The sequence below is a fragment of the Bradyrhizobium sp. HKCCYLRH3061 genome (assembly GCF_051168015.1).
Classification (GTDB): domain Bacteria; phylum Pseudomonadota; class Alphaproteobacteria; order Rhizobiales; family Xanthobacteraceae; genus Bradyrhizobium.
This window is the reverse complement of sequence record NZ_JBNPUE010000011.1, coordinates 167,879-250,915: the sequence shown is the minus strand read 5'-3', so window position 1 is coordinate 250,915 and position 83,037 is coordinate 167,879. Positions and strand designations below refer to the sequence as shown.

75 protein-coding genes are annotated in these 83,037 nt (G+C 65.7%); 38 read left to right on the top strand and 37 right to left on the bottom strand.

Features of this window, described 5'->3' with window-relative positions; all coding sequences use genetic code 11:
- Positions 1-188: 188 nt before the first annotated feature.
- The 3 genes from ACQR2C_RS19655 to mbfA all read right to left on the bottom strand — a co-directional run bounded on the left by ACQR2C_RS19655 (position 189) and on the right by mbfA (position 3,313).
- Complete coding sequence (locus ACQR2C_RS19655; protein WP_434881885.1) at positions 189-1,658, bottom strand: amidase; 1,470 nt, start codon at positions 1,656-1,658, stop codon at positions 189-191.
- Positions 1,659-1,740: 82 nt separating this feature from the next.
- Complete coding sequence (locus tag ACQR2C_RS19650; RefSeq protein ID WP_434881884.1) at positions 1,741-2,271, bottom strand: cytochrome b; 531 nt, start codon at positions 2,269-2,271, stop codon at positions 1,741-1,743.
- 70 nt (positions 2,272-2,341) lie between these two features.
- Positions 2,342-3,313 (bottom strand): iron exporter MbfA, encoded by a 972-nt coding sequence (mbfA, locus tag ACQR2C_RS19645; protein WP_315805200.1) that lies wholly within the window; start codon positions 3,311-3,313, stop codon positions 2,342-2,344.
- A 201-nt stretch (positions 3,314-3,514) separates the two neighbouring features.
- Here mbfA and ACQR2C_RS19640 point away from each other — a divergent pair, with 201 nt between their 5' ends.
- On the top strand, positions 3,515-4,237 hold the full coding sequence (locus tag ACQR2C_RS19640; protein WP_434873394.1) for a hypothetical protein: 723 nt from the start codon (positions 3,515-3,517) through the stop codon (positions 4,235-4,237).
- A gap of 73 nt (positions 4,238-4,310) precedes the next feature.
- Here ACQR2C_RS19640 and ACQR2C_RS19635 read toward each other — a convergent pair whose 3' ends face one another.
- From ACQR2C_RS19635 to ACQR2C_RS19620, 4 genes are all read right to left on the bottom strand, one after another.
- On the bottom strand, positions 4,311-4,697 hold the full coding sequence (locus tag ACQR2C_RS19635) for a hypothetical protein (protein ID WP_316216414.1): 387 nt from the start codon (positions 4,695-4,697) through the stop codon (positions 4,311-4,313).
- 95 nt (positions 4,698-4,792) lie between these two features.
- Positions 4,793-5,863 (bottom strand): alpha/beta fold hydrolase, encoded by a 1,071-nt coding sequence (locus ACQR2C_RS19630; RefSeq protein ID WP_315805270.1) that lies wholly within the window; start codon positions 5,861-5,863, stop codon positions 4,793-4,795.
- Positions 5,864-6,108: 245 nt separating this feature from the next.
- Positions 6,109-7,647 (bottom strand): acyl-CoA synthetase, encoded by a 1,539-nt coding sequence (locus ACQR2C_RS19625; RefSeq protein ID WP_434881883.1) that lies wholly within the window; start codon positions 7,645-7,647, stop codon positions 6,109-6,111.
- Between the two features lie 170 nt (positions 7,648-7,817).
- The gene (locus tag ACQR2C_RS19620; protein WP_315805196.1) at positions 7,818-8,990 is read right to left on the bottom strand and encodes an acetyl-CoA C-acetyltransferase; all 1,173 of its coding nucleotides are present in this window, start codon (positions 8,988-8,990) and stop codon (positions 7,818-7,820) included.
- Between the two features lie 138 nt (positions 8,991-9,128).
- Here ACQR2C_RS19620 and ACQR2C_RS19615 point away from each other — a divergent pair, with 138 nt between their 5' ends.
- From ACQR2C_RS19615 to ACQR2C_RS19580, 8 genes are all read left to right on the top strand, one after another.
- Positions 9,129-9,788 (top strand): TetR family transcriptional regulator, encoded by a 660-nt coding sequence (locus ACQR2C_RS19615; RefSeq protein WP_315805195.1) that lies wholly within the window; start codon positions 9,129-9,131, stop codon positions 9,786-9,788.
- A 90-nt stretch (positions 9,789-9,878) separates the two neighbouring features.
- A complete protein-coding gene (locus tag ACQR2C_RS19610) occupies positions 9,879-10,637 on the top strand; it encodes an SDR family NAD(P)-dependent oxidoreductase (RefSeq protein ID WP_434838543.1) in 759 nt (252 codons plus the stop codon).
- A gap of 156 nt (positions 10,638-10,793) precedes the next feature.
- On the top strand, positions 10,794-11,600 hold the full coding sequence (locus tag ACQR2C_RS19605; RefSeq protein ID WP_434881882.1) for an enoyl-CoA hydratase/isomerase family protein: 807 nt from the start codon (positions 10,794-10,796) through the stop codon (positions 11,598-11,600).
- A gap of 41 nt (positions 11,601-11,641) precedes the next feature.
- On the top strand, positions 11,642-13,510 hold the full coding sequence (locus ACQR2C_RS19600; RefSeq protein WP_434881881.1) for an AMP-binding protein: 1,869 nt from the start codon (positions 11,642-11,644) through the stop codon (positions 13,508-13,510).
- Positions 13,511-13,645: 135 nt separating this feature from the next.
- Entirely contained in the window at positions 13,646-14,773 is a 1,128-nt protein-coding gene (locus ACQR2C_RS19595; protein WP_434863933.1) for an acyl-CoA dehydrogenase family protein, read from the top strand.
- Between the two features lie 155 nt (positions 14,774-14,928).
- Positions 14,929-16,173 carry an acyl-CoA dehydrogenase gene (locus ACQR2C_RS19590; RefSeq protein WP_434881880.1) on the top strand — a complete coding sequence of 415 codons (1,245 nt, stop codon included), beginning with the start codon at positions 14,929-14,931 and terminating at the stop codon, positions 16,171-16,173.
- Between the two features lie 122 nt (positions 16,174-16,295).
- Positions 16,296-17,543: an acyl-CoA dehydrogenase gene (locus ACQR2C_RS19585; RefSeq protein WP_434881879.1), complete on the top strand. Its 1,248-nt coding sequence runs from the start codon at positions 16,296-16,298 to the stop codon at positions 17,541-17,543.
- 184 nt (positions 17,544-17,727) lie between these two features.
- Positions 17,728-18,375: a nitroreductase gene (locus ACQR2C_RS19580; RefSeq protein ID WP_434881890.1), complete on the top strand. Its 648-nt coding sequence runs from the start codon at positions 17,728-17,730 to the stop codon at positions 18,373-18,375.
- A gap of 634 nt (positions 18,376-19,009) precedes the next feature.
- On the opposite strand, the gene ACQR2C_RS19575 is transcribed toward ACQR2C_RS19580, so the two are convergent.
- The 4 genes from ACQR2C_RS19575 to ACQR2C_RS19560 all read right to left on the bottom strand — a co-directional run bounded on the left by ACQR2C_RS19575 (position 19,010) and on the right by ACQR2C_RS19560 (position 22,572).
- Positions 19,010-19,693, bottom strand: coding sequence for an acyl-homoserine-lactone synthase (locus ACQR2C_RS19575; protein ID WP_316216422.1), 684 nt, complete (start codon positions 19,691-19,693; stop codon positions 19,010-19,012).
- Positions 19,694-19,775: 82 nt separating this feature from the next.
- Positions 19,776-20,510, bottom strand: coding sequence for a helix-turn-helix transcriptional regulator (locus ACQR2C_RS19570; RefSeq protein WP_316182866.1), 735 nt, complete (start codon positions 20,508-20,510; stop codon positions 19,776-19,778).
- A gap of 158 nt (positions 20,511-20,668) precedes the next feature.
- On the bottom strand, positions 20,669-21,463 hold the full coding sequence (locus ACQR2C_RS19565) for an enoyl-CoA hydratase/isomerase family protein (protein WP_434881878.1): 795 nt from the start codon (positions 21,461-21,463) through the stop codon (positions 20,669-20,671).
- A complete protein-coding gene (locus tag ACQR2C_RS19560; protein ID WP_434881877.1) occupies positions 21,460-22,572 on the bottom strand; it encodes an ion transporter in 1,113 nt (370 codons plus the stop codon). Before ACQR2C_RS19560 ends, ACQR2C_RS19565 begins: the two co-directional genes overlap by 4 nt.
- Before the next feature lie 293 nt (positions 22,573-22,865).
- Here ACQR2C_RS19560 and ACQR2C_RS19555 point away from each other — a divergent pair, with 293 nt between their 5' ends.
- From ACQR2C_RS19555 to ACQR2C_RS19540, 4 genes are all read left to right on the top strand, one after another.
- Positions 22,866-23,534 carry a Crp/Fnr family transcriptional regulator gene (locus ACQR2C_RS19555; protein WP_315713745.1) on the top strand — a complete coding sequence of 223 codons (669 nt, stop codon included), beginning with the start codon at positions 22,866-22,868 and terminating at the stop codon, positions 23,532-23,534.
- A gap of 20 nt (positions 23,535-23,554) precedes the next feature.
- Positions 23,555-24,436 (top strand): DUF6537 domain-containing protein, encoded by an 882-nt coding sequence (locus tag ACQR2C_RS19550; protein ID WP_315805184.1) that lies wholly within the window; start codon positions 23,555-23,557, stop codon positions 24,434-24,436.
- Between the two features lie 317 nt (positions 24,437-24,753).
- The gene (locus ACQR2C_RS19545) at positions 24,754-25,104 is read left to right on the top strand and encodes a DUF3307 domain-containing protein (RefSeq protein ID WP_315805268.1); all 351 of its coding nucleotides are present in this window, start codon (positions 24,754-24,756) and stop codon (positions 25,102-25,104) included.
- 139 nt (positions 25,105-25,243) lie between these two features.
- On the top strand, positions 25,244-25,636 hold the full coding sequence (locus tag ACQR2C_RS19540; protein WP_315805267.1) for a hypothetical protein: 393 nt from the start codon (positions 25,244-25,246) through the stop codon (positions 25,634-25,636).
- 24 nt (positions 25,637-25,660) lie between these two features.
- On the opposite strand, the gene ACQR2C_RS19535 is transcribed toward ACQR2C_RS19540, so the two are convergent.
- Together ACQR2C_RS19535 and ACQR2C_RS19530 are read right to left on the bottom strand one after the other, a co-directional pair.
- Positions 25,661-25,981: a YkgJ family cysteine cluster protein gene (locus ACQR2C_RS19535; RefSeq protein ID WP_434848588.1), complete on the bottom strand. Its 321-nt coding sequence runs from the start codon at positions 25,979-25,981 to the stop codon at positions 25,661-25,663.
- Entirely contained in the window at positions 25,974-26,672 is a 699-nt protein-coding gene (locus tag ACQR2C_RS19530; RefSeq protein WP_315713748.1) for a helix-turn-helix transcriptional regulator, read from the bottom strand. Before ACQR2C_RS19530 ends, ACQR2C_RS19535 begins: the two co-directional genes overlap by 8 nt.
- A 219-nt stretch (positions 26,673-26,891) precedes the next feature.
- Here ACQR2C_RS19530 and ACQR2C_RS19525 point away from each other — a divergent pair, with 219 nt between their 5' ends.
- Positions 26,892-27,620 (top strand): glutathione S-transferase family protein, encoded by a 729-nt coding sequence (locus ACQR2C_RS19525; RefSeq protein ID WP_434881876.1) that lies wholly within the window; start codon positions 26,892-26,894, stop codon positions 27,618-27,620.
- A gap of 189 nt (positions 27,621-27,809) precedes the next feature.
- Here ACQR2C_RS19525 and ACQR2C_RS19520 read toward each other — a convergent pair whose 3' ends face one another.
- The gene (locus tag ACQR2C_RS19520) at positions 27,810-28,433 is read right to left on the bottom strand and encodes a pyridoxamine 5'-phosphate oxidase family protein (RefSeq protein WP_434881875.1); all 624 of its coding nucleotides are present in this window, start codon (positions 28,431-28,433) and stop codon (positions 27,810-27,812) included.
- Between the two features lie 120 nt (positions 28,434-28,553).
- Between ACQR2C_RS19520 and ACQR2C_RS19515 the strand changes: the two genes are divergently transcribed.
- Complete coding sequence (locus ACQR2C_RS19515; protein WP_316238204.1) at positions 28,554-29,438, top strand: LysR family transcriptional regulator; 885 nt, start codon at positions 28,554-28,556, stop codon at positions 29,436-29,438.
- 5 nt (positions 29,439-29,443) lie between these two features.
- Here the strand turns inward: ACQR2C_RS19515 and ACQR2C_RS19510 are convergent, their stop codons facing one another.
- Entirely contained in the window at positions 29,444-29,857 is a 414-nt protein-coding gene (locus tag ACQR2C_RS19510) for a PaaI family thioesterase (RefSeq protein WP_315805179.1), read from the bottom strand.
- A gap of 407 nt (positions 29,858-30,264) precedes the next feature.
- Between ACQR2C_RS19510 and ACQR2C_RS19505 the strand changes: the two genes are divergently transcribed.
- The 4 genes from ACQR2C_RS19505 to ACQR2C_RS19490 all read left to right on the top strand — a co-directional run bounded on the left by ACQR2C_RS19505 (position 30,265) and on the right by ACQR2C_RS19490 (position 33,851).
- Complete coding sequence (locus ACQR2C_RS19505; protein WP_316216430.1) at positions 30,265-31,284, top strand: TRAP transporter substrate-binding protein; 1,020 nt, start codon at positions 30,265-30,267, stop codon at positions 31,282-31,284.
- A gap of 252 nt (positions 31,285-31,536) precedes the next feature.
- The gene (locus ACQR2C_RS19500; RefSeq protein WP_315805177.1) at positions 31,537-32,046 is read left to right on the top strand and encodes a TRAP transporter small permease; all 510 of its coding nucleotides are present in this window, start codon (positions 31,537-31,539) and stop codon (positions 32,044-32,046) included.
- A 6-nt stretch (positions 32,047-32,052) separates the two neighbouring features.
- The gene (locus tag ACQR2C_RS19495) at positions 32,053-33,372 is read left to right on the top strand and encodes a TRAP transporter large permease (protein ID WP_315805176.1); all 1,320 of its coding nucleotides are present in this window, start codon (positions 32,053-32,055) and stop codon (positions 33,370-33,372) included.
- Positions 33,372-33,851 carry a DUF3237 domain-containing protein gene (locus tag ACQR2C_RS19490; RefSeq protein ID WP_434881874.1) on the top strand — a complete coding sequence of 160 codons (480 nt, stop codon included), beginning with the start codon at positions 33,372-33,374 and terminating at the stop codon, positions 33,849-33,851. The genes ACQR2C_RS19495 and ACQR2C_RS19490 overlap by 1 nt, the downstream gene beginning before the upstream one ends.
- Before the next feature lie 210 nt (positions 33,852-34,061).
- Here ACQR2C_RS19490 and ACQR2C_RS19485 read toward each other — a convergent pair whose 3' ends face one another.
- Positions 34,062-34,391: a hypothetical protein gene (locus ACQR2C_RS19485; RefSeq protein WP_316216432.1), complete on the bottom strand. Its 330-nt coding sequence runs from the start codon at positions 34,389-34,391 to the stop codon at positions 34,062-34,064.
- Positions 34,392-35,176: 785 nt separating this feature from the next.
- Here ACQR2C_RS19485 and ACQR2C_RS19480 point away from each other — a divergent pair.
- From ACQR2C_RS19480 to ACQR2C_RS19455, 6 genes are all read left to right on the top strand, one after another.
- Positions 35,177-35,980: a crotonase/enoyl-CoA hydratase family protein gene (locus tag ACQR2C_RS19480; RefSeq protein ID WP_315805726.1), complete on the top strand. Its 804-nt coding sequence runs from the start codon at positions 35,177-35,179 to the stop codon at positions 35,978-35,980.
- A gap of 1 nt (position 35,981) precedes the next feature.
- Positions 35,982-37,883, top strand: coding sequence for a feruloyl-CoA synthase (locus ACQR2C_RS19475; protein ID WP_434881873.1), 1,902 nt, complete (start codon positions 35,982-35,984; stop codon positions 37,881-37,883).
- Between the two features lie 26 nt (positions 37,884-37,909).
- Complete coding sequence (locus tag ACQR2C_RS19470; RefSeq protein WP_315825944.1) at positions 37,910-38,674, top strand: SDR family NAD(P)-dependent oxidoreductase; 765 nt, start codon at positions 37,910-37,912, stop codon at positions 38,672-38,674.
- A 209-nt stretch (positions 38,675-38,883) separates the two neighbouring features.
- Entirely contained in the window at positions 38,884-39,303 is a 420-nt protein-coding gene (locus ACQR2C_RS19465) for an acyl-CoA thioesterase (protein ID WP_434881872.1), read from the top strand.
- Between the two features lie 213 nt (positions 39,304-39,516).
- Entirely contained in the window at positions 39,517-40,662 is a 1,146-nt protein-coding gene (locus ACQR2C_RS19460) for an ABC transporter substrate-binding protein (protein ID WP_434881871.1), read from the top strand.
- A gap of 99 nt (positions 40,663-40,761) precedes the next feature.
- Positions 40,762-41,568, top strand: coding sequence for a shikimate dehydrogenase family protein (locus tag ACQR2C_RS19455; protein ID WP_434881870.1), 807 nt, complete (start codon positions 40,762-40,764; stop codon positions 41,566-41,568).
- Between the two features lie 29 nt (positions 41,569-41,597).
- Here the strand turns inward: ACQR2C_RS19455 and ACQR2C_RS19450 are convergent, their stop codons facing one another.
- The 3 genes from ACQR2C_RS19450 to ACQR2C_RS19440 are packed head-to-tail and all read right to left on the bottom strand — an operon-like array spanning position 41,598 to position 45,133.
- Positions 41,598-42,323: an ABC transporter ATP-binding protein gene (locus tag ACQR2C_RS19450; RefSeq protein ID WP_434881869.1), complete on the bottom strand. Its 726-nt coding sequence runs from the start codon at positions 42,321-42,323 to the stop codon at positions 41,598-41,600.
- The gene (locus ACQR2C_RS19445) at positions 42,320-44,089 is read right to left on the bottom strand and encodes a branched-chain amino acid ABC transporter ATP-binding protein/permease (RefSeq protein ID WP_315805733.1); all 1,770 of its coding nucleotides are present in this window, start codon (positions 44,087-44,089) and stop codon (positions 42,320-42,322) included. The genes ACQR2C_RS19450 and ACQR2C_RS19445 overlap by 4 nt, the downstream gene beginning before the upstream one ends.
- A gap of 3 nt (positions 44,090-44,092) precedes the next feature.
- On the bottom strand, positions 44,093-45,133 hold the full coding sequence (locus tag ACQR2C_RS19440) for a branched-chain amino acid ABC transporter permease (RefSeq protein WP_315805734.1): 1,041 nt from the start codon (positions 45,131-45,133) through the stop codon (positions 44,093-44,095).
- A 196-nt stretch (positions 45,134-45,329) separates the two neighbouring features.
- On the opposite strand from ACQR2C_RS19440, the gene ACQR2C_RS19435 reads away from it, so the two are divergent.
- On the top strand, positions 45,330-45,836 hold the full coding sequence (locus ACQR2C_RS19435) for a MarR family winged helix-turn-helix transcriptional regulator (RefSeq protein WP_315713766.1): 507 nt from the start codon (positions 45,330-45,332) through the stop codon (positions 45,834-45,836).
- Positions 45,837-45,854: 18 nt separating this feature from the next.
- Here ACQR2C_RS19435 and ACQR2C_RS19430 read toward each other — a convergent pair whose 3' ends face one another.
- The 9 genes from ACQR2C_RS19430 to ACQR2C_RS19390 all read right to left on the bottom strand — a co-directional run bounded on the left by ACQR2C_RS19430 (position 45,855) and on the right by ACQR2C_RS19390 (position 55,789).
- Complete coding sequence (locus tag ACQR2C_RS19430) at positions 45,855-47,135, bottom strand: glycerate kinase type-2 family protein (protein ID WP_434881868.1); 1,281 nt, start codon at positions 47,133-47,135, stop codon at positions 45,855-45,857.
- Between the two features lie 28 nt (positions 47,136-47,163).
- Complete coding sequence (locus tag ACQR2C_RS19425; RefSeq protein WP_315805736.1) at positions 47,164-48,387, bottom strand: ABC transporter substrate-binding protein; 1,224 nt, start codon at positions 48,385-48,387, stop codon at positions 47,164-47,166.
- 249 nt (positions 48,388-48,636) lie between these two features.
- Complete coding sequence (locus tag ACQR2C_RS19420) at positions 48,637-49,860, bottom strand: ABC transporter substrate-binding protein (protein WP_315805737.1); 1,224 nt, start codon at positions 49,858-49,860, stop codon at positions 48,637-48,639.
- 313 nt (positions 49,861-50,173) lie between these two features.
- Entirely contained in the window at positions 50,174-51,397 is a 1,224-nt protein-coding gene (locus ACQR2C_RS19415) for an ABC transporter substrate-binding protein (protein ID WP_315805738.1), read from the bottom strand.
- Between the two features lie 10 nt (positions 51,398-51,407).
- Positions 51,408-52,424, bottom strand: a complete 1,017-nt coding sequence (locus ACQR2C_RS19410) for a branched-chain amino acid ABC transporter permease (RefSeq protein ID WP_316238196.1) — start codon at positions 52,422-52,424, stop codon at positions 51,408-51,410.
- Between the two features lie 2 nt (positions 52,425-52,426).
- Positions 52,427-53,305, bottom strand: coding sequence for a branched-chain amino acid ABC transporter permease (locus ACQR2C_RS19405; RefSeq protein ID WP_315805740.1), 879 nt, complete (start codon positions 53,303-53,305; stop codon positions 52,427-52,429).
- A 13-nt stretch (positions 53,306-53,318) separates the two neighbouring features.
- Positions 53,319-54,032: an ABC transporter ATP-binding protein gene (locus ACQR2C_RS19400; protein WP_315805741.1), complete on the bottom strand. Its 714-nt coding sequence runs from the start codon at positions 54,030-54,032 to the stop codon at positions 53,319-53,321.
- On the bottom strand, positions 54,029-54,826 hold the full coding sequence (locus ACQR2C_RS19395) for an ABC transporter ATP-binding protein (protein ID WP_434881867.1): 798 nt from the start codon (positions 54,824-54,826) through the stop codon (positions 54,029-54,031). The genes ACQR2C_RS19400 and ACQR2C_RS19395 overlap by 4 nt, the downstream gene beginning before the upstream one ends.
- Before the next feature lie 66 nt (positions 54,827-54,892).
- Positions 54,893-55,789: an IclR family transcriptional regulator gene (locus tag ACQR2C_RS19390; protein WP_315805743.1), complete on the bottom strand. Its 897-nt coding sequence runs from the start codon at positions 55,787-55,789 to the stop codon at positions 54,893-54,895.
- A 213-nt stretch (positions 55,790-56,002) separates the two neighbouring features.
- Here ACQR2C_RS19390 and ACQR2C_RS19385 point away from each other — a divergent pair, with 213 nt between their 5' ends.
- The 9 genes from ACQR2C_RS19385 to ACQR2C_RS19345 all read left to right on the top strand — a co-directional run bounded on the left by ACQR2C_RS19385 (position 56,003) and on the right by ACQR2C_RS19345 (position 68,026).
- Positions 56,003-58,096, top strand: coding sequence for a 3-hydroxyacyl-CoA dehydrogenase NAD-binding domain-containing protein (locus ACQR2C_RS19385; protein ID WP_315805744.1), 2,094 nt, complete (start codon positions 56,003-56,005; stop codon positions 58,094-58,096).
- Positions 58,097-58,271: 175 nt separating this feature from the next.
- Positions 58,272-59,936: a dicarboxylate--CoA ligase PimA gene (gene pimA / locus ACQR2C_RS19380; protein ID WP_434881866.1), complete on the top strand. Its 1,665-nt coding sequence runs from the start codon at positions 58,272-58,274 to the stop codon at positions 59,934-59,936.
- A 19-nt stretch (positions 59,937-59,955) separates the two neighbouring features.
- Entirely contained in the window at positions 59,956-61,143 is a 1,188-nt protein-coding gene (locus ACQR2C_RS19375; RefSeq protein WP_434881865.1) for an acetyl-CoA C-acyltransferase, read from the top strand.
- Between the two features lie 240 nt (positions 61,144-61,383).
- Positions 61,384-62,574, top strand: a complete 1,191-nt coding sequence (gene pimC, locus ACQR2C_RS19370; protein WP_434881864.1) for a pimeloyl-CoA dehydrogenase large subunit — start codon at positions 61,384-61,386, stop codon at positions 62,572-62,574.
- A gap of 144 nt (positions 62,575-62,718) precedes the next feature.
- Entirely contained in the window at positions 62,719-63,861 is a 1,143-nt protein-coding gene (pimD, locus tag ACQR2C_RS19365) for a pimeloyl-CoA dehydrogenase small subunit (RefSeq protein WP_434881863.1), read from the top strand.
- 236 nt (positions 63,862-64,097) lie between these two features.
- Entirely contained in the window at positions 64,098-64,871 is a 774-nt protein-coding gene (locus ACQR2C_RS19360; protein WP_315805749.1) for an SDR family NAD(P)-dependent oxidoreductase, read from the top strand.
- Positions 64,872-65,227: 356 nt separating this feature from the next.
- Positions 65,228-66,730 carry a glycerol kinase GlpK gene (gene glpK / locus ACQR2C_RS19355; RefSeq protein ID WP_434881862.1) on the top strand — a complete coding sequence of 501 codons (1,503 nt, stop codon included), beginning with the start codon at positions 65,228-65,230 and terminating at the stop codon, positions 66,728-66,730.
- A 9-nt stretch (positions 66,731-66,739) separates the two neighbouring features.
- Positions 66,740-67,333, top strand: a complete 594-nt coding sequence (locus ACQR2C_RS19350) for a GNAT family N-acetyltransferase (RefSeq protein WP_315805751.1) — start codon at positions 66,740-66,742, stop codon at positions 67,331-67,333.
- 60 nt (positions 67,334-67,393) lie between these two features.
- Positions 67,394-68,026: a glutathione S-transferase family protein gene (locus tag ACQR2C_RS19345; RefSeq protein ID WP_434881861.1), complete on the top strand. Its 633-nt coding sequence runs from the start codon at positions 67,394-67,396 to the stop codon at positions 68,024-68,026.
- A 255-nt stretch (positions 68,027-68,281) separates the two neighbouring features.
- On the opposite strand, the gene ACQR2C_RS19340 is transcribed toward ACQR2C_RS19345, so the two are convergent.
- The 5 genes from ACQR2C_RS19340 to metF form a co-directional block, all read right to left on the bottom strand.
- Positions 68,282-69,304, bottom strand: a complete 1,023-nt coding sequence (locus ACQR2C_RS19340) for an HlyD family secretion protein (RefSeq protein WP_316216449.1) — start codon at positions 69,302-69,304, stop codon at positions 68,282-68,284.
- The gene (locus ACQR2C_RS19335) at positions 69,301-70,020 is read right to left on the bottom strand and encodes an ABC transporter ATP-binding protein (protein WP_315805754.1); all 720 of its coding nucleotides are present in this window, start codon (positions 70,018-70,020) and stop codon (positions 69,301-69,303) included. The genes ACQR2C_RS19340 and ACQR2C_RS19335 overlap by 4 nt, the downstream gene beginning before the upstream one ends.
- Positions 70,017-71,150 (bottom strand): ABC transporter permease, encoded by a 1,134-nt coding sequence (locus ACQR2C_RS19330; RefSeq protein ID WP_315805755.1) that lies wholly within the window; start codon positions 71,148-71,150, stop codon positions 70,017-70,019. The genes ACQR2C_RS19335 and ACQR2C_RS19330 overlap by 4 nt, the downstream gene beginning before the upstream one ends.
- Positions 71,151-71,487: 337 nt before the next feature.
- The gene (gene metH / locus ACQR2C_RS19325; RefSeq protein ID WP_434881860.1) at positions 71,488-75,357 is read right to left on the bottom strand and encodes a methionine synthase; all 3,870 of its coding nucleotides are present in this window, start codon (positions 75,355-75,357) and stop codon (positions 71,488-71,490) included.
- Positions 75,357-76,274: a methylenetetrahydrofolate reductase [NAD(P)H] gene (metF, locus tag ACQR2C_RS19320; protein ID WP_434881859.1), complete on the bottom strand. Its 918-nt coding sequence runs from the start codon at positions 76,272-76,274 to the stop codon at positions 75,357-75,359. Before metF ends, metH begins: the two co-directional genes overlap by 1 nt.
- Before the next feature lie 371 nt (positions 76,275-76,645).
- Between metF and ACQR2C_RS19315 the strand changes: the two genes are divergently transcribed.
- A complete protein-coding gene (locus ACQR2C_RS19315) occupies positions 76,646-77,665 on the top strand; it encodes an LLM class flavin-dependent oxidoreductase (RefSeq protein WP_315805758.1) in 1,020 nt (339 codons plus the stop codon).
- 17 nt (positions 77,666-77,682) lie between these two features.
- On the opposite strand, the gene ACQR2C_RS19310 is transcribed toward ACQR2C_RS19315, so the two are convergent.
- Together ACQR2C_RS19310 and ACQR2C_RS19305 are read right to left on the bottom strand one after the other, a co-directional pair.
- Positions 77,683-78,348 carry an NAD(P)-dependent oxidoreductase gene (locus ACQR2C_RS19310; protein ID WP_434881858.1) on the bottom strand — a complete coding sequence of 222 codons (666 nt, stop codon included), beginning with the start codon at positions 78,346-78,348 and terminating at the stop codon, positions 77,683-77,685.
- A gap of 68 nt (positions 78,349-78,416) precedes the next feature.
- Positions 78,417-79,286 carry an SDR family oxidoreductase gene (locus ACQR2C_RS19305; protein WP_434881857.1) on the bottom strand — a complete coding sequence of 290 codons (870 nt, stop codon included), beginning with the start codon at positions 79,284-79,286 and terminating at the stop codon, positions 78,417-78,419.
- 102 nt (positions 79,287-79,388) lie between these two features.
- Here ACQR2C_RS19305 and ACQR2C_RS19300 point away from each other — a divergent pair, with 102 nt between their 5' ends.
- Positions 79,389-80,279 carry a LysR family transcriptional regulator gene (locus ACQR2C_RS19300; RefSeq protein WP_434881856.1) on the top strand — a complete coding sequence of 297 codons (891 nt, stop codon included), beginning with the start codon at positions 79,389-79,391 and terminating at the stop codon, positions 80,277-80,279.
- A 7-nt stretch (positions 80,280-80,286) separates the two neighbouring features.
- On the opposite strand, the gene ACQR2C_RS19295 is transcribed toward ACQR2C_RS19300, so the two are convergent.
- Together ACQR2C_RS19295 and ACQR2C_RS19290 are read right to left on the bottom strand one after the other, a co-directional pair.
- Positions 80,287-81,147 carry a prephenate dehydratase gene (locus ACQR2C_RS19295; protein WP_315805762.1) on the bottom strand — a complete coding sequence of 287 codons (861 nt, stop codon included), beginning with the start codon at positions 81,145-81,147 and terminating at the stop codon, positions 80,287-80,289.
- 33 nt (positions 81,148-81,180) lie between these two features.
- Positions 81,181-81,921 (bottom strand): 3-deoxy-manno-octulosonate cytidylyltransferase, encoded by a 741-nt coding sequence (locus tag ACQR2C_RS19290; protein WP_315805763.1) that lies wholly within the window; start codon positions 81,919-81,921, stop codon positions 81,181-81,183.
- Between the two features lie 251 nt (positions 81,922-82,172).
- On the opposite strand from ACQR2C_RS19290, the gene ACQR2C_RS19285 reads away from it, so the two are divergent.
- Positions 82,173-82,721, top strand: a complete 549-nt coding sequence (locus ACQR2C_RS19285; RefSeq protein ID WP_434881855.1) for a c-type cytochrome — start codon at positions 82,173-82,175, stop codon at positions 82,719-82,721.
- Positions 82,722-83,037 lie beyond the last annotated feature (316 nt).

Sequence of the window (83,037 nt, the reverse complement as noted above, 5' to 3'; positions counted from 1 at the left end):
CCACCCCAACTTGCCAAAAACCCACAACAGTTGAGCCTCGCAATATGCGGAAGCTGAACCGGACAGCCGTGGGCTTGACCCGGGCATCCAGCCTCTCTGGGAGATGGATGGCCGGGTCAAGCCCGGCCATGACGATGGAGGCCGATGGCGGCATTTGGTGAGGTGTCGTTGAAGAAGTCGACCCCCAACTAACTCGCGAACCGCGGCGGCGGCACGAAGCCGCCGAACTCGCGCTCGATCAGGTCGGCGAGCTTGAGCGGCGTGCGGTCTTCGAGAAACGGGCCGACGATCTGCACTCCGACCGGAAGGCCGTCGGCAAGTCCAAGCGGGATCGCGGTGGCCGGCAGCCCGGGCAAGGTGGCGATGCCCGGCCAGGCGAGCTGATCGGTGTAGCAATGCTCGACGCCGTCGATGCTGATGCGGCGCTGCTCCTGGTCGGGCGAATGATCGTGCGGATAGGCCGGAGTCGGCATGATCGGGCAGATCACGGCGTCGAACTGCTCGAACAGCGTTCGCCATTGCGCGCGCAGCCGCGCCCGCGCCCCGCCGGCCTGAACCCAGTCGCGATGGCTGAGCGCGATGCCGCGCAGTCGCTCGGCCGCGAGGCTCGCCGCCTCCTTCGGCAATTGCGCGGCCGCCTGGCTGGCGCCGGCGTGGACCTCCGCCGGCATGGTGGCGCCGATGAAGCCGAGCAGCAGGCGCATGTAGAGCCGGCTCGATGCGGCGAAGTCCGGCAGCAGCGGGCTCTCTGTCGCGACGTTGACGCCGGCCCGTGCCAGGTCGGCCGTCAGCCGCTCGATCGCGCCGCGCACGGCGCTGTCGGTCGGCAGCAGCGGATCGCTCGCGACCACCAGCACGCGGAAATCCTGCAGGCGACCGTGACGCGCCGGCGGCAGGTCGAGGCGATACGCCTTGCCGGCCTCGAGCGGGTCGGGGCCTGCGATCACATCGAGCAGCAGCGACAGATCGGCGGCCGAGCGGGCCATCGGGCCGACGACGGCGAGGTCGGCCTCGCCGGGCAGCGGCTGAAATGGCGGCGGCGTGTGGCCGCGCGAGGCCACCAGGCCGTAGCTCGGCTTGTGCGCGGTGACGCCGCAGTGAAACGCGGGGACCCGCAGCGAGCCGCCGATATCGGACCCGAGCGACAGCGAGCCGTAGCCGGCGGCCAGGGCCGCGGCCGATCCGCCTGACGAACCGCCTGGCGTGCGGCCGAGATCGTAGGGATTGTTGGTGATGCCGTAGATGTCGTTGTAGCTCTGCCAGTCGCCGAGCCCGAGCGGCACGTTGGTCTTGCCGAGCACGATGCCGCCGGCATCCTTCACGCGCGTCACCGTCAGCGCATCCTCGGCCGCGATGAAATCCCTGTGCTGCGGAAAACCCCAGGTCGTCGGCAGGCCGGCGACGTTGTAGGATTCCTTCACCGTGAGCGGAAGGCCGAGCAAAGGCCGCCGTTCGCCGCGCGCCAGCGCCGCGTCGGCGACGTCAGCGGCAGCGAGCGCGCGCTCGAAATCGCGCACGCAGACGGCGTTGATCTCGGAGTCACGACGTTCGATGCGATCGATGGCGAGCTTGGTCAGCTCCACCGACGAGATCTGACGGTCTGCCAATGCCTTCGCCGTGTCGACGGCGGTTGCGAACGTCCATTGCGGTGCGGCCAATGTCGATCCTCCCGGTGCGATGTTTGCCGGGAGTCTAACCGATGCGGATGGCGATCACTTGACCAAAATTGCGGACTATCCTCTAGCCCGGCAGCATCCGCTGCATGACGCGGTCGCGATAGATGAAGACGTGCGCGATTGCGGCGGCGACGTGAGCGACGATCAGGATCAGCAGTAGCCATTCGGATGCCTGGTGCAGCCCGTCGATGGCGCGGTTACCGGCCGGGTTGCGCGCCGCCAGCATCGGCACCGGAAACAGGTAGAAGAACGACACGCTCCAGCCGCGGAACGAGGCGAACAGCCAGCCGGTGACGGTGCTCGCCAGCACCATCACATAGAGCATCCAGTGCACGACCTCCGAGCTCAGCCGCTGCCAGGGCGGCAGCGAGCTCTCCGGCGCGACTGGATGGGTGAGCCGCCAGACGAAGCGCAGGGCGATCAGCCCCAGGATGGTGAGGCCGAACGAAATGTGCAGGGTCATCGGCGCGCCGGGGGGCGTGTTGGCGTGCAGGTCCGGCATCAACCAGCCGATCGGATACTGGATGGCGAGCAGCGCCACCACCAGCCAATGCAGGATTTTCGCAGGGGTGCCGTAGTGCAGGCGTGGTGTCATGACGAGTCTTCCATTCTGATCGGCCGGGGCAACCAGCTTGTCGTGCGACGTTGCACAATGCGGACGCTGGCTAGGCCGCTCCTATCAATATTCCGACGCCGAGCACGATGATGCCGCCGAGCACGATCTGGAACACCGCCTGCAGGAACGGCGTGTCCATGTAGCGCGCGCGGATATAGGCGATCGCCCACAGCTCGAAGAACACCACGAGGCTCGCGATCGCGGTCGCGATCCAGAACGCGTTGGTCCAGGAGTCCGGGACGAGATAGGGCATCGTGTGCCCCAGTCCGCCGAGCGTCGTCATCGCGCCGCACACGGCGCCGCGCAGCCACGGCGAGCCGCGGCCGGTCAGCGAGCCGTCGTCGGACAGCGCCTCGGCAAAGCCCATGCTGATGCCGGCGCCGATCGAGGCGGCAAGGCCGACCAGGAAGGTCTGGAAGTTCTGATGCGTGGCGAAGGCGGCGGCGAACAGCGGCGCCAGGGTCGACACCGAGCCGTCCATCAGGCCGGCGAGACCGGGCTGGACATATTGCAGCACGAACACGCGCCGCCGCGTCTCATCCTCCTTGTGCCGGACGTCCGGACTGAGAATCTTGTCGGTCAGTTTCGCCGCGACCTTCTCGTGACCCTTCTCGGCCTCGGCGAGATCGCCGAGCAGCCGGCGCACGCCGACATCCTTGGCCTGCTCGGCGGCCTTGGCGTAGAAGCGCTCGGCCTCGAACTCCATCGTGCCGACCTCGCGGCGGATGGCGTCGAGCGACAGGTTCTTGGTCAGCCAGATCGGCCGGCGCTGCAGGAAGCCCTTGACGTTCTCGCGCCGGATCGGCGGCAGGTTCTTGCCGAAGCGCTCCTCATAGAGCTCGAGCAGCATGTGGCGGTGGCCCTTCTCCTCCTCGGCCATCTGCTCGAACAGCTTGGCCGAATCCGGATAACGTTCCGCCAGATCCTCCGCGAAGCTCATATAGATGCGGCCGTCTTCCTCTTCGGCCGAGATCGCGATTGCCAGGATCTCGCGCTCGGTGAGGTCGGCGAAGTTCTTCATTCCAAGGTCCCCGGATCTCTCGCTCTCAACATTCGGCTGTTTAGAACGTTTCTAAAGTCTATATGGATTTGCCGCACCGCGGTCAAACTCCGGCCGCCGGTTGGTCGCGAACGCTTTCGTGACCCCGCATTCAAGCTCCAGTCATGGAACTGCGAGGATAGTCCGTCGTTCGCGTTCCGCTCAGCCACCTAAGGAGTTCCAATGGACAGCGTCAAATACCGGCTCAACGATCCAGGGTTGGCGCCGCGCCGCACCCGGATGGATATCCCCGGCTGGGCAGGCGAACGCCAGCCGCGCGCGAATGGCTCGCATGAGCAGGTCTGGCATTGCGTACCATTCTCGGAAGGTGCGCAATATGGCATCGAGCTATTTTATCCCTACGACTTCGAGCTGCAGGTCACCACGCGCGACGGCAAGCTGGAGCTGTCCGGCGACTGGGGCGAGCCGCCGAGCCCGAGCCTGCAATGGCCGCCATTCCGCAATTTCGGCGATACCTTCTACACCTACCAGATCCTGCTCGATCTCAAGGTGCCCAAGGGCTTTGCGATCCGGACCGAGCCGCATCCGCGCTTCTACACCGATCGCACCGATACCTGCCCGATCGCGGTGCCGGCATTGGTGCGCAATTTCTGGCCGATGCTGTTCTTCTGCGTCTTCAAGGCGCCCGCGGAAGGGCGGACGCATATCTTCCGTCCGGGCGAGCCCTTCGCGCAGGTGATCGTGATTCCGGAGGAGGCGAACTTCACGGTGGAGCCGATGAGCCCGGACGAGGCAGCCGAGCGCGAGCTGCAGTCACGCCGCATCCACGCCAGCCGGCCCGTGCTCGCCAAGGAGACCGAATGGGTGTCCAGCACCGATACCGTGTTCGACGGCACCTATCGCCATCTGCATCGCGCGGCAAAGGACAAGGCGCGCAAGGCCTGACCCTTCCGTCTTCCTCAAACGAAAGAGCGCCGACCTCACGGTCGGCGCCCCCCGAGCTGTCACCTCTCAACGATCAATAGCGATCGTAATACCAGTGGTGATGGTGATGATGGTGGTGGTGATGGTAGTACCGGCGCGGCACCACATAGACCCGGGGGCCGTAGCCGTACCCATAGCCGGGGCCGTAGCCATAGCCGCGCCAGTAGCCATGGTGGTGATGGTGATGATGATGGTGGTGATGGTACCACTGCGCGAGCTGCACCTTCGGCTCGGCCGCCGGCGGTCCCTGCTCGTCGAGCGCCTGCAGCACCCTGGCGGCATCGGGGATCGGCTCGAGCAGGTCGGCGTAGGAATTGGCCTTCAGGACATCGGTCGGGGCCGGAGCCGCCGACGCCTGCACCGTGCCGAGCGCGCCGACAGCGGCGACGGCGCCCAACAAGCCTGCGATCTTCTTATCCATAAATCATCTCCTGATGCGCATTGCCCGGATGCGGAAACGTCAACCCCGAATGTTCGTTCCTCGATTCGCCTAATACGTCGGAACGGCGTCCGAAATCAGGCTGTCGATCTGTTCAGGAACGTTAACAGGAGCTCATGGACTCGTTCATGTTGCTCCTGCTGCACCCAATGACCGGCGCGATCGATCAGCTCGCACAGCATCATGTTGGTGCACACTCGGGATTGCATCGATTCGAACACGCCGGGCCGTTGGTAGATGCCCCAGTCTTGCAGGCCGGAGATGAATGCAGACGGAACGTCGATGGTGCGATCCGACCACGTCTGCAATTCCGCTTCGAACAGGCCTGACGTGCCGCAGCGATACCATTGCAGCGCGCCCTGGAAGCCGGTCCGTTCATATTCGGCGGTATAGACCGCGAGCTCGCTGTCAGGCAGCCAGCGATTGGCCGCGATCGCCGCCGCGTCAGGCATCTCCTCGGCGGCGGTCTCGGCCATCGTCTTGCCGAGGTCCATTACGTAGTAGGTCGGCAGCTTGGCGAGCTCGGTCGCGTCCCAGGCCTGCAGGGGGTAAGGGACGTTGCCTGCCCAGTCCGCACTCTTGTGATGATAATAGGCGCGCAGGAAATCATGTAGCCCCTGCGGCGCGCGATGCATGTCCGTACTGGCCTGCCGCGTCGCGTAGTACCATTGATAGTGCTTGCGCGGCCGCGGCAGCGCCGCCAGTTCGCGATGCACCGGATCCGATTGCGGCGCGAGGGGCTGGCTGGCGATGTCGAACGGCGCTGCGGGTGGCCCGGGAAACGGTGCGCTCATCATCACGACCGACCGGAAGACATCGGGGCGGATCACAGCGCACCACGCCGCGACGGGGCTGCCGAAGTCGTGGCCGATGACGGAAGCGACATGGCGATGGCCGAAGGCATAGACCACGCCGAGCGCATCACGGACCAGATTGGTGAATCGAAACGGCGCGAGATCACCGTCATAGTCGGCGCTCCACCCGGTGGTGCGGCCATAGCCGCGCTGGTCCGGCGCCAGCACGTGATAGCCGGCCGCCGCCAGCGCCGGCATCACCTTGCGCCAGCTATAGGCGAGCTCGGGAAAGCCGTGCAGCAGCAGCACGCAGGGACGGCCGGGCGTCTCGAACCCGGCTTCCAGCACATGCATGCGCAGGCCGTTGATGCCGTCGACGAAGCGCGAGCGGATGGTGGGCGGAAGGGGGAGCGGGGGAAGAGGGAGCGGGGGAAGAGACTGAGACACGGCGTGTACTCTCCTCACGTCGTCCCGGCGAACGCCGGGATCCATAACCACAGGACAATGTGGTGAGGCTGACTGGCGGCTCCAGCCTTCGCAAAACTCAAGACGGTGACTTTGGGTCCCGGCTCAAGGCCGGGACGACACCGTTGGTGGGGCTAAGCCGCGCCCTTCTTCGGCCAATAGCGCTCGCGCAGGTGCCGCTTGACCAGCTTGCCGGTCGGTGTGCGCGGCAGCTCCGGCTCGAAGTCGATCGAGCGCGGGCATTTGATCGGTGACAGATGCTGGCGGCAGAACAGCATCAATTGCTGCTCGAGCTCCTTGCCGGCGCGCGCCATGTCGTGTGGCTGCACCACCGCCTTGACCTCCTCGCCCATCTCCTCGTTCGGCACGCCGAACACGGCGACATCGGCGACGTCGGGATGCGTGATGAGGACGTCCTCGGTCTCCTGCGGGTAGATGTTCACGCCGCCGGAGATGATCATGTAGGACTTGCGGTCGGTCAGATAGAGAAATCCGTCGGCATCGAGATAGCCGACGTCGCCGAGCGTCGACCAGCCCTTGTCGTTGTAGGCGCGCTTCGTCTTCTCCGGATCGTTGTGATAGGAGAACACCGGCGCGTCGGCGAAATACACCGTGCCGATCTCGCCGGTCGGCATCTCCTGATCATCTTCGCCGAGGATCTTGATCTTGCCGACCACGGCACGCCCGACGCTGCCGCGATGCTCCAGCCACTGCTTCGAGGTGCAGACGGTGACGCCGTTGCCTTCCGAACCGGCGTAGTACTCGATGAGGATCGGGCCCCACCACTCGATCATCCTGGCCTTGACGTCGACCGGGCAGGGCGCGGCGGCATGGATGGCGCCCTTGAGCGTGGAGACGTCATAACTCTTGCGGACGTCCTCCGGCAGCTTCAGCATGCGCACGAACATGGTCGGCACCAGCTGGGACTGCGTGACCTTGTACTTCTCGACGAGCCTCAGGAACTCCTCGGCGTCGAAATGCTCCATGATGATGGAGGTGCCGCCGAGCACCGAGACCATCATGTTGAAGCGCAGGGGAGCTGCATGATAGAGCGGCGCCGGCGACAGGTAGATGCTCTCGGCATTCATGCCGCACATGTCGGCGCAGAGCACGCGCAGGAACTGGTTGGGCTGATCGATCGGATTGCCTTCGAAATCCTTCTTGATGCCCTTGGGACGCCCGGTCGTGCCCGACGAATACAGCATGTCGTAACCGGCGACCTGGTCGGGGATCGGCGTCTTGGGCTGGGCGCCGGCTTCCTTGTCCCAGGAGCGGAAGTCCGGCTCGGGCTCGTCGACCATGAAGAACAGCGGACCGTCCTTGGCCGTCGCAAGATCGCGCACCTGCTCGGCGCATTTCGGCGAGGTGATGAAGACCTTGGCGCCGCAATCCCTGATGATGTAGGCGATCTCGTCCTTGGTGAGATAGCGGCTGATCGCGGTGTAGTAGAGGCCGGAGCGTTGCGCGGCCCAGGCGATCTCCATGAAGGCGAGCCGGTTCTCCATCAGGAAGGCGACGTGATCGCCGGCCTTCAGGCCGAGCGCGCGGAACAACTGCGCGCCCTGGTTCGAGAGCTCGTCGAGCTCGCGATAGGTGATGGTCTTGCCGGTGCCGGCCATCTGATAGGCGATCTTGTCCGGATGGTTCTTGGCGTGAATGGAGGGGTGGGTCATGAGGGCTCACCGCTAAATTAGGAAAATGGTGTCGTCCCGGCCTTGAGCCGGGACCCATAACCACAGGGGCCTGTGGTGAGAGCGAGCTGTGGCTCCAGCTCGCCCGAAATTCAATTCGGTGGCTATGGGTCCCGGCGTTCGCCGGGACGACACCGTTATTGGGGCGCGACTTACAGCCGCTCGACGATCGTCACATTCGCCATGCCGCCGCCTTCGCACATGGTCTGCAGGCCGTAGCGCTTGTTGCGCTGCTTCAGCGCATGCAGCAGCGTGGTCATCAGCTTGGTGCCGGAGCCGCCGAGCGGATGGCCGAGCGCGATCGCGCCGCCATTGACGTTGAGCCGGCTGGGATCGGCGCCAGTGGTCTTCAGCCACGCGGTCGGCACGGAAGCGAATGCCTCGTTGACCTCGTAGAGGTCGATGTCGTCGATCGACATGCCGGCCTTCTGCAGCGCGCGCTGCGTGGCCGGCAGCGGCGCCTCCAGCATGATCACGGGATCGCCGCCCATCATCGTCATGTGGTGGACACGGGCGATTGGCTTGACGCCGAGCGACTTCAGGCCGCGCTCGTTGACGACCATCACGCCCGAGGCGCCGTCGCAGATCTGGCTCGCGGTCGCCGCGCTGAGCTTGCCGTTCTCGGCGATCAGCTTGACGCCCTTGATGCCGTCGAGGGTGACATCGAAGCGGATGCCTTCGTCGATGTGATGGGTGTCGGTCGAGCCGTCGGCCCTGACGATCTCGAGCGGGATGATCTCGTCCTTGAAGTGGCCTGCCTGCGTGGCGGCAATCGCGCGCTGATGGCTGTTATAGGCGTATTCGTCGAGCTCATCCTTGGAGAGACCGTACTTCTCCGCCATCATTTCCGCGCCGGTGAACTGGCTGAACTGGATGTTCGGATAGCGGCTCTCGATGCCAGGGCTCTTGTAGTGTCCGAAGCCGTTCTTCGCCGGAAGCGTGGAGGAGAGACCCATCGGCACCCGGGTCATCGACTCCACGCCGGCGGCGATCACGACATCCATCGCGCCCGACATCACTGCCTGCGCGGCGAAATGCAGCGCCTGCTGCGACGAGCCGCACTGCCGGTCGATCGAAGTGCCAGGCACGCTCTCCGGCAGCTTCGAGGCCATCACCGCATTGCGCGCGATGTTGTTCGACTGCTCGCCGGTCTGCATCACGCAGCCCATGATCACGTCCTCGACCTGGTCCGGCGCGGCGCCGGAGCGCTCGACCAGCGCGTCCAGCACCTTCGCAGCGAGGTCGGCCGGATGCCAGCCGGCCAGGCGGCCTCCCTTGCGGCCGCCGGCCGTGCGTGCAGCCGCGACGATGTAGGCTTCCGCCATGACGTGTCCTCCCTAGACTTGGTGTTCGTGATTGGCTGCGATTTAAATGCGCGATTGAGCCTTAGTCAATCGATCAATTAACTCTTGAGATCAACTCCGGCTTCGGCTTATCTGCCTCGATCAAGCGCGAGACATGTCTTGGGACCCCAGCTTCAGAACAGTGTGCCGGAGAAACTTCCCGCGGGGCGGAATGCGACAGCAGAGAAGCTGCTGGACGCCGCCAGCGAGCTGATGATCGCGAGGTCCTCGATCGAGATCTCGCTGAGCGACATCGCGCAGAAGTCCGGGGCAAACGCTGCGCTGGTCAAATACCATTTCGGCAACAAGGACGGCCTGCTGCTGGCGCTGCTCGCGCGCGACGCCGCGACCGAGGTCGCCAATCTCGAATATCTGCTGGCGCAGCCGCTGCCGCCGACGGCCAAGCTGAAGCTGCACATCAGCGGCATCATCCGCGCCTATCACCGGTTTCCCTACATGAACCGGCTGATCCATTATCTGCTGCACGAGAGCAGCGCCGAAGCGGCCGACGAGGTGTCGAAGTTCTTCGTGGCCCCGCTGCTCGATTTCCATCACAGGCTGATCGAGCAGGGCGTCGCCGAGGGCGACTTCCGCGCCGTCGACCCGGTGCTGTTCTACACCAGCCTGATCGGCGCCTGCGATCATTTGTTCTTCGGCCGCCACGCCATGTCGCGCGCGATCGGCGTCGGCCCCGTCACCGATGACGTCTGCCGCCAGTACATCGCCCATATGGAGGCGCTGATCTGCGGCGGCATATTGAAACGCGCGAATGGCGAGTAGGGAGTAGCGAATAGGGGGATGCCCTACCTTCCCTGTTCGCTACTCCCTACTCGCCATTCGCCAACAACAAACAAACGGAGGAAACGCACCATGCAACTCAACAACGTTGCCGTTCTGATCACCGGCGGTGGCTCGGGCCTCGGCGCCGCCACGGCGCGCGCCATGGCCGCCAAGGGCGCGAAGATCGCCGTGCTCGACCAGAGCAAGGAGAACGCGGAGAAGGTGGCGGCCGAGCTCAACGGCGTCGCCATTCATGCCGACGTCACCGACGAGGAGCAGGTCAAGGCCGGCATCGCCAAGGCCGAAGCCGCCCACGGCATCGCGCGCGTGCTGGTCAACTGCGCCGGCATCGGCGGCTCGCAGCGCATCGTTGGCAAGGACGGCGTCTATCCGCTCGCCAAGTTCGCGCGCATCATCAGCGTCAACCTGATCGGCACCTTCAACGTGCTGCGCTTGTTCGCCGAGCGCCTCGTCACCGCCGAGCCGATCGGCGAGGAGCGCGGCGTCGCCATCAACACTGCGAGCGTCGCGGCCTATGAAGGCCAGATCGGCCAGATCGCCTATTCGGCGTCGAAGGGTGGTGTCGTCGGCCTGACCCTGCCTGCCGCGCGCGATCTCGCCAGCCAGAAGATCCGCGTCAACACCATCGCGCCCGGCCTGTTCCTGACACCGCTGCTGATGGGCCTGAACGAAGAAGCGCGCAAGAGCCTGGGCGCCCAGGTGCCGCATCCGGCCCGGCTCGGCGACGCCTCCGAGTACGGCAACCTCGCCGTCCACATCGTCGAGAACCCGATGCTGAACGGCGAGACCATCCGCCTCGACGGCGCCATCCGCATGGCCCCGCGCTAGGCGGCATTCTCCGCTGTCGTCCCGGCCTTGAGCCGGGACCCATACTCCGCGGCGTCTGTGAGAGGCACTCTGGCAGACGCCGCGCTCTAACCAATCAGGCCGGTGGCTATGGATCCCGGCGTTCGCCGGGATGACACTGAGGCAGGAGCGCGCGCCATGTCCCAACCGCTGCTGATCGAACACGACAATGGTGTTGACCGGGTGACGCTCAATCGTCCGGAGAGCCTGAACGCGCTCGATCCCGCGTTGATCGATGCGCTCAATACCTACTTTGAAAGCCTGCAGCGCAATCGCACCACGCGCGTCGTCGTGCTCAAGGGGGCGGGCAAGAATTTTTGCGCAGGGCTCGATCTCAAGGCTGCGATGCAGCGGCGCGGCGGCGTCAACGAGCCGCCGAACGTGACCGAATCCCTGGACTCGCAGCGGCGCATCGCCGACATCGTGATGCTGATGCGGCGCTGCCCGCAGCCGATCATCGCGCTGGTACAGGGCGCGGCCGCCGGCGGCGGCTTCGCGCTGGCGCTCGCCGCCGATATCCGCATCGCCAGCCGCTCGGCGCGGATGAACTGTGCCTTCATCAAGCTCGGCCTGGGGGGCTGCGACATCGGCACCAGCTACTTCCTGCCGCGCCTCGTCGGCGTCTCCGTCGCATCGGAGCTGATTCTCACCGGCCGCTTCATCGGCGCCGAGCGCGCGCTGATGGTGGGGCTGGTGTCGGAGATCGTCGAGGACGATATGCTCGAGAACGCGGCCGCGCCGTTCGTCGACGCGATGATGACGGCCTCGCCGGTCGGACTTCGACTGTCGAAGGAATGCCTCAACATGAGCGTCGATGCGTCGTCGATCGAAGCCGTCATCGCGATGGAAGATCGCAACCAGGTGCTGTGCAGCCGCTCGGAGGATTTCAAGGAAGGCATTACAGCCTTCCTCGAGAAGCGAAAGCCGGTCTATACCAACCGCTAGATATCAAGATCCGCAAAGGACGATATTTCGGGAGACGCAAAATGGACGGGACGGCAGCGAAGGTGTTGGAGAAGCCGGCATTCCGCGAGGTCAACTGGCTGGCGCGCGACATCGACGTCGAGCGCCGCACTGACGGCACGATCATCATCAAGTCGCGCATTCCGCTGCAGGCCTATGAGCCGCATCTGGCGGCGCCGCTCGCCCGCTGGGCCAAGGAGGCGCCGACGCGGACCTGGCTCGCGCAACGCAGCGGGGCCGAGCGGCAATGGCGCAAGCTGTCCTATGCCGAGGCCAAACGCACGGTCGATGGGCTGACGCAGGGCCTGCTCAATTTGAGGCTGGACGGCCGTCCCGTCGCGATCCTCTCCGGCAATTCGATCGAGCATGCGCTGATGACGTTCGCGGCCATGCAGGCACGGTCGCCGGCGGCGCCAGTGTCTCCGGCCTACTCGTTGATGAGTCACGATCATCTCAAGCTGAAATACCTGTTCGGGCTGGTGAAGCCGGGCGTGGTCATGGTGCAGGACGGCCCGACCTTCGAGAAGGCGCTGAAGGCGCTCGATCTCGACGGCGTCACCGTCGTTCATGTCGCGCGTCCGTGCGAGGGCGTTGCGAGCATCAGCTTCGCTGATCTCGCCGCGACGCCGGTCACCGTCGCGGTCGACGCGTCGATTGCGCAGATCACGCCGGACACGGTCGGCAAGCTGCTGTTTACCTCCGGCTCGACCGGCATGCCCAAGGCGGTCATCAACACCCAGCGCATGATGTGCGCCAATGCGGCGATGATGATGCAGACACGGCCGCGTGGACCGGAGGCGCCGATCTCCACGGTGCTCGACTGGATGCCGTGGAATCACACCATGGGCGGCAACGCGCTGTTCAATCCGCTCCTGATCGAAGGCGGTACGCTGTACATCGACGACGGCCGGCCGATGCCCGGCATGTTCGAGGAGACGATCAAGAATCTGCGCGAGGTGTCGCCGACCTATTACGCCAATGTGCCCGCCGGCTACGCGGCGCTCGCCGCGGCGATGGAAAAGGACGACGCGCTGTGCCGCTCGTTCTTCAAGGATCTGGGCATCATGGCCTATGGCGGCGCGCGGCTGCCGGACGATCTCTACGAGCGCATGCAGGCGCTGGCGGTCAAGACCACCGGCGAGCGCATCGTGTTCTACACCGGCTGGGGCTCGACCGAGACCGCGCCGACCTCGACGGGCACCTATTGGAACACCGAGCGCGTCGGCCTGATCGGCCTGCCGTTCCCCGGCGTCGAGCTGAAGATGGTCCCTGTCGGCGACAAATACGAGCTGCGGCTGCGCGGGCTCAATGTGATGCCCGGCTATTTCGGCCAGCCCGAGCTGACGAAGAAGGCGTTCGACGAGGAAGGGTTCTACTGCATCGGCGACGCCGGCGTGTTCGTCGACCCGAACGACCCCGTGCAGGGCGTCATCTTCGCCGGCCGCGTCGTCGAGGACTTCAAGCTGACCACCGGCACCTTCGTGCATGTCGGCTCGCTCCGCACCGATGCGATCGCAGCCGCGACGCCGGCGATCCACGATGCGCTGGTGACCGGGCAGGACCGCGAATATGTTGGTCTGCTGGCGTGGCCGAACCTGCACGCCTGCCGCCAGTTGGTCGGCGATCCCAATGCGACGTTCGAGGATGTGGTGAAGCATCCCGGGGTCATCGACTGCGTCCGCCGCGGCCTTCAGGCGCACAACAAGGACTGCGAAGGCGCGAGCAGCCGGCGAATCGGTCGCGCGATGCTGATGGTCGAGCCGCCGTCGATCGACGGGCACGAGCTGACCGACAAAGGCTACATCAACCAGCGCGCCGGCCTCGAGCGCCGCGCCGCGCTGGTCGAGCGGCTTTATGCGGCTACGCCCGACAGCGACGTGATCGTGCTGTGATACGGAATTTTAGAACCGTCATTCCGGGGCACTCGCGAAGCGAGTGAGCCCGGAATCCAGAGATGAATCAGATCGAGATTCCGGGTTCGATGCTGCGCATCGCCCCGGAATGACGATCAGGAAGCAGGTGAGGCCATGAACTTCGATTTCTCCGACGACCAGAAGCAGTTGCGGGACCAGGCGCGGAAATTCCTCGCCGAGAAGTGCCCGCCCAAGGCGGTGCGCGTGGTGCTCGACGGCAAGGAGCCGTATGACCGCGCGTTGTGGAAAGGCTTTGCCGAGATGGGCTTCCTCGGCGTCGCCATTCCGGAGGAGTATGGCGGTGCGGGCGCCGGCCATCTCGAGCTGTGCGTGATCGCCGAGGAGGTCGGCCGCGCGCTGGCGCCGGTGCCGTTCTCATCGACCGTGTATCTTGCCGCGGAGGCGCTGATGCTGGCCGGCAGCGATGCGCAGAAGCAGGCCTGGCTGCCGAAGATCGCGAACGGCGAGACGATCGGCACCTTGGCGCTGTTCGAGGGCACCGGCAATCCGTCGCCGAAGGCGATCAAGCTCGAGGCTGCCAATGGCGTGCTCAACGGCACCAAGAAGCCCGTCGCCGACGGCGCCATCGCCGATCTCGTCATCGTTGCCGCGCGTACCGGCTCGACCGGCCGCGACAGCGACATCTCGCTGTTCCTGGTCGACACCAAGGCGGGCGGCGTCGAAGCCAAGGCGCTGACCAATCTCGATCCGACGCGCGGCCAGGCCGAGCTCACCTTCAAGAACTGCAAGGCGGAGCCGCTTGGCGCCGCCGGCGAGGGCTGGAGCATCATCACCCAGGTGCTCGATCGCGCCGCGGTGTTGACGGCGTTCGAGCAGGTCGGCGGCTCCGACCGCGCGCTGGAGATGGGCCGCGACTACGCGCTCGATCGCATCGCCTTCGGCCGTCCGATCGGTTCGTTCCAGGCGGTCAAGCATATGCTGGCCGACATGTATGTGTCTGCGACCCTGGCGCGCTCGAACTCGTACTACGGCGCCTGGGCGCTCTCGACCAACGCCCCGGAGCTGCCTGAAGCCGCGGCCTCGGCGCGCATCAGTGCGACGCAGGCGTTCCAGCACTGCGCCAAGAACAACATCCAGGTGCACGGTGGCATGGGCTTCACCTGGGAGTTCGACTGCCACATGTACTACCGCCGCGCCAACGCGCTCGCGCTCGGCCTCGGCAGCCTGTCCTATTGGGAGGACCAGTTGATCGACCGCATGCGCAAGCGCAATGCGGCTTGAGGAACGAAGGGAATCCGTAGGGTGGGCAAAGCGACTTGTCCGACGAAGCCCAAAGGGCGAAGGCGGAAGCGTGCCCACCGTCGGTGGCGCGGGTTTGAATCGGTGGGCACGGCGCGTTGCGCCTTTGCCCACCCTACGAGATGAGAGGCTTGCCGATGAACTTCGATGACACTCCGCAGGAGGCGGCGTTTCGCAGCCAGGCGCGGGCCTGGATCGCCGCCAATGCGCCGAAGCAGTATGAAGACGAACTGCGCGCGACCTCGCTCGGCCGCGTCGCGCTGAAGGACGCCAACATCCTCGACGTCGCCAAGGCGTGGCAGAAGAAGAAGGCTGATGCCGGCTGGGCGTGTCTGCACTGGCCGAAGGAGTATGGCGGCCGCGGCGCCTCGCCGATCGAGCGCGTGATCTGGCAGCAGGAGGAGGGGCCTTACGGCAAGCTCTCCGGCCTGTTCATCATCGGCCACGGCATGTGCGGGCCGACCATGATGGCCTACGCCTCGGAAGATCATAAACGGCAGTATCTGCCGCCGCTCGCCTCCGGCGAAAAGGTCTGGTGCCAGCTGTTCTCCGAGCCGGCCGGCGGCTCCGACGTCGCCGGCCTGCGTACCCGCGCCGAAAAGCGCGGCGACGATTGGGTGATCAACGGCCAGAAGATCTGGACCTCAGGCGCGCATTATTCCGACTACGGCATTCTGCTGACGCGCACCGATCCGACCGTGCCGAAGCACAAGGGCCTGACGATGTTCTTCCTGGACATGAAGAGCCCTGGTGTCGAGGTCCGGCCGATCAAGCAGGCGAGCGGGCACTCGGATTTCAACGAGGTCTATTTCACCGACGTCGTGATTCCGGACTCGCAGCGCCTCGGCGCGGTCAATGACGGCTGGAACGTCGCGCTCACCACCTTGATGAACGAGCGCATGTCGATCGGCGCCGGCGTCGCCACCGGCTTCCCGGAGCTGTTCGACTTCTGCTCCAGCCTGATGCTGGACGATCGTCCCGCGATCGAGGACCGCAATGTGCGCTCGAAGCTCGCGAGCTGGGCGGTGAAGGCGAGCGGCCTGAAATACACCAGCATGCGTACCATCTCGGCGCTGTCGAAGGGCGAGCGGCCGGGTCCTGAGAACTCGATCGGCAAGCTCGTGGCGGGGCCGATGATCCAGGACGTCGCGGCCTACGCGCTCGATCTGCAGGGGGCGGCCGGCGTGCTCAGCGGTCCCGAGGCGGAGCTTGCCGGCAAATTCCAGGCGATGCTGCTGCGCGCGCCCGGCACCCGTGTCGAAGGCGGAACCGACGAGATCATGCGCAACATCATCGCCGAGCGCGTGCTCGGCCTGCCCGGTGACATCCGGGTCGACAAGGACGTGCCGTTCAACAAGGTGCCGACCAAGGGACGTGCCTAGCAAGCGGAGTCGTAGGGCGGGTTAGCGCAGCGTAACCCGCCCTTGGCTCGTGCAATGCTGATCAAAGCGGCGGGTTACGCCTTCGGCTAACCCGCCCTACGCATACGAAGCGAGGTTAGATCATGAACTTCGACGATACCCCTGAAGAAGCCGCCTTTCGCGACACCGCGCGCGCCTGGATCGCGGCCAACGCGCCGAAGGAGCTGGAGGGCGAACTCGCGAGTTCCTCGCTCGGGCGCATCAGGCTCAAGCACGCCGATATCGTCGAGGTCGGCAAGGCCTGGCAGAAGAAGAAGTCCGATGCCGGCTGGGCCTGCCTGCACTGGCCGAAAGCGTATGGCGGCCGCGGTGCGACGCCGATCGAGCGCGTGATCTGGCAGCAGGAGGAGGGCGTCTATGGCAAGCTGACGCAGCCGTTCCAGATCGGCGAGGGCATGTGCGGCCCGACCGTGATGGCCTATGGCAGCGAGGAGCATAAGCGGCGCTATCTGCCCAAGCTCGCCTCGGGCGAGGAGATCTGGTGCCAGCTGTTCTCCGAGCCCGCCGGCGGCTCGGATGTCGCGGGCCTGCGCACCCGCGCCGAGAAGCGCGGCGACGACTGGATCATCAACGGCCAGAAGATCTGGACATCGGGTGCGCATTACTCGGACTACGGCCTGCTGATCACGCGCACTGATCCCACCGTGCCGAAGCACAAGGGTCTCACCATGTTCTTCCTGGACATGAAGAGCCCGGGCGTCGAGGTCCGTCCGATCAAGCAGGCCAACGGAATGCAGGAGTTCAACGAGGTCTATTTCACCGACGTGGTGATCCCCGACAGCCAGCGGCTCGGCGCGGTCGGCGACGGCTGGAACGTGTCGCTCACGACCTTGATGAACGAGCGCATGTCGATCGGCGCGCGGCTGGCGACCGGCTTCCCCGAAATGTTCGAGTTCTGCGCGAACCTGATGACCGACAACGGGCTCGCCATCGACGATCGCGCCACGCGCTCGAAACTGGCGTCGTGGGCGGTCAAGGCGAGCGGGCTGAAATACACGAGCTATCGCGCCATCTCGGCGCTGTCCAAGGGCGAGCGGCCGGGACCTGAGAATTCCATCGGCAAGCTGGTCGCCGGCGTCATGCTGCAGGATATCGCGACCTACGCGATGGATCTCGAAGGCGGCGCCGGCGTGCTGACCGGCGCGGACGAGGCGGTGACGCAGGGCCAGTTTCAGCAGATGCTGCTGACCTCGCCCTCGATGCGCATCGCCGGCGGCACCGACGAGATCCTGCGCAACATCATCGCCGAGCGCGTGCTCGGCCTGCCCGGTGACATCCGGGTCGACAAGGACGTGCCGTTCAACAAGGTGCCGACCAAGGGACGTAGCTAACCCTCATGCTGAGGAGCTGCGCAGCAGCGTCTTGAAGGATGAGGCCGATATCCGGGCCTCATGGTTCGAGACGGCGCTGCGCGCCTCATCATGAAGGGACGTTTCTCCGTTGTAGTGAGAACCATAAATGAAAGCTGACGCCGCAGCCGCACAGGCCACTCCCATCACCGTTCTCGAAGAGCTGATGGCCGCGCGCTTCTCCTGTCGCAGGTTCCTGCCCGAGCCCGTGCCGCGCGCCACCATCGAGCGCATCCTGGAGGCGGCGCAGAAAACCGCGTCGTGGTGCAACAGCCAGCCGTGGCGTGTCGAGATCACCTCCGGTGTGGCGACCGAGGCGTTCCGGAAGGTGATGTATGCGGCGGCCTCCAGCGGCAAGGCGGCGTCAGGCGACTTTCCTTTCCCGCGCGAATACACCGGTGTCTATCTCGAACGGCGGCGCGAGAGCGGTTTCCAGCTCTACAACGCGCTCGACATCCCGCGCGGCGACAAGGCGGGCTATGCCCGGCAGGCGCTGGAGAACTACAATTTCTTCGGCGCGCCGCATGTGGCGATCATCCACAGCGACGAGGCGCTCGGCACCTATGGCGCGATCGATTGCGGCGGCTACGTCACGAGCTTCATGCTGGCGGCGCAGGCGCTCGGCATCGCCACCGTGCCGCAGGCGGCGCTCGCGTTTCATTCCGACGTGGTGCGGCAGCACTTCGGGCTCGGCGGCGACCGCAAGGTGGTCTGCGGCATCTCGTTCGGGCATCCCGATCTCGGTGACAAGGCCAACTCCTACCGCACCCGCCGCGCCACGGTCGCGGAGACCGTCCGCTTTCACGACAAATAACTTCCCGTCCGTGGGTCGCGCGCGCGTATTGTTTGCCGGTGGAGTTCCGTTATCCGGGACTCCGGAGGGGGCGAGACGACCCGCGAGTCCATTTTTGTAAACCGAGTTTGCTGAACAAGGAGCAGCTCGGGCGGCGGCGCCATGATTTTGCCGAGGTGTCGTCCGAGTTCGGCAAGCGCGTTTCGGCAACGATGCGCGCGCTCTCCTGTCCGACCTTCACATCGAAAGCCGCCCTGAAATCAACAGTTTGTGTCTGTGATGCGCCAACCGAGACGCGTTGCTACGGGGACCAGACGTGTTGCGAGAGTCGGTGCAGGAGCGCTAATGGCTGCTGTTTGTCGAATTGGGCGCGCACTTTTCCTTCAGCTCGTGGGCTTCAAGCAATGATATTGACAAAATTCTCTCTAACATTTTGAGTTGCATCGCCCGAGCGTCAACGATGCAAAATTGCAGACGCTCGATGATCTTCTCGATTGAAGGTTCAGTCACGGCTCGAAACCTGAAGTGTCAGCGATGGATTCCATGAACACGCCGTCCAACCTTTATGCCCTCGAGGTGGATGAGGCGACGCTCCTTGGTCACCGCCTCTTGAAGGCTTTCCATAAGCTCAGGCTGAAGCGGCACCGGGAACAGCTCATTGCGCTGGCTGAGCGGCTGGTGGAAGATGAAGAAAGATATCCGGCAGGGCCTGGCGGCTGACGTCTTCGAGCCCCCGCCACGTGAGGGTTGGCCGCGTCAGGCCGATCTGCTTGCAGAGTGACTTCCAAGTCGTTTCATCGCAGTCGACGAGTACGGCCATCACCGACATCCCGTCCATCATGTGAGGTACGCCGAGCGGCCGCGCTTTCCAGCCGCACTTCTCGAACCGCGGCAGCCACCAGGTTTCGAGCACGATCGAAAAGCCGGTCAGCCCGATCGAGATGCCGTATTCCATGATTGCAGTGAGCAGCAGCATGTCGACCCGCGGGCCGGCGTGCTCGCCGCGGCGCTCCGGGATCACGAAGATGCGCGACAGCTCGTAGACGTCGGGGCGCTGGATCGGGCCGCGCAGATTCAGATACGGGAAGATGTCGCTCATCAGCGTCGGCAGCAGCGTCGGCACCGCGCGCATCGAGCCGATCAACTGGCCCTTGTCGATGCAGAACAGATAGACCGAATCCTCGGTGTCGAACTGATCGATCTCGCGCCCGTCCGGACGATCGAGCGCCATCCACTTGCGCTGCTTGACGTAGATCTCGTGGCGCAGACGGTAATATGAATCGAAATATTTCTCGTACAGAGCGCGATTATCTTTTCGAACGACATGAATCTCAGGCATCGAAACCCCCGGTCGTCTGAATCAAATTGGGGTTTGCAGATTGCCGATGCGCTCGAATTGATCCAGTGGGAGAAACGACAGATCAGATCGAGATCTCGCCGTTGACAAGAGCGGTCGCAACCGTCGCCGTCTTGTTCTTGGTTGCTAGCTTGCGCTGCGCTTCTTCCAGATGCCACCGGACGTTGCGTTCGGAGACGCCGAGGATGCGCGCCGTCTCCCACGCGGTCTTGCCGCGCGCCGCCCAGCCCAGCACCTCGGCCTCGATCCGCGACAGGCGTCGGCCCTGGTTGCTCGCGGCCGAGCGCGCCAGCGCGCGCAGCCGGCTGTGGGTGAAGATGCTGATCAGGTGCAGCGCGCCCCGCGCGTCCGGAGCGAGATTCGGATTTTCGCCTGCAAGGCTGACGGCGCCCACGGCATCGTCGTAGTGGATGGGGACGCAGAAGCCTTCGTTCAATCGGAAGTCCTTCGCGCGCATCATCACCTCATGCGCGCCGGGCTCGTCCTCGCGGTCGTAGGGAGCCTCCGACCACGCGAATGGATTCAATGTCGAGATGCAGTGCCGCGGAATAGGATCGCAGCGGTGAAACTGCTCGCGCGCATACATGTCGAACCATTCCCGCGGCCAGCCGTTGGCGAGAATGGTTTGCTGCAGCGATTGGCCCGAGGTCGGCACGCCGGCCATGATGTAGGCGTGAAAGCCCAGGTCGCTGATCATCTTCTCGAACTGGGAGAGCACGCTCGCGCTGGTCTTCGACGCTTCGATCGCATCGACGTACTCCAGAGCTCGTCGTCCCCAATACGCGTCCATCACTTGCATGTGAAAGTCTCCGCCCGTGGTTCAAGCTAGCCACGGACAAAAAGCTGTCAACCGCAAATTGGGGCTTTACGTCGATAGTTCGTTGAGCGTGTGTCAGAACACCGGCTGGATACAGCAATTTGCATGCAAAATTTTATCAGTTCGGAGCATGGCTGCGCTCAGAATTTCGGTGTTTTCTTCTCTGCAAACGATTTCATACCTTCGCGGATCTCGGCTCCGCTCATGCTGTCCCGATGCCTGCGGCGAGCCGCCGCATCGTCGAGGGCTCCGCGTGCAAACTCGTTGATGGCGCGCTTCATGCCGCGCATGGCCTGCGGGGCGTTGCCGGTCAGAATGGCCGCCAGCCGGTCGACCTCCGCGTCGAGCGCATCGGCCGTCGCCACGCCGGTGAGATAGCCGATGCGCAGCATCTCGGCCGCGTCGATCTTCTCCGCCGTCAGGAACAGACGCTTGGCATTGTCGATACCAAGGCGGGACACGTAGCGCTTGATGCCATTCGGGTAGTAGTGCAGCCCGAGCCGCGCCGCCGGCATGAACATCTCGCTGGTATCGACTCCGATTCGGAAATCGCAGGCCAGCGCCAGATCGGTCGAGCCGCCATAGACCCCGCCGTTGAGCCGGCAGATCGTCGGCAGGGCGAGGTCCTCCAGCCGGTCGACGACCTCCTCGAATGCCGGGCTGGAAGCCTCGGCCTCATCCGCCGGCGTTGCGCCGATGGCGCCAAGGTCGAAGCCGGCGCTGAACGCCCGCCCGGTGCCGGTCAAGACCAGCACGCGCAAGGCGGCGTTGGCCTCGACCCGGTCGAACAGCGCCAGCAGCTCGGCGAGGTCCTCCGGCTGGAGCCGGTTGAGATGGCGCGGACGATTGAGCCGAATGGTGGCGCGGGCGCCGTCGATGGTGAGGAGCGGCATGCTCGGCGCGTCATCGGCCTGGGTGGTCCGTCCGGTCGTCATGTCCTGTTCTCCATGGTTCGGCGCCTCGCCTCGGCAGCGATGCTCTGCGCCAGATCGGGGTGGCGTGCCATCAGCACGCGGAAATCGACGAGGTCGAGCACCAGCAGCTTCGACAGCCCTGTCGTGCTGATGTCGGCCGAGCGCAGGTTGTTCCCGAGCAAGGCCATCTCGCCGAAGAACGCGCCCTCGCCGAGCCGGACCTTCTTGCCGGGAAGGTCGACCTCGACCTCGCCGGAGGCGATGAAATACATGCAGTCGCCCGGCTCGCCCTTGCGGATCACGGCGGCGCGCGGCGGCAGGTCGATGGTGCGCAGCATCTGCGTGACGTCGGCAATGGTGGAGGGCCCGAGGCTGGCGAAGAACGGTACCTTGCTGACTGATTCCCAGGTCTTGAGAAAGTTGTCGCGCCGGGTTTCCGCGGCGAAGCCGGTCGCCAGGATGCCGGTCCATAGGCCGAACACGCCGAGGCCGGAGATCATCACCGTGGCGGCGACCACCCGCCCGAGCGGCGTGACCGGCACCACGTCGCCATAGCCCGTGGTGGTGAGGGTCACGACCGCCCACCACAGCGCGGACGGGATGCTGCCGAAGGTGGCCGGCTGCTCGTCATGTTCGAGCGCGTATTCGGCGACCGATCCGACAAACAGCACCACCAGGAACAGCACCAGCACCGACAGCAGCGGACGCGCTTCCAACACCAGCACCCGGCGGAGCCGGCGCAGGCCAGGCACGCCGGGGATCACCTTGAGCACCCAGATGACCGCCAGCAGCCACGCCGTGCGTGCCTCCATGCCCGAGACCAGCGCGGTCGGCACGGCGAGAGCGGAGATCGTGTCCAGCAGTCCCCGGCCCGACATGAGGTAGGCGGCGACGCGATGCGCCCGGGCCGCCTGCTGAACCCGAACCGCCCATTCGACGACGAAAAAGACAAGGCATCCGCACAGCAGGGCGATGATCCAGCGCCGTCCGGCCTCGTAGGCCGGGTCCATCGTCAACAGCACCATGGCGCTCATGCCGAGCGCCACGGCCGCAAAGGCCGCTTTGGTCATGTTGCGTCCGGCCAGCGCGGTGACGAATGCCGCCAGGGCAGGGTGCTGCGGTTTGGTCATTGCTGGCGGGCGTCGGTCGCTGATCTCAGAGCCGCAGGAGATCGCGGCGGCGGCAAGGTGCCCCGATCGGGGGAATCCCGTCAACGATGCGGGCCGGTCGGTTGCGCGGGTGCCTCCGGCAGGTCCAAGCCGTCCTACTTCGAGCGGGAATTTTTGAGTGTCGGCTCAAATACCGGTTCAAACGTCGTCTGTTCGCCGTATATCAGAGGTCGGCATGGACACGCTAAATTAGGCAAAAGGAGGCCGGAACCGAGCGTCCGCCCTCCTGCGTCCCAAGAGTCTGGTTGATCCCAATGGATACCTCACACCTGGTCGAACATGCGGGCGCCGCCGGCAGCCTCTTCGCCTCGATCTTCGTGGTCGCCACGCTGTCGATGCGGACCATGATTCCGCTGCGGGTTTTCGCCATCCTCACCAACATCGTCCTGATCGCGACCGCGGTGCCGATGCACAACTATCCGGTCCTGATCCTGCACGGGGTGCTGCTGCCGCTCAACAGCTATCGGCTCCACCAGATGCTGCAACTGGTCCGCGACGTGAAGCAGTCGGTCAACAGCGACCTCTCCATGGAATGGCTGAAGCCGTTCATGACCGAGCGCAAATGCGGTCCCGGCGAGGTGCTGTTCTACAAGGACGAGAAGGCCGACAGCATGTACTACATCGTCAGCGGCCGCTTCCGCCTGGTCGAATCCGGCATCGAGCTGCCGGTGGGCGCGATCGTCGGCGAGTTCGGCATGATCTCCCCGTCCAATACGCGCACGCAGACGCTGGAATGCGTCGAGGGCGGGCTGATCCTGTCGGTGTCCTACGACCAGGTCGAGCAGCTCTACGTCCAGAACCCCGCCTTCGCCTTCTACTTCCTGCGCCTCGCCAGCGCCCGGCTGTTCCAGAACATCGAAACGCTCGAGCGGCGGCTGGCGCAACAGACCACCGCGCCGGCGCCCGTCGCCAAGCCGGCGTGATCCGGGGAGCCTGAAGCCCAGTGGAAAGCGTCCGGTCCTCGCTGCGATATCTGTTCGCCGACGTCATCGGCGACGACGATGGCGAGCCGCCTTTTCTGCCTCAGGGCCTGCCTGACGCCGCCGTGCCGACGGTGAGCGATGGCATCCATCTGCTGATGGAGTATCAGGGCGCGAGCTATGCGCAGCTCTACGTCGATCGCATCAAGCGATTCGTGCGCAGATCGAACGTCGATGCCGGCATGCTGTCTCAGATCGCGCAGCTGCTGGCCGCCCGCATGGCCTACGAGGATCCGATCCGGATCGCCCAGCTCAGATTGATCAGCCTCGACATGGGGCAGCGCCCGGGGGGACGCGAGAGCGATGACGTGCGGCGGTTTCGCCTCGACGAACTGATCGGTGCGCTGCCGCAGGCCGTGGCGGAATCGTTGCTGGCAGCCTTCGAGCAGGTCGGCTGGCTGGGCCGGCGCCGGGTCAAGGTCCGCTTCTCGGTTCGATCGCCGCTCGCCATTCGCCGTCTCAAGCTGATGGCCGGCCTGCGGCGCTGGCGGCTGCAGTCGGTGCGCTATGGCGAGGAGCGCGCCTGGGCCGAACGGTGGCTGCACATGATCGCGCGCGCGCTGGACAAGCAGCCTGCGGCGGCGTCCGCCGTGATCGGCACGGCGACCATGATCCAGGGGCAGGGCGACGGCTACCGGCAGGGTCTCGCCGATTGGCATGCCATCATCGATGGCCTGGCCAAGCCCACCTTCGATGGCGTGCTGCCGATCTCGGATCTCGCCTCCGCCATCGCCGAGGCGCGCGCCGTTGCGCTGGCAGAGCCGGGACAGGGCGCGCTGAAGCGGGCCATCGCGCAGATCCGGGCGAGGGCGCTGTCAGCACCGAAGACCGACGCCGCTGAATGAAACGCCGCGACTGCGGCCGGTTCGCAGATGCACGGTGGCGGGTAACCTTACCCCCCGCGGAATTGCCGGGAAGGGCGGCAGGGCGCGATTTGAGGTTCCCTTTCGCGTGCAATTCGCTACCGGAGATGTCATAAGCGTCGCATACGCGTCGAATTGGCCGGGTATTCTCATCAGATTGCGCTGAACGCCTCCAGTTCCCCGTGCGTCCAAGGGTTGGTTCCCAGGGTTGGTTCCAAGGGTTAGTCGTAGCGAGAGCGTCAGCTTTGTCTTTTCCTTCTTTGTCGTCGCAGGTTCCGGTTGGTGCGCTGGTCGGCTGGATGCTGCTGCTGACCTTCAAGCACATCATTGGCGACTTCGTTCTGCAGAACGCCTGGATGGCCTATGGCAAGGACCAACGGAAGGGCTGGGCGCTGCCGCTGTTGGTGCACTGCCTGATCCATCTCGCCGTCGCCATGGTTCTGATCCTGATCGTCGCGCCGAGATTCTGGTTCGTCGCCGTGATCGACTTCGCCATTCACATCACCATCGATCGCATCAAGGGCATCTGCTCGTCGCGGTTCGGCATGAACACCGAGCACCGATGGTTCTGGACCCTGATCGGCGTCGACCAGGCGCTGCATCACCTCACCGGATTCGGGCTCTCGATCTTCATGGCCGCGAACGGCTGAGTCCGGTCGCGGTGCGTCGCGGCGAAGCTGCGCCGACGGCGGCAGCCCCGTGTCAAGCCGGGGGTGGGACGACCGTTCGGTTTGGTTAACCGGACGTTAGCGATTCGCGCCGCATCGTCGCGCCATGGCAATCAAACAGATGCTTCAAAGTCGCGATGCGTTCGACAGCGATTCGTGCCCGGTCGGCGACGAGCTTCTCGGCGAGCTCTACCGTGCCGACGCCAACGGGCTGCCCGCGCTGGTCGAGAGCGTCTCCGCCGATGTGAGGGCCATGCTGGCGCTGTTCTGTTACAGGCGCACGCATCTTCACCCGCTGGCGCTTGCGATTGCATCCACCTGCAGCGAGCAGGACCTGTCGCAGTTCGGCGGCCGGGTCGGATCGGCGCTGTATGCGCAGTCCCGCGGCGGTCGGGCGGGTCCGGCCAGCGCGACCTCGAGCCGCAAGCCGATCTCGCTGTCGACCAAGCCGCTCTCGGTGATGAAGCCGTTCGAGGACGATCTCGACGACAGCCCCGAGCCGGTCACGGCCTGACTCCCCGTCTTCCTGGCCTTTGGCTCAGGCGAGCACGGGCAGCCCGAACTTGCGCCGGGCCATCGCGCATTCGGCGTCACCCGGCATGCAGATGCGGCACACCTCAGGGCGGATCGCGTAGATCCGGCACGAGACCGCGCGCGCGATCTCGCCATCGAGCCCGCAGCAGCGGTCGCCGTCGCAGCGCATGCCCGACAGCCGCTCGTTGACCAGCTCGGCCGGGATCAGGTCGAGGGCTTCATCCTCCTCGATCGTGAAGCGCGGCCAGTTCGACGAATAGGCGCAGCACGCGCCGCAGCTCTGACAGGGGCTGCTGTCAGTCTCGCCAGACACCGGTTCAGACATCCTTGGGAACCTCCCACACCAGGCTGCGCCGCCATTTGGCGCGCAGCGCCTCGCGCCTTTCAGGATATTTGTCGTCGAGATAATCCGCCTCGACGACACGGTCGGTCCTGAAGCTGCGGAAGTCGCGACGCAGCTCGCACCAGGCGGCGAGGATGCGCACCGCGTCATGATAGCCGATCGCGATCGGCCAGATCACGCGCTCGCTGTCGCGGCCCTGCTCGTCGCGATAGCGTAAGCGGATCTTGCGTCCCTCGTGGATCTGCGAGCGCGTGCGTGACATGTCGATGCGGTCCGGCTCGCGCATCCACGGCCGCGGCGCGCGGCTCGCCGGCTCCAGCACGAATGGCCTTAAGCGCTCCGGCACGGTGTCGGCGATCTTGGCCATCAGGTCTTCCGCCGCGCGCGCCAGCACCGGGTCGGCGTTGACCGCGACCCATTGCGCGCCAAGCACCGCCGCCTCGATCTCGTCCGGCGTCAGCATCAAGGGCGGCAGATCGAAACCCTTCTCCAGGATGTAGCCCATGCCGGCCTCGCCGCGGATCGGCACGCGCTGCCCGATCAGGGTGGCGATGTCGCGATAGATCGTGCGCTTCGAGGTCTCGAGCTCGGCCGCGATCGCATCCGCCGTCAATGGGCGGCGCGTGCGTCTCAGCACCTGGATGATCTGGAACAGCCGGTCGGCGCGTCTCATGGTGTGTCCTGCGAGCGGCGAGCACCCCCGCCGATGCTGACAGGATGCTGGCAGCAGCCTGTCCTTATACCGGGCCAACAACGAGATTGAAGGGGTGATGTCGATGATGATGTTTTATGGCCTTGGCCTGGCCACCACGCTACTGCCGCTGCTGACACCATGGTGGCAGCAGCACGTTCGTAGCGTCCGGCGTCTGCTCAGGAAGTCGGGAGTGCTGTCATGATCACATTGTTCGGTTTGGGCGCGGGCTTCGGCCTGCCGGAGATCAGCCCCTTCGTCACCAAGACGGAGGTGCAATTGAAGATGGCGGGCCTCGACTATCGGAAGCAGCGGGCGATGCCGCCGGCGTCGCCGAAGGGGCAACTGCCCTTCATCGACGATGGCGGCGAGCTGATTGCCGATTCGACCTTCATCCGTGCCCACATCGAGCGCAAATACGGCTTCGACTTCGATTCCGGACTCGACGTGCGCGCGCGGGCGCAGGCCTGGGGGTTCGAGCGCATGATCGAGCATCATCTGTATTTCGCGCTGGTCGGGGCGCGCTGGGTCGATCCGGTCAACTTCGCCAAGGGGCCGGCGCATTTCTTCGACGGCGTGCCGGCCGACAAGCGCGAGAAGCTGCGCGAGGACGCGCAGTTTCGTGTCGCCGAGAACTATCTGATCTCCGGGCTCGGCCGGCACGCGCCGGACGAGGACGTCGATCTCGCCGCGCGCTCGCTGCGCGCGCTGTCGGTGCAGCTCGGAGACCGGCCTTATCTGATGGGTGATCGTCCATGCGGCACCGACGCGACCGCGTTCGCCGTCATCGCCGGCATTCTCACGCCGTTCTTCGAATCCGAGCTCCGCCGCAGGACCGAAAGCTTCGGCAATCTCGTCGCCTATGCCGAGCGCATGATGGCGCAGTACTATCCCGAGTTCGATTGGGGCAGGGCGGCCGAGGCCGCCTGAGTTCTTAAGCCCCACCCACGTCATTCCGGGGGCAAGGCCGCAGGCCTTGAACCCGGAATCTCGAGATTGTTTTGCGCTCTACTCATGTCGAGATTCCGGGTTCAATCGCCCGTGCACTACCGCGCACGAACGATTGCCCCGGAATGACGACCAAGCACAGGTCCACAGTGCTGAAGGCAGAGGACTTCGTCAGAGGGCCTCGCCCTTCAACCGCGCCACCTCCGCCTCCAGCTCCGCGATGCGCGCATCGCGCACGGCCAGCGCTTCGGCGACGTCGGCCGCGTCGAACTTCTGCGGGATGTGCTGCGGGCAGTTGGTGTCCCAGGCGCTGATCGTGAACAGGATGACCTGCTCGGGCCGAGCCCTGTAGCCTCTCGGCATCAGCGAGGCCGTCAGCGCGGCATCATCCTCGACCACCCGCGCCGTCCCCCAGATCTTCACCCGGCGGCGATGCGCGTAGTCCATGACGAAGATGTAGGCGTGCGGGTTCTCCGACAGATTGCCCTGGGTGATGTACTGCCGGTTGCCGCTGAAGTCGGCGAACGCCAGCGTGTGGCTGTCGAGCACCTTGAGAAAGCCCTTCGGTCCGCCGCGATGCTGGATATAGGGCTGGCCGTCGGCCGAGGCGGTCGCGAGATAGAAGCTCGTGGCCTCGGCGAGGCGGCCGGCGAGATCGGCGTCGACCTCGTGGCGAAAGCCGCGGCTCTGCTCCACATGCGCGTAGCTCTCGCGCGACCCCTTGCGGGCCTGGATCGCCTTGACGGCGGGTGAGAACATGACGTCGCCGGGTGCCTGGATGGTTGGCTGGGTCATCGCAATGACTCCTTGTCGCTGCGGCCGTGACTGCCGCCGTGAAGGGAATATGGTCCCAATTCCCCGGGGAAATAATCTGGCCAGTTGACATTGGATCGTTGCAGATGTTGCAATAATCCCATGGACCGCATCGATGCCATGCAGGCGTTCGTCACCGTCGCCGAGCTGAACGGCTTCGCACCGGCGGCGCGCCGGCTCAAGCTGTCACCATCGGCGGTCACCCGTTTGGTCGCCGCGCTCGAAGCGCATCTTGGCGTCCGCCTGCTGCAGCGGACGACGCGCTCGGTGACGCTGACCGATTCCGGACGACGCTATCTGGAACGCGCTGGCCGCATCCTGGCCGATCTGGCGGAGGCGGAGCGCGCCGCGGAGAGCGAGCGCCTGCAGCCGGTGGGGCGGCTGGTGGTCTCGGCGCCGGTCGGCTTCGGCCGGCTCCATGTCGGTCCGGTCATGGCCGCGTATCTGAGCCGCTATGCCGAGGTCGCGGCCGAGCTGCGCCTCGAGGACCGCCAGATCAATCTGGTGGAGGACGGCGTCGACTGTGCCGTTCGGATCGGCCATCTCGGCGATTCGTCGCTCGTGGCCCGCCAGGTCGGCAGCATGCGCCGGATCGTGGTCGGGGCTCCCGCCTACTTCAAAGGCCAAGGCGAGCCGCGGACACCCGATGCGCTGGCGAAGCACCAGACCATCCAGTTCGGCCCGGCCGACGAATGGCGCTTCGTCAAGGAGGGCAGGGAACTGCGGATTGCGGTCAGCCCGCGGCTCGTTACCAACAATGCCGACGCCGCGATCCAATATGCCGAGGCGGGCGGCGGCGTGACACGGGTGATGGCCTATCAGGCCGCCGACGCGCTGCGTGGCGGCCGCCTCAAGCGGGTGCTGGCGAAATACGAGCCGCCGCCACTTCCCATCCACATCGTGTTCCCGAGCTCCCGGCTCCTATCAGCCAAGGTCCGCGCCTTCATCGACCTGATCGCCACGACCTGCGACTGGCGCTTCGGCTGACGACGTCACTCCTTCTTCGGCACCACGCGAAACGTCGCGTTCGCCCGCGCGATCACGGCGTCGTCGGCCAGCACCAGGCTCTGTACGAAGCAGACGGTGCGTCCGCTCTTGATGACGTCGCTCTCGACGCTGAGCCACTGCCCGATCCCGGCGCTGCCGATGTAGTCGACTGCGAGGTTGATCGTCACCAACGACGCCTCCCAGCCCAGCGTCTGGGCGCAGCTATAGCCCATCGCATTGTCGGCCAGCGATGCGATCAGGCCGCCATGGATCAGCCCGCGCGAATTGGTGTGCGGCACGGCGAGCCGCAGACCGAGGATGACGGCCTTGTCGGTTCTCCTGGCGTAGAGCGGCTCCCAGGGATCGGTGAACGGGCTCTTGCGGAAATGCGGCTCGAAGCCGGCGGGAATGCTGCTCACGCGTGTCTCGATCGTTGCTGGCGATGTCCGCAGTCAACGACGTCTCCGCGCGTTTTGCACCGCCTACAAAGTTTCAAACGTGTTTTGCGCGGATGTTTGAAACAGTGCGCGCCGACGCCGGAGGAGATGGCGCACGATGTCGCAGGGCCGCTCGACGCCTCGTGGCAATTTCGCGGTGTGCCGATGCAGTCGTGCAATTTCGGGTGCACTCAAGATGCTTAACGTGTTAATGAATTGGTCGCGCGGGTGCAACTTTCGTCTGCCAGACTTGCGCTGGCTGGCGCGATAGGGGCAGGCTCGCGCGTGCAGCGACGGCAGGTCTGCCGTCACGCTTGCAATGATGGTTATATGCTATAACAATGAAGCAAAGGGCCCTCGAAGGCCCATGATGGAAGGAGAGGATCCCGATGAGGAAGACGCTTCTGGCGTTGGCGCTGGCTGCCGGTGTGACCACCCCCGTGCTCGCGCAGGACAAGACGTTCGAGCTGAAGATTTCGCACTGGGTGCCCGCCAGCCATCCGCTGCAGAAGGCGCTGGAGGATTGGGCCGCATCGGTCGAAAAGGCCTCGGGCGGCACCATCAAGGGCAAGGTGTTCCCGGCGCAGCAGCTCGGCAAGGCCTTCGACCATTACGACATGGCGCGCGACGGCATCGCCGATGTCACCTATGTGAATCCCGGCTATCAGCCCGGCCGTTTCCCGATCATCGGCGCCGGCGAGCTGCCGTTCCTGGTCTCCGACGCCAAGGGCGGCTCGGAAGGTCTGGACGCGTGGTACCGCAAATATGCCGAGAAGGAGATGAAGGACGTCAAGTATTGCCTCGCCTTCGTCCACACGCCCTCGGCTTTCCACACCCGCACCAAGAAGGTCGTCGTGCCCGAGGACGTCAAGGGCATGAAGATCCGCCCGGCGGATGCGACGATCGCCAATTTCGTCACCCTGCTCGGCGGCACCAATGTGCAGTCGTCGGCGCCGGAAGTGCGCGACATCATCGAGCGCGGCGTCGCTGACGGCGTCACCTTTCCGGCGGGCTCGCTGGTGCTGTTCGGAGTCGACAAGGTCACGAAGTACCACATGGACGCGCCGTTCTACGTGACGACCTTCGTGTTCGTCATGAACAAGGACAAGTACAACCAGATGTCGGCGATGCAGAAGAAGGCGATCGACGACAATTGCAACACGGAGACCGCCGGCAAGGTCGGCGAGCCCTGGGGCAAGTTCGAGGACGCCGGCGTCGACAAGATCAAGGCCGAGTCCGGCCAGGAGGTCTACAAGCTGACGCCGGAGCAGACCGCTTTGTGGAAGAAGGCCTCCGAGCCGCTGTTCAAGACCTGGGCCGACGGCGTCAAGAAGACCGGCGTCGACGCCGAGGCCGCCATGACCGAGCTGAAGGCCTCGCTCGCCAAGTACAACGCGCTGGCGCAGTAGCGCTCTTTACATCGCGCTGTTGCGCAGCAGACGGTGCGCTCCCTCTCCCCGTTCTGACGGAGAGAGGGTCGGGGTGAGGGGCAGCCGCACGGGTGGTGCGAGCCGTTAGACCTGTACCCCCTCACCCCAACCCTCTCCCCGCCTTAGCGAAGCTTCGCTTCGCCCTGGCGGGGCGAGGGGGCCCACCGCCTGCTGCGCGGCAGCGCGCGCTCCAATCTACAAGCCTACGACCAGATTTCAAACGGGGACGCCATGCAGCGCGCCTACATGGACCGGATCATCGATGCGATCGAATGGATCGCGGCGTTCTTCGTCGGCATCGTCGCGCTCGACATCTTCCTGTCGGTGCTGCTCCGCAACACGCTGAACTATTCGATCCCCGATTCCTTCGACATCGGGCGCATGCTGCTCGGCATCCTGATCTTCTGGGGCATCGCTGCGACATCCTATCGCGGCACACACATCACCGTGGATCTGATCTGGGGCAATGTCGGCCCGCGCTATCAGCGCTGGATCGACATCTTCGCAACGCTGGTGCTGCTGTTCGTCGTCACGGTGCAGACCTGGACCCTGTTCGACAAGGTGCGCGGCACCTATGAGGACAACGTCCTCACCTTCGATCTGCACATGCCGACCTGGCCGTTCTTCGCAATCGCCTGGATCGGCGACGTTTCGGCGGTGCTCCTGATCGCCATCCGGACCTATCGCCTGATCTTCCACCCCGAGGAGATTCATGACCCTCACGTCAAGCCCACGGAGTAGTGCCGCATGAGCACGGATGCGGTTGCCGTCATCGGCTTCGTTGCGCTGTTTGCGCTGATGCTGCTGCGCGTGCCCGTCGGCATGGCGATGGGACTCGTCGGCGTGTCCGGCTTCGCCTATCTCGTCAACGGCACGGCGGCGCTGAAGCTGGTCGGCCAGACCTCGATGCGCACGGTCACGGACTACACGTTCGGCGTGATCCCGATGTTCCTGCTGATGGGAACGTTCGTGTCCAACTCCGGCATGAGCCGCGAGCTGTTCCGTGCCGCCAACGGCTTCGTCGGCCATCTGCGTGGCGGGCTCGGCATCGCCACCGTCGCCGCCTGCGGCGGCTTCGCTGCGATCTGCGGTTCGTCGGTGGCGACCGCCGCGACGTTCTCGGCGGTGGCCTATCCCGAGATGCGCCGCTTCGGCTATCCGCAGTCCTTCGCCACCGGCGTCATCGCCGCCGGCGGCACCTTGGGCGCGATGCTGCCGCCGTCGACCGTGCTCGCCGTCTACGGCATCATCACCGAGCAGGACATCGGCAAGCTGTTCATCGCCGGCATCATCCCCGGCCTGTTGGCGATGACCATGTACATGATCACCATCACGGTGATCGGCCGTGTCAGGCCGGATTTTCTCCCGAAGGGCGAGGCGCCGCCGTGGCGCGAGCGCATCGCGGGCCTGAAAGGCATCTGGGCGCCGGTGCTGCTGTTCCTGTTCGTGATCGGCGGTCTCTATGGTCTGCCGTTCCTGCCGCGCTTCACGCCGACGGAAGCCGGCGGCGTCGGCGCCACCGGCGCATTCCTGATCGGCGTGTTCACCGGCCGGCTCGACAAGGACAAGATCCTGGCTTCGCTGCTGCAGGCCACGCGCACCGCGGCCGCGGTGTTCACCGTGCTGATCGGCGCGCTGATCTTCGGCTACTTCCTGACGGTGACGCAGACGCCGCAGAAGGTGACGGAGTTCCTCACCGGCCTCGGCCTCGGCCCCTACGGGGTGCTGGCGCTGATCATGGTGATGTATCTCGTGCTCGGCTGCCTGATGGATGCGATGGCGATGATCATCCTGACCGTGCCGATCATCTTCCCGGTCATCTCCCATCTCGGCTTCGATCCGATCTGGTTCGGCGTCATCATCGTGATGACCGTCGAGCTCGGCCTGATCCATCCGCCGGTCGGCATGAACGTCTTCGTCATCAAGAGCGTGGTGAAGGACGTGTCGTTCTCGACGATCTTCAAGGGCGTGCTGCCCTTCGTCGTCACCGACCTGATCCGCCTGGTGATCCTGATCGCCTTCCCGCTGCTGGCCACCTGGCTGCCGCAACAGATGATGGCCCGCTGATGACGACCCCGATCCTCGAGACCCGCTACGTCTTCACCCTCACCGTGATGATCGGCGACGTCACCAGTGCCGGCGAGACCGGCATCGGCGTGCGCCGGATCATCCCGATCCATGGCGGCGAGGTGAAGGGCCCCGGCCGCGCCGGTGAGGGCATCAGGGGCAGGATCTGCAATTTCGGCGCCGACTTCCAGATCATCCGTCCGAACGAGCTGATCGACCTCGAAGCCAAATATGGCTTCGAGACCGACGACGGCGCGACGATCTACGTCGAGAACCGCGGCATCCGCTTCGGACCGGTCGACCTGTTGCAGAAGCTCAAGCGCGGCGAGCCGGTGGACCCCAAGCTGATCTACTTCCGCACCCATCCGCGCTTCGAGACCGGCCACGAGAAATATCGCTGGCTGATGGAGCACGTCTTCGTCGGCTCGGCGGCCCGGCACGCCGACCGCGTCATCATCGACGTCCACGTGGTGTTGTAGGCCCATCGGCCTGCGTAGTGCGATCGCATCAGGCGGCCTGAGTTTGACGGTAGCCTGTCGCCACGTCGTCATGGCCGGGCTTGTCCCGGCCATCCACGTCCTCCGGCTGCGGAGAACGACGTGGATGCCCGGGACAAGCCCGGGCATGACGGAGTTATTGGCTGACCGGGTCGTTCGTCGCGACAGCTTCGTATTCGGGAAGGCCAGCGACTAGTCCTCGTCGTCCCAATCCGCCGCCCGGCCATAGCCGTGGTCGCAATTGCGGTCGCGGTAGGCCGGAACGTAGCGCTGGCGCTCGTAGCCGTAGCCGTCATACGCCGCGTCGCGGTAATGCGAACGATAGACCGGGGCAGGCTCATACGCCTGCGCTTCCGAAGCCGACGCCAGCGCGCCGCCGATGAGAGCCCCGGCCACCAGGCCGCCGATCAGCGCCGCGTTGCGGCCGTCATGCGCCTGGGCGGGCGCGGCGCCGGCGAGCAGGGTGGCGGTCATGGCAAGCGCGGCAACGCCGCCAGCGAGAGATGTCTTCAGCGAAACCATGGTCCCCTCCATTGGGAAGTGTGGTGACGGTAGACGTTCTACAGCGCGTGCTTTGAAGTCGTGCTGAACGCGATGTTGTCGGCCGTTCATTTCGGACGACGCCCCCGAAGTTGCGGCCTGAGGTCATTCATTGCTGGAGACCGAAAAAAAAGAAATGACTTGCGTATTATCGGAAATTATGGTTCTCTCCCGCCATCCCGTCCCATCGCAGAGGGGCGTAGCGCGCGATCGTCACGACACGCGGGGCGGGGAGCGATGGCCGCGAGACTTCGCAGCAGGCTCGACCGGGCCTGCGGACGAACGAACGTCTCGCGGACGTGAAATCGCAGCGTCCTGATACCCCGACGCTGGTATCAAGCCGTGATGGCGCCGCAGGCGCTGCGCGGTGATGGTGGCCAAAAAGCCCGGCGCACCAGGGAGACTGCGTATAAGCGTGAAGACCATCGCGCAGGGAAGGCCGGGCGTTCTCGGCTGCACCTGTGGTACCTGCCGCCTGCATTCTTTTCGCAGGCGGGCCGCAGGCGTCAGCCGACGCCTGGCCTTCCCTGCGCCCTCCGCACCGGAGGGTGAACACGATCAGCAAAGCCCCGGGCGTGATTTCGCCGCGGGAATGCCGGATCATGTCATTTGCCTTTGCGCGCAGGCGGGCCTTACCATGCTGCGTCCGGCCGCGCCCCCCGCGGCTTGTTGTTTTGCATCGCACAACATGATGTCGGGCGCCGCTTATTGACTCCCGCGAAGATCGTTATAAAACATAACTATTCTGAACAGGACACAATCAAGCGATGGGAAACGCCGACACCGCCACGCCAGCGGGCGATCCGTCTCTGCTGCAGATCGAACAGCAGGGCGCCGTCCTGACGATCGGGCTCAACCGCCCGGCCAAGCGCAACGCGCTGAATGACGGCATCATCCTCGCCATCGGCGAGCGCTTCACCAGCCTGCCCGACGACGTCCGCTGCGTCGTGATCCACGGCCTCGGCGACAATTTCTCCTCCGGCCTCGATCTCTCCGAATTGCGCGAGCGCGACGCGACCGAGGGCCTGGTGCACTCGCAGATGTGGCATCGCGTGTTCGACCGCATCCAGTATTGCCGCGTGCCGGTGATCGCCGCACTGAAGGGGGCCGTCATCGGTGGCGGTCTCGAGCTCGCCTGCGCCGCGCATATCCGTGTCGCCGAGCCGTCGGCCTACTTCGCGCTGCCCGAGGGCCAGCGCGGCATCTTCGTCGGAGGCGGCGGCTCGGTGCGGCTGCCGCGCCTGATCGGCGTCGCCCGCATGATGGACATGATGCTGACCGGGCGCGTCTATTCCGCGACCGAAGGCTCGTCCTACGGCTTCGCGCAATATCTCGTCGAGGCCGGTGCCTCGATGACCAAGGCCATGGAGTTGGCCGCCAAGATCGCGGGTAACGCGCCGCTGACGAATTTCGCGGTGCTGCAGGCGCTGCCGATGATCGCGGAGGCCAATCCGCAGACCGGCCTGCTGATGGAATCGCTGATGGCCACCGTCGCGCAGAGCGACAAGGAGGCCAAGAGTCGCATCCGCGCCTTCCTCGATCACAAGACCGCCAAAGTGAAGCCGACGTGACATGACCACACAAACAATAAGAAGCACACAGGGAGGAACGGACGACACGGCGCGCACCGCCAGTGTTCATCCGTTGCGCGCGATCTCGTTCAACGATCCCGCGGTCACCGTCGATCGCCGCGACGACGGCACCATCTATCTCCGTCCGAAGCAGCCGCTCGGCGACTATCCGCAGCGGATCACGGATCGGCTGCATCACTTCGCCAAAGCCACACCAGAGCGCGTGTTCATGGCCGAGCGCGTCGGGCCCGAGGGCTGGCGCGAGCTGACCTATGCCACGCTGCTGGCGGCGAGCCGGCACATCGCGTCGGGGCTGCTCGCGCGCGGGCTGTCGCCGGACCGACCGGTCATGATCCTGTCGGGCAATTCGATCGATCATGCCCTGGTCGCGTTCGGCTCGCTCTATGCCGGCGTGCCGTTCTGCCCGGTGTCGCCGGCCTATTCGCTGGTGTCGCGCGACTACGGCAAGCTCGCTTATCTGATGAAGCTGCTGACGCCGGGCCTCGTCTTCGTCGACGACGCCGACAAGTTCGCCGACGCGCTGGCCGCGAACGTGCCCGACGGCACCGAGATCGTGGCGTCGTTCGGCTCGGTGCCGGGCCGCAAGATCACGATGCTCGCCGATCTGATCGCATCGCCGCTGTTTCCTGGCCTCGACGCCGCCCATGACAAGATCGGCCCCGACACGATCGCGAAATTCCTGCTGACCTCGGGCTCGACCGGCAATCCGAAGGCCGTGATCAATACCCAGCGCATGATCTGCGCCAACCAGGTGATGATCCGCGAGACACTCGCCTTCCTGAAGGACGAGCCGCCCGTGATCATCGACTGGCTGCCATGGAATCACACATTCGGCGGCAACCACAATATCGGCCTGACCCTGTTCAACGGCGGCTCGATGTATCTCGACCAGGGCAAGCCGGTGCCCGGCGGCATCGAGGAAACCGTGCGAAACCTGCGCGAGATCTCGCCGACGGTCTATTTCAACGTCCCCAAGGGCTACGAGTCGCTGCTGCCCTATTTCCGCGAGGACCCGGCGCTGCGGAAGTCCTTCTTCCAGCGGCTGCACGCGATGTTCTTCTCCGGCGCCGCACTCGCGCCACATGTCTGGAACGAGCTCGACGAGCTCTCAGTGGCCGAGACGGGCACTCGCGTGCCGATGCTGACGGGCCTCGGCTCCACCGAGACCGCACCGTTCTTCATGTCGGTCAATCCACGCACCAGCCGCTCCGGCCATGTCGGCCTGCCGGTCTCCGGCAACGAGGCCAAGCTCGTTCCCAACAACGGCAAGATGGAAGTGCGCGCCAAGGGGCCGAACGTGACGCCGGGCTATTGGCGCCTGCCGGAGGTCTCGGCCGCGGCCTTTGACGACGAAGGCTACTACAAGATGGGCGACGCGCTGAAGCCCGTCGATCCCGACGACTTCAATGCCGGCTTCGATTTTGACGGTCGTGTTGCCGAGGACTTCAAGCTGGCGTCGGGCACCTGGGTTTCCGTCGGCCCGTTGCGGGCCCGCTTCGTGGCTGCGTGCGCGCCGCTGGCGCGCGACGTGATCATCGCCGGCATCAACCGCGACGAGATCGCGGCCATCGTCGTGCTCGATCTCGATGGTTGCCGCCTGATCAACGCGACCTTGCCGTTCGACGACCTCGCCGCCACGGCGGCCGATCCGCTGATCATCGAGGCCTTCCGTCAGCGCTTCGCAAAATTCCTGCAGACCGCGACCGGCTCGTCGACGCGCATCACGCGCGCCGTCCTGCTCGGCGTGCCGCTGTCGATCGACAAGGGCGAGGTCACCGACAAGGGATCGATCAACCAGCGCGCCGTGCTGGAGAACCGCAAGGACCTGATCGAACGCATCTACGCCGCGACGCCGGACGACGACATCATCATCGCCGGCTGATCGACGCATCCAAGGGAGAAACGACAATGTTGTTGAAGGACCAGGCCGCCATCGTCACTGGCGGCGCTTCCGGCCTCGGGGCCGCCACCGCCCGCAAGCTCGCTGCGCAGGGCGCCAAGGTCGCGGTGTTCGATCTCAACGCCAAGCTGGCGGAGGAGGTCGCGGCCGAGATCAAGGGCGTGCCGGTGGTCTGCGACGTCTCGGACGCCGCCGGCGCGGAAGCGGCCGTTGCCAAGGCCGTCGAGGCGCTCGGCCAGCAGCCGCGCGTGCTGGTGAACTGCGCCGGCATCGGCGTCGCCAAGCGCGTCGTCGGACGTGACGGCCCGATGCCGCTGGCCGATTTCGAGAAGGTCATCAAGGTCAACCTGATCGGCTCGTTCAACATGCTGCGTCTGGTCACCAACGGCATGACCAAGCTGGAGCCGCAGGCGACCGGCGAGCGCGGCGTCGTCATCAACACCGCGTCGGTCGCCGCCTATGACGGCCAGATCGGACAGTCGGCCTATTCGGCTTCCAAGGGCGGCATCGTCGGCATGACCCTGCCGATCGCGCGCGAGCTCGCGCAGTTCGGCATCCGCGTGCTGACCATTGCGCCCGGCCTGTTCCTGACGCCGCTGCTCGCCAACCTGCCGCAGGAGGCCCAGGACTCGCTCGCCGCCGCGATCCCGTTCCCCCGCCGTCTGGGTCATGCCGACGAGTTCGCCGCGCTGGCGCTGCACATGGTCGAGAACGCCTATCTCAACGGCGAAGTCGTCCGCCTCGACGGCTCGCTGCGCATGGCGCCGAAGTAGGATTGATGCGCCGAGCTACTCGCCAGAGGCTCGCTGCCAGCCTCTCCCCGCGCGCGGGGAGAGGCCGGATTGCATCGCCAGATGCAATCCGGGTGAGGGGGCTCTCCGCGAGTCTGGTGCGCGTGGCTGCCCCTCACCCCAGCCCTCTCCCCGTAAAGAACGGGGAGAGGGAGCGCACCGTCTACACGGCTGATAGCGAGGCCAAACCAATGTTCATCCACCGCCGCGACGTGCAGATCCAGTGGGGCGACTGCGATCCCGCCAATATCGTCTACTACCCGCGCTATTTCGCGATGTTCGACGATGCAACCTCTGTCATGTTCGAGGCGGCCGGGTTCTCCAAGCAGGACATCGTCCGTCGCTACGGTCTGGTCGGCATCCCCATGGTCGACACCCGCGCCAAGTTCTACATCCCCTCGACCTATGGCGACTGGATCACGATCGAGAGCCGGATCGAGAGCATCAAGCGCTCGTCCTTCGACGTTACCCATAAGGTGTTCAAGGGCGAGGCGCTGGCGATCGAGGGATTCGAGACGCGGGTGCTGGTCGGGCGCGATCTGGCCGACCCGGACAAGCTGAAGTCGGCGCCGTTTCCCGAGGAGATGCGCGCCAAGTTTCTCGGTGGATGAGGCTGGAATGGGTGCGACATGCGACCGTCTTAAGGATGTTCAGCTGTCATGCTTTGGTCGACTGGTGAGGCGTGATCTTCTCGTGTTCAATGCTATGATCACGTTTGGACACATATCGGCCGGCCATGTTGGAAGGCGCCCCGGACAAGGGGTGGGACTGCAAACAGGATCGGCGGATCACGAGCTGAACCGAAAAGATCAAGGGAGGATTTTATGAGGAAGGCCTATCTGGCGGCGGCTGGCGTCATCGCGATGCTCGCAGCTGCTCCTGCGCTGGCGCAGACCAGCGAGATCACCATCGGCATCACCACGACCACGACGGGGCCGGGCGCGGCGCTCGGCATCCCCGAGCGCAATGCGCTCGAGTTCGTGCCGAAGGAGATCGGCGGCGTGCCGCTCAAGGTGATCGTGCTCGACGATGGCGGCGATCCGACCACGGCGACGACGAATGCGCGCCGCTTCGTGACGGAGTCGAAAGCCGACATCATCATGGGCTCGGCGCTGACGCCGCCGACCATCGCGGTGTCCAACGTCGCCAACGAGGCCGGCATTCCGCATTTCGGCTTGGCGCCGTTCCCGGTCACGCCTGAGCGGATGAAATGGTCGGTGGTGATGCCGCAGCCGGTGCCGATCATGGGCAAGGTGCTGTACGAGCACATGAAGGCGCACAACATCAAGACCGTCGGCTACATCGGCTACTCCGACTCCTACGGCGATCTCTGGTTCAACGATCTGAAGAACCAGGCGGTGCCGATGGGCATCACGATTGCCGACGAGGAGCGGTTCGCGCGCCCCGATACGTCGGTCACCGGCCAGGTGCTGAAGCTGGTCGCCGCCAATCCGGACGCGATCCTGGTCGGCGCCTCCGGCACCGCGGCGGCGCTGCCGCAGACCGAGCTGCGCGAGCGCGGCTACACCGGCCTGATCTATCAGACCCACGGCGCCGCGAGCATGGACTTCGTCCGCATCGCCGGCAAGGCGGCGGAGGGCGTGATCATGGCCTCCGGCCCGGTGATGTCGCCGGAGACGCAGGACGACAGCGCGCTGACCAAGAAGCCCGGCCTCGAGCTGAACAAGGCCTATGAAGCCAAGTATGGCCCGAACAGCCGCAGCCAGTTCGCCGGTCACTCCTTCGATGCGTTCGAGATCCTCAAGCGCGTCATCCCGGTGGCGCTGAAGACCGCCAAGCCCGGCACGCCGGAGTTCCGCGAAGCCATCCGCCAGGCGCTGATGACCGAGAAGGACATGGCGGCCTCGCAGGGCGTCTACAACTTCACCGAAAAGGATCGCTCGGGCCTCGACGACCGCTCCCGCATCATCCTGACCGTGAAGGACGGGAAGTACGTCCCGGCGAAGTGAGCCGCGAGACCATAGCTTCTGATTGAGAAAGGCCGGCTCCGTGAGCCGGCCTTTCGGCCATTTGGACGAGGATCTTTGTAGTTTTCCGAGAGGCCCGCCATGATCCCAGCCCCCACCGGCGCCACAAGGCTCCACATCATCATCGGCGATCCGATCGCACAGGTGCGTGCGCCGGCCGGCGTGAGCCAGGCGTTTGCCGAGCAGGGCAGCGATGCGATCCTCGTCCCGGTCCAGGTCGCGCCGGGCGATCTCGCGGACTTCCTGGCGGCAATGACTCGGGTCAGGAATCTCGACGGCATCGTCGCGACGATCCCGCACAAGTTCGCCTGCTACCGCGCCTGCGCGACCGCCACCGAGCGTGCGCAGTTCATCGGCGCCGTCAACTTGATGCGGCGTGGTGAAAGCGGCGGGTGGCACGGTGACATGGTCGATGGCCTCGGCTTCGTCGGCGCGGCGAAAGCCAAGGACTTCGATCCCGCAGGCTGCCGGGCGTTGCAGATCGGCGCGGGCGGAGCGGGTTCGGCGATTGCGCTGGCGCTGATCGATGCCGGCGTGCGCGAGCTTGCCATTCACGACAGCGATCCCGGACGCCGCGATGTGCTGATCGCGCGCCTCAACGAGCGGGGCAACGGCCGCGCCGTTGTCGGCGGCACCGATGCCAGCGGCTTCGACCTGGTCGCGAATGCGACGCCGGCGGGCATGCAGCCCGGCGATCCCTTGCCGGTCGACATGGCGACCGTCAGCCCGTCGGCCTATTGCGGCTGCGTGATCACCCGGCCGGAGGTGTCGCCGTTCATCGCCGCTGCGCGCCAGCGCGGCTGCCTGACGGCGACCGGCACCGACATGTACCGGGCGCTGGAGCGCGTGATGGTCGATTTCCTGCTGTCGAAGGAGGCGCCCTCCTGAAGCAGCGCCTCACCCCATCGACATCAGGCTCAGCTCGCAGCCGCCTCGGCGAAGCCGAGATAGCTCGCCGCCACGCGCTCGTCGGTGGCGATCTCGCTGGCCTTGCCGTTGAGCGCGAACTCGCCGAGCTCCATGACATAGGCGCGGTCGGCGACCTTGAGCGCGGCCTTGGCGTTCTGCTCGACCAGCAGCACCGAGACGCCTTCCTGGCGCAGCCTGGCGACGATCTCGAAGATGCCGGCGACGATGATCGGCGCCAGACCGAGGCTGGGCTCGTCCAGCATCAGCATCTTCGGCGCGCCCATCAGCGCCCGGCCCATCGCCAGCATCTGCTGCTCGCCGCCGGAGAGCGTGCCGGCAAGCTGCTTGCGCCGCTCCTTGAGCTTCGGAAACAGCGTGTAGACGTGCTCGAAGCCGCGCGCGGCGTGCGCCTTGCTCATGCGGAACGCGCCGAGCTGCAGATTGTCCTCGACGTTCATGGTGGCGAACAGCTCGCGATGCTCCGGCACCAGGCACAGTCCACGCGCGACGCGGTCCTCGATCTCATAGCGTGCCAGGTCCTCGCCCAGGAAGGAGACGCGGCCCTTCAGCGGAAACACGCCCATGATGGCGCTGAGCAGCGTAGTCTTGCCGGCGCCGTTGGCGCCGATGATGGTGACGATCTCGTTCTCGGCGACGGTCAGCGAGACCGATCTGACAGCCTCGACCTTGCCGTAGGAGACGTGGACGTCGGCGACTTCCAGCAAGGTGCTCATGCAGCGGCTCCGAGATATGCCTTGATCACCTCGGGATTGGTCTTGATCGCGGCTGGTGTGCCCTCGGCGATCTTGGTGCCGAAATCGAGCACCACGATGCGGTCGGCGAGATCCATGACAAATCCCATGTCGTGTTCGACCAGCAGCACCGACATGCCGCCGGCGCGGAGGTCGCGCAGCAGCGCGCCGAGGCGCTGCTTCTCCATGTGGCGCAATCCCGCGGCCGGCTCGTCGAGCAAGAGCAGCATCGGATCGACGCACAGCGCGCGGGCGATCTCGACGATGCGCTGCTGGCCGAGAGACAACGAGCCAGCAAGCTGGTGCATCTGGTCGCCGAGCCCGACGCGATCGATCTGGCGCGCGGCTTCCGCGAGCAGCTTGGCCTCGTCGGCGCGGTCGAGCCGGAACATGCTGGTGAGCGCATTGGAATGGCCGCGCAGATGGGCGCCGATCGCGACGTTCTCCAGCACCGTCATGTCCGGCACCAGCTTGACGTGCTGGAAGGTGCGGGAAATGCCGAGCTTGACGACGTCCTGCGGCGGGGCGTTGCCGACGGCCTTGCCGAGCACCGAGATGTTGCCGGAGGTCGGCGGCAGCACGCCGGTGATCAAGTTGAAGGTCGTGCTCTTGCCGGCGCCGTTCGGGCCGATCAGCGCGACGATCTCGCGGGCCTGTACGTCGAAGGAAACGTTGTTGACCGCGACCACGCCGCCGAACTGCTTTCGCGCGTTGTCGACTTGCAGCAGGACGTTGGGCGTCGTCGCGGACCGCTCGCGGGCCGGCAGCTTGATTGTGGTGTCCGGCTTCTTCGCGAGCGGCTTGAACGGCAGGCGCGCCGTCAGCCACGGCCACAGGCCGGTCGGCGCAAGCTGGAGAAGCGTGACGAGGAGGATGCCGAACACGATGGTTTCGAGCTGGCCCTCGCCATGCAGCAGTAGCGGGAGGTAGCTTTGCAGGACCTCCTTCAGCACAACGACGATCGCAGCACCCAGCACGCCGCCCCAGACATAGCCGGCGCCGCCGACGACGGCGACGAACAGATATTCGATGCCGGCCTGGGCGCCGAACGGCGTCGGGTTCACGGCGCGGGTGAAGTGCGCATAGAGCCAGCCCGAGAGGCCGGCGAGCACGGCGGCATAGATGAACACCAGCAGCTTGGCGCGGGGTGCGTAGACGCCGAACGCTTCCGCCGCGATGTGGCCGCGGCGCAGGGCGCGAATGGCGCGGCCGGTGCGGGAGTCCAGCAGGTTCATCGTCAGCAGCGCAGAGATCAGAACGGCGGCCCAGATCGCGAAATAGATCGTGCCGGGATCGAGCATCTTGAGGCTGCCGATCGACAGCGGCGGGATGCCGGAGATGCCGTCATTGCGGCCGAGGAAGGCAAGCTTGCTGAAGAGATAATAGAGGCCGAGACCCCAGGCCAGCGTGCCGAGCGGCAGATAGTGGCCGGACAGCCTGACCGTGACGAGGCCGAGCAGCACCGCGGCGAGGCCGGAGACCAGCAGCGACAGTGGCAAGGTCAGCCAGGGCGAGATGCCATACTGCGCCGAGAGCACCGCGGTCGTGTAGGCGCCGAAGCCGACGAAGGCGGCCTGGCCGAACGAGGTGAGGCCGCCGACGCCGGTCAACAGCACCAGGCCCATCGCGACCAGCGCGGACAGGCCGATATTGTCGAGCAGCACGATCCAGAACGGCGGCATGCCCGGAATGAACGGGATCGCCGCAACGATGACGGCAAAGACGATGAGAGGCCAACGCTCGCGCACGGCTCAATCCTTCTCTTCTTCGACCGCGGGCGCGGCGAGCGAACGCAGCAGCAGGACCGGGATCAGCAGCGTGAAGACGATCACTTCCTTGAAGTTCGAGGCGTAGAACGAGGAGAACGCCTCGACGATGCCGACGACGAGCGCGGCGACGGCGGTCAGGGGATAGCTGATCAGGCCGCCGATGATCGCGGCGATGAAGCCTTTGAGGCCGATCAGGAAGCCGGTGTCGTAATAGAGCGTCGTGATCGGGACGATCAGGATGCCCGAGAGCGCGCCGATGCTGGAGGCCAGCAGGAAGGCGATCTGGCCGGACAGCGTGGTGCGGATGCCCACGAGGCGGGCGCCGAGCCGGTTGACGGCGGTGGCGCGCAGCGCCTTGCCGTAGAGGGTCAGGCCGAAGAACAGCCAGAGGCCGACGATGAAGGCGATGGTGATGCCGTAGACCGCCATGCCCTGTCCGGTAAAGCGCAGCGAGCCGAGCGTCGCGCTGGCATTCAGCAGCGTCGGGCCACGCTGGCCTTCGGCGCCGAAGAACAGCAGGCCGAGGCCCTGCAGCGCCAGGTGAACGCCGACCGAGGCGATCAGCAGCACCAGCACCGAGGTGTGCGCGAGCGGCTGGAACACGATGCGGTAGAGCGACAGGCCGATGCTGGCCACGATCAGCAGCGACAGCACCAGGCTGACGCCGGCGGGCATGCGCTGGTTCGCCGCCCACATGCTGGCGAGCAGAATGGCCACCGGGAGGACCACGTTGAGGCCGAAGGTGCGCGCGATCTTCGGCGCGTGCAGCGTCTTGCGCATGGCGTAAAGGTCGAAGGCGAAGGCCGCGAGCCCGATCACGACGGCGAGCTTCGCCGTGCCCGGCATTTGGCCGGCAGCGAGCGAGGCATAGGTGAGGGCGCCGTAGGTGACGAATTCGCCCTGCGGGATCAGGATCACCCGGGTGACGGCAAACACCAGCACGAGCGCCAGCCCGAGCAGCGCGTAGATCGCGCCATTGGTAATGCCGTCCTGCAACAGGAACAGCAGGATCGTTGTGTTCAAGACCGGACGCTCCCCCTCTGTGGTGACCGGATGCGGGCGACGCCATGCGCCGTCCGCAGGTCGGGGCAGTTGAATTGGGCTGCCCGTGTTTGATATAGTGGATAACAATTATCGATTATAATCTCAAGGCCGCTGTTCCGGCTGCGGCGTTCGAGACCAGGGATGGAAGCAAATGCGATGATTTTGGCGGACCGTGATGGCCGATAGCGCCAAGCCCGTCAGCAAGAGGGAAAGCCGCAAGGAAGCTGCCGTAGCGGCCGATGAGACGCAAGCGGTCCAGCTCGGCGAGCTGTCGGATCTGCTTGGCTATGTGCTGAAACGGGCGCAGTTGAAGGTGTTCGAGGACTTCCTGCGCTGCGTCGCGCCGCTGCAACTGACGCCGGCCCAGTTCTCGGTGCTGCTGCTGCTCGACGCCAATCCGGGCCGGAACCAGACCGAGATCGCCAACACCCTGGGCATCCTGCGGCCGAACTTCGTGTCCCTGCTGGACAGCCTCGAGAGCCGCGACCTGTGTGCGCGAGTGCGTTCGGCCAACGACCGGCGCTCGCACATCCTGATGCTGACCGAGAAGGGCCGCGCCGTGCTGGCCCGCGCCAAGAAGCTGGTGGTGTCGAAGCACGAGGCGCGGCTCAACGAGCTGCTGGGCCCGGATGGGCGCGACGCGCTACTGGCGATGCTCACCAAGATCGCGGAGGAGTTCTGAAGGACGCAGGCGCGCCCCTCAATCGACCAGGATGACCCTGACGTCGTTCACGTTGGTGAGCGTCGGTCCGGTCTGCAGCAGGCCGCCGGTCGCGGCGAAAAATGCGGTGGCGTCGTTGTTGGCGAGATAGGCCTGCGGATCCAGCCCCTGCGCCCGCATCGCGGCGATGACCTCGGCATCGACAAGCGCACCGGCCGGATCGGAGGCGCTGCCGCCGCCGCCATCGGCGCCGTCGGTGTCGCCGGCGAGCGCCGCTATGCCCTCCATGTCCTTGAGGAGGTCGGCGAGCGCCAAGGCATATTCCTGGTTCGGGCCGCCGCGGCCCTGGCCGCGCACCGTCACGGTGAGCTCGCCGCCGGAGATGATCGCCATGCGGCGGCCGAGCGCGCGGGCCTCGCGCGCCAGCTTGGCGTGATCGGCTGCGACATCGCGGGCCTCACCCTCGAGATCGGCGCCGAGATCGAGCACGTCGTAGCCCGCCGCCTTGACGCTGGCCACGGCGGCCTCGAGCGAGCTGGCGGGGCGCGCGATCAGCTCGAACGAGGCGCGGGCGAAGGCGGCATCGCCGGGCTTGCAGCTCTCATTGGCGGCATCATCGAGCGCCCGGCTGATCGCGGGGTCGACCTCGAGCTTGTATTTGGCGACGATGCCGCGGGCATCGGCCAGCGTGGTCGGATCGGGCACCGTCGGACCCGATGCGATCGCCGAGGGATCGTCATGCGGCACGTCGGAGATCGCCAGGGTCACGATCTCGGCCTTCTGCCCGGCCCGCGCCAGCCGGCCGCCCTTGATCCGCGACAGATGCTTGCGGACCGTATTCATTTCGCCGATCGGTGCGCCCGAGCGGAGCAGCGCGCGGGTCAGTTGCTGCTTCTGCGCGAAGCTGACGCCGGTCACCGGCGCGACCCAATTGGCGGACCCACCACCGGAGAGCAGCACCAGCATCAGGTCGCCGGGCTCGGCGGTTGCCGCCAGTTGCAGCGTCTCGTCGGCGGCCTTCAGCCCGGCCTCGTCTGGCATCGGATGTCCGGCCTCGATGACCTTCACCCGCCGGGTCGGCACGCCATGGCCATGGCGGGTGGTTGCGATGCCGGTCAGCTTCGCGGGATCGAATCCCAGCGTGTCCAGGTAGTGGCGCTCGGCCGCGACCGCCATCGCGGCCGCGCCCTTGCCGGCGGCGAGACAGATGATTCGTCCTTTGGGAGCCGCCGGCAGGAATGCCGGCAGCACCATGTCAGGATGCGCCGCGGCGACCGCGGCATCGAAGATCGCGCGCAACAACGGACGGCGGCTGGTCATGCGGCGCCGCCCGCGTGCCGTGCGCAGCCTATTTCAGTTCGCCGCTCATGACCTCGCCGAACAACTGCCAGCGCTCGCCCTTGAACTGCATCAGCTGCAGCTGCTCGATCGGCTGGAAGTCGTCCGGACCGGTGGTCAGCGTGATGCCGGGCAACAGCCCGCCCTGCGCAAACTGCTTCAGGCTTGCCGCCTGCTTCATGACATTGGCGCGGGTCAGTTCGTCGCCGCATCGCTTCAGCACCTCGACCATCGTGGTGGCGATGTTGTAACCGGTCAGCGCCGACGAATCCACGGGGTTGATCTCCGGCAGATATTTGGCGAGCAGTTCCCTGAACGCGCCGAGACCGGGGTCGTTGGCCCATTGCGGATCGGAGGCATCCTTGGCATAGGCGGCCGAGATCACCCCTTGCGAGTTCTCGACGCCGGCCGGCCGCATCACGGCCGCGGTCGAGGCGCTGACGTTCGAGATGATGGTCAGCGGCTTCCAGTTCATCTCGCCGAGCTTCTTGATCGCCTGGGCGCCGGACTTCGGTGTGGTGAACAGCACGACGATGTCGGGATTGGCCGACTTCATCTTGACGATGTGCGACTCCACCGTGGGTTCGGCGATCTCATAGCTCTCCTCCAGCACGACGCGGGAGGTGTCGCCAAGGCCGTCCTTGAGACCCTTCAAATAGTCCTTGCCCATGTCGTCGTTCTGGTAGAGCACCGCGATCTTGCCGGTCGGCTGCTGCGCGGTGAGGTATTTGGCGTAGATGCGGGCTTCCGACTGATAGCTCGGCAGCCAGCCCATGGTCCACGGATTGGTCTTGGGCTCGTTCCACTTGGTGGCGCCGGTCGCGACGAACAGCTGCGGCACCTTCTTGGCGTTCATGTATTTCTGGATCGCCGTGTTGGGCGCAGTGCCGAGCACGCCGAACAGGAACAGCACCTCGTCGCTCTCCACCAGCTTGCGTGCCTGCTCCACCGTCTTCGGCGGCGAATAGGCGTCGTCGTACGAGATGAAATTGATCCTGCGGCCGTTGATGCCGCCCTCATCATTGACCTTCTTGAACACAGCCGACATCGCCTTGCCGACCGAGCCGTAGGCCGAGGCCGGGCCGCTATAGGGCACGATGTTGCCGATCTTGATCTCGGTGTCGCTGGCGCCGGTGTCGTATTTCTTGTCGGCATAGGCGCTGCCGGCAGCGGCGCCAACCAAGGCGAGGCCGAGCAGGCTGGAGAGCGTGCGGCGGGTGAGGGCAGTGGTCACGTGGGGACTCCTTCTCGGCCTTGGAGCTTGGCCTTGTTGTTGGATTCGCCCGCAGCACGGGCGACTCGTTTCACTCCGGACGAGTCCCCATAGCGCAGCCGCGCGCTCGGCGTAACCGCCGCCGCTGCATGACCGCCTCTCTTTCAACTCCTAGCTTAAGAAATTCTTGGCAAAGACAGCAAAGATGCCTGGAGAGATCGCCTCCTGCGGCGCGAAGCCGCAGGAGGCGGTTTCAACTGCGTTCCGTCGTTAGCCGCCGACGTCGGCGGAAATCACGTCGCCGAACAGCTCCCACTTCTCGCCCTTGAAGCGCATCAGCTGCAACTGGCTGACGGGCGCGAAGTCGGTCGCCGAGGTGTTGATCGTGATGCCAGGCAGCAGCATCTCGGTGCGGAAGTTGCGCAGGGATGCGGCCTGCTTCATGACGTTCTCGCGGGTGAGGTTGTCGCCGCACTGCTTCAGCACCTGCACAAGCGTCTGGGCCACGCTGTAGCCGACGACGGTGCCGCCATCGAGCTTGTCGCCATCCGGGAAATCCTTCGCCATGAAGTCGAGGAACTGTTTCATCCCGGCATCATCCTTCCATTGCGGATCGGAGACGTCCTTGAGATAGGCCGCCGAGAGGATGTCCTGTGAATTCTCATAGCCGGCAGGTTTCAGCACGCTGCCGACGGAGGCGGAGACGTTGTTGAGGATATGCAGCGTCTTCCACTCGATCTCCTTGACCTTCTTAATTGCCTGCGCCGCAAATTTCGGCGTGGTGATGTTCACGAATACGTCGGCGCCGGTGGACTTGAGCTTGACGATGTGATTGTCGATCGAGGGTTCGGCCGTCTCGTAGCTCTCCTCCATGACGATCATTGAGGCGGCCTTGGCTCCAAGCCCATCCTTCAGCCCTTTCAGATAGTCCTTGCCGTAATCATCGTTCTGATACAGCACCGCGATCTTCGCGTCCGGCTTTTCCTTCAGCAGATATTTTGCGTAGATTCTGGATTCGCTCTGGTAGTTGGGCTGCCAGCCCATGGTCCAGGGGAAGTCCTTCGGATCGTTCCATTTGGTGGCGCCGGTGGCGACGAACAGCTGCGGGACCTTCTTCGAGTTCATGTATTTGTGGATCGCCGAGTTCGGCGGCGTGCCGAGCGAATTGAAGATGAACAGCACTTCATCGCTCTCGACCAGCTTGCGTGCCTGTTCGACCGTCTTCGGCGGCGAATAGGCGTCGTCATAGGAGATGAAGTTGATCTTGCGACCGTTGATGCCTCCCTCGGCGTTGATCTTCTTGAAGTAGGCCGCTTCCGTCTTGCCGATGATGCCGTAGGCCGAGGCCGGCCCGCTATAGGGCATGATGTTGCCGATCTTGATCTCGGTGTCGGAGGCGCCGGTATCGTATTTCTTGTCGGCGGCGATTGCGGAGCTCGAGGCGAGAACGATGGCGGCAGCCGAGGCGAGGGCGGCCCTTCGCGTGATCATCATGGTGCGTTTCTCCCGTGTTGGTTTGGTTGACGTGTCTCGGCCGCCTTGATGGCGGCTCTTGTTCTGGCTGGAACTATAGCAGAGCTGCACCGGGGTGGTTGCGACATCACGGCACGGTCCGTGTTTTCGCGGTGCCTTGGCGGTCCATATCATGTGCAACTGCGAGAGGTCTCCGCAATCTCGGCGGGTGAGTGCTCTGCAAGAACGGCCTGAGATGAATAGTTCGACGCCGATCCAGATATGAAAAAGCCCTCCGCGCCGATGGCGCGGAGGGCCAGTGGAGATCGGCACCGCTTTCTGCGGCGATGCGCGATTACTCGATGGCGCCGCTGATCGCCTCGCCGAACAGCTCCCACTTCTCGCCCTTGAACCGCATCATCTGCAATTGCTCGATGGGCGCGAAGTCGGTAGCCGAGGTGTTGATCTTGACGCCCGGCAGCAGCGTGTCGGGCGCGAAGTCCTTCAGGCTCGCGGCCTGCTTCATCACGTTGGCGCGGGTCAGGTCGTCACCGCACATCTGCAGCACCTTCACCAGCGTCTGCGCGGCGCCGTAGCCGTAGACGGTCGAGCTGTCGAGCTTGTTGGCGTCGGGATAGTACTGCGCGAGGAAGTCGAAGAACTTCTTCATGCCGGGATCATCGTTCCACTGCGGATCCGCAGCATCCTTGGCGTAGGCGGCCGAAAGAATCCCTTGCGAGTTCTCGAAGCCGGCCGGCTTGATCACGCTGCCGACCGAGGCCGACACGTTGACGACCAGATGCGTCGGATGCCAGTCGATCTCGGCAAGCTTCTTGATCGCCTGCGCCGCGAACTTGGGCGTGGTGACGCTGAAGAAGACGTCGGCGCCGGAGGCCTTCAGCTTGACGATGTGGCCGTCGATCGAGGGTTCGGACGTCTCGTAGCTCTCCTCCATGACGATCATGGACGCGGCCTTGTCGCCGAGGCCGTCCTTGAGGCCCTTCAGATAGTCCTTGCCGAAATCGTCGTTCTGGAACAGCACGCCGACCTTGGCGCCGGGCTTGTCCTTGAGCAGGTACTTCGCGTAGATGCGGCCCTCGCTCTGGTAGCTCGGCTGCCAGCCCATGGTCCAGGGGAAGTTCTTCGGGTCGTTCCACTTGGTGGCGCCGGTGGCGACGAACAGTTGCGGGATCTTCTTGCCGTTGAGATATTTCTGGATCGCCGAGTTCGAGGGCGTGCCGAGCGGGTTGAAGACGAACAGGACCTCGTCGCTTTCGACCAGCTTGCGCACCTGCTCGACCGCCTTGGGCGGCGAATAGGCGTCGTCATAGCTGACGAAGTTGATCTTGCGGCCGTTGATGCCGCCCTCGGCGTTGATCTTCTTGAAATACGCCTCCTCGGTCTTGCCGATCACGCCGTAGGCGGACGCCGGTCCGCTGTAGGGCATGATGTTGCCGATCTTGATCTCGGTATCCGACGCGCCGGTATCGTATTTCTTCTGGGCGAGTGCTGCGCCCGAGGTGAGGGCGATGACCGCCGTCGCGATCGCGGCGATTCGTAGTTGTTGAACGACCTGCAAGAGTTCCTCCTTAGTTCTTTCTGAGTTTGCCGAGCAGCTGCTGCGCCACCATCGCCACCTGCCGCGAGCCGTGCGGCACGAGGAAGATGACGAGGAACAGCAGCACGCCGAACACCGCGCCGGACAGGCCCTTCGAAATGCCTTCGGCGATGTTGGGAACGAAGATGATGAAGGCCGCGCCGACGAACGATCCGGGCAGCCAGCCGACGCCGCCGACGACCATGCCGAGGAACAGCGAGATCGCGAGCACGATCGTGTAGCTGTCGGGTGCCACGAACTGCACGGCGATGGCGCCGAGGCCGCCGGCGACGCCGGTGATGCCGGCGCTGACGCCGAACGCCAGCGTCTTGTAGGTCGCGACGTCGATGCCCATGGCGGATGCCGCGATCTCGTTGTCGCGGATCGCCATGAAAGCCCGCCCCGACCGCGAGCGCAGGAGGTTCACCGAGAACACGTAGATCGCGATCGTGATCGCCAGCGTGAAGTAGTACAGCCACATGTCCTGCGACATCGGCAGGCCGAACGGCGCGTCCGGCTTGGTGACGACGAGGCCCTGCACGCCGCCGGTCCATTCCTCGAAGAAGCCGAGCTTGAGGATCTGCGGCATCGCGGTGGCGAGCGCGAAGGTGGCGAGCGCGAGATACACGCCCGAGAGCCGCAGCGCCGGCTGGCCGAACAGGAAGCCGGCGCCGAAGCAGATCACGCCGGCGACCGGCAGGGTCAGCGCGTAGTTGACATTGTACTGCTCCATCAGGATCGCCGACGTATAGGCTCCGATGGCGTAGAAGGCGCTGTTGCCGAGCGAGAACTGGCCGGATCCGCCGGTCAGGATGTTCAGCGCCAGCACGGCCAGCCCGTAGATCAGCAGCATCGTCATCTGGAAGATGATGAAGTTCTTGACGAACAGTGGCACCACCAGGAGCAGCAGCACGACCACGAATGTGGTGCCGGAGCTCAGGGTCATGGCCCGCTTCGGAACGGCCTCGACCGCGGGCGCCTGGGATGTGATGTCCTCGATTGCGCTCATGATCAGACTCGCTTCACGATGTTGCGGCCGAACAGGCCGGCGGGCTTGATGACCAGGACGGAGATGATGAGGGCCAGAGCGATCGGCAGCTTCATCTCGTTGCCGACATGCGGGATGTAGGTTCCGGCGAGATTTTCGAAGATGCCGACCAGGAAGCCGCCGAGCACCGCGCCGAACGGGCTGGTCAGGCCGCCGAGCACGGCGGCGGCGAACCCGTAGATCAGCACGCCGCCCATCATGTTCGGCTCGAGGAAGACCACCGGCGCGATCAGCATGCCGGCGATCGAGCCGATCGCTGCCGCCATGCCCCAGCCGAGCGCGATCATCCACGACGTGTTGATGCCGACCAGCCGCGCCGACTCGGGCACCGCCGCCGCCGCACGCATCGCAAGCCCGACCCTGGTGTACTGGAAGAAGAAGTACAGGCCGATCAGCAGCAGCAAGGTGATGCCGATCATGCCGGCCTGGTGCGTCGAGATCAGCTGGCTGCCCAGGAACGGCGACGATCCGAACGGCGTCGGATACTGCTTGATGGTGAAGTCCCAGGTCAGTCCGGCAAAGGAGTTGATGATCGAGTACAGCGCGATGAAGCCGGCGACCTGAGTCAGGATCGGCGCCTTGGTGAGCGGCTTGAACAGCACGCGCTCGATCGCGATGCCGCCGGCAAAGGAGAGGGCCAGCGTCGCCACGAAGGCGACCCAGTAGGGCAGGCCCCATTGCATCAGCTGCCAGGAGATGAATGTCGAGAACATCGCCATCTCGCCTTGCGCGAAGTTGAGATGGTCGATCGCCTGGTAGATCATCACGACCGCGAGCGCCATGCAGGCGTAGATCGCGCCAGTCGCAATGCCGGCCAGGACCTGGTTGGTGAACAGCTCCATTGTCCCGCCTCCGTTAGTAGCCCAGATAGGATTTGCGAACGTTCTCGTCGTTCGCGATGTCCGAGGCCGCGCCGGACATGACGATGCGGCCGGTCTCGATCACATAGGCCTGATCGGCGAGCTCCAGCGCGAGCTGCGCGTTCTGCTCGACGACGAGGATCGATACCTTTTCCTCGCGGTTGATCTTGCCGAGGATGCCGAAGAGGTCGCGGACCACCAGCGGTGCGAGGCCGAACGACGGCTCGTCGAGCAGCATCAACCTGGGACGCAGCATCAGCGCCCGCGCCACGGCCAGCATCTGCTGCTCGCCGCCGGACAGGGTGCCGGCCTGCTGCGTATGACGCTCCTTCAGCTTGGGGAAGTAGGAATACATCCGCTCGATGTCGGCGACGATGCCCGCCTTGTCGGAGCGGGTGATGGCGCCGAGCTGCAGGTTTTCCTCCACCGTCATGTTGGTGAAGGTGCCGCGACCCTGCGGGACATGGGCGATGCCGAAGCGCACGATGCTCTCGGTCGATTTGTTGTTGAGCGGCTTGCCCTCGAACTCGATCGCACCGGTCGAGCGCACCATGTTGCAGATCGCGCGCAGGGTGGTGGTCTTGCCGGCGCCATTGGCGCCGAGCAGGGTTGTCAGCGAGCCTTCGTTGAGAGAGAAGGAGAGGCCGTGCAGGGCCTGGACCTGGCCGTAATAGGCGCGCAGGTCCTTGACGTTGAGCAGCGCCGTCATTGATCCTTGCTCCCGAGATAGGCCTTGATGACGTCGGGATTGCCCTGCACCTGCGCGGGCGTGCCCTCGGCGAGCTTGCGGCCGAAATTCAGCGCCACGACGTGGTCGGCGATCGACATGACCAGGCCCATGTGATGCTCGACCAGCAGCACGGTGATGTGGCGGTCGTCGCGGATACGGCGGATCAGGTCGCCGAGCACATAGACTTCCTCGTGATTGAGGCCGCCGGCGGGCTCGTCAAGCAGCAGGATCTTCGGGTCAGCGGCGAGCGCGCGCGCCAGCTCGACGCGCTTCTGGGTGCCGAACGGCAGCCCGGACACGGTCTTGTGCGCGACCTCCTCGAGGTTGAGATAGGCGAGAATCTCGTGAACCTTGGTATTCACCGAAGTCTCGCTGCGGCGGATCCAGGCGAGACGAAGCGAATCGGAGATGATGTCGCTCGAGGTCCGCGCATGCGTGCCGACGCGGACGTTGTCGAGCACCGACAGGTTCGGGAACAGCGCCACGTTCTGGAAGGTGCGGCCGATGCCGATCTCGGCGATGCGGTGTGGCGGCCGCTTCAGGATGCTGTGGCCTTCCATCAGGATGTCGCCGGAGCTCGGCTGGTAGAGCCGGCTGAGGCAGTTGAACAGCGTGGTCTTGCCGGCGCCGTTCGGGCCGATGAGGCCGAGGATCTGGCCCTGGCGCATGTCGAACGAGACGCCGTTCAGCGCCACGATGCCGCCGAACACGACGCTGACGTCGCGGACGGCGAGCAGCGGATCGTTGGTCTGGGCGAGTTGTGCCTGCGTCATCTCGTCTCGCCCCTCCCGAAATCGTTCAGGTCAGGACGCGGCGCCAGCCGACCGCGATGATGCAGGCTATCTGATACCCTCGGCAACACGGGCAACTTTTCCTCCTGGCTTCGGCTTTTTATTGAGTTCTTTGTGAGACGAATTGTTCGCATGAACATTCGTCTGATTAGTTTGCGGCGCAAGTCCGCCAAGCGCTGCTTCGATTTTCCTTACCATCGCCACGAGACGAGGTCCAATGTCGGTGAGCAGGCGCTCTTCCGTGAAGCGGAATGCAGGCGCGCCGCAATTGATCGCGTAAGGACCCGTTCCATCGTTGAGCCTCAACGCCGCGCCGACGGCGTGAACGTCATCCTGCCATTCGCCGGCCGAGATCGTGAAGCCGTACTTGGCGACGGTTTCGCCGGCGCGCTCGATCCCGTCACGGATCTTGGGCCAGCGGTTGCCGTAATGCTCGCGCATCTCGCGCATCAGCACGGCGCGTTCCTCTTCGGGCAGCGCCCAGAGATAGGCCCGGCCCATCGCGGTGGTCGCAATCGGAATGCGCGAGCCCACGTCGAGCTCGACGTTGACGACGCCGTGCCGGCTCTGGCCGATATAGATCATGCTGAGCCGGTCGCGGCCGCCGATTGCCACCGCACCGCCGGTCTCGCGCATCAGCTGCTCGCGGAACGGCTCGGAGAGCTGGCGCACGCCGAGATTGGCGAGCGCGGCGTAGCCGAGCAGCAGCGCTGACGGCGCCAGCTGATATTTCTCGAAGCGGGGAACGGGCGTGAGATAGCCGAGCTTGGTCAGCGTGTAGGTCAGGCGCGACACGGTCGGCTTGGGCAGGTTGGTGCGCGCCGCGATCTCCTGGTTGCCCAGCAGGCCGTCATTGGGCCGGAAAGCCCTGAGCACCTCGAGGCCGCGCGACAGCGCAACGACGAAGTTGCGATCGGTCGCAGCTTTCTTCCCTGGGCGTTTCATGTCATCGGCTGTTGATTGATGAGCCTCGTTGACAACGCTCGTGCTTCAAAATAACCCTGGCTGTCAAGATGTGGAATTAGATTTCGCACTGCGGAATTGATGTCCGGCAGCGGGTAGACGCAAGCAAGGCTGAACCTCTGCGCAAATGAAGAGCCAAGAAGGGGTCGGAACGTTAACCGGCCGCAAAGAAACGACATCCCAAGGAGCTTACGCGTGAGCGAAGTGGCAAAGCTTGATCGTCATGACATCATCGGCATCGTCACCATCGACAGTCCGCCCGTCAATGCGCTGAGTGCCGCAGTTCGCGGCGGCATCCTGGACAACGTCAAGGCGGCGATCGACGATCCCGCAATCAAGGCCATCGTGCTGACCTGCGGCGGACGCACCTTCATTGCCGGCGCCGATATCACCGAGTTCGGCAAGCCGCCGAAGCCGCCGGCGCTCAACGACGTGCTGAGCACGATCGAGAACAGCCCCAAGCCGGTCATCGCGGCGATTCATGGAACGGCGCTGGGCGGTGGTCTCGAAGTGGCGCTCGCCTGTCATTATCGTGTCGCCACCAAGGAGGCGAAGCTCGGCCTGCCCGAGGTGAAGCTCGGCCTGCTGCCGGGCGCGGGCGGAACGCAGCGCCTGCCGCGCGCGGTGGGGCCGGAGCTCGCGGTCAAGATGATCGTCGCCGGTGATCCGATCGGCGCAGCCGAAGCGCTGAAGGCGGGCCTGATCGAGGAGATCGTCGAGGGGCCGGCATCGGGCGGCGAAGCCTTCGCGCGCAAGGTGGTGGCGGAGAACCGTCCGCTGCGCAAGCTGCGCGACGATGACTCCAAGATCGCCGCGGCCAAGGCCGATCGCTCGATCTTCACCAATGCGGTCGCTGCGATCACCAAGAAGTCGCGCGGGCTGGAGGCGCCGTTCGCGGCGGCCGATGCGGTCGGCTATGCGATCGATCTGCCGTTCGACGAGGGCTTGAAGCGGGAGCGCGAGGGCTTCCTCAAGCTGCTCACCAGCGACCAGTCCAAGGCGCAGCGCTACGCGTTCTTTGCCGAGCGCGAGGCGGCCAAGATTGCCGGCGTGCCCGAGGGCACGAAGGGCCGCAAGGTCGAGCGCGTCGCCATCATCGGCGCCGGCACCATGGGCGGCGGCATCGCGATGTCGTTCGCCAATGCCGGCATCCCGGTCACCCTGATCGAGACCGCCGAGGAGCAGCTCAAGCGCGGCATGGGCATCATGCAGAAGAACTGGGAGGCGACCGCCGCGCGCGGCGGCATTCCGGCGGACGCCCCGGCCAAGCGCATGGCGCTGATCGACGGCAAGGTCGGTCTCGAGAACGTCAAGGACGCCGACCTCGTCATCGAGGCGGTGTTCGAGACCATGGCCGTGAAGAAGGAAGTGTTCGGCAAGCTCGATCAATATGCCAAGCCGGGCGCGGTGCTGGCCTCGAACACTTCGTATCTGAACATCGACGCAATCGCCGCCGAGACCAGCCGTCCGCAGGACGTGCTCGGCATGCATTTCTTCTCGCCGGCCAACGTCATGAAGCTGTGCGAGATCGTGCGCGCGGAGAAGACCGCGCCGGATGCGCTCGTCACCGCCGTGTCGATCGCCCGCAAGATCGCCAAGGTGCCGGCCGTGGTCGGCGTCTGCGACGGCTTCGTCGGCAACCGCATGCTTGCGCAGCGTGGCAAGCAGGCCGAGAAGCTGTTGTTCGAAGGCGCGCTGCCGCAGCAGGTCGATGCCGTCGTCACCAAGTTCGGCATGCCGATGGGCCCGTTCGCGATGGGCGATCTCGCCGGCCTCGACATCGGCTGGCGCTCGCGCAAGGACCGCGGCATCAAGAGCGAGATCGCGGATGCGCTGTGCGAAGCCGGCCGCTTCGGCCAGAAGACCGGCAAGGGCTACTACAAATACGAGGCCGGCTCGCGTGCGCCGCTGCCGGATCCCGATGTCGAGAAGTTGATCGACGAGACGCTCGCCAAGCTCGGCCTCAAGCGCCGCGCGGTCAGCGACGAGGAGATCCTCGAGCGCATGATGTATCCGATGATCAACGAGGGCGCGAAGATCCTCGCCGAGGGCATCGCCGCGCGTCCGTCCGACATCGACGTTGTCTGGCTCTACGGCTATGGCTGGCCGATCTATCGCGGCGGCCCGATGTACTGGGCCGACAGCGTCGGCCTGAAGCACATTGCCGAGCGGCTGGCGTTCTATGCCAAGGAGACCAATGACCCGTCGCTGGAGCCAGCGCCGCTGCTGAAGAAGCTCGCCGACGAAGGCAAGACCTTCGCCTCGCTGGCGCAGGGGAAGGCCGCTTGAGGCGGCCCAACTATCACTCTGCGCCCGGCTGCGCTCCCCTCCCCCTTGCGGGGAGGGGTTGGGGGTCCACACGGGCAGTCTCGCCCGGGCCCACCCCCCTCCCTGACCCTCCCCCACAAGGGGGGAGGGAACGGAGACAGCGGGGCCGTCTTACGCCAACGGACATCGAGCTCGCATGACCCATCCTGGCGAACAGTTCTATCCCGAAGGCGTCCGCTGGGACGCGCCGATCGCGCGTGGCACCTTGCCGGATCTGCTGGCAAAGGCGGTCAGTGACTTCGGCGATGGCGACGCGCTGGAATTCCGCGACCGCCCCATCACTTTCAAGCAACTCGCGGCGCTCGTCGACCAGGCCGCCGCCGCGTTCCTGCGCGCCGGCTTCGGCAAGGGCGCGTCGATCGCGCTGTTCCTCGGCAATACGCCGGATCATCCGATCAACTTCTTCGGCGCGCTCAAGGCCGGCGCCCGCGTGGTGCACCTGTCGCCGCTCGATGGCGAGATCGCCTTGTCGCACAAGCTCAGCGATTCCGGCGCGCGCATTCTCGTCACGTCGAACCTATCAGCGCCGCTGCCGACCGCGTTGAAGTTCCTCGCCAAGGGACTGATCGATCGCCTGATCGTCTGCGAGGATGATGATTGGGGCAAAGTCGGCACGCCGCAGACGGCGCTGCCGGACAATCCCGCGGTGATTACGCACCGCGCCTTCGTCGAAGGCGCCGTTGCGCCTATGGCGTGGCCTTCGATCTCGCCCGACGACATCGCCCTGCTGCAATATACCGGCGGCACCACCGGCCTGCCCAAGGGTGCGATGCTGACCCATGGCAATCTCACCTCCGCGGTGTCGATCGCCGAAGTCTGGGGCCGCGCGACGCGTGCAAACGGTAACGGCTCCGACCGCGTGATCTGCGTCTTGCCGCTGTTCCACATCTATGCACTGACGGTGGTGCTGCTGACCTCGCTGCGCCTCGGCAGCCTGATCTCGCTGCACCAGCGCTTCGATCTCGACGCCGTGATGCGCGACATCGAGGTCAAGCGCGCGACCTATTTTCCCGGCGTGCCGACGATGTGGATCGCGATCGCCAACCTGCCCGATCTCGACAAGCGTGATCTGTCGTCGCTGACCAGCGTCGGCTCCGGCGGCGCGCCGCTGCCGGTCGAGGTCGCGCGCATCCTGGAGCGACGCGTCGGCATGAAGCTGAAGAGCGGCTGGGGCATGACCGAGACCTGCTCGCCCGGCACCGCCCATCCCAAGGGTGGCCCGGACAAGCCCGGCTCGATCGGGATCACGCTGCCCGGCATCGAGATGGACGTCGTGTCGCTCGAGGATCCCGCAAAGGTGCTCGGCGTGAACGAGGTCGGCGAGATCCGGATCAAGGGGCCGAACGTCACCAAGGGCTATTGGAACCGGCCGGAGGAAACGGCGCAGTCGTTCGTCGGCGATCATTTCCTGACCGGCGACATCGGCTATGTCGACGCCGACGGTTTCTACTTCCTGGTCGACCGCAAGAAGGACATGATCATCTCCGGCGGCTTCAACGTCTATCCGCAGATGATCGAGCAGGCGATCTACACCCATCCGGCGGTGCAGGAGGTCATCGTGATCGGTATTCCCGACGCCTATCGCGGCGAGGCGGCCAAGGCCTTCATCAAGCTGCGAGACGGCTTCGCGCCGTTCCCGGTCGAGGATCTCCGCGCCTTCCTCACCGGCAAGCTCGGCAAGCACGAGCTGCCGGCGGCGGTCGAGTTCGTCGACGAGCTGCCGCGCACGCCGGTCGGCAAGCTGTCGCGTCACGAACTGCGCCAGCAGCAATCACCCGCGTCTCAAATCAAACATCAGTGACAACAACAGGAGGTCGCACATGACCGATGCCGTCATCGTTTCCACCGCCCGCACGCCGATCGGCAAGGCCTATCGCGGCGCGCTCAATGCCACCGGCGGCGCGACGCTGCTCGGCCACGCCATCGGCGAGGCGGTCAAGCGCGCCAAGGTCGATCCGGCAGAGGTCGAGGATGTCGTGATGGGCGCGGCCTTGCAGCAGGGCTCGACCGGCGGCAACATCGCGCGCAAGGCGCTGCTGCGTGCCGGCCTGCCGGTGTCGGTCGGCGGCACCACGATCGACCGCCAATGCGCCTCCGGTCTGCAGGCGATTGCGCTCGCGGCGCGCTCGGTGATCTTCGACGGTGTCGAGATCGCAGTCGGCGGCGGCGGCGAATCGATCTCGCTGGTCCAGAACGACAAGATGAACAGCTTCCAGGCCACCGATCCGGCGCTGCTCGAGATCAAGGGCGATGTCTACATGCCGATGATCGACACCGCCGAGGTCGTCGCCAAGCGCTACGGCATCTCCCGCGAGCGGCAGGACGAATATGCGCTGGAGAGCCAGCGCCGCACCGCAGCCGCGCAGCAGGGCGGCAAGTTCAACGACGAGCTGGCACCGATCACCACCAAGATGGCGGTCACCGACAAGGCCACGGGCAATGTCTCGTTCAAGGACGTCACCCTGTCGCAGGACGAGGGGCCGCGTCCTGAGACGACCGCCGAAGGTCTCGCCGGCCTCAAGGCCGTGCGCGGCGACGGCTTCTCAATCACCGCCGGCAATGCCAGCCAGCTGTCCGACGGCGCCTCGGCCTGCGTCATCATGAGCGACGCCACCGCAGCCAAGCGCGGCCTGCAGCCGCTCGGCATCTTCCGTGGCTTCGTCGCGCATGGCTGCGAGCCGGACGAGATGGGCATCGGCCCGGTGTTCGCCGTGCCGCGTCTGTTGAAGCGCCACGGCCTCACCGTCGACGACATCGGCCTCTGGGAGCTCAACGAGGCGTTCGCCGTGCAGGTGCTGTACTGCCGCGACAAGCTCGGCATCGACCCGGACAAGATCAACGTCAATGGCGGCGCTATCGCGGTCGGCCATCCCTACGGCATGTCGGGCGCGCGGCTCACGGGCCATGCGCTGATCGAAGGCCGCCGCCGCAAGGCCAAGTACGCCGTCGTCACCATGTGCGTCGGGGGCGGCATGGGTGCCGCCGGCCTGTTCGAGGTGCTGCAGTAACAACCACAGCTGTCGTCCGGGCAAGCTCGGGCGGGATTTCAAACAGCTGTCGTCCCGGACAAGCCTGCGGGTGCAACAGCGCTCGCGGGCGCAGATCCGGGACCCATACCGCGTGATGTCGCTTGGGCCACGATGGCAGACGCCTTTCGCCCCAACGTCCGCCGGTGGTTATGGGTCCCTGCTTTCGCAGGGACGACAGCGGAACGAAACGAACGATCGAGATACTAACGGGAGGATCCAATGGATCTTGCATTCACGAAGGAAGAGCAGGCGTTCCGCGAGGAAGTGCGGCAGTTCTTCAAGGACAACGTGCCACCGGAGACACGGCGGAAGATGATCGAGGGCCGCCATCTGTCGAAGGACGAGATGGTGACCTGGTGGCGCATCCTCAACAAGAAGGGCTGGGGCGTCTCACACTGGCCGACGGAATATGGCGGCACGGGCTGGACCTCGGTGCAGCACTACATCTTCAACGAGGAGCTGCAGGCCTATCCGGCGCCGCAGCCGCTCGCCTTCGGGGTCAGCATGGTCGGCCCGGTCATCTACACCTTCGGCAACGAGGAGCAGAAGAAGAAGTATCTGCCGCGCATCGCCAATGTCGACGACTGGTGGTGCCAGGGCTTCTCCGAGCCGGGCTCGGGCTCCGACCTGGCGTCGCTGAAGACCAAGGCCGAGCGCCGCGGCGACAAGTGGATCATCAACGGCCAGAAGACCTGGACCACCTTGGCCCAGCACGCCGACATGATCTTCTGCCTGTGCCGCACCGATCCTTCCGCGAAGAAGCAGATGGGCATTTCCTTCATCGTCTTCAGCATGAAGTCGAAGGGCGTCACGGTGCGTCCGATCCAGACCATCGATGGCGGCCACGAGGTCAACGAGGTGTTTTTCGACGACGTCGAGGTGCCCATCGAGAACCTGATCGGCGAGGAGAACAAGGGCTGGGACTACGCAAAATTCCTGCTCGGCAATGAGCGCACCGGCATCGCCCGTGTCGGCGTCTCCAAGGAGCGCATCCGCCGCATCAAGGAGCTCGCCGCCAAGATCGAGTCCGGTGGCCGTCCGGTGCTGGAGGATCCGTCGTTCCGCGAGAAGCTCACCGCATGCGAGGTCGAGCTCAAGGCGCTGGAGCTGACGCAGCTGCGCGTCGTCGCCGACGAGGGCAAGCACGGCAAGGGCAAGCCCAATCCGGCGTCTTCGGTGCTGAAGATCAAGGGCTCGGAGATTCAGCAGACCACGACCGAGCTGCTGATGGAGGTGATCGGTCCGTTCGCCGCGCCCTACGACATCCATGGCGACGACGACAGCAACGAGACCATGGATTGGACCGCGCAGATCGCGCCGAGCTACTTCAACAACCGCAAGGTCTCGATCTACGGCGGCTCCAACGAGATCCAGCGCAACATCATCGCCAAGGCGGTGCTGGGGCTCTGACGTGTGAGCCGCAGCGCTTCGACAACGCACGCCGTCATGGCCGGGCTTGACCCGGCCATCCACGTGCAGCCCGGACGGGCACGACGTGGATGCCCGCGGCAAGCGCGGGCATGACGGAGAATGGGGATACTGGAGAGTCAACAAATGGATTTTGATCTCACCGAGGAGCAGCGCCTCCTCAAGGACAGCATCGACGGCCTGCTGGCGGATGCCTACGATTTCGACAAGCGCAAGCTGTACATGAAGGAGAAGGGCGGCTGGAGCCGGGCGATGTGGTCCAAGCTCGCCGAGCAGGGCCTGCTCGGTCTGCCGTTCTCCGAGGACGACGGCGGCTTCGGCGCCGGCGGCGTCGAGACCATGATCGTGATGGAGGCGATGGGCCGCGCGCTGGTGCTCGAGCCTTACCTCGCCACGGTCGTGCTGGCCGGCGGCTTCCTCCGCCATGGCGGATCGGCGGCGCAGAAGACGGCGTACCTGCCCGGAATCATCGACGGCAGCAAGACGTTTGCGTTCGCGCAGCTCGAGAAGCAGTCGCGCTACGACCTGTTCGATGTCGCCACCTCCGCCAAGAAGAAGGGCGACGGCTGGGTCATCGACGGCGAGAAGTTCGTCGTGCTCAACGGCGAGAATGCCGACACCCTGATCGTCTCCGCGCGCACCTCCGGTGGCCAGCGCGACAAGTCGGGCATCGGCGTGTTCATCGTGCCGGCCGACGCGAAGGGCGTCACCCGCAAGGGCTATCCGACCCAGGACGGCCTGCACGCGGCGGACATCACCTTCACCGGTGTGGAAGTGGGCGCCGACGCCGCGATCGGCGATCCTGCCAACGCTCTGCCGCTGATCGAGCGCGTCGTCGACGAGGCCCGCATCGCACTGTGTGCGGAAGCCGTCGGCCTGATGGACGAGTCGCTCAAGACCACGGTCGAGTACATCAAGACGCGCAAGCAGTTCGGCGTCGCGATCGGCTCGTTCCAGTCGCTGCAGCACCGCGCCTCCGACATGTTCGTCGCGCTGGAGCAGGCCCGCTCGATGTCGATGTTCGCCACCATGGCCGCCGACTTCGACGATGCCAAGGAGCGCGCCACCTCGATCGCCGCGGCCAAGGTGCAGATCGGCAAATCGGCCAAGTTCGTCGGCCAGCAGGCGATCCAGCTCCACGGCGGCATCGGCATGACGATGGAGGCCAAGATCGGCCACTACTTCAAGCGCCTGTCGATGATCGAGCTGACGTTCGGCGACACCGACTACCACATGCGCCGCGTCAGCGAGGCGGGTGGGGTGATCTAGGGCAATGCGCCGTTGCCGGGCTGGACCCGGCAACCCATCGCTCTTGAAAGAAGATGGATGCGCGGGTCAAGCCCGCGCATGACGATTCGAGGCGCTTCGGTGCCTACCAAAACGGCTCCAAAGGGATTTGATTTTTTGCCGTCATTGCGAGCGAAGCGAAGCAATGCAGGGCGTCACGCGTTGCCCTGGATTGCTTCGTCGCTTCGCTCCTCGCAATGACTCGGAGGACGCAGAATATGATCCCCAATCCCTTCAACCTCTCCGGCCAGGTCGCCGTCATCACCGGCTCGAGCCGTGGCATCGGCCGTGCTTCTGCGGAGCTGCTGGCGCAGCTCGGCGCCAAGGTCGTGATCTCCAGCCGCAAGGCCGACGCCTGCGAGGAAGTGGCAAGCGGCATCCGCGCGAGCGGTGGCGAGGCCCGCGTCATCCCCTGCAACATCTCGCGCCGCGCCGAGGTCGATGCGCTGATCGACGGCGCCGTCAGCCAATACGGCCAGGTCGACATCCTCGTCTGCAATGCTGCGGTCAACCCGTATTACGGTCCGCTGCTTGACATCACCGACGAGGCCTTCGACAAGATCATGGCCTCCAACGTGAAGAGCAATCTCTGGCTCTGCGCCAAGGCGATCCCGCCGATGGCCGCGCGCGGCAAAGGCTCGGTCGTCATCGTCTCCTCGATCGGCGGCCTGCGCGGCTCGACCGTGATCGGCGCCTACGGCATCTCCAAGGCCGCCGACTTCGCGCTGTGCCGCAGCCTTGCCGGTGAATGGGGCCCGCAAGGCGTGCGCATCAACTGCGTCGCGCCGGGCCTGATCAAGACCGACTTCGCCCGCGCGCTGTGGGAGGACGAAGCCCGCCTGAAACAGCGCTGCGCGACGACCCCGCTCCGCCGCATCGGCGAGCCGCACGAGATCGCCGGCGCGGTGGCGTATCTGGCGTCGGATGCCTCGACCTTCATGACGGGGCAGACCATCGTGGTCGACGGCGGCGTCACGACGGCGGCGGTGTAAAAATCTCTCCACACGATAGCCGCACCCTCTCCCCTTGTGGGAGAGGGTGGTTGCGCGAAGCGCAACCGGGTGAGGGGTCTCTCTCCGCGTACTCAGAGCGCGCATGTGGCGCCAACCGCTCACCCGAGTGAGCTTGCGGCTGTCGGCGGTGTGGCCCTCTCCCACAAGGGGAGAGGGCCCAGCCATGCGCAGCGCAGTGGTCCCAGCCAAGTTCGGACACGGGGTTGGATGCTCGTAAGGTGCGAACTCTCCACTTTTTCCAGAAGGACGTCGCGCGCTCCCAACCTCCTTGACCTTCCCCCGCCAATCCGCTTGCTTGTCGGCCCAACGTCGTCAACCTCCCGGGAAGAAACCCCATGTCCTTCGTGCTGGCCATCGATCAGGGCACCACGTCCTCGCGCGCGATCGTGTTCCGCTCCGACATCTCGATCGCCGCGGTCGCGCAGCAGGAATTTCCACAGCATTTCCCGGCCTCGGGCTGGGTCGAGCACGAGCCGGAGGATATCTGGACCTCGACGGTGATGACCTGCCGCGATGCGCTGGAGAAGGCGGGACTGGCCGCCAAGGACATCGCCGCGATCGGCATCACCAACCAGCGCGAGACCACCGTGGTGTGGGACCGCGCGACCGGCCAGGCCGTCCACCGCGCCATCGTCTGGCAGGACCGCCGCACCGCCGACATCTGCGCGCGTCTCAAAGCCGAAGGCCATGAGCCGGAGGTCAGCGCGAAGACCGGCCTGATCATCGATCCCTATTTCTCGGGCACGAAGGTCGCCTGGATCCTCGATCACGTGCCGGGCGCCCGCGAGCGCGCCGAGCGCGGCGAGCTGATGTTCGGCACCGTCGACTGTTATTTGCTGTGGCGGCTGACAGGCGGACGGGTCCACGCCACCGATGCCACCAACGCCTCGCGCACGCTGCTGTTCAACATACATACCGGGCAGTGGGACGACACCTTGCTGAAGCTGCTGCGCGTGCCGCGCTCGATGCTGCCCGAGGTGAAGGATTCCTCGGCCGATTTCGGCACCACGGTGCCAGACCTGTTTGGCGGTCCGATCAAGGTCGCGGGCATCGCCGGCGACCAGCAGGCGGCGACCATCGGCCAGGCCTGCTTCACGCCGGGCATGATGAAGTCCACTTACGGCACCGGCTGCTTCGCGCTGCTCAATACCGGTGCCACGCCGGTGAAATCGAACAACAAGCTGCTGACGACCATCGCCTATCAGCTCGACGGCGTCCGGACCTACGCGCTCGAAGGCTCGATCTTCGTCGCCGGCTCGGCCGTGCAATGGCTGCGCGATGGGCTCGGCATCATCAAGCATGCCGCCGAAACCGGCCCGCTCGCCGACAAGTCCGACTCGATGCAATCGGTCTATCTGGTGCCGGCCTTCGTCGGCCTCGGCGCACCGTATTGGAATCCGCGCGTGCGCGGCGCGCTGTTCGGCCTGACCCGCAACACCGGCCCCGCCGAGCTCGCGCATGCCACGCTGGAGAGCGTGTGCTACCAGACCTACGATCTGTGGGCCGCGATGCGCGCCGACTGGCCCGATGCGTCCGCAGCCACGATCGTGCTGCGCGTCGACGGCGGCATGACCGCATCGGACTGGACCATGCAGCGTCTCGCCGACCTGCTCGACGCACCAGTCGACCGTCCGATGATTCAGGAGACCACCGCGCTCGGCGCCGCTTATCTCGCCGGCCTCAACGCCGGCGTCTATCCGGAGCCGGAAAAGTTCGCCGACAATTGGCGGCTCGAGCACCGCTTCCGGCCGGCGATGAGCGCGGCCACGCGGGAGCGCAAGCTCGCCGGCTGGGCCCGCGCCGTGAAGGGCGTGCTGGCAAGCGACGAGGGCGAGTAGGTGAACGGCATGTCGGTCCCCGACGGCCACTACGACGTTCCACACGGCAAGGTCGCGGCCGTGGTGACCTCGCTGGAAATGGTGGCGCCGCCGGTGTTGCCGCCGGATCCGATCGGCGACTGGAGCATTCGCCGCGTCGCGCAGCCCGATCTCGATTGGTACCGCGACCTCTATGCCCGCGTCGGCTGGGAGTGGCTGTGGTCGCAGCGCACGCGGATGAGCGATGCGGAGCTTGCCAAGACAGTTCGCGCCGACGGAGTCGAGATCTACACCTTGGCGCATGACGGCGGTGACGAAGCCCTGCTGGAGCTCGACTTCCGCAACAAGACCGATTGCGAGCTGGTGCTGTTCGGCGTCACCGACAGGCTGATCGGCACCGGCGCCGGACGCCTGCTGATGAACCATGCGCTGCGCCGCGCCTGGGCGCAGCCGCTGACGCGGCTCTGGGTCCACACCTGCAGCTTCGATCATCCGCGCGCGCTGGCCTTCTACCAGCGCTCCGGCTTCCGCCCCTATCGCCGCCAGATCGAGATCGCCCCCGATCCCCGCCTCGACGGTACCCTGCCGCGTTCTGTCGCCGCGCATGTGCCGCTGCTCGCCTGAACGTGGCAGCTGACAACGGCGCCGAACGGCGCTTCAATGCGCCGCACAGGAGGATAACTGATGTTCCTGATCGGCCAATACGACTCGCCTTTCGTCCGCCGCACCGCGATCGCACTCGAGCTCTACGGCATCCCGTTCGAGCACAAGCCGTGGTCGACCTTCGGCGATGCCGACAAGATCGCGCCGTACAATCCGCTGCTCCGGGTGCCGGTGCTGGTGCTCGATGACGGCGAGGCGCTGATCGATTCGGCGGCGATCCTCGATCACCTCGATGAGGCCGTCGGGCCCGAGCGTGCCATGCTGGCGCGCAGCGGCGCGCCGCGCCGCAGGCAGCTGCATACGATCGCGCTCGCGACCGGTCTCGGCGACAAGGCCGTCAGCCTGATCTATGAGCGCGTGCTGCGCAAGGACCGCCTGGCCCTGTGGGTCGCGCGTTGCGAGACGCAGATCTCCGGCGTGCTGGCGATGCTGGAGGCGGAGCGCGCCGCCGCGACGACGGATTATTGGTATGGCGAGCGCATCGGCCACGCGGACATCGCCGTCGCCTGCGTCCTGCGCTTCACCCGCGAGGCGCATCCGCATCTGTTCGACGTGACGCGTTACCCGGCGCTGGCCACGCACGCCGCCCGCTGTGAGGCGCTGTCGCCATTCCAGGCTTTCGTCCAGCCACTGGCGCCGCCGAGCGGGGATTGAGCTCGTTGGAGCGAGCCGTCGCCCCGGCGATGGTGCGCTCCTTCTCCCGTTCCTCACGGGGAGAGGGGCAGCCGCACGAGAAGTGTCAGCGGAAAGACCTGCACCCCCTCACCCGGATTGCATCTGGCGATGCAATCCGACCTCTCCCCGCAAGCGGGGCGAGGTGCACCGCGCCAGCGGCGAGAGATGTTCTCACCTCAGCCCGCCAAGAGAAGCTGTGCAGCCAGGCGCGGAGCGCAGTCGAGCCACCAGCCCTCACGGCCTGAAATACACGTCCACCTTCATGCCCACCGCGAACGGACCCGGCTCGGCGAGATCGACCAGCACTTCCACCACGTCGACATCGGTCATGTTGCGCTGGCTGAGCGCAGCCGTGCGGCTGCTCTCGACCAGCGGGGCGATGGCGGCGACCTTGCCGGCGACGTCGCGGCCCCGGAAGGCGTCGGAGCGGACCACGGCCTGCTGGCCGACCTTGATCTTGTCGAGGTCGCGCTGGTCGAGCTCGGCGCGCACGCGCAGCGAGGACGTATCGCCGAGCAGCACCAGCGGTGGCGTCGTCTGCGGCGAAGCGATCTCGCCGGTGCGCGCATTGACCTGCAGCACCGCGCCGTCGAGCGGCGCGCGGATGGTGAGCTTTTCCAACGTGGCGCGGGCGCCCTGCAGTTCGCTGCGGGCGACGTTGAGCTGGCCCTCGGCGCTGACCGGCAGCGGCGCATCCGCGGTGACCTTGCGCAGCTCGTCGGCCTGCTGCTCCAGCTTCGCCTGCGCGGCTGTCAGTTGCGTGCGTGCGGTGTCGACATCGGCATCGGCGCCGCGCCCGGCGCGCCGCTCGGCCACGGCCTTGTCGAGCGCAGCACGCGCGTCGAACACCGCCGCCTGCGCATCGGCGAGGCCGTCTTCGGCGCGGCGCCGCGGACCCGCGCCAGACGGCGTCGACTCCTTGTTGCGCACGCGCTTGCGCATCGCGACCTGCGCCTCGGCGCTGGCGAGCTGCGCGCGGGCTTCGGCGTCGCCGAGCCGCACCAGCGCCTGGCCGGCGAACACGGTCTCGTTCGGCTTGACCAGCACCTCCTGGATCGGCCCGACCACTGGCGCGCCAAGCTTGATCAGGCCGGATGCCGGCTCGACCCGGCCGGGTGCGACGGCCAGCCAGCGTTCCTCCTGGGCATTGGCGGCGCGCGCTGTCGGTGGAATCGAGGTCGGCGTGACGATGATCGCCAATGCAGCCGCGGCGACGAGCCCGAGCAGGTGAGCGCGTTCTGGAATTCCCGATATCATGCGTGCGAGACTTTCTTCATGGACTCGCCGCCGCTCTCCTCGCGGACGATGCGGCCGTCCTCGATGTGGATGACGCGATTGGCAAACGGCAGAATGCGCGGATCGTGCGTCACCACCAGCACCGCGCGCGACGGATCCCTGGCGATATCGGCGAGCAGGGTCATGATCGCCTGGCCGTTGGCGGTATCGAGTGCGCCGGTCGGCTCGTCGGCGAGAATGACCTGCGTCTTGCCGACGATGGCGCGGGCGATCGCGACGCGCTGCTGCTCGCCGCCCGAGAGCTGGCGCGGGAACGACCGCTTCTTCGGGCCGAGGCCGACCCTGTCGAGCACCTCGCGCGCCGCCTTCTTCGCCGCCCGCGCGCGCTCGCCGCGTACGTCGAGCGCGAGCCGGACGTTGTCCTCGGCGTTCAGCGTCGGAAACAGATGATAGGATTGGAAGATGAAGCCGATGCGCTCGCGGCGCAGCTTCGCCAGCGCCTCGGGATCGAGCCCCGCGACCGGCTGGCTGGCAACCCGCACGGTTCCGCCATCCGGCGTCATCAGGCAGCCCAGGATCGACAGCAGCGTCGTCTTGCCGCTGCCCGAGGGACCCATCAGCAGCGCCAGCTCGCCGCCCTTCAGCGACAGGCTCACGCCCTTCAGCGCCTGCACCCGGCCGGCCCCCTGGCCGAGGTGATGCACGAGATCGGTGGCCTCGAGCACGGTCTCGGTCATCGCGAGAACACCAGCGTCGGATCGATGCGCATGACCTTGAGGATCGCCGCGATCGCCGAGCCGATGCACATCGTCACCGTCAGCACGAACAGCGCGACCGTCAGCGCCGGCGTCATGATGACCGGCAGCGCCGATTCCGCCGTCGCCGCCGCCACGATCTTGCCGATGCCGGCGGCACCGGCGAAGCCGACGATGGCGCTGAGCAGCGCCTGCCAGATGATGACGGTGTAGATGTAGCGGCTGGTCGAGCCGATCGCGCGCAGCGTCGCGAACTCGTTGATATGATCCTTTGTGCTGGAATAGAGCGTCTGCGCCACGATCACGGTGCCGACGATCAGTCCGAGCAGCGCGCCGGCGAACAGCGCCGCGCCGGCGCCGGTGCCGAACAGCCAGAACGAGCGGCTGCGGTTGCGGAACTCGGCTGCGGTGAGCACATCGACATTGCCGAGGTTGTCGCGCAACGCCTGCTGCACCGTGCCGAGATCGGCATCGGGCGTCAGCTTCACCAGCAGATAGGACGCCTTGTTCGGCGCGATGCCGGTATAGGTCCGCGCGCGCTCCACATCGGTAAAAACGTAAGGCGTCGTCGTGAACGAGCGGATGCCCTTGGTCACCGCCATCACCTGCACCTTACGATCGCGCAGCTCCGCGGCCTGCTCGACGCCGGTGATGCCGAGCCGCTCGAAATAGGTCCGGTCGATCGCGACCGCGCCCGGCACCGACAGGTCGTCCAGCCGTCCCTCCACCACGTTCCAGGGATGCAGCCCGAGTCCGCGCAGCTCCGAGCCGACCACGAAGACCGGCGTCGTCGTGCCCTGCGGCAGCCGCCATTGCGCATAGCCGATCACCAGCGGCGTCGCCTCCGCCACGCCGGGAACCGCAAGCGCGCGAAACCGCTGCCGCTCGTCGAGCAGCGAGGGGTCCTCGAAGCATTTGGTGCCGACTGGCATGATCCACAGCTCGGCCGGGGAGTGGTCGATCATGGTCGTGACCATCCGGCGGAAGCCGACATAGAGACCCATCTGCACGGTCACCAGCACGATCGAGAAGATGATGCCGATGATGGTCGCGATGAAGCGCAGCCTGTCATGGAACAGGTTTCGCGACGCAAGCCTGAACTGCAACGACATGAACCAAAACCACCCGAAGGCCCCGGGCCTATTTCAGCCGGTTACGGCGGCGATGTCCACGCCGCATCGCCTGGCGGCGACTGTGGCGCTTTGTCATTCGGAGCGGTCGTGGCGCTGGAGACACGGAGGATGGCTCCAACCCTCGGTGTCGCGAACGCCGATGAGAGGCGAGAGCCGTCCGCCATCACGAGGTGTCGTCCCGGCGAACGCAGGGACCCATAACCCCGGAAAGTTGTTGGGGAGCTCGGTCTCCGCGATCGCGTACGACCGATACATCACGCGGTATGGGTCCCTGCGTTCGCCGGGACGACAGTTGTGGGCGTGGTGACTGCGCCGGCTACTTCGCGCCGACCGCCTTCTTGCGCCAGGCCAGATGCACGGCGCAGGTGCAGCCGGCCGGATGACTGGCGAGCTCCGCGGGCGCGGCGTCGTTGGCTGCTGCGGGAGCGGGCGCAGCGGTTGCGCGAGGCGTCTCTGCCTGCTGGCCGCCCCTCGCCGGGATGTAGTTCAGGATCGGCGCCAGCCAGCGCTCGACCTCGGTCACCGTCATGCCCTTGCGCGCGGCGTAGTCCTCGACCTGGTCGCGCTCGATCTTGCCGACGCCGAAATAGAAGCTCTCCGGCGAGGCGAAATAGAGGCCCGAGACCGACGAGCCCGGCCACATCGCAAAGCTCTCGGTCAAGCGGACGCCGGCATTCTTCTCGGCATCGAGCAGCTCGAACAAGGTCGCCTTCTCGGTGTGGTCGGGCTGCGCCGGATAGCCGGGGGCCGGGCGGATGCCCTGATACTTCTCCAGGATCAGGTCATCGGCGGAGAGCGCCTCGTCCGGGGCGTAGGCCCAGAACTCGCGGCGGACGCGGGCATGCAGGCGTTCGGCAAAGGCTTCGGCAAGGCGGTCGGCCAGTGCCTTGACCAGGATCGAGGAGTAGTCGTCATTGGCGTTCTTGAAGCGGTCGGCGACGGCGTCCTCGCCGAGGCCCGTCGTGACGACGAAGCCGCCGACATAGTCCGGCACGCCGGCATCCACAGGCGCGACGAAATCGGACAACGCGGTGTTGAAGCGGCCCTCGCGCTTCTCGAGTTGCTGCCGCAGCGTGTGCAGCGTCGCGATCTCCTGGGTGCGGCCGTCGTCGGCATAGAGCACGATGTCGTCGCCGACGGCGTTCGCCGGCCAGAAGCCGATCACGGCGCGCGCCGTGAACCACTTCTCGTCGACGATGCGCTCGAGCATCTTCAGCGCGTCGTCATACAGCGCCCGCGCGGCCTCGCCGACCTTGGCATCGTCGAGGATGCCAGGAAAACGACCGGCGAGCTCCCAGGTCTGGAAGAACGGAGTCCAGTCGATATAGGGCACGAGCTCGGCGAGGTCATAGTCGACGAACGTCTTGGTGCCGAGGAAGGTCGGCTTCACCGGCTTCGCCTTGGCGAAGTCGATCTTCGGCGCGTTGGCGCGGGCGTCCGCGAGCTTCAGCCGCTTCTTGTCGGCCTGGCCGCGCAGATGCGCCGCGGCGATCTTCTGATACTCGCTGCGAACCTCCGTGGCGTAGGCATCCTTGCGCTCCGGCGACAGCAGTGAGGAGGCGACGCCGACGGCGCGGCTGGCGTCGTTGACGTGAACGACCGGGCCATTCTGGTAGTTCGGATCGATCTTGACCGCAGTATGGACGCGGCTCGTCGTGGCGCCGCCGATCAGCAGCGGCACATTGAGACCCTGGCGCTCCAGCTCGGACGCCAGATAGGCCATCTCGTCGAGCGAAGGCGTGATCAGGCCGGACAGGCCGACGATGTCGGCGTTCTCGGCCTTCGCCGTCTCGATGATCCTGGCCGCGGGCACCATGACGCCGAGGTCGATGACCTCGAAATTGTTGCACTGGAGCACGATGCCGACGATGTTCTTGCCGATGTCGTGCACGTCGCCCTTGACGGTGGCGAGCACGATCTTGCCGGCGTTGGAGCGCTCATTGCCGCGGCCCTTGTTGGCGGCCTTCTCCGCCTCCATGAACGGCATCAGATAGGCGACCGCCTGCTTCATCACGCGCGCCGACTTCACCACCTGCGGCAGGAACATCTTGCCGTCGCCGAAGAGGTCGCCGACCACGTTCATGCCGGCCATCAGCGGGCCTTCGATGACGTCGAGCGGCCGGGTCGCGGCAGCGCGGGCCTCTTCGGTGTCCACATCGATGAACTCGGTGATCCCATGCACCAGCGCGTGGCTCAGCCGCTTGCCGACCGGCCATTCGCGCCACGCGAGATCGGCCTCCTTGGTCTGCTTGCCCTGGCCGCGAAACTTCTCTGCCAGCGCTAGCAGCCGCTCGGACGCGCCGGGGTCGCGGTTGAGCACGACGTCCTCGCACACCTGGCGCAGCTCCGGATCGATGTCGTCATAGACGATCATCTGGCCGGCATTGACGATGCCCATGTCCATGCCCGCCTTGATGGCGTGATACAGGAACACCGAATGCATGGCTTCGCGCACCGGCTCGTTGCCGCGGAACGAGAAGGAGAGATTGGACACGCCGCCGGAAATGTGGGCATGCGGCAGGTTATGGCGGATCCAGCGTGTCGCTTCGATGAAGTCGACGCCGTAGTTATTGTGCTCTTCCAGCCCGGTAGCGATCGCGAAGATGTTCGGATCGAAGATGATGTCTTCCGGTGGGAAGCCGACCGTCTCGACCAGGATCTTGTAGGCGCGGGCGCAGATCTCGGTCTTGCGCTGATAGGTGTCGGCCTGGCCGGTCTCGTCGAATGCCATCACCACGACCGCGGCGCCGTGCCGGCGCGCGATCTTCGCTTCGTGAATGAACTTCTCCTCGCCCTCCTTGAGCGAGATCGAGTTCACCACCGGCTTGCCCTGCACGCATTTCAGGCCGGCCTCGATGACGTGGAATTTCGAGGAGTCGACCATCACGGGAACGCGGGCGATGTCCGGCTCCGCGGCGACGAGGTTGAGGAAGGTCCGCATCGCGGCTTCCGAATCGAGCAGGCCCTCGTCCATGTTGACGTCGATGACCTGGGCGCCGTTCTCGACCTGGTCGCGCGCGACCTGCAGCGCCGCGGTGTAGTCGCCGGCGGTGATCAGCTTGCGGAATTTCGCCGAGCCGGTGACGTTGGTGCGCTCGCCGACATTGACGAAGGGAATGGCGGGCGTCAGCTCGAACGGCTCCAGGCCCGACAGCCGCAGCCGCGGCGCGATCTCGGGCACGGCGCGCGGCTTGTGCGGGGCAACGGCGGCGGCGATCGCGGCGATATGGTCGGGGGTGGTGCCGCAGCAGCCGCCGACGATGTTGACGAGGCCGGCCGACGCGAACTCGCCGATCAGTCGCGCCATGTAGGCCGGCGTCTCGTCATACTGGCCGAACTCGTTGGGCAGGCCGGCATTGGGATAGGCGCAGACCAGCGTGTCGGCGACGCGGCCGATGTCGGCGACATGCGCGCGCAGATCCTCGGCGCCGAGCGCACAGTTGAAGCCGATGGTCAGCGGCTTGGCATGACGGACCGAATTCCAGAACGCCTCCGGCATCTGGCCCGAGAGCAGGCGGCCGGACTTGTCGGTGATGGTGCCCGAGATCATCACGGGCACGTCGATGCCGCGCTCCTCGCAGAGCTCGGCGATGGCGTACAGCGCCGCCTTGGCGTTGAGCGTGTCGAAAATGGTCTCGAGCAGCAGGATGTCGGCGCCGCCATCCAAGAGCCCGCGCGCCTGCTCGCCATAGGCGAGCCTGAGATCGTCGAAGGTCACGGCGCGGTAGCCGGGGTTCGACACGTCAGGTGAGATCGAGGCGGTGCGGTTGGTCGGACCCATCGCGCCGGCGACGAAGCGCTGTTTGCCGTCCTCGGCGGCGACGCGGGTCGCGGCATTGCGGGCGAGCCGGGCGCCCTCGCGGTTGAGCTCGTAGATGATGTCGGAGAGGTCGTAATCGGCCTGCGCGATCGAGGTCGCCGAGAACGTATTGGTGGCGACGATATCGGCCCCGGCGCGCAGATATTGCGCGTGGATGTCCTCGATGGCGTCGGGCTGGGTGAGGATCAGCAGGTCGTTGTTGCCGCGGAGGTCGCGATGGAAGTCGCGGAACCGCTCGCTGCGGAAGGCGGCCTCGTCGAGCTGCAGCGCCTGGATCATCGTGCCCATGGCGCCGTCGAGAATCAGGATGCGCTCGCGGGCAGCGTCAAGGAAGGCGGTACGCGCTGGAGATACAGGGGCGGACATCAGGCGGCAGCCTTGTTGGCGGACTTCGGACGGATGCCGAGCAGATGGCTGATCGCGAACACGAGGTCGGCGCGGTTCATGGTGTAGAAATGGAAGGTGTCGACGCCATGCTTGGCGAGCTTTTGCACCTGGCCTGCGGCGACGGTCGCCGCGACCAGCTTGCGGGTCTCGGGATCGTCGTCGAGACCGTCGAATTTTTCGGCCAGCCAGTCCGGCACCGTCGTGCCGGCGCGGGTCACGAAGCCGCGCGCCTGCTTGAAATTGTGCATCGGCATGATGCCGGGCACGATCGGGATCGTGATGCCGCGGGCGCGGACACGGTCGAGGTATCGGAAGTAGAGATCGTTGTCGAAGAACACCTGGGTGATGGCGCGGGTGGCGCCGGCGTCAACCTTGGCCTTGAGCATGTCGATGTCGGCGTCGAAGTCGCGGCTCTCGGGGTGCTTCTCCGGATAGGCCGAGACCGAGACCTCGATATCGGGATGGCGCTTCTTGATGCCGGCGATCAGCTCGGGCGAGCTCTGATAGCCTTCGGCATGGGTGTAGTAGGGCGTGCCGATGCCGCCGGGCGGATCGCCGCGCAGCGCCACAATGTGGCGGACGCCGACCTCGTGATAGCGCTCGACGACCTCGTCGATCTCGTGGCGCGAAGCGCCGACGCAGGTGAGATGCGCCGCCGGCAGCAGCGCGGTTTCCTTCAGGATGCGCGCGATCGTGGCGTGGGTGCGCTCGCGCGTCGAGCCGCCGGCACCATAGGTCACCGAGACGAAGCTCGGCTCCAGCGGGGCGAGGCGCTCGATCGAGGCCCACAGCGTCCGGTCCATCTCCTCGGTCTTCGGCGGGAAGAACTCGAACGAGATCTTCGGCCGGGGAATCGCGGTGTGGCCGTCGGCAATGGCGGTGGCGAGGTCGGTCATGGCAACGCAGGTTCCGGCTGGGGCGTAAATTTCAACTCAAGAGGGGATCGGCCTCTGGATGTGCCAAGATAAGGGAAGGGCGCTGCAATAAACAGCCCACCAGAAATGGGATTTGGCCCACTGATATGGCAAGAAGCGGATTTTTGAGGAGCTATTGGAAATGCAGAGTGGGACGATAAAGGTAAACAATATCAAAGGTTATCGATTATGGCGAAGGGGTTTTTATCAATCTGAATGTGGGATAGTTTGGTTTCGTTGATGTATACAATCGTATTGTCCCAACATTAGGTCCAGCCATCCACTGCATTTCCGGCAGGTCACCATCGCTTCCAGCCCATTGTGGCGCGCCTCGCAGGCATTAGGTTGAAGCGATGATCCCGATTTCAGTCCTCGACCTCTCCGTCACCACCACCGCCACGCCGGCGTCAGTGGCGCTGCGTAACAGCATCGACCTGGCCCGTCACGTCGATCAGCTCGGCTACGTCCGCTACTGGCTGGCCGAGCACCACAGCCTGCCGTCGGTGGCGAGCCCGTCGCCCGACATCATGATTGGGCAGATCGCGGCAGCGACGCAGCACATCCGCGTCGGCTCCGGCGGCGTGATGCTGCCCAACCATGCGCCGCTGGTGGTCGCGGAGCGCTTCAAGATGCTGGAGGCACTGTTTCCCGGCCGGATCGATCTCGGCCTGGGCCGCGCGCCCGGCACCGACGGCACCACGGCCTATGCGCTGCGCAGCCGGCTCGACCGTCGTGAGGGCGATGACTTCCTGGAGCGGCTGCATGAGCTGATGCTGTGGGAGACCCGCGAGTTCCCCGCCGGCCATCCCTACAACAACGTGATCGCCATGCCCGATGATGCGCCGCTGCCGCCGATCTGGCTGCTCGGCTCCAGCGACTATTCCAGCGAGCTGGCGGCGCAGCTCGGCATGGGGTTCGGCTTCGCGCATCATTTCGCGAGCCACGATGCCGTGGATGCGATGCGGACCTACCGCGCGCATTTCACACCGTCGCGCTGGCGCTCGCAGCCGCATGCGATCCTGGCAGTCGCAGTGGTGACAGCCGAGACCGACGCCGAGGCCGAGCGGCTGGCGTCGTCGATGGACCTCAACCGCTTGCGGCGCGACCGCGGCCAGTTCCTGCCGCTGCCGAGCCCGGAGGAAGCGGCGGCGTACATGTATACAGACGCGGACCGGGCCTCGATCGCGCGCAACCGCTCGCGGCTGTTCGTGGGCGCGCCGGCGACGGTGCGGGCCAAGCTCGATCCGATGATCGCAGCGAGCCAGGCCGACGAGCTGATGGTGATCACCGCGATCTACGATCACGACGCCCGCAAGCGCTCCTACAGCCTGCTCGCCGACGCCTTCGGCCTCGAGCGGAAGGCGGCGGCATAAGCAGGACGGCGCTGGTCTCACCATGTGATCAGCGGCGAGCGATGCAGAAAGCTGTCGTCGCTCACCTGGTCCACCACGAAGCGCGCGACGTCGGCCCGCGCAATCGTGCCGCCGTGAAAGCCGGCGAGATCCGTCAGTGCACGCAGCTTCTGCCCGCCAGGCTTGTCGTTCAGCATGGCGGGGCGAACGATGAGCCAATCGAGCCCGCTGTCGCGAATGACGGCCTCCTGCCGGTTCTTGTCCGCGTAGATGTTGCGCAGCAGCAGCGGCAGGATCAGCCGGTCGTAGACGAAGCCGCCATGGCCGCGGCTGTCGCCGGCGCCGATGCCGGTGATGGCGACCAGACGCGCGACATGCTCGGCCTTCATCGCGTTGACGAGCGCGCGCGTCGAGGTCGAGAGCGTCGTGACCTCGCGGAATGGACTGAGCGGTGTGCCCAGTGAGCTGATCACGGCGTTCTGTCCCTTGAGCGCCTTGCGCAGCGTAGCTTCGTCGCGGGCATCGCCGACGATCAATTGCGCGCCTTGCAGATCCCCGGCCCTCTCCGGCGAGCGCACCAGCGCGGTGACGTGATGGCCGCGCGCCAGCGCGTCGCGCACGATCAGCCGTCCGGTGCCGCCGGTCGCGCCGAGCACGAGGATGTTGGGCTTCATGGTGACGCCATCGTTCGTTTGATTGGTCATGATGACCTCCTTGGATTGCGCGGGACGCTCTCATGGAGACGTCCCGCAGACGCATGGGGTGTGTGCCGTCAGGCGACGGTCGCGCTCTCGGCGACGAAGTCGCGATAGGAGCGCAAGGGGCGGCCGAGCAGCGCGGTCAGGCGGGCGACGTCGCCATCGTCCGGCACCATGCCGTCGGTCTGAAAGCGCTCGCTCATCAGCCGCATGTCGAACGCCATCCAGCTCGGCATGAGCTGCCGCAGGTTGGTCTCGAAGCCCGCGGTGTTGTCGCCGCCATAGCCGATCGGACGCCCCAGCACCTCGGACCAGACAGCGGCGGCATCGGCGCCGGTCAGCGTGTCCGGGCCGACAAGGTTGATCCGCGTCAGCGGCAGCGGCGTCGAGGACTGCTCGCGGCGGATCAGCTCGATGGCCGCGATCTCGCCGATGTCACGGGCATCGATCATGGCGAGGCCTTTGCTGCCGATCGGCATCGGGTACACGCCGTAGCCGCGCACGACGTCCCTGATCGTGAGATCGTTGTTCATGAAGTAGGCCGGCCGCAGGATGGTGGCGTTGAGGCCCATCTGCTCGATCATCCGCTCGACGGCGAATTTGCCGGCGAAGTGCGGCACGTTGACGTAGACGTCGCTGTGGATCACCGAGAGATAGACGATCCGCTCGATGCCGGCCTCGCGAGCGATGTTGAGCGCGACCAGCGCCTGGGTGAATTCGTCTGATGTGACGGCGTTGAGCAGAAACAGCGTCGAGACGCCAGAGAGCGCGCCGCGGAGCGAATCGATGTCGAGCAGGTCGCCTTGGGCGATCTGAACGCCCGCTGGAAAGTTGGCCTTGGCGGGATCGCGGACGAGGGCGCGGACATCGGCGCCGCGCTTGACGAGCTGTTCGACGACGCGGCGGCCGACATTTCCAGTGGCGCCGGTCACGAGGATGGTCATGGGGATCACTCCGGGTTGGTTGTTGGGACACCCGGAAGATATCGATCCACACACGAGCCAATAGACGCTATATCTGGACAGGTCGTCTCACTGGTGGAACGGATGGATCTGCTTGCGCTCGCCGATTTCAATCTCGTCGCCCGCCACGGCGGATTCGGCCGTGCCGCCCGCGCCAGCGGTCGTCCCAAGGCGACGTTGTCCCGCCGGGTCGGCGAGCTGGAAGCGAGCCTGGATCTCAGGCTCATCGAGCGCGGCGGACGCGCGCTGAAGCTGACCGAGGAGGGGCGGGCGCTGTTCGAGCGCGCGGGCGCGCTGCTCACCGAGCTCGACGAGACTGTCGCCGCGATCTCCTCCGGCGGCGACAAGCCGCGCGGCCGGTTGCGGATCAGTGCGCCGCTGCTGTTCTCGCAGACCGCGATGGGCAAGCTCGCCGCCGCGTTCGCGCTCCGATATCCCGAGGTCCGGCTGGACGTGACCACCGACGACCGCACCGTCGACATGGTCGAGGAAGGCTATGACCTGGTGATCCGGGTCAATCCCGATCCCGATGAAAGCCTGGTTGGACGCATCTTCCTGCGCGACCGACTGGTGGTCGTGGCGAGCCCAGGCCTGACGCGGCCGGCGGATCACGCCGTCATTCCAGCGGTCGTGCGCGGCAGCGATCAGAACGCAGTCTGGGAGGTGAAAGCGCCGGCGGTACGATCGCGCATCGCGTTCGCCCCCATCCTTCGCCTGTCGTCGCTGATCATGGTTCGCGATGCGGTCCGCGCGGGCGTCGGCGCCGCGTGCCTGCCGCTGTCGCTCGTCAGCCACGATCTGGCGGCCGGCCGGCTGGCGCATTGGGGCGATCTGGACGCGCCCGCCATCGCGCTGTGGACGCTCTATCCATCGCGCCGGCTGCTGAGCGCGCGCGTCTCCGCCTTCCTCGACTTCCTGAAGGAGGCGTTCCCGACGGGAACGCCCGCTGAGCTGGCGGCCTATATCGAAGCGTGAGCCCCGATCACTCCATCCGCTCGCTGAACGTCGCGCGGAACGGATGCGCCGGATAGACGCCGACGATGCGCAGCTCGCGCGAGAAGAACTTCAGCTCCTCCAGCGCGAAGGCCAGCCCCTTGTCGTTGGGATGGCCGTCGACGTCGGCGTAGAACTGCGTCGCGAAGAAGTTGCCGTCGACCATGTAGCTCTCGAGCTTGGTCATGTTGACGCCGTTGGTGGCGAAGCCGCCGAGCGCCTTGTACAGCGCGGCCGGCAGGTTGCGGACGCGGAACACGAAGCTCGTCACCAGCGGCCCGGAATTCTGCTCGGCCCACTGCTCCTGGCGCGCCAGCACGACGAAGCGGGTGGTGTTGTGGGCCTCGTCCTCGATGTCCTCGGCGAGGATGTCGAGGCCGTAGATCTCGGCGGCCAGCCGCGAGGCGATTGCCGCCACGCTCTTGTCGCCGCGCTGCGAGACGTCCCGCGCGCTGCCCGCGGTGTCGCCGGCGACGATCGGCCGGACGCCGAGCTGGCGGATGATGCGGCGGCACTGGCCGAGCGCGTGGACATGGCTCTCGACCGTCTTGATGTCGGCGAGCTTGGTGCCCTTCAGCGCCATCAGCTGGTGGCGCACCGGCAGGAACCATTCGCCGATGATGTAGAGGCCCGAGGCTGGCAGCAGATGGTGGATGTCGGCGACGCGGCCGGCGACCGAATTCTCGATCGGGATCATGCCGAGATCGGCCTCGCCGGAGGAGATCGCGCTCAGCGCGTCCTCGAAGGTCGCGCAGGGCATGGCCTCGGCGGTCGGATAGGCCTCGGAGATGGCGATGTGGGAATTGGCTCCCGGCTCGCCCTGGAATGCGATTTTCAAGATCTTGCTCATGGTGGGCCTTCTAGCAGCTCGAGCCTTTGTCAATTAAGCCTTGGACAGCAGCCGGCGTGCGGTTTCGAGGTCGGCCGCGGTGTCGACGCCGCGCGGCACGGCGTCGACCACCATCACGTCGATGCGCATGCCGTCCTCCAGCGCCCGCAGCTGTTCCAGCTTCTCCTGCTGCTCCAGCGGCGATGGCGGCAGGCTGACGAAGCGCTCCAGCGCCGCCCGGCGGTAGGCGTAGAGGCCGATGTGATGGTACCTCGGTCCGTCGCCATGCGGCGCCGTGGCCCGGGTGAAATACAGCGCGCGCAGGCGCCGTCCACCGACAGGCGAGCCGACCGCCTTGACGACGTTCGGGTTGAGGCTCTCCTCCTCGGTATGGATCTGCGCGGCAAGGGTCGCGATGTCGACCGCGGGATCCTCCAGCGGCGGCAGCACGTCGCTGATATTCTGCGGGTCGATGGTCGGGAAATCGCCCTGCAGGTTGACCACGATCTCGGCCTCGCGGGCAGGGTCGAGCTTGCACATGGCCTCGTAGATGCGGTCTGACCCCGAGGGATGATCCGGCCTGGTCATGACCACCTCGCCACCCGCGGCAGCGACGGCCGCAGCAATCTCCGGCGTGTCCGTTGCCACGGCCACCCGGCCGATTCCCGCCTCCTGCGCGCGCCGGAGCACCTGAACGATCATCGGCTGGCCGGCGATGTCGAGCAGCGGCTTGCCGGGCAGGCGGGTCGAGGCCATGCGGGCCGGGATCAGCACGAGGATTTTGGACTTGGTCATCCGGGAAACGGCAGGTCGGAGCCGGTCGCAACAGCGCGGGCCGGGCTTGATGGGGACAGCGAAAGCGGCCCGCTTATACGGGTTGCCAGAGCACGGGCAAACCGATATCTCACTTCTGCCGCAGGGGGAGGCGCGACGGCTCGATTCCGCTCGATGCCTTCACGAGTCCTTTCTCGAATCCTGGGGCGACTCACGGTCGCGGCCCCGCGGCCCCCAAGCAATGAAATCCGCCCTCGGAGCCTGATTCCAAAATGGACTCCTTCGAACTGAACAAAATCCTCGGCGCCGTCCTGGCCGCCTGTCTGGTCGTGCTGGTCACGAGCTTTTCCGCCGGCGCGCTGTTCGCGCCGAAAATGCCGGAGAAGCCGGGCTTCGAGATCGCGGTGAAGGAGGCCGAGGGCGCAGGCAAGGAAGCCGCTGCGCCGGCCGCGGCCGAGCCGATCGAGAAGCTGCTGCAGACCGCCTCGGTCGAGAAGGGCGCTGCCGCTGCCAAGAAGTGCGCGGCCTGCCACACCTTCGACAAGGGCGGCAAGAATGCCGTCGGCCCCAACCTCTACGGCATCGTCGGCGACAAGGTCGGCGAAGGCCGCGGCTTCAAATTCTCGGCAGCGATGGCGGCCAAAGGCGGCACCTGGACGATCGAGGAACTCAACCACTTCATCACCAATCCGAAGGGTTACATCCCGGGCACCGCGATGGGTTTTGCCGGCATCCAGAAGGACTCGGAGCGCGCCGACGTGCTGGCTTACCTGAACTCGCTGTCGGACAATCCGGCGCCGCTGCCGACCGCAGCCAAGTGATCGGCTGCTGATCCCCAATTTCCGACGGCCGGGCCCCAAGCCCGGCCGTTTTGCTTTGCGGGGCGAATTTCGCCGCATTTGGGACCTTTGGTCGCATCCACCTCGTTCACAACCCGGTATCATGAGGAAAAAGCAAGGTTATTGGTCGAAACCTTGCCGTATATTGTCCCCTGAATGGAACGGGTTCACGGGCTGGAGCACCCTGGCTGAGGCCGGCGAAACCTGCCCTTGCGAATTGGGTTACGATCGAACGTTGGATCTCTGAGCAGCAGCGGCCACGGCCGACCACCTGCTTCAAGCGGTCTTATTCAGAGGA

Coding starts and splice junctions, on each gene's coding strand:
- ACQR2C_RS19650 (WP_434881884.1), bottom strand. CDS start 2,271: ATGACACCACGCCTGCACTACGGCACCCCTGCGAAAATCCTGCATTGG.
- mbfA (WP_315805200.1), bottom strand. CDS start 3,313: ATGAAGAACTTCGCCGACCTCACCGAGCGCGAGATCCTGGCAATCGCG.
- ACQR2C_RS19640 (WP_434873394.1), top strand. CDS start 3,515: ATGGACAGCGTCAAATACCGGCTCAACGATCCAGGGTTGGCGCCGCGC.
- ACQR2C_RS19635 (WP_316216414.1), bottom strand. CDS start 4,697: ATGGATAAGAAGATCGCAGGCTTGTTGGGCGCCGTCGCCGCTGTCGGC.
- ACQR2C_RS19630 (WP_315805270.1), bottom strand. CDS start 5,863: ATGCATGTGCTGGAAGCCGGGTTCGAGACGCCCGGCCGTCCCTGCGTG.
- ACQR2C_RS19625 (WP_434881883.1), bottom strand. CDS start 7,647: ATGACCCACCCCTCCATTCACGCCAAGAACCATCCGGACAAGATCGCC.
- ACQR2C_RS19620 (WP_315805196.1), bottom strand. CDS start 8,990: ATGGCGGAAGCCTACATCGTCGCGGCTGCACGCACGGCCGGCGGCCGC.
- ACQR2C_RS19610 (WP_434838543.1), top strand. CDS start 9,879: ATGCAACTCAACAACGTTGCCGTTCTGATCACCGGCGGTGGCTCGGGC.
- ACQR2C_RS19605 (WP_434881882.1), top strand. CDS start 10,794: ATGTCCCAACCGCTGCTGATCGAACACGACAATGGTGTTGACCGGGTG.
- ACQR2C_RS19600 (WP_434881881.1), top strand. CDS start 11,642: ATGGACGGGACGGCAGCGAAGGTGTTGGAGAAGCCGGCATTCCGCGAG.
- ACQR2C_RS19595 (WP_434863933.1), top strand. CDS start 13,646: ATGAACTTCGATTTCTCCGACGACCAGAAGCAGTTGCGGGACCAGGCG.
- ACQR2C_RS19590 (WP_434881880.1), top strand. CDS start 14,929: ATGAACTTCGATGACACTCCGCAGGAGGCGGCGTTTCGCAGCCAGGCG.
- ACQR2C_RS19585 (WP_434881879.1), top strand. CDS start 16,296: ATGAACTTCGACGATACCCCTGAAGAAGCCGCCTTTCGCGACACCGCG.
- ACQR2C_RS19580 (WP_434881890.1), top strand. CDS start 17,728: ATGGCCGCGCGCTTCTCCTGTCGCAGGTTCCTGCCCGAGCCCGTGCCG.
- ACQR2C_RS19575 (WP_316216422.1), bottom strand. CDS start 19,693: ATGCCTGAGATTCATGTCGTTCGAAAAGATAATCGCGCTCTGTACGAG.
- ACQR2C_RS19570 (WP_316182866.1), bottom strand. CDS start 20,510: ATGCAAGTGATGGACGCGTATTGGGGACGACGAGCTCTGGAGTACGTC.
- ACQR2C_RS19565 (WP_434881878.1), bottom strand. CDS start 21,463: ATGACGACCGGACGGACCACCCAGGCCGATGACGCGCCGAGCATGCCG.
- ACQR2C_RS19560 (WP_434881877.1), bottom strand. CDS start 22,572: ATGACCAAACCGCAGCACCCTGCCCTGGCGGCATTCGTCACCGCGCTG.
- ACQR2C_RS19555 (WP_315713745.1), top strand. CDS start 22,866: ATGGATACCTCACACCTGGTCGAACATGCGGGCGCCGCCGGCAGCCTC.
- ACQR2C_RS19545 (WP_315805268.1), top strand. CDS start 24,754: ATGCTGCTGCTGACCTTCAAGCACATCATTGGCGACTTCGTTCTGCAG.
- ACQR2C_RS19540 (WP_315805267.1), top strand. CDS start 25,244: ATGCTTCAAAGTCGCGATGCGTTCGACAGCGATTCGTGCCCGGTCGGC.
- ACQR2C_RS19535 (WP_434848588.1), bottom strand. CDS start 25,981: ATGTCTGAACCGGTGTCTGGCGAGACTGACAGCAGCCCCTGTCAGAGC.
- ACQR2C_RS19530 (WP_315713748.1), bottom strand. CDS start 26,672: ATGAGACGCGCCGACCGGCTGTTCCAGATCATCCAGGTGCTGAGACGC.
- ACQR2C_RS19525 (WP_434881876.1), top strand. CDS start 26,892: ATGATCACATTGTTCGGTTTGGGCGCGGGCTTCGGCCTGCCGGAGATC.
- ACQR2C_RS19520 (WP_434881875.1), bottom strand. CDS start 28,433: ATGACCCAGCCAACCATCCAGGCACCCGGCGACGTCATGTTCTCACCC.
- ACQR2C_RS19515 (WP_316238204.1), top strand. CDS start 28,554: ATGGACCGCATCGATGCCATGCAGGCGTTCGTCACCGTCGCCGAGCTG.
- ACQR2C_RS19505 (WP_316216430.1), top strand. CDS start 30,265: ATGAGGAAGACGCTTCTGGCGTTGGCGCTGGCTGCCGGTGTGACCACC.
- ACQR2C_RS19500 (WP_315805177.1), top strand. CDS start 31,537: ATGCAGCGCGCCTACATGGACCGGATCATCGATGCGATCGAATGGATC.
- ACQR2C_RS19495 (WP_315805176.1), top strand. CDS start 32,053: ATGAGCACGGATGCGGTTGCCGTCATCGGCTTCGTTGCGCTGTTTGCG.
- ACQR2C_RS19490 (WP_434881874.1), top strand. CDS start 33,372: ATGACGACCCCGATCCTCGAGACCCGCTACGTCTTCACCCTCACCGTG.
- ACQR2C_RS19485 (WP_316216432.1), bottom strand. CDS start 34,391: ATGGTTTCGCTGAAGACATCTCTCGCTGGCGGCGTTGCCGCGCTTGCC.
- ACQR2C_RS19480 (WP_315805726.1), top strand. CDS start 35,177: ATGGGAAACGCCGACACCGCCACGCCAGCGGGCGATCCGTCTCTGCTG.
- ACQR2C_RS19475 (WP_434881873.1), top strand. CDS start 35,982: ATGACCACACAAACAATAAGAAGCACACAGGGAGGAACGGACGACACG.
- ACQR2C_RS19470 (WP_315825944.1), top strand. CDS start 37,910: ATGTTGTTGAAGGACCAGGCCGCCATCGTCACTGGCGGCGCTTCCGGC.
- ACQR2C_RS19465 (WP_434881872.1), top strand. CDS start 38,884: ATGTTCATCCACCGCCGCGACGTGCAGATCCAGTGGGGCGACTGCGAT.
- ACQR2C_RS19460 (WP_434881871.1), top strand. CDS start 39,517: ATGAGGAAGGCCTATCTGGCGGCGGCTGGCGTCATCGCGATGCTCGCA.
- ACQR2C_RS19455 (WP_434881870.1), top strand. CDS start 40,762: ATGATCCCAGCCCCCACCGGCGCCACAAGGCTCCACATCATCATCGGC.
- ACQR2C_RS19450 (WP_434881869.1), bottom strand. CDS start 42,323: ATGAGCACCTTGCTGGAAGTCGCCGACGTCCACGTCTCCTACGGCAAG.
- ACQR2C_RS19435 (WP_315713766.1), top strand. CDS start 45,330: ATGGCCGATAGCGCCAAGCCCGTCAGCAAGAGGGAAAGCCGCAAGGAA.
- ACQR2C_RS19430 (WP_434881868.1), bottom strand. CDS start 47,135: ATGACCAGCCGCCGTCCGTTGTTGCGCGCGATCTTCGATGCCGCGGTC.
- ACQR2C_RS19420 (WP_315805737.1), bottom strand. CDS start 49,860: ATGATGATCACGCGAAGGGCCGCCCTCGCCTCGGCTGCCGCCATCGTT.
- ACQR2C_RS19410 (WP_316238196.1), bottom strand. CDS start 52,424: ATGAGCGCAATCGAGGACATCACATCCCAGGCGCCCGCGGTCGAGGCC.
- ACQR2C_RS19405 (WP_315805740.1), bottom strand. CDS start 53,305: ATGGAGCTGTTCACCAACCAGGTCCTGGCCGGCATTGCGACTGGCGCG.
- ACQR2C_RS19400 (WP_315805741.1), bottom strand. CDS start 54,032: ATGACGGCGCTGCTCAACGTCAAGGACCTGCGCGCCTATTACGGCCAG.
- ACQR2C_RS19395 (WP_434881867.1), bottom strand. CDS start 54,826: ATGACGCAGGCACAACTCGCCCAGACCAACGATCCGCTGCTCGCCGTC.
- ACQR2C_RS19390 (WP_315805743.1), bottom strand. CDS start 55,789: ATGAAACGCCCAGGGAAGAAAGCTGCGACCGATCGCAACTTCGTCGTT.
- pimA (WP_434881866.1), top strand. CDS start 58,272: ATGACCCATCCTGGCGAACAGTTCTATCCCGAAGGCGTCCGCTGGGAC.
- ACQR2C_RS19375 (WP_434881865.1), top strand. CDS start 59,956: ATGACCGATGCCGTCATCGTTTCCACCGCCCGCACGCCGATCGGCAAG.
- pimC (WP_434881864.1), top strand. CDS start 61,384: ATGGATCTTGCATTCACGAAGGAAGAGCAGGCGTTCCGCGAGGAAGTG.
- pimD (WP_434881863.1), top strand. CDS start 62,719: ATGGATTTTGATCTCACCGAGGAGCAGCGCCTCCTCAAGGACAGCATC.
- ACQR2C_RS19360 (WP_315805749.1), top strand. CDS start 64,098: ATGATCCCCAATCCCTTCAACCTCTCCGGCCAGGTCGCCGTCATCACC.
- glpK (WP_434881862.1), top strand. CDS start 65,228: ATGTCCTTCGTGCTGGCCATCGATCAGGGCACCACGTCCTCGCGCGCG.
- ACQR2C_RS19350 (WP_315805751.1), top strand. CDS start 66,740: ATGTCGGTCCCCGACGGCCACTACGACGTTCCACACGGCAAGGTCGCG.
- ACQR2C_RS19345 (WP_434881861.1), top strand. CDS start 67,394: ATGTTCCTGATCGGCCAATACGACTCGCCTTTCGTCCGCCGCACCGCG.
- ACQR2C_RS19340 (WP_316216449.1), bottom strand. CDS start 69,304: ATGATATCGGGAATTCCAGAACGCGCTCACCTGCTCGGGCTCGTCGCC.
- ACQR2C_RS19335 (WP_315805754.1), bottom strand. CDS start 70,020: ATGACCGAGACCGTGCTCGAGGCCACCGATCTCGTGCATCACCTCGGC.
- ACQR2C_RS19330 (WP_315805755.1), bottom strand. CDS start 71,150: ATGTCGTTGCAGTTCAGGCTTGCGTCGCGAAACCTGTTCCATGACAGG.
- metH (WP_434881860.1), bottom strand. CDS start 75,357: ATGTCCGCCCCTGTATCTCCAGCGCGTACCGCCTTCCTTGACGCTGCC.
- metF (WP_434881859.1), bottom strand. CDS start 76,274: ATGACCGACCTCGCCACCGCCATTGCCGACGGCCACACCGCGATTCCC.
- ACQR2C_RS19315 (WP_315805758.1), top strand. CDS start 76,646: ATGATCCCGATTTCAGTCCTCGACCTCTCCGTCACCACCACCGCCACG.
- ACQR2C_RS19310 (WP_434881858.1), bottom strand. CDS start 78,348: ATGACCAATCAAACGAACGATGGCGTCACCATGAAGCCCAACATCCTC.
- ACQR2C_RS19305 (WP_434881857.1), bottom strand. CDS start 79,286: ATGACCATCCTCGTGACCGGCGCCACTGGAAATGTCGGCCGCCGCGTC.
- ACQR2C_RS19300 (WP_434881856.1), top strand. CDS start 79,389: ATGGATCTGCTTGCGCTCGCCGATTTCAATCTCGTCGCCCGCCACGGC.
- ACQR2C_RS19295 (WP_315805762.1), bottom strand. CDS start 81,147: ATGAGCAAGATCTTGAAAATCGCATTCCAGGGCGAGCCGGGAGCCAAT.
- ACQR2C_RS19290 (WP_315805763.1), bottom strand. CDS start 81,921: ATGACCAAGTCCAAAATCCTCGTGCTGATCCCGGCCCGCATGGCCTCG.
- ACQR2C_RS19285 (WP_434881855.1), top strand. CDS start 82,173: ATGGACTCCTTCGAACTGAACAAAATCCTCGGCGCCGTCCTGGCCGCC.